General features: G+C 72.5%; 85 protein-coding genes and 1 pseudogene (1 of these 86 cut by a window edge). 32 read left to right on the top strand and 54 right to left on the bottom strand.

All coding sequences use genetic code 11. The features are described from left to right. The 3 genes from AB0I15_RS10755 to AB0I15_RS10745 form a co-directional block, all read right to left on the bottom strand. Positions 1 to 410 (bottom strand): hypothetical protein (locus AB0I15_RS10755; RefSeq protein ID WP_358092831.1); only part of this gene is annotated, 410 nt, incomplete at its 3' end. A gap of 38 nt (positions 411 to 448) precedes the next feature. Continuing rightward, positions 449 to 1294, bottom strand: a complete 846-nt coding sequence (locus AB0I15_RS10750) for a hypothetical protein (RefSeq protein WP_358092828.1) — start codon at positions 1292 to 1294, stop codon at positions 449 to 451. A 31-nt stretch (positions 1295 to 1325) separates the two neighbouring features. Next, positions 1326 to 1640 carry a hypothetical protein gene (locus AB0I15_RS10745; RefSeq protein ID WP_358092825.1) on the bottom strand — a complete coding sequence of 105 codons (315 nt, stop codon included), beginning with the start codon at positions 1638 to 1640 and terminating at the stop codon, positions 1326 to 1328. A 148-nt stretch (positions 1641 to 1788) separates the two neighbouring features. On the opposite strand from AB0I15_RS10745, the gene eccB reads away from it, so the two are divergent. Then, a complete protein-coding gene (gene eccB / locus AB0I15_RS10740; RefSeq protein ID WP_358092822.1) occupies positions 1789 to 3198 on the top strand; it encodes a type VII secretion protein EccB in 1410 nt (469 codons plus the stop codon). A 25-nt stretch (positions 3199 to 3223) separates the two neighbouring features. Here the strand turns inward: eccB and AB0I15_RS10735 are convergent, their stop codons facing one another. Genes AB0I15_RS10735 through AB0I15_RS10725 form a run of 3 tightly spaced genes read right to left on the bottom strand, consistent with a single transcriptional unit; the run spans position 3224 to position 5593 of the window. Next, positions 3224 to 4318, bottom strand: coding sequence for a transglycosylase SLT domain-containing protein (locus AB0I15_RS10735; RefSeq protein ID WP_358092820.1), 1095 nt, complete (start codon positions 4316 to 4318; stop codon positions 3224 to 3226). Continuing rightward, positions 4315 to 4620: a hypothetical protein gene (locus AB0I15_RS10730; protein WP_358092818.1), complete on the bottom strand. Its 306-nt coding sequence runs from the start codon at positions 4618 to 4620 to the stop codon at positions 4315 to 4317. The genes AB0I15_RS10735 and AB0I15_RS10730 overlap by 4 nt, the downstream gene beginning before the upstream one ends. A 16-nt stretch (positions 4621 to 4636) precedes the next feature. Next, positions 4637 to 5593: a winged helix-turn-helix domain-containing protein gene (locus AB0I15_RS10725; protein ID WP_358092816.1), complete on the bottom strand. Its 957-nt coding sequence runs from the start codon at positions 5591 to 5593 to the stop codon at positions 4637 to 4639. A gap of 480 nt (positions 5594 to 6073) precedes the next feature. Here AB0I15_RS10725 and AB0I15_RS10720 point away from each other — a divergent pair, with 480 nt between their 5' ends. Then, positions 6074 to 6262, top strand: a complete 189-nt coding sequence (locus AB0I15_RS10720; RefSeq protein ID WP_358092814.1) for a hypothetical protein — start codon at positions 6074 to 6076, stop codon at positions 6260 to 6262. 69 nt (positions 6263 to 6331) lie between these two features. Here AB0I15_RS10720 and AB0I15_RS10715 read toward each other — a convergent pair whose 3' ends face one another. Then, complete coding sequence (locus AB0I15_RS10715) at positions 6332 to 7756, bottom strand: vanadium-dependent haloperoxidase (RefSeq protein WP_358092812.1); 1425 nt, start codon at positions 7754 to 7756, stop codon at positions 6332 to 6334. A gap of 91 nt (positions 7757 to 7847) precedes the next feature. After that, positions 7848 to 9236 (bottom strand): type VII secretion integral membrane protein EccD, encoded by a 1389-nt coding sequence (gene eccD, locus AB0I15_RS10710; protein ID WP_358092810.1) that lies wholly within the window; start codon positions 9234 to 9236, stop codon positions 7848 to 7850. Positions 9237 to 9339: 103 nt separating this feature from the next. Here eccD and eccCa point away from each other — a divergent pair, with 103 nt between their 5' ends. Continuing rightward, positions 9340 to 13320: a type VII secretion protein EccCa gene (gene eccCa / locus AB0I15_RS10705; protein WP_358092807.1), complete on the top strand. Its 3981-nt coding sequence runs from the start codon at positions 9340 to 9342 to the stop codon at positions 13318 to 13320. Between the two features lie 211 nt (positions 13321 to 13531). On the opposite strand, the gene AB0I15_RS10700 is transcribed toward eccCa, so the two are convergent. The 8 genes from AB0I15_RS10700 to mycP all read right to left on the bottom strand — a co-directional run bounded on the left by AB0I15_RS10700 (position 13532) and on the right by mycP (position 18534). Then, positions 13532 to 13960 carry a YbaB/EbfC family nucleoid-associated protein gene (locus tag AB0I15_RS10700; protein WP_358092851.1) on the bottom strand — a complete coding sequence of 143 codons (429 nt, stop codon included), beginning with the start codon at positions 13958 to 13960 and terminating at the stop codon, positions 13532 to 13534. Next, a complete protein-coding gene (locus AB0I15_RS10695) occupies positions 13960 to 14661 on the bottom strand; it encodes a hypothetical protein (RefSeq protein WP_358092805.1) in 702 nt (233 codons plus the stop codon). Before AB0I15_RS10695 ends, AB0I15_RS10700 begins: the two co-directional genes overlap by 1 nt. Positions 14662 to 14672: 11 nt before the next feature. Next, the gene (locus AB0I15_RS10690) at positions 14673 to 15005 is read right to left on the bottom strand and encodes a hypothetical protein (protein ID WP_358092802.1); all 333 of its coding nucleotides are present in this window, start codon (positions 15003 to 15005) and stop codon (positions 14673 to 14675) included. 4 nt (positions 15006 to 15009) lie between these two features. After that, positions 15010 to 16302 (bottom strand): hypothetical protein, encoded by a 1293-nt coding sequence (locus tag AB0I15_RS10685; RefSeq protein WP_358092799.1) that lies wholly within the window; start codon positions 16300 to 16302, stop codon positions 15010 to 15012. A 10-nt stretch (positions 16303 to 16312) separates the two neighbouring features. Beyond that, positions 16313 to 16651: a hypothetical protein gene (locus AB0I15_RS10680; RefSeq protein WP_358092796.1), complete on the bottom strand. Its 339-nt coding sequence runs from the start codon at positions 16649 to 16651 to the stop codon at positions 16313 to 16315. 5 nt (positions 16652 to 16656) lie between these two features. Beyond that, positions 16657 to 16956 carry a WXG100 family type VII secretion target gene (locus AB0I15_RS10675; RefSeq protein WP_358092794.1) on the bottom strand — a complete coding sequence of 100 codons (300 nt, stop codon included), beginning with the start codon at positions 16954 to 16956 and terminating at the stop codon, positions 16657 to 16659. 16 nt (positions 16957 to 16972) lie between these two features. Continuing rightward, positions 16973 to 17296: a WXG100 family type VII secretion target gene (locus tag AB0I15_RS10670; protein ID WP_358092791.1), complete on the bottom strand. Its 324-nt coding sequence runs from the start codon at positions 17294 to 17296 to the stop codon at positions 16973 to 16975. An 83-nt stretch (positions 17297 to 17379) separates the two neighbouring features. Further along, positions 17380 to 18534, bottom strand: a complete 1155-nt coding sequence (mycP, locus tag AB0I15_RS10665) for a type VII secretion-associated serine protease mycosin (protein WP_358092788.1) — start codon at positions 18532 to 18534, stop codon at positions 17380 to 17382. Positions 18535 to 18665: 131 nt separating this feature from the next. On the opposite strand from mycP, the gene AB0I15_RS10660 reads away from it, so the two are divergent. Genes AB0I15_RS10660 through AB0I15_RS10650 form a run of 3 tightly spaced genes read left to right on the top strand, consistent with a single transcriptional unit; the run spans position 18666 to position 22386 of the window. Next, positions 18666 to 19259 carry a hypothetical protein gene (locus AB0I15_RS10660; protein ID WP_358092785.1) on the top strand — a complete coding sequence of 198 codons (594 nt, stop codon included), beginning with the start codon at positions 18666 to 18668 and terminating at the stop codon, positions 19257 to 19259. Next, positions 19256 to 20467 (top strand): hypothetical protein, encoded by a 1212-nt coding sequence (locus AB0I15_RS10655; RefSeq protein WP_358092782.1) that lies wholly within the window; start codon positions 19256 to 19258, stop codon positions 20465 to 20467. Before AB0I15_RS10660 ends, AB0I15_RS10655 begins: the two co-directional genes overlap by 4 nt. Continuing rightward, the gene (locus AB0I15_RS10650) at positions 20464 to 22386 is read left to right on the top strand and encodes a protein kinase (protein WP_358092779.1); all 1923 of its coding nucleotides are present in this window, start codon (positions 20464 to 20466) and stop codon (positions 22384 to 22386) included. Before AB0I15_RS10655 ends, AB0I15_RS10650 begins: the two co-directional genes overlap by 4 nt. An 85-nt stretch (positions 22387 to 22471) precedes the next feature. On the opposite strand, the gene AB0I15_RS10645 is transcribed toward AB0I15_RS10650, so the two are convergent. The 10 genes from AB0I15_RS10645 to AB0I15_RS10600 form a co-directional block, all read right to left on the bottom strand. Continuing rightward, a complete protein-coding gene (locus tag AB0I15_RS10645) occupies positions 22472 to 24589 on the bottom strand; it encodes a DUF3488 and transglutaminase-like domain-containing protein (protein WP_358092776.1) in 2118 nt (705 codons plus the stop codon). A gap of 206 nt (positions 24590 to 24795) precedes the next feature. Then, positions 24796 to 25920, bottom strand: coding sequence for a DUF58 domain-containing protein (locus AB0I15_RS10640; RefSeq protein WP_358092773.1), 1125 nt, complete (start codon positions 25918 to 25920; stop codon positions 24796 to 24798). Further along, the gene (locus AB0I15_RS10635) at positions 25917 to 28103 is read right to left on the bottom strand and encodes a hypothetical protein (protein ID WP_358092770.1); all 2187 of its coding nucleotides are present in this window, start codon (positions 28101 to 28103) and stop codon (positions 25917 to 25919) included. The genes AB0I15_RS10640 and AB0I15_RS10635 overlap by 4 nt, the downstream gene beginning before the upstream one ends. A gap of 103 nt (positions 28104 to 28206) precedes the next feature. Next, complete coding sequence (locus AB0I15_RS10630; protein ID WP_358092767.1) at positions 28207 to 28623, bottom strand: YbaB/EbfC family nucleoid-associated protein; 417 nt, start codon at positions 28621 to 28623, stop codon at positions 28207 to 28209. Positions 28624 to 28686: 63 nt separating this feature from the next. Continuing rightward, positions 28687 to 29421: a class I SAM-dependent methyltransferase gene (locus AB0I15_RS10625; protein ID WP_358092764.1), complete on the bottom strand. Its 735-nt coding sequence runs from the start codon at positions 29419 to 29421 to the stop codon at positions 28687 to 28689. Between the two features lie 57 nt (positions 29422 to 29478). Beyond that, the gene (locus tag AB0I15_RS10620; protein WP_358092761.1) at positions 29479 to 30513 is read right to left on the bottom strand and encodes a LacI family DNA-binding transcriptional regulator; all 1035 of its coding nucleotides are present in this window, start codon (positions 30511 to 30513) and stop codon (positions 29479 to 29481) included. 5 nt (positions 30514 to 30518) lie between these two features. Further along, on the bottom strand, positions 30519 to 33752 hold the full coding sequence (locus AB0I15_RS10615) for a carboxypeptidase regulatory-like domain-containing protein (protein ID WP_358092758.1): 3234 nt from the start codon (positions 33750 to 33752) through the stop codon (positions 30519 to 30521). Between the two features lie 44 nt (positions 33753 to 33796). Further along, positions 33797 to 34525, bottom strand: a complete 729-nt coding sequence (locus AB0I15_RS10610; protein ID WP_358092755.1) for a cupin domain-containing protein — start codon at positions 34523 to 34525, stop codon at positions 33797 to 33799. Beyond that, positions 34522 to 35424, bottom strand: a complete 903-nt coding sequence (locus AB0I15_RS10605; RefSeq protein ID WP_358092752.1) for a PmoA family protein — start codon at positions 35422 to 35424, stop codon at positions 34522 to 34524. The genes AB0I15_RS10610 and AB0I15_RS10605 overlap by 4 nt, the downstream gene beginning before the upstream one ends. Beyond that, complete coding sequence (locus AB0I15_RS10600) at positions 35421 to 36512, bottom strand: Gfo/Idh/MocA family oxidoreductase (RefSeq protein ID WP_358092749.1); 1092 nt, start codon at positions 36510 to 36512, stop codon at positions 35421 to 35423. Before AB0I15_RS10600 ends, AB0I15_RS10605 begins: the two co-directional genes overlap by 4 nt. A gap of 53 nt (positions 36513 to 36565) precedes the next feature. On the opposite strand from AB0I15_RS10600, the gene AB0I15_RS10595 reads away from it, so the two are divergent. Then, a complete protein-coding gene (locus tag AB0I15_RS10595; protein WP_358092746.1) occupies positions 36566 to 37102 on the top strand; it encodes a hypothetical protein in 537 nt (178 codons plus the stop codon). A gap of 238 nt (positions 37103 to 37340) precedes the next feature. Here the strand turns inward: AB0I15_RS10595 and AB0I15_RS10590 are convergent, their stop codons facing one another. Beyond that, positions 37341 to 38384, bottom strand: coding sequence for a LacI family DNA-binding transcriptional regulator (locus AB0I15_RS10590; RefSeq protein WP_358092743.1), 1044 nt, complete (start codon positions 38382 to 38384; stop codon positions 37341 to 37343). Positions 38385 to 38743: 359 nt separating this feature from the next. Further along, entirely contained in the window at positions 38744 to 38974 is a 231-nt protein-coding gene (locus AB0I15_RS10585) for a hypothetical protein (protein WP_358092741.1), read from the bottom strand. A gap of 143 nt (positions 38975 to 39117) precedes the next feature. Here AB0I15_RS10585 and AB0I15_RS10580 point away from each other — a divergent pair, with 143 nt between their 5' ends. Together AB0I15_RS10580 and AB0I15_RS10575 are read left to right on the top strand one after the other, a co-directional pair. Further along, positions 39118 to 40374, top strand: coding sequence for a serine hydrolase domain-containing protein (locus AB0I15_RS10580; RefSeq protein ID WP_358092738.1), 1257 nt, complete (start codon positions 39118 to 39120; stop codon positions 40372 to 40374). Between the two features lie 124 nt (positions 40375 to 40498). After that, a complete protein-coding gene (locus AB0I15_RS10575; RefSeq protein ID WP_358092735.1) occupies positions 40499 to 40918 on the top strand; it encodes a hypothetical protein in 420 nt (139 codons plus the stop codon). A gap of 55 nt (positions 40919 to 40973) precedes the next feature. Here AB0I15_RS10575 and pip read toward each other — a convergent pair whose 3' ends face one another. Genes pip through AB0I15_RS10560 form a run of 3 tightly spaced genes read right to left on the bottom strand, consistent with a single transcriptional unit; the run spans position 40974 to position 43654 of the window. Then, positions 40974 to 41924: a prolyl aminopeptidase gene (gene pip / locus AB0I15_RS10570; RefSeq protein ID WP_358092732.1), complete on the bottom strand. Its 951-nt coding sequence runs from the start codon at positions 41922 to 41924 to the stop codon at positions 40974 to 40976. A 24-nt stretch (positions 41925 to 41948) separates the two neighbouring features. Beyond that, positions 41949 to 42713: an ABC transporter permease gene (locus AB0I15_RS10565; RefSeq protein WP_358092729.1), complete on the bottom strand. Its 765-nt coding sequence runs from the start codon at positions 42711 to 42713 to the stop codon at positions 41949 to 41951. Further along, on the bottom strand, positions 42710 to 43654 hold the full coding sequence (locus AB0I15_RS10560; RefSeq protein ID WP_358092726.1) for an ABC transporter ATP-binding protein: 945 nt from the start codon (positions 43652 to 43654) through the stop codon (positions 42710 to 42712). The genes AB0I15_RS10565 and AB0I15_RS10560 overlap by 4 nt, the downstream gene beginning before the upstream one ends. A gap of 112 nt (positions 43655 to 43766) precedes the next feature. On the opposite strand from AB0I15_RS10560, the gene AB0I15_RS10555 reads away from it, so the two are divergent. From AB0I15_RS10555 to AB0I15_RS10545, 3 genes are all read left to right on the top strand, one after another. Then, a complete protein-coding gene (locus tag AB0I15_RS10555) occupies positions 43767 to 44876 on the top strand; it encodes a histidine kinase (protein ID WP_358092724.1) in 1110 nt (369 codons plus the stop codon). After that, positions 44873 to 45523 (top strand): response regulator transcription factor, encoded by a 651-nt coding sequence (locus AB0I15_RS10550; protein ID WP_358092721.1) that lies wholly within the window; start codon positions 44873 to 44875, stop codon positions 45521 to 45523. Before AB0I15_RS10555 ends, AB0I15_RS10550 begins: the two co-directional genes overlap by 4 nt. A gap of 165 nt (positions 45524 to 45688) precedes the next feature. Continuing rightward, entirely contained in the window at positions 45689 to 46555 is an 867-nt protein-coding gene (locus tag AB0I15_RS10545; RefSeq protein WP_358092718.1) for a hypothetical protein, read from the top strand. 1 nt (position 46556) lies between these two features. On the opposite strand, the gene AB0I15_RS10540 is transcribed toward AB0I15_RS10545, so the two are convergent. The 5 genes from AB0I15_RS10540 to AB0I15_RS10520 form a co-directional block, all read right to left on the bottom strand. Continuing rightward, positions 46557 to 47750 carry an amidohydrolase family protein gene (locus AB0I15_RS10540; protein WP_358092715.1) on the bottom strand — a complete coding sequence of 398 codons (1194 nt, stop codon included), beginning with the start codon at positions 47748 to 47750 and terminating at the stop codon, positions 46557 to 46559. Positions 47751 to 47864: 114 nt separating this feature from the next. Then, on the bottom strand, positions 47865 to 50771 hold the full coding sequence (locus AB0I15_RS10535) for a M36 family metallopeptidase (RefSeq protein ID WP_358092712.1): 2907 nt from the start codon (positions 50769 to 50771) through the stop codon (positions 47865 to 47867). Between the two features lie 270 nt (positions 50772 to 51041). Continuing rightward, positions 51042 to 51992: a DUF6569 family protein gene (locus tag AB0I15_RS10530; protein ID WP_358092709.1), complete on the bottom strand. Its 951-nt coding sequence runs from the start codon at positions 51990 to 51992 to the stop codon at positions 51042 to 51044. After that, entirely contained in the window at positions 51989 to 53293 is a 1305-nt protein-coding gene (locus AB0I15_RS10525; protein WP_358092706.1) for a vWA domain-containing protein, read from the bottom strand. Before AB0I15_RS10525 ends, AB0I15_RS10530 begins: the two co-directional genes overlap by 4 nt. A 77-nt stretch (positions 53294 to 53370) precedes the next feature. Further along, positions 53371 to 54537 carry an endonuclease/exonuclease/phosphatase family protein gene (locus tag AB0I15_RS10520; protein ID WP_358092848.1) on the bottom strand — a complete coding sequence of 389 codons (1167 nt, stop codon included), beginning with the start codon at positions 54535 to 54537 and terminating at the stop codon, positions 53371 to 53373. 122 nt (positions 54538 to 54659) lie between these two features. Between AB0I15_RS10520 and AB0I15_RS10515 the strand changes: the two genes are divergently transcribed. After that, on the top strand, positions 54660 to 55457 hold the full coding sequence (locus AB0I15_RS10515) for a GntR family transcriptional regulator (protein WP_358092703.1): 798 nt from the start codon (positions 54660 to 54662) through the stop codon (positions 55455 to 55457). An 88-nt stretch (positions 55458 to 55545) separates the two neighbouring features. Here the strand turns inward: AB0I15_RS10515 and trpA are convergent, their stop codons facing one another. From trpA to AB0I15_RS10490, 5 genes and pseudogenes are all read right to left on the bottom strand, one after another. Further along, the gene (trpA, locus tag AB0I15_RS10510) at positions 55546 to 56343 is read right to left on the bottom strand and encodes a tryptophan synthase subunit alpha (protein ID WP_358092700.1); all 798 of its coding nucleotides are present in this window, start codon (positions 56341 to 56343) and stop codon (positions 55546 to 55548) included. 26 nt (positions 56344 to 56369) lie between these two features. Then, on the bottom strand, positions 56370 to 57596 hold the full coding sequence (gene trpB / locus AB0I15_RS10505; RefSeq protein ID WP_358092697.1) for a tryptophan synthase subunit beta: 1227 nt from the start codon (positions 57594 to 57596) through the stop codon (positions 56370 to 56372). 42 nt (positions 57597 to 57638) lie between these two features. Then, positions 57639 to 58169 (bottom strand): NADPH-dependent FMN reductase, encoded by a 531-nt coding sequence (locus AB0I15_RS10500; protein ID WP_358092694.1) that lies wholly within the window; start codon positions 58167 to 58169, stop codon positions 57639 to 57641. Continuing rightward, a pseudogene (locus AB0I15_RS10495) lies at positions 58166 to 59165 on the bottom strand (LLM class flavin-dependent oxidoreductase). The gene AB0I15_RS10500 and the pseudogene AB0I15_RS10495 overlap by 4 nt, the downstream one beginning before the upstream one ends. Before the next feature lie 96 nt (positions 59166 to 59261). After that, positions 59262 to 59957 carry an ABC transporter ATP-binding protein gene (locus AB0I15_RS10490; RefSeq protein WP_358092691.1) on the bottom strand — a complete coding sequence of 232 codons (696 nt, stop codon included), beginning with the start codon at positions 59955 to 59957 and terminating at the stop codon, positions 59262 to 59264. A 236-nt stretch (positions 59958 to 60193) separates the two neighbouring features. Between AB0I15_RS10490 and AB0I15_RS10485 the strand changes: the two genes are divergently transcribed. Then, positions 60194 to 60526, top strand: a complete 333-nt coding sequence (locus AB0I15_RS10485; RefSeq protein WP_358092688.1) for a putative quinol monooxygenase — start codon at positions 60194 to 60196, stop codon at positions 60524 to 60526. 5 nt (positions 60527 to 60531) lie between these two features. Here AB0I15_RS10485 and AB0I15_RS10480 read toward each other — a convergent pair whose 3' ends face one another. Together AB0I15_RS10480 and AB0I15_RS10475 are read right to left on the bottom strand one after the other, a co-directional pair. After that, positions 60532 to 63384 (bottom strand): beta-galactosidase, encoded by a 2853-nt coding sequence (locus AB0I15_RS10480; protein ID WP_358092685.1) that lies wholly within the window; start codon positions 63382 to 63384, stop codon positions 60532 to 60534. 67 nt (positions 63385 to 63451) lie between these two features. Next, positions 63452 to 64468 carry a BtrH N-terminal domain-containing protein gene (locus tag AB0I15_RS10475; RefSeq protein WP_358092682.1) on the bottom strand — a complete coding sequence of 339 codons (1017 nt, stop codon included), beginning with the start codon at positions 64466 to 64468 and terminating at the stop codon, positions 63452 to 63454. A 990-nt stretch (positions 64469 to 65458) separates the two neighbouring features. Between AB0I15_RS10475 and AB0I15_RS10470 the strand changes: the two genes are divergently transcribed. From AB0I15_RS10470 to AB0I15_RS10455, 4 genes are read left to right on the top strand one after another with little or no spacing between them, the layout of a single operon-like run. Further along, positions 65459 to 67561, top strand: coding sequence for a helix-turn-helix domain-containing protein (locus AB0I15_RS10470; protein ID WP_358092679.1), 2103 nt, complete (start codon positions 65459 to 65461; stop codon positions 67559 to 67561). A 28-nt stretch (positions 67562 to 67589) separates the two neighbouring features. Further along, complete coding sequence (locus AB0I15_RS10465) at positions 67590 to 68768, top strand: hypothetical protein (protein WP_358092676.1); 1179 nt, start codon at positions 67590 to 67592, stop codon at positions 68766 to 68768. Beyond that, positions 68765 to 69019: a hypothetical protein gene (locus tag AB0I15_RS10460; RefSeq protein ID WP_358092673.1), complete on the top strand. Its 255-nt coding sequence runs from the start codon at positions 68765 to 68767 to the stop codon at positions 69017 to 69019. Before AB0I15_RS10465 ends, AB0I15_RS10460 begins: the two co-directional genes overlap by 4 nt. Beyond that, positions 69016 to 69399, top strand: coding sequence for a hypothetical protein (locus AB0I15_RS10455; protein ID WP_358092670.1), 384 nt, complete (start codon positions 69016 to 69018; stop codon positions 69397 to 69399). Before AB0I15_RS10460 ends, AB0I15_RS10455 begins: the two co-directional genes overlap by 4 nt. Here the strand turns inward: AB0I15_RS10455 and AB0I15_RS10450 are convergent. Next, positions 69386 to 70783: a hypothetical protein gene (locus AB0I15_RS10450; RefSeq protein ID WP_358092667.1), complete on the bottom strand. Its 1398-nt coding sequence runs from the start codon at positions 70781 to 70783 to the stop codon at positions 69386 to 69388. The two genes, AB0I15_RS10455 and AB0I15_RS10450, sit on opposite strands and share 14 nt — an antisense overlap. A 242-nt stretch (positions 70784 to 71025) precedes the next feature. On the opposite strand from AB0I15_RS10450, the gene AB0I15_RS10445 reads away from it, so the two are divergent. The 6 genes from AB0I15_RS10445 to AB0I15_RS10420 are packed head-to-tail and all read left to right on the top strand — an operon-like array spanning position 71026 to position 78696. Then, positions 71026 to 72381: an ROK family protein gene (locus AB0I15_RS10445; protein WP_358092664.1), complete on the top strand. Its 1356-nt coding sequence runs from the start codon at positions 71026 to 71028 to the stop codon at positions 72379 to 72381. Further along, on the top strand, positions 72378 to 73187 hold the full coding sequence (locus tag AB0I15_RS10440; RefSeq protein ID WP_358092662.1) for an ABC transporter permease: 810 nt from the start codon (positions 72378 to 72380) through the stop codon (positions 73185 to 73187). Before AB0I15_RS10445 ends, AB0I15_RS10440 begins: the two co-directional genes overlap by 4 nt. Next, the gene (locus AB0I15_RS10435; RefSeq protein WP_358092659.1) at positions 73184 to 73963 is read left to right on the top strand and encodes an ABC transporter ATP-binding protein; all 780 of its coding nucleotides are present in this window, start codon (positions 73184 to 73186) and stop codon (positions 73961 to 73963) included. Before AB0I15_RS10440 ends, AB0I15_RS10435 begins: the two co-directional genes overlap by 4 nt. Positions 73964 to 73988: 25 nt before the next feature. Further along, entirely contained in the window at positions 73989 to 74957 is a 969-nt protein-coding gene (locus AB0I15_RS10430) for an aliphatic sulfonate ABC transporter substrate-binding protein (RefSeq protein ID WP_358092656.1), read from the top strand. Beyond that, complete coding sequence (locus AB0I15_RS10425; RefSeq protein WP_358092653.1) at positions 74954 to 76423, top strand: sulfatase-like hydrolase/transferase; 1470 nt, start codon at positions 74954 to 74956, stop codon at positions 76421 to 76423. Before AB0I15_RS10430 ends, AB0I15_RS10425 begins: the two co-directional genes overlap by 4 nt. Further along, the gene (locus AB0I15_RS10420) at positions 76420 to 78696 is read left to right on the top strand and encodes a family 43 glycosylhydrolase (protein ID WP_358092650.1); all 2277 of its coding nucleotides are present in this window, start codon (positions 76420 to 76422) and stop codon (positions 78694 to 78696) included. Before AB0I15_RS10425 ends, AB0I15_RS10420 begins: the two co-directional genes overlap by 4 nt. Before the next feature lie 21 nt (positions 78697 to 78717). On the opposite strand, the gene AB0I15_RS10415 is transcribed toward AB0I15_RS10420, so the two are convergent. Genes AB0I15_RS10415 through AB0I15_RS10400 form a run of 4 tightly spaced genes read right to left on the bottom strand, consistent with a single transcriptional unit; the run spans position 78718 to position 82630 of the window. Further along, complete coding sequence (locus tag AB0I15_RS10415) at positions 78718 to 79524, bottom strand: ABC transporter permease (RefSeq protein ID WP_358092647.1); 807 nt, start codon at positions 79522 to 79524, stop codon at positions 78718 to 78720. Further along, positions 79521 to 80351 (bottom strand): ABC transporter permease, encoded by an 831-nt coding sequence (locus AB0I15_RS10410; protein ID WP_358092644.1) that lies wholly within the window; start codon positions 80349 to 80351, stop codon positions 79521 to 79523. Before AB0I15_RS10410 ends, AB0I15_RS10415 begins: the two co-directional genes overlap by 4 nt. Further along, complete coding sequence (locus tag AB0I15_RS10405; RefSeq protein WP_358092642.1) at positions 80348 to 81553, bottom strand: ABC transporter substrate-binding protein; 1206 nt, start codon at positions 81551 to 81553, stop codon at positions 80348 to 80350. The genes AB0I15_RS10410 and AB0I15_RS10405 overlap by 4 nt, the downstream gene beginning before the upstream one ends. 3 nt (positions 81554 to 81556) lie before the next feature. Beyond that, a complete protein-coding gene (locus AB0I15_RS10400; RefSeq protein WP_358092639.1) occupies positions 81557 to 82630 on the bottom strand; it encodes an ABC transporter ATP-binding protein in 1074 nt (357 codons plus the stop codon). Positions 82631 to 82712: 82 nt separating this feature from the next. Between AB0I15_RS10400 and AB0I15_RS10395 the strand changes: the two genes are divergently transcribed. From AB0I15_RS10395 to AB0I15_RS10385, 3 genes are all read left to right on the top strand, one after another. Further along, on the top strand, positions 82713 to 83438 hold the full coding sequence (locus AB0I15_RS10395) for an FCD domain-containing protein (RefSeq protein WP_358092636.1): 726 nt from the start codon (positions 82713 to 82715) through the stop codon (positions 83436 to 83438). Positions 83439 to 83471: 33 nt separating this feature from the next. Further along, positions 83472 to 84194 carry a cache domain-containing protein gene (locus tag AB0I15_RS10390; RefSeq protein WP_358092634.1) on the top strand — a complete coding sequence of 241 codons (723 nt, stop codon included), beginning with the start codon at positions 83472 to 83474 and terminating at the stop codon, positions 84192 to 84194. Positions 84195 to 84296: 102 nt separating this feature from the next. Continuing rightward, the gene (locus AB0I15_RS10385; RefSeq protein WP_358092631.1) at positions 84297 to 86270 is read left to right on the top strand and encodes a glycosyl hydrolase family 28-related protein; all 1974 of its coding nucleotides are present in this window, start codon (positions 84297 to 84299) and stop codon (positions 86268 to 86270) included. A gap of 80 nt (positions 86271 to 86350) precedes the next feature. Here the strand turns inward: AB0I15_RS10385 and AB0I15_RS10380 are convergent, their stop codons facing one another. Then, positions 86351 to 87217, bottom strand: a complete 867-nt coding sequence (locus tag AB0I15_RS10380) for a fumarylacetoacetate hydrolase family protein (RefSeq protein WP_358092628.1) — start codon at positions 87215 to 87217, stop codon at positions 86351 to 86353. A gap of 178 nt (positions 87218 to 87395) precedes the next feature. On the opposite strand from AB0I15_RS10380, the gene AB0I15_RS10375 reads away from it, so the two are divergent. Then, positions 87396 to 88289 carry a hypothetical protein gene (locus tag AB0I15_RS10375; RefSeq protein ID WP_358092625.1) on the top strand — a complete coding sequence of 298 codons (894 nt, stop codon included), beginning with the start codon at positions 87396 to 87398 and terminating at the stop codon, positions 88287 to 88289. Here AB0I15_RS10375 and AB0I15_RS10370 read toward each other — a convergent pair. Then, positions 88286 to 89728, bottom strand: coding sequence for a multicopper oxidase domain-containing protein (locus AB0I15_RS10370; RefSeq protein ID WP_358092622.1), 1443 nt, complete (start codon positions 89726 to 89728; stop codon positions 88286 to 88288). The genes AB0I15_RS10375 and AB0I15_RS10370 overlap by 4 nt on opposite strands. Next, positions 89725 to 90123: a hypothetical protein gene (locus AB0I15_RS10365; protein ID WP_358092619.1), complete on the bottom strand. Its 399-nt coding sequence runs from the start codon at positions 90121 to 90123 to the stop codon at positions 89725 to 89727. The genes AB0I15_RS10370 and AB0I15_RS10365 overlap by 4 nt, the downstream gene beginning before the upstream one ends. A 181-nt stretch (positions 90124 to 90304) precedes the next feature. Here AB0I15_RS10365 and AB0I15_RS10360 point away from each other — a divergent pair, with 181 nt between their 5' ends. Both AB0I15_RS10360 and AB0I15_RS10355 read left to right on the top strand, forming a co-directional pair. Next, positions 90305 to 91432, top strand: coding sequence for a sensor histidine kinase (locus AB0I15_RS10360; protein ID WP_358092616.1), 1128 nt, complete (start codon positions 90305 to 90307; stop codon positions 91430 to 91432). Then, positions 91429 to 92094, top strand: a complete 666-nt coding sequence (locus AB0I15_RS10355) for a response regulator transcription factor (RefSeq protein WP_358092613.1) — start codon at positions 91429 to 91431, stop codon at positions 92092 to 92094. Before AB0I15_RS10360 ends, AB0I15_RS10355 begins: the two co-directional genes overlap by 4 nt. A 105-nt stretch (positions 92095 to 92199) precedes the next feature. Here the strand turns inward: AB0I15_RS10355 and AB0I15_RS10350 are convergent, their stop codons facing one another. Continuing rightward, the gene (locus AB0I15_RS10350) at positions 92200 to 93261 is read right to left on the bottom strand and encodes an Ig-like domain-containing protein (RefSeq protein WP_358092610.1); all 1062 of its coding nucleotides are present in this window, start codon (positions 93259 to 93261) and stop codon (positions 92200 to 92202) included. Positions 93262 to 93536: 275 nt separating this feature from the next. On the opposite strand from AB0I15_RS10350, the gene AB0I15_RS10345 reads away from it, so the two are divergent. Further along, the gene (locus tag AB0I15_RS10345) at positions 93537 to 94187 is read left to right on the top strand and encodes a hypothetical protein (RefSeq protein ID WP_358092607.1); all 651 of its coding nucleotides are present in this window, start codon (positions 93537 to 93539) and stop codon (positions 94185 to 94187) included. Between the two features lie 81 nt (positions 94188 to 94268). Beyond that, positions 94269 to 95711: a cytochrome bc complex cytochrome b subunit gene (locus tag AB0I15_RS10340; RefSeq protein ID WP_358092604.1), complete on the top strand. Its 1443-nt coding sequence runs from the start codon at positions 94269 to 94271 to the stop codon at positions 95709 to 95711. Here the strand turns inward: AB0I15_RS10340 and AB0I15_RS10335 are convergent. After that, positions 95683 to 98940: a glucodextranase DOMON-like domain-containing protein gene (locus AB0I15_RS10335; RefSeq protein WP_358092601.1), complete on the bottom strand. Its 3258-nt coding sequence runs from the start codon at positions 98938 to 98940 to the stop codon at positions 95683 to 95685. The genes AB0I15_RS10340 and AB0I15_RS10335 overlap by 29 nt on opposite strands. Before the next feature lie 58 nt (positions 98941 to 98998). Further along, positions 98999 to 99524: the 3' portion of an MFS transporter gene (locus AB0I15_RS10330; protein WP_358092598.1), read on the bottom strand. The gene runs 800 nt beyond the window's last position; 526 of the gene's 1326 nt are visible here — the last part of the coding sequence; its start codon lies beyond the right edge, outside the window; its stop codon occupies positions 98999 to 99001.

The following is a 99524-nucleotide window of genomic DNA, read 5'->3' as shown; positions in this document are numbered from 1 at the left end:
CTCGGCCTCGTACGGATCCTTGATCCGGAGGGCGATCTCCAGCGCGTCCGTCCAGCACCGCCGGGCCCGCTCCTGATCGCCACGCGCGGAATGGGATGCTCGTCGCCGGGCCGGGGCGGCCGCGCGAGCGCCCGGCGGGCCACGGCGAACACCTCCTCCGCGTGCCGCTCCAGGACGTTGCCGCCGACGTAGCGCTCGGTCATCTCGGCCCGGTCGTAGAAGTCCAGCCCGATCCCCTCGGCGACGGCGTCCCCGCTCCGCAGCAGCGTCAGGAAGCCCTGCTCGAAGGCCTCCCCCGTCGTCGGGGGCCGCATGGCGTCCCAGGCGTCGCGCAGCCGCTGGTCGGCGAAGTCGAAGTCGCCGGGCCAGTGCCACGAGGAGAACTCGAGCAGGAAAGGGGTGAGCAGCATCGCAAGATCAAACCACAACCCGGGCGCGGGCGGTGTGGTCAGTTCCGGTTCTTGACCACGTCCTCGAGGCTCATGTCGCCGTCCGGTGTCCTGACCTGCCAGTCGAAGAAGCGTGTGGCGTCCGGGAGCTGCTGCCCGGGCTGCGGACGGGTGAACGTGGGTCCCGTGGTGGTGTCGATGGCCGCCTTGCCGAAGTCGATCGTGGCGGCGCCGTCGGGGCGCATGAAGGCGAGCTGGACGGCCGCCGACCCGCCGATGCCCGCCGCGAGGCCGCCCAGCACGTCCTTGATCCCGAGCGAGCCGAGGAAGCGCTGCAACTGCCCCGTCGTCGCGGCCAGCGCCGCGTTGGCCTGGGCCGCCGTCGTGCGCATCGCCACCCGCGCGGCCACCCTGGTCTGCGGGGCGAGGGAGAGGGCCTGCAGCGAGAGCAGCCGCAGGTACGTCGTCTGCGCGATCTTGGCGGCGGCCCCCCAGTAGACGAGGAACCCGTCGCCGATGCTGTCCACGTGCCCCGCCACCCACTGCACGTTCGTACGGAAGGCGTCGAGGTGGGCCCGGAGCTCACCGGCGGCGCCGGCGAACGCCTTCTGGTCGTCGGCGATCCAGTTCTGCCCCGACCGGTTGATCACGGCGGTGAGCGCGTTGTTGGCGCCCTTGTCGAGCCGGCCGCCCGCGCCCGCCTGGAGGTTGGAGGCCGCCGTCCAGATGCCGAAGACGTTCGCGACCGCGGGGGCGGTGGCCAGCAGGCCGAGCGCGATCGAGGGTTCGAGCCTGGCGGCCTTGCGCAGGATGTTCTGCACCTCCACCGGGTCGGGCGGGCTCTTGGACGGTGCGCGCAGCGGCGAGCCGTCCCTGGCCCGCCCCGCCACCCTGGGCCGGGCCATCACGGCCGCCGTCCGGCCGCGTGGCGGGCGCTCATGGGCGCTTCATGATGCGCTGCACGGCCAGGTCCTCGGCCGTGCGCCAGTTTCGTTCGGCGGTCTTCAGGTCTTCGCCCTCCCACCGGCCGAGTACGGTGAGCGCGGCCTCGGCGTCCCGGAGGAAGGACTCGATCAGCGACCGGTAGAGCGCGCCCACCGTCCACTCGCCGAGCGGCCCCCAGCCGGGGAAGTCGACGGACCTGTTCTCGTCGAAGATCTGCCGCACCTCGGTCATGACCGGGAGCAGATCGTCCCTGATGCTCCGCCGGACCTGGCCGATCGCGTCGGGGGTGATATAGCGCGTGTCCACGATCCCACCCTGTAATGCCGGACGCGGGCGGCACAGGGAGGTCATTTACTGATCATTAAGTGTTCTCATGTCAGATACCGCACCGCTTCCCAACCTTTATCCCGATAAATTGAGGTAATCAAGGATCCATGTGATTTGAGGGGCGGGAGTGCACAGTCAGCGCGACCTTTACCAGGCATACCGCCTCACCATCCAGCGCATCGGCCTGGCGTTGCTGCGTGCCCAGCCCAACCAGCCGGAGTGGCCGCTGCGCCGGCAGAACATCGGGTTCCTGGCCGGCATCTTCGTCGCGGTCCTGCTGTGCGTCGGCTTCGCCGTCTTCGGGCTGCTGCGGCCGGGCGGCACGAAGTCGCTGGAGAACCCGGGCACGCTGATCATCGAGCGCGAGACCGGGGCCAGGTTCGTCTACAGCCAGGACCAGCGCCGGCTCATCCCCGTCGCCAACTACGCCTCCGCCCGTCTCGTGCTGGGTGAGGGGCAGGTCAAGGAGCGGGTCGTGGCGCGGGAGGCGCTGGCCACGTACGAGCGGGGCGCGGCCATCGGCATCCCCGGCGCCCCCGACTCGCTGCCCGGCCCGTCGTACCTGGCCAAGGGCCCCTGGTCGGCCTGCGTGCAGGAGCGGGCGGAGCCGACCGGGCGCAAGCCGTACGTGACGCTGGTCGCGGGCCGGCAGATCGGCGGCACGCCGCTCGCGGAGGGGGACGCGCTGCTGGTGGACGTGGGCGGCCAGACGTGGGCCATCTGGCGCGGCACCCGCATGCGCGTGGCCGCCGGCATCGCCCGCGGGCTCACCGCCGGCACCCCCGCCGCCGTGCCCGTGTCCTGGCTGAACGCGCTGCCCGAAGGTCCCGACCTGGCCGCGCCGGCCATCACCGGGCGCGGGCGCCCGGTCGCCGGTCCCGGCGGCAAGTCCGCCGCCGTCGGCCAGGTGTTCCTCGCGGGCGCCGTGGCCGGCGGCGAGTCCCGCTGGTACGTGCTGCTCGGCGACGGCCTGGCCCCCGTCACGCAGGCCCAGGCCGCGCTCCTGCTGAGCGACCCCGACAGCAGGGCCGCCTACGGCGGTGGCGCGGTCAAGGAGATCCGGGTCGACGCCGCCTCCGCCAACGCCGCCCCCCGCTCACGCACCAAGCTGCCCGCCGACGGCCTGCCCGCCGTCATGCCGCGGATGACCGCCTACGACCCGGCCGGCCCGCTCTGCGTGGTCTACGCCGAGACGGGCACCGGCTCCACCCGCGTCCGCCTCACGACCGGCGCCAGGCTGCCCGAGCCGCGCGGCGACGCCACCGACCTGGTACGCCTCCCGCCCGGCCGCGCGGTCCTGGCCGGCGTCCTGCCCGGCGACGGCCAGCTCACGGCCGTCCAGTCCTACTACCTGATCACCCCGGAGGGCCGCCGCTACGCCGTGCCGGGCACCGACGTGCTGGCCAAGCTGGGCTATGCCGCCGGCCAGGCGACCCCGGTCCCCGCCAACGTGCTCCAGCTCATCCCCGAGGGACCGGTGCTCGACCCGGCACGGGCCGCCAAGCCCGTGCTCGAGAGCGGCGAGAGCGGTCAGTGACGGCCGCCCCTGGCCGAGGCGGCGATCAGTAGCCCTGGTAGCCGCCGCCGGTCTTCATGCCGACCACGCCGGGCACGTTCGACACCGAGCCGTAGCGCGAGATCGCGTACCGGACGCCCGCGATGATGTTGTCCACCGGGTTGTAGATGTCGCCGTGCCCCGGCAGCTTGTACGAGCTGAACGTGGGGTCGATGGTCTGCATCAGGCCCTTGGACGGCGTGCCCTTGGCCGCGTTGGAGTCCCAGTTGTTGATCGCGGACGGGTTGCCGCCGGACTCGTGCTTGATGATCATCCAGATGTCGTTCGGGTTCATCTTGTCCGCCGGGACGCCGTGCTGTTTGAGGATGGCGATCGCCTGGTTGATCCAATCGGCGACCTGGCCCTGCGGGGCGGGGCCGCCGCCGGGCGGGGGCGGGCCGCTGGGGCCGTACCCGCCGAAACCGACGGTGCCGGACCCCGAGCCGGACCCCGGGGAAGTGCCGGCGAGGGCGGTGTTCTGGCCGTCCAGCCGCGCCGGTGACCAGCCGAGCGGCTTGCCCTGGGCCGGTGCGAACGGCTGCGTGTCCGGCTCGGGCAGCTCTCCGGGCAGCTTGCGGATCTTGTCGAGCGAGCCCCTGATCTTCCCCGCGGAGTCGGTCATGGTCGAGGCGGTGTCGCCGACCAGCCGTTGCAGCCTCGAACGGGCCTCGCCCAGGGCGGGCTGCAGGCTCTGGGCGACCTGGTCCTCGGTCGGGCGCGGGTCGCGGCCACGCAGTTCGCGGGCGGCGGCGGCGTACCCACCGCAGATCTCCAGCGCCTCCGACTCGGCGCCCTGCAGCTTCTGGGCGGCGGTGTCGAGGTGGCCCGCGCACTCCTGGAGCGTCTGCCGCAGCCGGTCCCCCGTGTCGACCACCTTGGTCATGTAGCCGGCGAAGGCGTCGGCGCCGACGCCCTCCCAGGCGCCGTCCAGGTCGGAGGACACGGCGCTCAGCGCGCCGGTGTGCTCCTGGCAGGTGCCCGCCGCCGTACGCCAGGCGTTGGCCGCCGAGGTGATCGCGCCGGGGTTGCCGACCAGCTTCCTGGCCAGGTCCGCCAGCTCTCCGCCGCCCGGCGCGCCCCTGACGTCGTCGATCGCGCTCACCGCTGGACCGCGCCCGAGTCGGCGGAGGTGAGCGTCTCCTCGACGGCGTCGAGGGCACGCTCCACGGCCTCCAGCCGCCCGCCCAGCGTCTTGGCCACCTGCCCGGAGACCTCCACCAGGTCGGCCAGCGCCGCGGCCATGGCGGCCGACCCGGACGGGCCCCCGCCGCCGTCCGCCGCGGAGACGTTCCCGAAGGCGCCGTCCGGCGGCACCGGGCCCGTCAGCCCCTTGAACGCGCCGGATGCCGACTTGGCCGCCGCGGCGCACGCGCCCAGCGCGTCGCGGTGGAACTTGAGCACCACGCTCGGCTTCCCCTCCTCAGCGCCGGAACAGCTCCAGCAGCTCATCGGCCCGATGGGTACGGGCGATCCACACCTCGCGCCCCCGGCGCTCCCTCGTGATCAGGCGGCCGGCGCGCAACCGGTCGCAATGGTAGGTCAGGCCGCTGGGCGCGATCTTCATGTCCGTCGCCAGCATGGACATGGTCATCGGCTGGTCGAGCGCGCAGAGCAGGTCCGCCCTGACCGGGCCCACCAGCGCCGACAACTCGTCCACGGCGGGCGCGACCGGCTTGCGCCACAACGATTCCGCCCCCGGTACGGGGTAGGCGATCCACACCGCCTCCGGGTCGTCCAGGCAGACGATCAAGGAGTCCTTGCCGGCCAGCGTCGGCACCAGGACGATCTTGCGGTCGCCCAGGTCGAACGTGGCCGACTCGACGTCGGAGATGCGCAGGCCGTGGCCGTCGTACACGATGCGGTCGCTGATCGCGCCGAGCAGCAGTTCGGGACCGCCGCGCACGGTCGTCACGCCGACCCGCTCGACCTCCCTGTCGAGCAGCGGGCGGGCCCGCTTCCACAGGGGCTCGGTGGTGTTCCAGACGTCGGCCAGGGCGCTGGCGTACCCGCGCAGCCAGCGCGTGGGCCGCTCGGCGGCCGAGCGCCAGTGCGCCGGTGGCCTGCCCGGCCCGAACGTCTGCTCCAGGTCCTTGACCAGGGCGTCGGGCGGGATGTCGTGCAGGGCGCTGACCTGGGCCTGCACGGAGACGTCGCCGCTGATGGGAGAGCTCGGCACGAGGCTGTCGGGCGCGATCGAGTAGCCGGGAGCGGCCAGCGGGCGTACCGCTTCGTGACCGATCGGGCCGACACGCGACGCGATCGCCCGCCGCCACAGTTCGGGCAGGCCACGACGGCGGCCGGCGAGCGCGTCGGCGATCATGGCAAGGGCGGTCAGATTGGGCGAGATCGAAATGTAGAGCTGCGGTATGGAGCTCATACGCAGCTCGCTCCACACGCTGGTCCTTGTTGCTTGGGCCCCCACGGGTAGGACTGTAGACAGGTGGCCCATCGCCGGAGGAATGTTTCAACGATGCTCGAAACATCCCCAAAAGGGATGATCTATCTCAGGTGATGCGGATGCTCTTGCGAGTCGCGTTCATGTTGTGGAACTTAGCCCCCTCCACTAACCATTGACTTAAAGGTCCCTTGACTCCCACTTGTCACATAAGGCGCTCGATCCGCCAACCTGACCCCGCCGGCCGGGCGGCCGCCGTGCCGGCCGGGGAGTGACCGGGTCGCCGTTCTTACACCGAGGCCAAGAGACCGTCACCTGAGAGTTGGATTTTCTCTCCACGTGGCCCTCCGAACGGGTGGCCGACGCCCCCACAGGATGGAAGGCTGCCCGCAACCGCCTCGGTCCTCCTGCGAACGGATGGCCGGGGCGGAACCTCCGCAAGGCACGAGAGGAGTGCTGCAGATGACACAAGACGCCAGCCGCGTCGCGGCGAAGCGGATCAACGACCACGTGGAGCTCATCCACGCGGACAACCCGGACTCGGTGCTGGAAGTTCCTCGCCGGGACTGGGAGGCGTTCACCGCGGCCGTCAAGTCGGGTGCGTTCGATCTCGACACGCTCAACCGGCAGGCCGAGGAGAGCGTGGCCTGACCTTCCGCAGCACAAAGGGCGCCCGCTCCCCCACCGGGGAGCGGGCGCTCCTGCTGTGCGCCGGGTGGGTCAGCCGCGGCCGGACCAGTAGTCCTTGGCGCGCTCCCACGCCGCCCCGCCGACCGCGCGGCCGAGGGCGCGGCCCTGCAGGTCACCGAGGCGGAAGTGAATGCCGCCGTAGCGGCGCGACAGCCCGGCCTCGTCGGCGGCGGCGCTGAACGTGGACCAGCTCAGCGTCACGTCCTGCGCGGGCGTCACCCCCGGCTCCACCAGCGACGACCCCTTCGCGATCAGCGCCTGCCCGCCGAACGCGTCGGCGCCGGTGAAGCGCTTGAGCACCTCGGCCGCCGCCGCGCTGAACGTGCTGTGCCCCGAGACGTACTCGCCGAACGGCGGCGTCGGGAACGTCGGCACCTGGTACGGCACCCAGGAGGCCCCGTCGACCACCCGCCCGCCCCAGGTCGGGATCTGCTGCCCCTTGTACAGGAACCGGATCGCGGTGATCGGCCGGGCCGAGTCGCGGTCCCGCTTGACCTCCCACGAGGCGATCCCGGCGTCCATGACGGAGTTGGCCAGCGCGAAGAACATCTTCACGTCCTTGTCGAGCCCGTGCCGGTCGCGCGCCGAGATCTGCTGGGCGAACAGGGACCAGTGCCCGGGCGGCGTCTCGCTGCTCGGCCCGTCGGACCAGTATTCGGAGATCGACTTCTGCCGGTCGGTCAGCGCGGCCGTGCCCGACACGATCTCGGCGGCCTGCGTGCTGAACCCCGACGACCCGTACGCGTACGGCGGGATCACCGCGTCGGCCAGGTCGCGGGCGTCACCGCTGAACGAGGCCACCTGCCCCCAGTGCGGGGCCAGGAACGGCGGCGTGACCAGGACGCCGGCCCGGTTGACGTAGGTCAGCGGCGCCCAGCGGCCGGGCTCGTTGAGCGTGGTGAGCGGCTCGGCGACCACGACGGGCGCGTTGACCGGCGCGTAGCCGGTGGTGTCGGCGTAGCCGCCGAGCTGGTTGGAGCCGTCGGCGTGCCGGTGGTCGAGCACCGCCTGGCAGGCGGTCACGCCGATGCCGGCGGGACGGCTCGACGTGTCGGCCGGGTCGTAGCCCAGCTCGGTCATGAGCGCGTCGAACCCGGCCCGCTGTGCCGGGTAGAGGTCGACCGCGGCCAGGTGGGCGGCGAAGCTGATGGCCTCGGTCTTGTTCGCCTGGGTCCGCTCCGCCGGTGGCCGCCGCAGCGAACCGCCCAGCCGGGTGCCGACGGCGACCCCGTCGTAGGCGGCCCACGCGTCGTAGGCGCAGGTGTGCACGATGGCCAGCGCCCTGGCGACCTGCGGCGGGCCGAGCGTGCCGGAGCGGATCGCGGTCAGCAGCGCCTGGTTCCATCGGAGCACCACGTTGGGCGCGCCCGCGTGGGCGGGCAGGGCGGTCAGGATGAGCGCGGCGAAGCTCACCAGGGCGAGCGCGAGCGCGCATAAGGACTTGCGATGGGACATGAAAGGTCTCCTCGTGTCAACGGGCCTCCGCCACCAGGAGACGATTCCATAGTCGAATACACGTTCGACCTAACCGTTTGGTGACACCCGCCTAGCTGACCAGACCACGGATGGTCTCGTACAGGTCCATGACGGCCAGCGCGAGCGGGATGAGGGCGATCATCAGCAGGATGTCGAAGATGTCGCCCACGCGGCCCCAGAACGGGGACGGGCGCGCGGAGGTGAGCCACAGCGCCGTCCCGGCCACGGCCAGGGCCAGCACCACCAGCGCGGGCACGATGCCGTAGAGCACGAGGCCGCCGGCGGCACCGGTGACGGCCAGGGCGGCGGCCGGCAGGATCACGCCGAGCAGGGTCGTGGTCAGCAGCCAGGTCCGCTGGCCCCGGCCCTCGAAGACGCGGGCGCGCATGAGCAGCGACAGCGACAACGCCGCGCTCATCGCGAACGCCGCCCAGGTGCCGTCCAGCACGAGCAGCACCTGCGCCCCCAGCACGACGAGCGCCACCCCGCCGAGCAGCCCGGCGCAGTAGCGGTCGGCCACCACGGCCTTGTCGATCACCAGCGCGCCGTCCAGGTCGCCGCTCTCGCGCCGCAGCTCCTCCGCCGTCGTGGGCAGCGCGGGCAGCGGCATCCCGGCCAGCCGGAACGACAGCGAGGGGATCGCCGTCGTCAGCCCCACCGCGATCGCGGCCAGCACCGCCGCCACCCCCGCCGCCGGCAGGTCGAAGGCCATGACCAGGCCCGACCCCAGCAGCCCGCAGAACGCGGCGGCGGCCAGGCCGAGGAACGTGGGCAGCCCCTGCGCCACCGCGAACCCGGTGGCCGTGGCCAGCATCAGCACCACGCCCGAGGCCGAGAGCAGGGTCTCGGGCTGGAAGATCCCCTGGCTCGGGGCCGGTCCGACCAGGCCGGCGACGAAGCCGTAGGGCAGGGCGGCGTACCCGATCACCGCCCCCGAGCGGGCGTCGCCCATCGCCCGCGACAGGGCCACCGCCACCAGCAGCAGGATCAGCGCGACGCCCCCGGCCACCAGGGCGGCCGGGAGCCAGGGCGGCCCGGTGATCAGCAGCGCGGCGGCGCCCAGGCCGAGCAGCGCGGCGGCGGCGCGCAGGCCGTAGCTTCTCGTGGTGGCCGGCTGCCAGCGCCCGGTGCGCTCCAGCACGCCCGTCGCCACCGCGTCGGCCACGTCGTCGAAGACCACCTCGGGCAGCTCGTGGCCGCGCGGGCGCAGGTGCAGCAGCTCACCGTCGTGGACGGACAGCTCCGACAGGGTCGCGTTCGGGTCGAACGGCGGCCCGCCCAGCCGCTGGAGCACCCAGCCGCCGTGGGCCAGGCCCGCCTCGGCCAGCCCCTCCCCGGCGATGCGCAGCAGGGTCGGCAGCAGGTTGCCCAGCGGGATGTCCGGCGGCAGGCCCAGGTCCAGGAATCCGCGCGGGGTCACGACGGTGACCCGGCACAGGTCGGTTCCGGTGGCGCTCACCCGGTCGAGTGTATGGATCAGGCATCGCCCGCGAGGCGCGAAAAGCGTCTAGGTATTTTGAAGTATCGCCTATATCCCTACGTCAGCGGCTTTTATAGGACTGGTGAGCGGCAGCCTGATCGTGGTTCGCAGGCCGGAGCGGCGCAGACCGCCGGAGCCTCCGGGAGGCGAGGTCCTGCTCGAATCTCCCCCGGAGATCCCCGAGACCGTCACGGGCGGCGGGCTGACGCAGTTGCTGACGTACCTGCCCATGATCGCCGGTGCGGGGGCGATGGCGCTCATGTTCACCGGCGGCAGCGCCGGCAACCCGATCATGCTGGTCTCGAGCGGCCTGTTCGCGTTCTCCATGATCGGCATGAGCGTGGGCCAGATGATGCGCAACTCCGGCGAGCGCAAGAGCCAGCTCAACGGCCAGCGCCGCGACTACTACCGCTACCTGGAGCAGGTCAGGAAGCGGGTCCGCACGGCCGCCGCGCAGCAGCACAAGGCCATGACCTGGAACCATCCCGACCCCGCCGCCCTCTGGTCGCTGGTGATGACCAGCCGGCTGTGGGAGCGGCGGCCCCGCGACGACGACTTCGCCCAGATCAGGATCGCCACCTCGGCGCAGCGGCTGGCGCTGCCGATGATCCCGCCGGAGACCCGGCCGATCGAGGACCTCGACCCGGTGACGGCCGGGGCGCTGCGCCGGTTCGTCCGCACGCACGCCACCGTTCCGGGGCTGCCGGTGGCGCTGGCGCTGCACTCGTTCGCGCGCATCGTGATCGGCGGGGATCCGGCGGCGGCGCGCGACCTCGTACGGGCGGCGCTGGCCCAGGCGGCGGCGCTGCACTCCCCCGAGGACCTGCGGATCTCGGTGTGCGCCGGGAGCGAGCGGGCCCGCGAGTGGGAGCCCGTGAAGTGGCTGCCGCACGCGCTGCACCCCACCGAGCAGGACGGCGCCGGGCCGGTCCGGCTGGTGGCGGGCGACCTGGGCGAGCTGGACGAGCTGCTGGGGTTCGAGCTGAAGGACCGGCCGCGGTTCAGCAAGGGGCTGGCGCCGGAGGCGGTCCCGTACCACGTGGTGGTCGTGGACGGCGGGACGGTGCCGGCGGGCAGCCAGCTCGCCCTGGACGTCATCGAGGGCGTCACCGTGATCGACCTCGGCGGCGCGACCCCGCCCGCGCCCGCGCAGCTCACCCTGCGCCTAGAGGTCGGCGAGGACGCCGTGGTCAGGGTCGCCGAGGACGAGCTCGGCAAGGAGGTCAGGACCTCGCTCGGGCGGCCCGACCGGCTGCGGCCGCCCGCGTTCGCCGCGCTGGTCAGGCAGCTCGCGCCGATGCGGAGCGCCTCGGCTGGCGGCGGCGAGGAGGAGCGGGACGTGTTCGCCACGAACACGACGCTCACCGACCTGCTCAGGATCGGTGACGCGCGCCTGCTCTCCCCCACGACGACCTGGCAGCCCCGCCCGGTCAGGAACCGGCTGCGGGTGCCGATCGGACTGGGCGCCGACGGGCGGCCCGTCGAGCTGGACATCAAGGAGGCCGCCCAGGGCGGCATGGGGCCGCACGGCCTGGTGGTGGGCGCGACCGGTTCCGGCAAGTCGGAGCTGCTGCGCACGCTGGTGCTGGCGCTGGCCATCACGCACTCCTCCGAGACGCTCAACTTCGTGCTCGTCGACTTCAAGGGCGGCGCCACCTTCCTCGGCCTGGACGGGCTGCCGCACGTCTCGGCGGTCATCACCAACCTGGAAGACGAACTGCCGCTGGTCGACCGCATGCACGACGCGCTGCACGGCGAGATGGTGCGGCGGCAGGAACTGCTGCGCTCGGCCGGCAACTACGCCTCCGTGCGCGACTACGAGCAGGCCCGCGAGCAGGGCGCCGACCTGCGGCCGATGCCGACGCTGTTCATCGTGCTCGACGAGTTCAGCGAGCTGCTGACGGCCAAGCCGGAGTTCGTCGAGCTGTTCGTGATGATCGGGCGACTCGGGCGCTCGCTCGGGGTGCACCTGCTGCTGGCCTCCCAGCGGCTGGAGTCGGGACGGCTGCGCGGGCTGGACACGCACCTGTCGTACCGGATCGGGCTGCGGACGTTCTCGGCGGCCGAGAGCCGGGCCGTGCTGGGGGTGGCGGACGCGTACTCGCTGCCGCCCGAGCCGGGCAACGCGTACCTGATGTTCGAGACCACGGGCATGACGCGGTTCAAGGCGGCGTACGTGTCGGGGCCGTACCGGCCGGCCGCCGCGCCGGGCCAGGCCGTGACGGCGCGCTCGGGGCACCGCGGGAAGATCGTCTGGTACGGCCCCGAACGCGTGCCGATGCCGCCCGCGGTCGAGGCGCCGCCCGTCGTCGAGGACAAGGGCAAGCAGGACAGCCTGCTGGACATCGTGGTCGCGCGGCTGGCCGGGCACGGCGCCGAGGCGCACCGGATCTGGCTGCCGCCGCTGAAGGAGCCCTCCTCGATCGACCGGCTGCTGCCGCGCATCGAGACGACACCGGGGCACGGGCTCACCGCCGCCGGGTCGGGGCAGGAGCGGCCCGGACGGCTGCACGCGGTGGCCGGGATCGTGGACAGCCCGTTCGACCAGCGGCGGGACCCGTACTGGCTGGACCTGTCGGGCGCGGCGGGCAACATCGCCATCGTGGGCGCGCCCCAGACCGGCAAGAGCACGCTCCTGCGCACCCTGATCGCCTCGCTAGCGCTCACCCACACCCCGAAGGAGGTGCAGTTCTACTGCCTGGACTTCGGCGGCGGCACGCTGTCGCCCCTGTCCGGGCTGCCGCACGTCGGCGGCGTGGCCACCCGGCTGGACGCCGACGCGGTACGCAGAACGGTCGCCGAGGTCAAAACGCTGCTGGAGCGGCGTGAGCGGCTGTTCGTCGAGCGCGGGATCGACTCCATGGCCACCTACCGCAGGATGGTCGCCTCGGGCGCCTACGAGGGCGACGGCTGGGGTGACGTCTTCCTGGTGGTGGACGGCTGGTCGATCCTGCGTCAAGAGTACGAACAGCTCGAGGCGGACCTCGGCGACCTGGTCACCCGTGGCCTGGGGTACGGCATCCACGTGATCGGCACCGCCAACCGGTGGCTGGAGTTCAGGGCGAGCGTGCGCGACCTGCTCGCCACCCGGCTGGAGCTCCGGCTCGGGGACTCGTTCGACTCCGAGATCGACCGCAAGGCCGCCGCGAACGTGCCCGAACGGGCGCCGGGCCGCGGGCTGACCCGCGAGGCGCTGCACTTCCTGGCCGCGCTGCCGCGCATCGACGGCCGCTCCACCGTGGAGGACCTGTCCGAAGGGGTGTCCGCCCTGGTGGAGGCCGCGGCGACGGCCTGGCACGGCCACCCGGCGCCGCCCGTACGGCTGCTGCCGGCCCTGCTCCCCGCGCACACCCTGCCCGCCCCGCAGACCGAGGGCGGCACGCGGGTGCCGATCGGCATCGACGAGGCCGCGCTCGCGCCGGTGCTCCTCGACTTCGACGCCGACCCGCACTTCGTGGTGTTCGGCGACACCGAGAGCGGCAAGAGCAACCTGCTCAAGGTGATCGCGCACGGCCTGGCGGCCGGGCGGACGCCGATGCAGGCCCGCTTCATCGTCATCGACTACCGGCGCTCGCTCCTGGACGCCACCGACACCGAGCACCGCGTCGGGTACGCCGCCTCCAGCACCGCCGCCACGACCCTGCTCAAGGGGGTCCAGGAGGTGCTGCAGGACCGGCTCCCGCCGCCCGACCTGACCTCGGAGCAACTGCGCACCCGCAGTTGGTGGACCGGGCAGGACCTGTACGTGATCGTGGACGACTACGACCTGGTGGCGACCTCGGCCAACCCGCTGACCATCCTCGGCGACCTGCTGCCCCAGGCCCGGGACATCGGGCTGCACCTGGTGCTGGGGCGGGCCATGGGGGGTGCGGGGCGGAGCATGCTGGATCCGGTGGTGCGGCGGCTGAAGGAGATGAACTCGCCGGCCGTGATGTTGTCGGGGCCCAGGGACGAAGGGCAGCTCTTCGGGAACGTACGGCCGCGGCAGCTTCCGCCGGGGCGCGGGCTGTACGTGGATCGGCGGTCGGGCGAAAAGCTCATCCAAACCGCCTACCTGGCTTAGGCCCTCTCACCAGCCCACACCGTACTTCGGCGCGGGTCCTTTTGGGGGAGAGAGAAGCGCGGGCCCTCCGGATAGCGAGCCCGCGCCGAACTTCGGCGGGGGTCCCTTTGGGGGGGGGGGAGGGGAAGGGGGTGTGGGGGCCTCGGAGGGCGAGTCGGACGCGTCGTGCTTCGGTGCGGGTCCTTCGGAGGACCTTGGGGAGGGCGTGGGGTCAGGGGTCGAGGTCGCGTTCGATGCGGGAGAGTTCGGCGACCGCGCGGTCCATGGCCTCCTCGTACGCCGCCCTCGCGTCGCGCATGTGCCGGTCGGCCGGGTTGTCCTCGTCCGCCAGGTTCAGCGGCCCCGTCCCCAGGGCGTCGCCCAGGAGTTCGGCCGACTTGGCCTCCAGGTCGGCCAGGGCGGCGGCGATCAGCGCCAGGATCGTCTCGGACAGGCGCTGCGAGCCCCAGCGCATGGCCCGGGGGTCGATGTGCAGCCCCGTGACGCCCTGCGCCGAGCACTCGACCCTGACCAGCTTGTCCGGGTCCTGGGCGGCGCCCTCGACGGTGAGCATCCGCTGGTAGACGTCGTCCAGCCCGGCCGTGGAGCGCTGGGCGTCGGCGATCAGCCGGTCCATGGCCCCCTCGTCGAACGCCGCCATCACGCTTTCACCTCCGGAGCCGAGGGCTTGATCGCGGTGTCACCGAACCGGCCCGCGACCGCCGACTGCCCCATCATCGCGCCCGTCACCCCGGCCGCCCCGCCCAGGACCACCTTCTTGCCCGTCGACATCTGCGCCAGTTTCGCGGCCACCTTGCCCACCACGCCCTGCCCGCCCATCACGAACGCCCTGGCCCGGCCCGCGAGCTGCCCGGCCTGCTGGTCCGCCCGCAGCCCGAACGAGGTGGCGGCCACCTCCGCCGGCCCTCTGGTGAACGGGTTCACCTGGTTCATCCGGTAGATGAACCCCGCCGCGAGGATGGCCGCCCCGGTGACGAAGACGGCCTGGCCGAGCACGTCGTACGCGGTCGCCGTGGCACGCAGGACGTCGGCCGACGCCTTGGGCGAGCCGGCCTTCTCCCCGGCGTCGTCGGCGTAGCCGCGCACCGTCTCGGTGTAGAGCTTGGCGCTGGGCGCGGTCCAGTTGACGTTCGTGACCGACCGGTCCACGAGGTCGGGATGCGCGCTCATGGACAGGGACACCTTCTCCCACGCGTCGGCCGCCGCCCGCTGCTGGGCCGTGTCGCCGCCCATGAGCGGCAGGAGCATCGTGGCGTAGCGGGCACGTCCCATGCCCAGGAGCATCGAGCCCGTCATGGCCATGGCCGAGCCGTCGATGACGGACCGGGGTTGTTCAAGCATGGGATGTCGCCTTACCTCGGGATGTTCGGTATCTGCCCGGCGATCCGGGCGGCGTCCCCATCTCCGCCCGTGTAGCCGTTGGCCGTGTCGTACGCCTTGTTGTGGATGTCGGAGACCTCGCCGCGCTTGCCCGCGAGGTACTGCTGCGCGGCCCGTTTGACCTGGTCGAACGACTCTCCCAGGGACCCGCCGAGCAGGCCGAAGGCGCCGTAGGCCCCCATGGCGCTGAGCTCGATCTGGGCGACGGTGCGCGCCATCTCCTCCAGGTCCCGCATGGGGGCGTCGGCCATCTTGCGGCCCATCTCGCGGATGGACTCCGCCTCTACGGCGATCTTGTCGACCATGGCGCTATCCCACCACCGGTGGCCCGCAGTCGATCACGGGCTGGAAGAAGTCGTCGTCGCGGTTCTTGGCGGTGAGCGCGCGGCGGTCACCGCTCCGGCCCTCCTGCGCGCCTCCGCCGCCCATCGGCATGAACGGCATCCCGCCGGCTCCCATCGCGCCCGGCTCGCCTCCGGCCATCGGCGACCTGGTCGCGGGCCACGAGCCGTCCACGACGGGCACGCTGCCGGGGCGCACGGTCGGGCCGAGCGACCTGGCCTCCTGGGCGGCGCTGGTGTACGGGTCGCGCCCGGTGCCGGTGGCCGCCGGACTGGTGCTCTGGTTCGCGGGGACGACGGGGTCACTCCTGATCGGGGCGGGGGCCGAGGTGGGAAGCGGGACTCCGGGCTGCCCCGCCGGCGGCGTGCCGGGCGGCGCAGTGGCGTTCGTGCCGGTCGTGCCGGGCGGCCGGGTGGCGGGCTGTCCGGTGCCCGGCGCGGCACCGCTGAGCCGCCCGCTTCCGGCGGGAACGGGCGCCACCGGGATGGGCGCCGCCGGAGCGGGGGTGGGCGGGACCGAACCACCACCACCCGGCGGCGCGGTCGGCGGCGGGGCCGCGGCCGGGGTCGTGCCCGGCAGCGACCCCGCGGGCGTCGGCTGATAGTTGGACGTGCTCGCCAGACCGGTGCCGGAGCGCACCGGAACGGTGTCCTCGTACGGCAGGTCGCCACCCTGTACCGGGGTCGGCGCCCGCTCGGGCGGCGGCAGGTACGGCTCGGGTGAGGCCAGCTTCGCGTCCCAGGCCAGACGGTCCGGCATCGTCGTGTACGCCCCCTGGTAGTGCCCGTTGAGCTGCTGCATGAACGTACGCGCGTCCTGGTCGGGGTCGTTGGCCGCCTGCATCGATCCCGCCCCCATGCCGCTGGCCTCCACCCAGTACTCCTGCAGCTCCGTCGCCTTGTCGAATCGTTCCTTGGCCGAGGCCAGCTCACGGCTCACGGTCTCCAGCGCGGGCGGGACGCCGTTCACGTCGTTCCGCAACGACTGCAGGTACGTCTGGAGCCGGTTCATCCGGGTGAGCATGGCCCTGGCGGACTCGCCGCCCCAGTTCCCGTCGGCGACCAGCCGGCCCGCACTGTCCCCCAGCGCCGTGATCGCCGACGTGAGCAGCTCGGACGTCGTCTTGTACGCGTCCACGACCGGCCCGAACTCCTCCGGCCGGGCCCGCATGAGCATCCGCCGGATCTCCTCGCGCCCGCCGTACGCGTTGACGTTCCCGCCCTGCAGGCAGCCGTTCTTGATGGGTTTTGGTTCCGGCAACGCGCTTCCTCTATCCCGTACGCGGCACCGCGCCGGCGGCCCGCTCGTCGGCGCCCCGCACGGTGTCGGCGGTGGCGACCAGATCGTCGATCACCCGCTGGACCTGCTCCAGGACGAACTGGAGCGAGTCCCCCGTGGCCTCACGGGCCCGGCGCACCGTGTCGGAGTAGCCCGCGGCGATGTCCCAGTCGCCCGCGGCCCCCGGCGGCAGATCGGGGACCTTGAACCGGGCCGCGTCGAGCCGGGGCAGCAGGTCCTTGGACAGCCTGCCGGCCACGTCGATGAGCGCCTCCGGCTTGCACATCGCCTGGTCGCCGGCCGTGGCCGGGTCGATGATCGGCTCGTTCACCAGGCTCAGGTGCCCCAGCGCCGGACGTTGGCGTTCTCCGCGTCCCGCATGATCTCGGTCGCGTCGTGCAGGGCGGGGCCGAAGCGCTGCATGGTGTCACCCATGGCGACCACGGCCTCGTTCCACTGGCGCTTGGCCTCCAGGTAGACGGTCTTGGCGGAGCCGTCCCAGGTCTCGAGGACCTTCAGGTCGTTCTCCAGGTCGGCCAGTTCGCCGACCAGGTTCGCGTAGGCCCGGCCGAGCTCTGACGCGATCTCCTCCATCTCGTCGAAATTAGCGAGAATGATGTCGCCGCCACCGGTCATGGTATTTCTCCGTTCGTCAGAGCTTGCCGCCGCCGAGGGCCGCCCGCAGATTCTCGGCGACCTCGCGTGAACTGGTGGACGCCTCGGTGTACTGGATGCCCGAGGCCTTCAGGTTCTCCGCGATCGCGTGCAGCGCGTCGATGACCTTTTTGAACTGCGGGTTCCACTCGTTGAGCACCTGGGTGTAGACGGTCGCGGACTCGCCCTGCCAGGCTCCGCCGAGTGTCGCGGGAATCTGGGTGAGCCTGTTGTGGATTTGCGTGATGTTCCCGTGGGCGGTGAGCGCGCGTTCTGCGGCGCTGTGTTGACTGCCCTCTTGGAAACGTGTCGGCTCTGCCACGGTGTACCTCTCGGATCGCGGTGAACCCGAATTCAACCGGGTTTCATCTTCGAATCAACGTAAATGGGTCAGGTCGAATGGGGCTACGATTTCAACTTTCCTGTAACTGTTGTGGCGCCCCCCGCCCGCCACTTCCGGCGGCGGGCCCTGGGCAGCGTCAGCGCCAGGAACACCACCAGCGCGGTGGCCCCGACCGTGCCCGCGGCCATCGCGAGGGCGATGCCCCGCATCCGCCTGTCGGGCACGGGCGCCCTGGCCAGGACGACCGGCGCGGCGGCGGCCCCGCCCTCCTCGGCGGGCGGCAGGACCGAGGTGACCGCCTGCAGGGGGTTGACGAGCCCGGCGCCGGTGCCGGCCGCGCCCCCGCCCTCGGCCGTCCGTTCCAGCCGGCGCTTGACCTCCCAGAGGTCGAGGTCCGGATGCCGGGCCCTGACCAGGGCGGCCACGCCGGACACGAAGGGGGCGGCGAAGCTGGTGCCGTCCAGCCCCGTACGGTATCCGCCGCCGGTCCACGCGCTCGTGACCCCTGCCCCTGGCGCGGTGACCGAGATGCGGGTGGCGCCGTTGGAGAAGTCCGACTTCTTGCCGTCCGGCGAGGCGGAGCCGACCGCGACCACGCCCGGATACTCGGCCGGGTACGCGGGCGTGACCGCCCCGTCGTCCTGCTTGACGTTGCCCGCCGCCGCCACGATCACCACGTCCTTGGCCTGCGCGTACGCCACCGCCGCCTTGAGCGGGGGCGCGTCGTGGGCCTGCACGGACACGTTGATCACCTGCGCCCCCAGGTCGGCCGCCCGCCTGATGCCGTCGGCCAGCCGCCTCACGTCGCCCGACTGCCCCTCGGTCTGCTTGATCGACAGGATCCGGGCGGCGGGCGCGACGCCCATCACCGGAACGCCGCGCGAGGTCAGGTCGCGCCCGGCGATGATCCCGGCCACCGCCGTGCCGTGGCCCACGCAGTCGCGCAGGTCGGTGCCCGTGAGGTCCACCTGGCGCGCGACGACGCCGGCGAGCTGGGGGTGCGTGACGTCCACGCCGCTGTCCACGACGGCGACGGTGACCCCTTCGCCCCTGGTGAGCCGCCACACCCGCTGGAACCGCAGCCGCTCCTGCGGCCACGGCGTGCCGGTGACCTCGGCGACGCCCGGCTCGGGGTCGCAGGTCACCGTGCGCGTGGGCGCCGGGGTGGGGGTGAGCGCCAGGGTGATGGCCGCGGCGCCGTACCAGAGGGAAGGCACGGGACGAAGTCTGCCTATATTTCCGATTTGTCGTTGCTCTCTTAGAAATATCTTGAAATGAGACGCCGGGCGGCGGGCCACGGGATAGGCAGGTGTCGGTATGTCCGTCGACGTGGACGCGGAGAGTGAGCATGGCGACACCTGAGACCGACGAGAACGTCGCCCCGTCGGTCGGCCGGCGCGAGAACGTGCTCAGGGAGGCCGACCGCAACTTCGGCGGCTCTGACTACGAATACGACGGCATCCAGGCCGAGTACGTCGAGCACGCCCGCGAGTACGACAAGGGCAACTACCCCCACGAGGGCCCGAAGGCGCCGCCGGAGTCGGACCGCGAGGAGCTCATCGCCGCCAACCGGGTGGATCCCGGCGCGGCGAAGAAGGAGATGTTCATCGAGGTCGGCGCGTACGAGGACGCCAGTGGCAAGCCGCTGCCCACGTCACCGGTGGAGATCCTGCGCCAGGACCTGAGGCGGCTCCAGGGCGAGGGCGGACGGAGCCTCAAGGTCCTGCTCGACCTGGCCGGCGTCAGCGACAAGGACCTCGGGGCCTGGCAGGCGGCCGCCGACCTGCACCAGACCACCACGAGGGCGCAGAACACGCTCGGCACCGCCATCGGGCGGGTGTACAGCACGTACGAGGCCGTGGTCCAGGCGCTCGACGACACGGTCAAGACCGCCAAGGGCGCGGACCGGGCCGTCGCCGACAAGGTGGGGAAGCGTACATGAGCGACGGTTACTGGAGCGAGGCGCTCAAGGACACCCGGGTGCCGCTGCCGGACGACATCACGCCGGTCGGGACCGGCGACTCCGACAGCAGCGAGGGCATCGCCGAACTGCTCAGGAACACCCGCCCCGACCGGATCTCCCAGGCCGGGCAGAACTACCTCGACATCGCCGCGATGTGCAAGGAGTCCGTGGAGAGGCTGCGCCGGCAGGCCGAGGCGATCGCCGGCACGCTGGGCGGCGACTCGCTGAAGGGCGTCTTCGAGACCATCGGCCAGCTCCAGCGGGACCTCGCGCAGATCAACTTCGCGGCCAACTCGGTCGGGGCGCCGCTCAAGTGGTACGGCGACGAGGTGCTCCCGTGGTTCCGCAACAACGTGCCGGGAACCGGCTCGGTCGGCTGGGACGACGACATCTACGACAGCTTCGGCAGCAACGGCAACGGCCACGCCCTCGCCCGTCACCATCTCAAGCATCTGAACACGTACATGGTGGACGTCTACGGCGCCATCACCGGCTACGTCGAACAGCGCTCGAAAGCGCCACTGACCGGCGTGCCCGACGTGAACCTCGGCGGCATGCCGGGCCTGACCGCCGACCCGTACGCCGGCTCCGGCCTGAACTCCCCATACGCCTCCCCCGCCCTCGGCACCCCGCCCGGCGGCCCGGACATCCCCGGCCTCCAGGACCCGTCGCTGAAGGACCCGTCGCTCACCGACCCGTCCCTGCGCGACCCCTCCCTGAAGGATCCCTCTCTCCAGGACCCGTCGCTGAAGGACCCGTCCCTCACGGACCCGTCCCTGCGCGACCCCTCGCTCCAGACCCCGCAGACGCCGGACCTGAAGACCCCCGACCTGAAGACGCCGGAACTCAACACGCCCGACCTCTCCAGGACGCCCACCCCGTCCGCGACGGACCTGTCCAGCCTGCAACCGGCGGGCGTGACCACCCAGCCGCCCACCGGGACCACGACCATCGGCCCCGGCCTCCCCTCGGGCACCTCCGCGGCCACGCCGTTCGGCGGCGCGGGCGCCCAGGGGCTCGGCGCGCGGGCGGGCGGCGCGGCCGGCATGCCGATGGGCATGATGCCGCCGATGATGGGCGGTGGGCAGGGCGGGCAGGAGCGTGACCGCGAGCGCGACAGGTTGTCGCTGGTGGAGGACGAGGCGTTCGAGAGCGACGACATGGGCGGCCCGTCCGTGATCGCATGACGGTCATCGCCGAGCGGGTCCGCGGCCATCGGCTGCTGGAGCGGGCCGGCCAGGACGGTCCCTGGGCCGTGCATCTCGCCCGGGCGACGGCCACGGGCGCGGACGTGCTGGTCAAGACGCTGGCCTGCCATCAGGTGGACAAGCGGGCGCTCAAGCGCATCGTCCGCGGCTTCGGCTTCCCCGAGGAGCTGGCCCGCCACGACGGCGTGATCCCGGTGCTGGAGGTGGGCGCGACCGGGGACGGGCGGCCGTACCTGGTGACGCCGCTGCACGAGGGGCTCACGCTGGCCGAGCGGCCGGGGCGGAGCCTGCCGATGCCGCTGGAGCAGGCCACCGGGCTGCTGCGCGCGGTGGCGGGCGCCCTCACGGCCACGCACGCGGCGGGCGGCGTGCACGGGCGGGTCAAGCCCGAGAACGTCGTCATGACCGCGTCGGGGGTGGCGCTGACGGGGTACGCCATGTCGGCGCTGATGTCGATCGTGGAGCTGCCGGACGGAACGCTGCCGTCGGTGCACGCGGCGCCCGAGGAGCTCGAGGGCCATCCGCCGGTGCCGGCCTCGGACGTGTACGCGCTGGCGTCGATGGCGTACGAGCTGCTCGCCGGGCGTTCCGCGTTCGCCCTGGACGGGCCGGGCAGCACGGCCAGGTTCGTCCTCGGCGTCCTGACGGAGACCCCGCCCCCGTTCCCGCCCTCGGTGCCCCAGGACCTGGCGCGGCTCCTCACCAGGGCCCTGTCCAAGGACCCGTTCACCCGCCCGACCGCCGCCGACCTCGCCGCCGCCGTCGCCTCCGCCCCCATCCACCCCCTGCTCCCCACCGAACCCCCGCCCGCGACCACCGGGCCCGGCCTGCCACCCGCCACCACCGGTGCGAGCCTGCCGGCCACCGGCCACCCGAGCCTGTCACCCGGCGACCACACGGGCCTGTCACCCGCGGACCGTCCTGTCCTGCCGCCCGGCGACCACCCAAGCCTGTCGGGCCTGCCGGCCGGTGATCGGCTGATCGCCGGCGAGGCCGGTCAGCCGCCCACCGCCCGCCTGCCCCTCACCGACGTCGGCCCGCCGCTCACCGCTCGGCCGCCGATGGGCGACGGGACGGGCCCGGAGCGGTCGGGCCCTCGTGAGCTGGTGTGGACGGTCGACCCAGACCGTTCGCAGGTCAGGCCCCCGGCGGGCCCGCAGCCGTTCCTCCCGCCTCCCCCCGACGCCGCCCAGCCGCAGAGCCCGGCGGCGGCGGAGCCGGGCGGCCGGAGCAAGCGGGTCTCGCTGTTCGTGGCGGGCGCGTCCGGGCTGGCCGTGCTGGTGGGCGTGGGCAGCGTGGCCCTGGCGATGAGCGGCCGCCCGCAGACCTCCGGCGCGCAGGAGCAGCCCGTAGCCGCCACGGCAGCGGCCCCGTCCGACGGCGCCCCCGCCGACACGTCACTCGACCCGCCACCCGACCAGCCCGCCGACCAGCCCGCCGACCAGTCGCCGGCGGACGCGACACCGGACGTGGCGCCCACCGAGACGCGGCCCGACCCCGCGACGTCGCCGCCCACGCTCCGCCGGACCACCGACCCGGCGGCCATGGCCGCGTACCGGCCCAAGAGCCTCAAGCTGGTGTCCGACAACGGCACCACGGTCACGCTCTCCTGGAAGGCCGTGCGCAAGAGCGGCTACCCCACGGTGATCCAGCAGGCTCCGGGCGACCGCATGATGTCGGCGGCCACCGGCACCACCACCTACACGGTCGGCGGTCTGGAGCCGACCACCGGCTACTGCTTCAAGGTCGGCTCCGTGGTCGCCCTGGGCCAGCCGTCGTCGGTCGCCTGGTCGTCCGCGCTGTGCATCCGCGGAGCCGCGGAGGCGAACCCCGGCGGCCAGGACGACGAGGTGCAGCCCCCGATCGTGCTCCCGCTGGCCACACCACCACCGTCGTGACCACCCGGCCCCCACCACCGTCCTGGCGGGGGCCGGGTGGCCGCGCCGCCCGGCCTGGCCACCCGGGGCCCACCGCCGGTACGGCTTAGCCGAGCAGGGAGCGCGGCGACAGCCGGCGGCCGAGCCGGCCCATCAGCCCGGCCCGCCGCCTGACCGAGGCGTCCACCTGGTCGAAGTACCGCCAGGCCAGGTCGGCGTCGGCCTGGTCCACGGGCGCCCCGCCGAACGTCGCCAGGTTCGCCAGGTCCGCGAGCGCACTCAGCGGCTCGCGGGCGGCGGCCCCCAGCTCCGACTCCGCCACGGACGCCACCTCCCCGGCCGTCAGTGCCCCCGACGAGACCGGGATCCCGCCCCCGCGCAGCCGGGTCACCGTCTGCCGCCAGGCTCCGACCACCCGGGCGGCGGGCGAGGAGGCCCGGCGGCGGCGCATCCGCCGTACGGGCGGCACCACGCCCACCGCCAGCAGGTAGGCGGCCAGCAGCCCCGCGGGCAGCGCCGCCCACACGAGCGGCCCGGTCCCGGAGCCCGCCGGGCGCGGGGTGACCGTCGGGGTCGGCCGGCTGGCAGGCTTCTCCGCCGGCTTGGGCTGGGCGGTGTCACTGTTGATGGCCTGCTCGATCTCGCGGGCCTGCTTGGGCGCCCCTTCGGCCACGTCACCGCCCTCACCGGCCCGCGTACGCGAGGGCGTCGGGTAGAACGGCACCCACCCGATGCCCTTGAACTCGATCTCGGCCCAGGCCAGCACGTCGCCCGCCCGCACCTGCCGCACCCCGCCGGCCTCCGCGCCGCCGGGCCGGAACCCCACGACGATCCTGCTCGGCAGCCCGATCGAGCGGGCCAGCAGCGCGAACGAGGCGGCGAACTGCTCCGTCGTCCCCCGTTTCGACTCCGTCAGGAAGAACTCGATGCTGCGATAGCCGTGCCCCGGCGGCGCGTTGACGTCGTTGACGGCGAGCTTGCGCAGGTAGGCGGCCAGCTTCGCCGCCTGCTGCGTCGGGCTGCGCGCCCCGGCCGTGGCCTTGCGGGCGATCTGGCCGAGGCGGGCGCGCTGCGGCGGGGTACGCCCGTCGGGCCCGTCGGGCAGCAGGCGCGCGGCCGGGTCGTCGGCGGGCGTCGCCTCGCGCAGCTCCGCGGCCGCGTACCGGCGGATGCCCGAGGTCACCTGGTACGTCATGCCCTCACGGGCCTGCGTGCTGGCCAGCATGCCGGTGGCCGGATCGACCACGATGCCCGCCCCCGTGGCCAGCATCGGCCGATCCGCCGCCGGCAGCCACGGGCCGGGCAGCCGCTGCACGGTGAAGCGCTGCTCGACGGAGTCGCGCTCGCCCTCCTGACCGGGGACACGGCCGCCCGTGGGGACGAAACCGGCGCCCGACGTCCAGCTCACTCCGTCGAACGTGTCCAGCACGGCCAGCCGGAGATGCGCCTCCGAGGTCGTGGTGACCGTGAACAGCTCACGCTGCGGGTTCTGCAGCCAGGCCGACACCTGGTCCAGCGCGCTCACCCCGTTGATCGGCCGCGGGGGCGGCTGCTCGACCAGCCGGCGCACGTCGTACGGCCGCTCCGCCCGGGGCAGTACGGGCCCCGCGACGGCGCCGGCCAGCACCAGCCCGGCGAGCAGCGGCACCCCCAGCGCCACCGTCCCGATCGACCGGGCCGACCTGACCAGCGCCAGCAGCAGCGCCAGCCCCGCGAACACCGCCGCGTACGGCACCACCGACCCCGCCCCGGAGACCCCGAGCACGACGGCGACGGCGAGCACCGACAGGGCGGGCCCGGCGGGCACCAGGACGGCCCTGGTCCGCAGGGCGATCTCGGCCCCGGCGAAGGTGGCGGCCCACACCAGGAGGGCGACCAGCACGATGGCCCGGCTGCCGGGGGCGGCCGGCAGGATCGTGGTGAGCAGCCACCCGCCCGCGTCGCGTACGCCCGTCAGCGCGGCCCGCACGCCGGCCGGGCCGGGCACGAACCCCAGCCACGCCTCGGCCCTGAAGATCGTCGCCGACACCGCCACCAGCCAGACGAGCACGCTCACGGGGATCGCGCCCCAGAGCGGCAGCCGCCCGGACAGCAGCACCGCCAGCACCCCGGGCACGACCGCGGCGACGGCCACCACGGGCAGCAGGGCGTCCCAGGTGAAGACCCCGTCGAACGCCATCCCGGCCGCCGCCCCGAGCAGCACCACCATCACGACGGACGCCACCCGCCGGCCGAGGCCACCACCATCAGCCGGTCCCGCCGACCCGCCGGCCGGAGCAGGCGAGGCCGGCGGGACAGCGGCCGACGGCGCTCCGGACGGCACAGACCCGGGCCGCAGCGCACCAGGCCCTTCGCCGTTCGGAGCAGTCTGGGTGGAAGGAGAAGGCAGAGGAGAAGAGGAAGGACCGGGCGCCGCGCCCGGCAACGCGCCTAGCGTGGCCATGCCGCGGCCAGTTCATCGAGGTCGCCGGCCTCGATGACGGTCACCCCGGCCGCCTGCGGCCGCCCGCCGTCCGCCGGGTCCCCCACCCGCACGAACAGCACCTGATCGAAGCGCCGCCGCACCGCCGCCGCGTCCGCCAGGGCCGCGAACGTGCCGCTCACCAGCACCAGAGCGCCCCCGGAGCCCGCCCGGCGCAGCGCGTGCAGCGGCGGCTCGGCCTGCTCCTCGCGCTCCACCCGGGCCAGCCGGTCGAGCACCTCCTCGTCCTCACCGGGGCCGCCCTTGGCGTGCAGCAGCTCGCCCATCCCGGTGAGCACCCGCACGGGGAACCGGTCCCGCGTCACCGCGCACGCCGCCGACGCGGCCACGTCCACCGCCAGCTCGAACTCGTCGTCCCCCTCGTACGACGAGGGCCGCGTGTCCAGGATGGTGACGGTGTCCGGCAGGTTGACGTCGGTCAGCTCCTTGACCATGAGCACGCCGGTCCGCGCGGTCGAGCGCCAGTGCACGTGCCGCAGGTCGTCGCCGATCACGTACTCGCGCAGCCCGTTGAAGCTGCTCACGCCGGACGGCGTGGAGCGGGAGGCCAGGCCGTCCAGGTGCCGCTGCCGCCCGGAGTGCAGCGGCGTGAGCGGCACCGTGCGCGGCCGGACCAGCAGCATGTCGGGCCGCCCGTACGCGACCGAGCGCCGCGCCAGCCCGAACGGATCGGTACGGTCCAACAGCAGCGGCCCCACGGGGGTCTCCCCCCGCCGCCGGGTCGGCAGCCGGTACGACACCGTCCGCGCCGCGTGCCGGGCCAGCGCCGGCACCTCGACCGTCACGGTCGTGCCCCGGCAGGTGTCGCGGGCCAGCAGCCCCGAATGCCGCCACCGGCCGGTGTTGCGCACGTGCAGGATCGCCACCGCCGGGTCCCCGCGCGCCACCTTCACGGGCGTCACCTCGCGCCGCACGTCCAGCCGCACCCCTCGCAGCGTCCACAGCGCGCCCGCCCACACGGCGGCGACCCCGGCCACGGCCAGGACCGCCGACTGGGCGTACCCGAACGGCGCGCCCACCGCGTACAGAAGCACCGAGGCCGCCGTCAGGCCCCACCCCGCTCTAGTGATCATTCACACTCCCAGAGCGGGGCCGCCGGGAAGCCCCCCTTCGGGGTTTCCATCAGCACGTCGTTCAGCCACCCGTTGCCCCGGCTGGACTCCACCTTGTTCCAGACGTCGCTGCTCATGCCCGTGTCGGTGTCGGTGAAGGCGGCGCCCCTCTGCTGGCAGAGCACGTTCATCGTGATGTACTCGCCCTTCGGGATGCGGCCCACCTCGGCGCCGGCGCTGGGTCCTGAGCGGATGAGCGTGTCCCGGTCGTTGTTGTTGGCGTTGCGGAACTGCGCGGGCGGCGGGCGCAGCTCGGCCGTGGCCTCGGCCCGCTCCTGGCTCTCGCCCGCGGCGTTCTTGGCGCGCAGCGTCCAGGTGTAGGACTGGCCGTTCTTCAGGCCGGTCACCTCGGCGCTCGTGCCGTCCGGGGCGGCCGGGTGGTCGCCGGGGCCCTCCAGCGCGTACGTGACGCCGCCGTCCTTGGCGTTCTCCGGCGCTCCCCAGGTCAGGTCGGCCCCGTGGTTCTTGCCCTTGGCGGTGAAGTTCGAGGGCCTGCCGGGGGCGACGCAGGGGCGTACCGGGATCGAGGCGGCGGAGAGCACCTCGCCGCCGTCGTACTCGGCGGCGACCTTGAACGTGTACTCCTGGTCGCACTGCCCGCCGTTGACCCTGAACTGGAACGGGCCGTCGGGCTGCACGCGCGACGGGGTGACGTCGGCCCCGGAGGGCGCGCCCCGCAGCGAGTAACCGGTGACGTCGCCCTTGCCCGACGGAGTGAAGACGATCTCCATCCATCCCGGCCCGGAGTTGGCCGTGACCGTGCCCGGCGGATCCGGGGTGACCTTGGGGGTCGGCGTCGGGGTCGGGGTCGGCGTGGGGGTCGGCGTCGGTGTCTCCGTCTCCGTGGGTGTGGGCGTCGCGGTCGGTGTCGGGGTCTTCGTGACGGTCACGGTCGGCACGGCCGTCTTCGTCTTCGTCGGCGCCGACGTCGGCTTGCCCGTGGGGTTCTTCTGGGTGGGCACGATCGTCGGCTGGACCACCGTCGGCGTGTACGTCGGCAGCGGCAGCGGCGTGGGCGTGTCGTTCTGGCCGAGCGCCTCGTCGTACTTGCCGACCCGGTGCCCCCTGCCGTCCTGCTCGATGACCAGGGCCGTCTCGCTGAACTGGTCGTTCACCCAGAGCAGCCCGTCCTTGACGAACACCTCCAGCGGCCCGGGCTTGCCCGTGACCACCTTCTCGGGGTCGAACTTCTTGGCCACCGTGTCGTACACGATCAGCCGGCCCGTGCTCTCGTCGGCGATGTAGATCCGCCGTCCGAGCGCCTGCGGCGCGCCCAGCTTGCCGCCCTTCACCGCGACCGTCGTCAGCGCGCCGCTGGCGGTGTCCACCAGGACGAGCGCGCCCTGCTTCGGCGCCAGGATCGGCACGACCTGGCTCTCGGCCACCGGCGGGACCAGCAGACCGCCGCTCCCCGCGTCGGTGACCGTGCTCGGCAGGCTCACCTGGAGCCGGGTGCCGGTGGAGCCGATCACCATCGCGGCCGCGGCGGTGGAGTTGGTGACCAGCGGGACGCCGTTCGCGATCGTCAGCGTGAGCGGGTCGCCCGCCTCGCCGACCGTCACGGCCTTGCCCTGCTGGGCGCCGTTGACCTGGACGAGCGTGCCCTCTTCGGGGACGGGCACCCAGAGCGTGCCGTTCTTGTCGATGCCCGCCTGGCCGAGCGGCGGCTTGAGGGTGATCGGGGAGCCGATCGTGTCCACGGTCAGCGGGTCGAGCTGCTGGACGGTGCCGCCGCGCGGATCCACCCCGTACGCCTTGCCCACCCCCATCACGATCTGCATGCCGCCCGCGCCGAGCGTGCCCGTCTGGGCGACCTCGAGCTGCGTGGGGTCGATGCGGCTGACCTTGCCCGTGGACTCGTCCACGACGAGCACGTTGTCGCCGTCCTGCACCACCTTCAGCTCCTGGCCCCCGGCGGAGGCCAGGTCCACCCGGCCGTCCACCTGCCCGGACAGGCCGTTGGCGTGCACGACCTCACCGTTGAGCGCGCTGGCCAGCCAGGCGCCGACGTCGGCCAGCTTGGGACGGGCGCTGGAGACGCCCGTACCCAGGAACAGGCCGGCTCCCACCAGCACGGCCACCAGGACGGCCGCGACGATTCCCGCCGCCCGCCGTCCCGCCGCACTCCGCCACCGAATGGCCACCGATTCACATCCTGGAAGATCCGTGCGCATACGTATCCGCGGACACACTAGGGCGATGTCCGCGGGTCGCGACGTCCCTTCAAATAACCTGGAAATGTCCGGCTCAGCGGGCCTCCCGCCGCTCGTCCTCGATGGCCCGCAGCCGCTCCTCCATCGAGGTCTCCGTGGACCGCAGCACGTCGGCGAAGCGCTCCTCGAGCAGCTCCGCACCCGCCACGGCCGTGCCCAGCGTCTCCGCCATCACCGCGTCCACCCGGCCCGCCACGTCGTCCTGGGCCTGCTGCGCGGCCCGCAGCACGGCCTCGGCCAGGGTCAGGCTGTCCATGCGCATGGCGCGCGGCGCGAACTTGACGTCCATGAGCCGGCCGGACGCGGCGGCCGTCACACGCACCTGGCCGTCCGCGGCCTCGCCATGGCCCACGACCACGTCGATCTCGCTCCTGAGCTCTTCGGCGCGGGCGAGCATCTCCTCGGCCCGTGCGGTGATCCGTTCCAGGTCTTCGGGGTCGAAGTCGTTCATGCGGGGAGAGTACGTGCGGCCCCGACCACTTCGGAAAACCTTGAAGAGTGCCCCGAGCCGGACCTACCGGGCGCGGGCCAGCAGCGCGAAGCGGCGGGCGGTCGCCCGGAACGGGCGGCCACGGGCCATGTCCTCGTGCAGGGCGCGCAGCCGGCCGGCGTACGCGCCGGGGTCGAAGCCCGGCACCTGCCACGAGATCACGCGCAGGAACAGCACGAGCGCGCCGACGTCGTGGAACGACGTGGTGTAGCCGGCCTCCCGCCGCCAGGTCACCTCCAGCCCCGCCTCCTCCAGGACGGCGACCGCCGTGGCGAGATCCCAGCCCGCGTCCACGTGCGGCGGGCCGTCCAGGGCCGCGTTGATCTCCTCAAGGTCGCGGCCCGCGACCTGCTGGGTGACGAACGTGCCGCCGGGAGCCAGCAGACGGCGGATCTCGCGGGCGTCGCACCGCCCGTGCCGGTTGGTGATCAGCTCGAAGGAGCCGCCGGGCAGCGGCGACGTGCCCTCGGCGACCTCGACGCCCAGCGGCTCCAGCCGGGCGCGGGCGATCGGGACGTTCGGCGGGTGGCCCTCGGTCGCCACGGCGCGGGGCGGCAGCGGCGCGAAGGACGCCAGCAGCTCACCGCCGCCCGTGTCGAGGTCGAGCAGCGAGGCGGCCCCCGGGAGCAGCTCGCGCACCAGGTCTCCGTAGTCCCACGGCAGGCCGCCGTCGTCGCTGACGCGGCCACGGAAGACCGCGAAGTCCCATCCCTCGAACGGCGTGCGCCGGGCCTCGTCCACCAGATCCGCGAAGTCCATGGCCCGATCATGGCGGGCCGGGCGCCCGCGACGCTCTCCCTTTTCCGCTCTCCCTGTTCAGCGGGGCGGGGTGCTGTCCCGCAGGACGACGCCGACGGGAAGCTCGGTGCCCGCGTCCCGGCCGGCGTCCGACAGCGCCAGGCGCATCGCGCTCAGCCCCGCCTCCCGCAGCGGTACGGCCACCGAGGTGAGCGACGGCACGACGTCCATGGCCGACTCGATGTCGTCGAACCCCGCCACCCCGATGTCGGCCCCCGGGGTCAGCCCGGCGTCGCGGAAGCCCGTCATCGCGCCGATCGCCATCACGTCGGTGACCGCGAACACCGCCTCCACGTCCTCGACCCCCCGCACCGCCAGCCGCCGGGCCGCCGCGTAGCCGCCCGCCCGGGTGAACGCCGTCTCGATCGCGACCGGCACCGGCACGCCCGAACCCGCCAGCCCCTCCAGAAACCCCTCGTGCCGGTCGCGCGAGGTGCGCAGCTCGGGCGGTGCGTGGAAGACGGCGAAGCGCCGGTAGCCCACGCCGAGCAGCGCCCGCGCCAGCGCGGCGGCCCCGCCCCGGTTGTCCACGGTGACCGTGCCGAACGGCAGGTCCCGCTGGCTGATCAGGACCACCCGGCCGCCCGCCGTACGGTATTCCTCCAGTTCCTCGACGAGCGCGTCCCTGGTGCCCGCGCCCTCCACCCGGCTGCCCGTCACGATGATGACCCGCGGGCGCCGGCCCCGGAGCGTCCTGACGATCTCCAGCTCCCGCTCCGGCGACCCGTCGGCCACCGCCATCGTGACGATGAGCCCGGCCTCCTGCGCCGCCTGGGTCACCCCGGCGGCGATGGAGGAGAAGTAGGGGTCGGCGACGTCGCGCACCACCAGCGCGACCGTCATGGTCGAGCCCTTCGCGATCGCCTGCGCCGACAGGTGCGGCTCGTAGTTGAGCTTGGCCGCCGCGGCCCGCACCCGGGAGGCGTTCTCCGACCTGACGTTGCGCGAGCTGCCGTTGAGCGCGCGCGACGCGGTGGCGATGGAGACGCCCGCCTCACGGGCGACGTCGTGCAGGGTCGGCGGGGAGGAAGGGGCCGTGGACCCGTCAGCCATGGCGGTCATTCTGTCACCACGGTCAAGGGCTCACTCCTCGTCACGCCCGCCGCGTTCCCGAGCTCGGCGACGTAGGCGCGCCTGCCCGGCGAACGGCCCTCGACGACGGTGGCGGCGCGCTGCGCGGCCGGGGTGGCGGCGGTGAGCTCCTGGGTGTCGATCAGGACGCCGTCCTCGTAGAGGCGGTAGGTGGTGGCGTTGGTGCCCCACCACATGGTCATGCGGACCGTGTAGTCTCCGTCGCCGTCCCAGTTGTCGCCGCTGAGCACGGGCCTGCCGGGGTTGGCGTCGGTCACGGTGACCTTGAGGGTCGTGGTGGCGGTGCGGCCGGCCTGGTTCAGCAGTTCGCCGGTGTAGACGTAGGCGCCGTTGACCCGGCCGGCGACGAGGACGGTGGCCCGTTGCGCGGCGGGGGTGCGCGGGGTCAGGTCGCGCCTGGCGATCTCCTTGCCGTTCTCGTACAGGACGAAGGCGCTGGCGTTGACGCCGTACCAGAGGTTCATGGTCACGTCGTACGTGCCGCGCCGCCAGTCGCCGGTGGCTGCGAGCGTGCCGCGGGCGGGGGGCTTGGTGGCGCCGTCCTGGGGCGGCTCCGGCTCGGGACGGGTGGCCTTTACGAAGTATGTCCGATCTGCTGTGCCGTCCTCCGACACCACCTTGACCGCGATGTCGGTGTCGCCGACCGGGATCGGGATGGCCGGCGAAGTGGTGCCGCTCGCGACCGGCCGGCCCTGGACGGTGACGGCGGCCTTGACGTAGGGCACCGACCACCAGTGGTTGCCCGAGGCGTAGGGCCGCTCGCTCATGACGTTCGTCTCGACGGTCACGATGCCCTTGAGCGCGACGTCCCTGGTCAGGCTGGTGACGCCGCTGTTCGTCGTACGCGTGAGCCGGACGTGCGGATCCCCCGCCGTCTCGACGATCTCGGCGCTCCCGCCCGCGCCACTCACCGTGAGGCCGTCGCCGCTGGTCAGCGGGCCTGTGGGCAGGTCGTCGAAGTCGTGCACGGCCACGTAGTCCGGGACGGGACGGACGAGGAGCAGCGAGCCCGCGGCGGTCGCGGTGGCCGCCTCGACCTTGAGGCCCGTCCGCGTCCGCGGCTCGAAGCCGCCGGCGGTGGCGCGCAGCGTGTAGCCCTCGCCGATCGGCACGCTCCCGACGGTGAAGGCGCCGTCCGCGCCGCTGGTGGCGGTGGCGAGGATCTGGTCGCCGTCCGTGACGGTGACGGCCGCGCCGGGCAGCGGCCGGGCGGCCTGGTCCAGGACGTGGCCGGTGATCGAGCCGACCGTGCTGGTCGAGGCCATGGTGAGGGCGACGGTGGTCACGTTGCCGGGGCGGACGTTCACGGTCTCGGTGGCGGTGGCGTAGCCGTTCCTGGCCGCGGTGACCTCGACGCCGTCGGCGAAGGGCAGGTTGCTGATCGCGAACCGGCCGTCGGTCCCGGTGGTGGCCGTGCCGGAGCCCGCCGTCACGGCCGCTCCAGAGACGGGGGCGCCGGACGGGGTGCGGACGGTGCCGGTGACGGACTCGGTGGTGGCGCCCTCGGCGGTGCCGTACTCGAAGGCGCCGACGTCGGGGGCACCGTTGTAGAGGGCGGCGCCGGCGTAGTCGCGGCCGCCGTTGGCGGTGATCTCCGTGCCCGTGTCGATGGCGTACGAGCCGGTGGTGACGCGCAGGCCGTACGCGGTCTCGAGGGCGGGGCCGGTCTCCGGGGTGCCGTAGGGGCCGTCGAGGGGGGCCTGGGCGAACAGGGGGTCGGCCGTGACGACGGCGTCGCGGTCACCGGGCGGCACCGTGAGGGCCGCGCCGCCGTACAGGTTGTGGTCGTAGGCGATGGTCGGGCTGGTCGTCAGGACCGCGCCGGCCCGGGTGGAGTGGAGGAGGTTGTTGGTGATGTCGTAGCGGGCGTCGAGGTAGCTGCCGTACCCGTAGATGAGGTAGTCGGATTTGTCGTTGTAAATGGTGTTGTTGTAGATCTTCGCGGTGGCGGCCCGGTCCGAGTGCAGGTAGATCTGGTAGCGGCTGTTGCTCGCGATGACGTTGTTCCTGACCACGGCGTCACCGAAGGCGAACTGGCACAGCAGCACGCCGTCGCCGTTGCCGTGCAGGTAGTTGTACTGGACGACCTGGCGGGTGGTGCCCTTGTCCGGGTCGATGCCGTTGGAGTCGGCGCCGCCGGCCTTCTGCTGGGTCTCGTACACCTCGTTGAACTGGAACGTCACGTCGTCGGCGTAGTAGGACTCGATGCCCGACGTGCCGGTGCGGTAGACGACGTTGCGCTCGACGAGGGCGCCGCGGACGTTGGTCAGGTACACGCCGTTGCAGCCGTACGCCGTGCCGGCCTGGGTGATGTGGTTGTTCCTGATGACGATGCCGGTGTGCGGGGTGAACCTCGGGTCGTCCCTGCTCTCCCGGGTGCCCCAGCCGGTGGGCTCGGCGATGGTCTCGCCCGCGTCGTTCTTGCCGTCGCCGGTGTACTGCTTGAACACGATGCCGGCGAACGAGGTGTTGGCGACCGTGGAGTTCTGGATCACCACGTCGTTGAGCACGGTCGCGTGCTCCGGCGGCGCCTCGATGTCGGGCACCGTCGTGTCGAACACGATGCCGCCGGTCTTCTTCGAGCCGTCCCACCCGGTCTGGAAGCGTACGCCGGGCGCGTTGTTCTCGATGCTGCCGCCGATCCAGTTGACCTGCCCGGTGACGTCGTGCACGGCCACGCCGTCGATGACGAAGCCGTCGAGGGTCTGGCCGTTGTCGCCGCTCACGTGGATGCCGCGCAGGTCGCGCAGGTTCTCGCCGGGGGTGCCGGTGGCCGGGACCTCGTTGGTGACCTCCAGGTCGCGGATCGTCCAGTGCTCCTGGTTGAACAGGCGCACGGCGTCGTCCACCTGGCCCGCGGCGTCGACGCGGGGCCTGGCGCCCTCGCCGTAACGGCCGACGGTGATCGGGGCGCCGCTCTCGCCCGAGCCCTTGGGCCAGAGCTGCTGCCCGCTCCACCGCTGCCCGGCGCGCAGCAGGACGCGGTCGCCGGGCTGGAACGTGGTGGCGCTGACCTTGGTCAGGCTCCTCCAGGCGTGCGCCTCGTCCAGCCCGGTGGCGGAGTCGTCGCCGCCGGTGGCGTCGACGTAGTAGGTCGTGCCGGCCTGGTAGGTGGTGCCGGCCTGGGCGGGGTGTGCGAGAGAGGTCGTCATGATGGTCGCCGTCAGCAGGCGCAGGAGGGTCGATCGGGCGGAGAACATGGCCGTGCTCCTCGTCGGGGGTGGGCGCGGGCGCCGGCAGGAGTTCAGCTCGGGTCGGGGGTGTGCACGATGGGGTGGGCGACGTCGTGGGCGCGCAGGTGCCCGCACATGCCCCACCGCTCGTGCGGCGGGCTCTCCATCAGGGCGGAGCGCAGCAGGTGCGCGCCGTCCCCGCTTTCGAGCGCGTCGAGGACGCCGGCGGTGCGGCGGGTCTCCTGGGCGACCGTGCTCTCCCAGATGGCCCGCCACCGCGCCACCTTGGGGCGGACGAGGGCGACGGCGCTGTCGTAGAAGTCCCGCAGCGCCTCGGGGCCGCCGTCGGCCAGCCGCAGGAAGCCCTCGACGGCCAGGTCACGCCGCCGCTCGACGGCCGCCTCGACGTCGGGCCCAGCGGTCGGCCCGCTGGCCGGCAGGGTCGCGGCCTGCCGGTATCGCTCCGGGTCGGCCACGATCTCCGGCGGGAACGTCATGACCGCGTCGCCTGCCTCGGGCAGCCCGGCGTTCGACATGACGACCACCACCTCCAGGCCGCCCCGGTTGACGGCGCGGTGGATGGTGCCGGGCGTGAACCACACGGTCGAGCCGGCGTTCAGCTCGATCTCCCGCAGGCCGCCGGCGTCGAGGGTCTGCAGCGCGCCGTGTCCTCCGACCACGACGTAGGCCTCCGTGGAGGCCGTGTGCAGATGCGGCGTGCCGCCTTCCAGCCCGTCGGCGCACGCGCTGCCCGAGTAGACGGACAGGCGGCTGACCGACGTGCCCCCGGGGAACGTCATCTCAGCGCGTCCCTGCCGTGCTCGGCCAGCAGCGCGCTGCCCTGCTCGCCCCGGTCACCGTCGGCGACGACGACCGCGTACCGGAAGCCGAGGGTCTCGCCGTCCGGGAGCGGCACCTCCTCGCTGAAGAACGGTGCCGGGTTGAGGCAGGCGAAGTTCTCGGTGCGCGCGAACCACTGCGGCGGGTGCCGCGGGTTCGCGGTGTCGTCGACCATGACGATGGTGGAGTGGCCGCCGCTCTCGTCGTGCCGGCCGCGGAAGCCGAACCACTCGGCGCGCCTGCCGCGCAGCTCGTCGCCGCCCGCGCCGTCCGGCGACTGGATGACGCCGTCGGTGAACGAGCGGGGGCCGCGCCAGAACAGGCCGCCGTAGCCGGCGTTCTCGCGGCCCTTGGTGGTCGGGGAGCCGAAGTCGATCGTGGCGCCCGACACGTTGGTCATGGCCGTCTCGAAGACCAGGGCCCAGGTGGCGTCGTCCACGACGGTGGCGGTCAGGGCGCGCCGCTCCGTGATGACGGGGTCGCCGGCCTGGGAGGTCCAGTCGAGCGCGTGCCCGATCTCGACCTTGCCGCCGGTGGCCGTCAGCGTGGTCATCTCACGGTGGGTGGCGCTGCCGTTGTTGTCGAGCTGGACGTACTCCCCCCGCACGTACGTCGGCCCGCCCCAGAAGTTGTGCTCGCCCACGCACGGCAGCGACCAGGCGATGCCCTTGTGCCAGACGTGGTCGTGCGGCCTGAACAGCGACACCAGGGCGCCGCCGAGGGTGCGGATCGGGTGCACGTACGGCTTGGGCGACTCCAGCACCGGTGTGTCGGGGCGGTAGACGTAGGTGAACAGCTCGACGTCGCCGGCGGTGACGGTGACCGAGGTCCCGAGCGCGTGGTTGGCCTGCAGGGTCACGTGGTCCTCCAAGGGGCGCCCGTGCCGTCCATGCTCTGGGCGAACGGGCTGTCAGCGGTGATCTGGCCGCTGCGTACGCGCTCGCCGGTGAAGGCGGAGGCGTAGAGCGCGGCGATGAACTCCATCGTCCTGCGGGTGTCCGCGGCGGTGACCGGCGGGGCCTGGCCCTGGTCGAGCGCGTCGAGGACGGCGGCGAGCCAGCCGGTGTGGCCGCTGGACCCGCCACTGGGACCGGCGGCCCACAGGGACGTCACGCCCTCGTGGCCCGGGGCCGGGGTCACGGTCCAGTCGTCGTCGGTGTAGCCGTACAGGTGCTCCACCTCGACCGTGGCGCGCTCGTAGTCGAAGCGCAGCTCGGAGGTCTGCCTCGGGGAGACGACCGAGTTCACCACGGTGGCGACGGCGCCGTTCTCGAACGTGACCAGCGCCATCGACACGTCCTCGGTGTCCACCGAGCGGGCCTGGCGGGCGGCCACGGCCGTGACCTCACGCCAGGGGCCGAGCACCGCGAGCAGCAGGTCGAACTGGTGGATGCCGTGCCCCATCGTCGGGCCGCCGCCCTCGGACGCCCATGTGCCGCGCCATGGGACCGCGTAGTAGTCCTCGTCGCGGTACCACTGGGTCAGGCAGGTCGCCAGCAGCGGCCGGCCCAGCTCGCCGGCCTCCGCCAGCCGCCGCAGCCGTACGGCGCCCGCGCCGAAGCGGTGCTGCAGCACGGTCGCGACGTGCCCGGTGGAGCGGCTCTCCGCCTCGATCACCGCGTCGAACTCGGCCAGCGAGAGCGTCGGCGGTTTCTCCACCAGGGCCGTCACCCCGGCTTCGAGGCAGGCGATGGCGAGCGGGGCGTGCGACTGCGGCGGGGTGCACAGGTGGACGACGTCCAGCTCCTCCTCCCGCAGCAGCTTCTCCGCGCTGGCGTAGCTGCGCGGCACGCCGTTCGTGGCGGCGAACTCGCCCGCCCGGCCGGCGTCCACGTCGGCCACGGCCACGAGGCTCGCCCGGCCGCCCGAGTTCCGCACGGCCTGCGCGTGCGCGTTGGCGATCGCTCCGGTGCCGATGATGGCGGCCCGGTAGGTGCGTTCAGACATGTGTTCCTTCGATGGGTGGTCAGGCGCCGTCGATTTCGGCCTGGAGTTCGGTGATGAACGTCTTGGCCGCCTGCTCCGGCGTCTGCCGGTCGAACAGCACCTCTTCGGTGTGCCGTTTGATGATCGCCTCGATGGTGCTGGCACCGCGGGACCGAGACGACGACGTAGACCAGCGTCACGCCCAGCGCGTGGTGCAGGCGGGCGTCGCCGAGCATGCGGGTCCAGTTGTCCAGGCCGTTGAAGACGGGCGGCTGGATCAGGTTGTAGTCGGTGAAGCCCAGCACGAGGGAGGCCACGATGGGGCCCGCCGTGATGAGCAGCAGTCCGGCGAACCAGGGCGCGAGGAACACGAAAGCGGCCTTGTTGTCCTTCTTGTCGCCCAGGGTTCCGCGGCTGCCCTTGCGCATGCGCTGCAGCTCGCCGAGAGCGCTCACGCGTGCCTCCTCATTCGTGACCTCCTGTCACCGAGAGACGGATCAGCCGCTCTGGGAAAACGTATTCCGCAGTTTGCATGGCCGTTACCCGAGCGTCAAGAGCGTCGGCGGGAGGCCGCGCGGCGGGTGATCACACGGGCCGTCACGGGGTGTTAGCGCCCGCCGCCGCACCGATCCGCCGCGCCGACCAGGGTCGACACACCTCGTGAGAGCCGTCCGGAAGTGCGGCGGCACGCCTCCTGCCGGGGCGCGCCACCGGGCCCGCCGCCCCGCGGCCCACGGCCGGGCCTCCCCGCCGAATATCACGGACAGTGATCGCGACCGCCGGCGAAGAGGCCCGGAACGTCCTGCCGTCACAGATCGGCAACAGCCCGCACGGCCGCCGGCGCGAGGCTCAGGGGCGGGGGCGGGGGCGGGGGCGGGTGCTGTCGCGGATGACCAGGTGGCCGTCGACGCTCATGCGGCGGCCGGTGCCCGCCTCGCCCAGGACGATGCGGATCGCCTCCGCCCCGGCCTGGGCCAGCGGGAGCGCCACCGTCGTCAGACGGGGCGTGACGTCATAGGCGAGCGGTATGTCGTCGACCCCGGTCACGGAAACGTCGCCGGGCACCGACACGCCGGCGGCGCGAAACCCGGCCAAGGCACCGACGGCGACAATGTCGTTGACCGCGAGAACCGCCTCCACGCCGTCCATTCCCGCTTCGGCCAGCGACCGCGCCGAGTCGAATCCGCCACGGCGGCCGACCTCGCACTGAACGACCCGGATATCCCGTTCGTCAACGCCCCCGGCGCACAATCCCGCGGTGAATCCGGCGGTGCGGTCGCCCAGGTTGCGCAGGTTCCCGGCACCCGCGAATATCGCCACCCGGCGGTGCCCGATTTCCGCGACGAAGGTCCCCATGGTGAGCCCGACCCGGAAATTGTCGAAGCCGATCGAGTCGAAAGTCATGTCCGTCTCGCCGACGATCACGACCCGCCCGCCTTCCCGCTCGAACGCCCGGAGTTCCTTCACCAGCCGCACATCCACCTCGCCCGCCAGATACCGGTTCGAGGTGACCACGAGCGCGCGGGGGCGCAGCGACCGGAGGACGCGGACGGTCTCGGACTGCCGCTCCGGCGCGCCCATGGTGGCCGACACGGTGACGAAGGCCCCGGCCGTACGCGCCTCGCGCTCCATGGCGGACACGACCATGCCCATCGACGGCGTCGTCAGGTCGTCGGCCACGAGCGCGATCGCGTCGCTCGCCCGGCGCATCGCCCTGGCCGCGGCGTCCACCGTGTACCGCAGGGCCGCGGCGGCGGCCAGCACGCGGGCCTCGTACTCGGGGGCGACCTTCCTGGCGCTGCCGCTGAGGACCCGGGACGCGGTGGCGACCGAGACCCCTGCCGCCGCGGCCACGTCGTGCAGCGTGACCGTGGGCCTCGCCGCGTGGGGCATCCGCTCTGTCCTTTCCGAAGGGCGTACCGACCGGTTATGAAGAGTACTGTCATTCCCCTTCCCGGCCGGTAAGGCCTTCGCCCGTCAGCGGAAGCGCGGGTACACCCCGTGGCGGGGCCACCGGTTTCGGGGCGGTGAACTCCGGCGCCCGGGGATATCCGCCGAGCGCGGGCGGCCGCTCCTTGTGGCCCGCTCGGCGAGCATGTCGACGTCCGTGACGAACGTCCCTGGCCTCGTGCTCGATGACGGTCGCCAGCGCGCCCGGCCTTCCGCAGGGCCTGTTCGACCGCGGGATCGGTGACGCCGACGGCGGAACGGGCGCTGTCGGCCTCCTGCCGCACGCTGGACGAGCTTGATCTTCAGCCGCGGTTCCTGGGCCGGATCGCCCGAACAAGGTGAAGGCGGCGAGCGTCGCCGGCCCGGGCGCTCAGCAGATAAACACAGGCGAGCACGGCGAGCACCTTCAGCTCGCTCAATTTCAGATTGTCGGAAAAGAACGCGGAGACCTGCTCGAAAATACGCCGCATGGTGATGAGCCGCCCGGCGCCCACCAAATCGCCGAACCGGGACACCCAGAACGACAGCAGCACTCACCCGCTCCATCCGGCACCCTCCGCCAATCCACGTGTATTCGACATGACGCATGTCATATAAGGCCGATGACACCGTGGACTAACCCGCCGACCGTCCGCTCAATCATGCTGACCCCATGAAATTCCGCCACTTTGCTCATATGTCAATGTCACGCCGGACGGCCCTCGTGGCCGGCGCGTTGCTCGCCGCCGGCACCCTGACCGTCCCCGGCACCGCCGCCGCGTCGGCGGACCCCGGGCTCGACCGGAAAGCGCTGCAGAAGTCCCTCGACGCGGTGCACGAGGCCGGCATGTACGGCATCTACTCGGAGGTCCGCGAAGGGGCCAGGAGCTGGAAGGGCGCCGCCGGCGTGGCCGACGTGGACACGCGCCGCCCCGTGCGGCCGGACATGGTGCACCGGGTCGGCAGCATCTCCAAGACGTTCACCTCGGTGGCCGTGCTCCAGCAGGTCGCCGCCGGCAAGGTCGAGCTGGACGCCCCCATCGGCCGCTACCTGCCCGACCTGGTGCCCGGCGAGCGCGGGCAGCGGATCACCGTGCGGATGTTGCTCAACCACACCAGCCACATCGCCGACTACGTGGGCCCGGCCTTCCCCTCGCTGTACGAGCCCTCGGGCAGAAGCCTCGACGAGCACCGCTTCCGCCAGATCGGCAAGACGGAGCTGGCCGGCCTGGGCCTGGCCGGGACGCCGACCGGGGAGCCGGGAGCGGTGCCCGGGTCGTACTCCAACACCAACTACGTCCTCGCCGGCCTGCTCCTGGAGAAGGTCACCGGCATGGAGGCGGAGCAGTACATCACCCGGTTCGTCATCCGTAAGGCCGGCCTGCGCGACACGTCGTTCCCGCGCACGCCGCGCATCCCCGGGCCGCACTCGAAGGCGTACGAGTCGCTGTTCGGCTTCATCGACCCGCCGCGTGACTACAGCGTCTACAACATGTCGTGGGCCACGACGGCGGGCGCGGTCACGTCCACGATGAGCGACCTCAACCGCTTCTACCGCCTGCTGCTGCGCGGCGAGCTGATCAGCCCCACGCTGGTGGCCGAGATGCAGAAGACGGTCACGGTGCTGGCCGGCGGCGCGCCGATCGACTACGGTCTCGGTCTCTACTCCCTCGACCTGCCGTGCGGCCGGTTCTGGGGGCACGACGGCGGCGTGTTCGGCATGGCCACGCAGTCGCTGGCGACCGCCGACGGGAGCCGCCAGATCTCGTTCGGGGTCAACCGCATCAAGTACCAGAGCATCGACGAGAACGGCCAGATCGTGCCCAGCCCGATCGACTTCGCGCTCGTCGAGCACCTCCTGCTGGCGACGTGCGGGCCGGACTCCGCGCAGGCGAGGACGTCGCGGCCGTCGTTCACCCCGTTCCCCCTCGATGGGGTGTCGGTCAAGCGCTGATGGCGTGCTGTGTCGCCGATCACCCTGGGGGTGTGGATTTCTCCACAGATGATCGCGCCGGTTCTCCGTAATGTCCCTGCTGCCGGATCACTCCGGCAGCACCGACAGGGGGAGGAAACCCGAAATGCGTAAGACTCTCGCGATCGCCGCACTCGCCGGCTCGATGGCCGTCACCGGCCTCGCCCTCAGCCCGGCCGCCCAGGCCACCACCCAGTCCGCCGCCCAGGCCGCCACCGCCGGCACCCAGTCCTACGGAAGCTGGGGCAAGTTCTTCTCCAGCGACCGCAAGGCGTACACGTACGGCAAGACGTGGAAGTCGGGCGGCAAGGTCCACACGAAGTGGTACGGCGTGGACAAGAGCGGCGGCAAGAAGGGCTGGGTCTGGTTCGAATACTACCAGAACGGCGGCTGGCACAAGTTCAACAAGTCCTGGGACGGCAAGGTCGTCGGCTCCTGGAGCGGCCGCGGGATCAAGAAGGTCTACACCTACACCTGCTGGGCCGGCAAGTTCGACAACTGCGGCAAGAAGTACCGCATCTACTAGACCGACCAGGTGTGGCCCGGCACGGGGGGTGCCGGGCCACACCCATGTCACCGTTTCACCGGAAACGATCGGTGGCCTCGATGAGCCGGTGCAGCGTCCCGGGCTCCGCCCCGGCGTGCCCGGCGTCCTCCACCATGTGGAACTCGGCCTCCGGCCAGGCCAGATGCAGGTCCCAGGCCGCCTCGGGCGGCGTCTTGATGTCGTAGCGCCCGTTGACGATCACGCCCGGGATGTGCCTGATCGGGTCGGCGTCGAGCAGCTCGCCCTCGTCGAGGAAGCAGGCCTGGCGGAAGTAGTGGGCCTCGATCCGCGAGAACCCCACCACCTCGCGGTCGCTGAGGGGCGGAAGCGGTACGGGCAGCAGCGTGTTGGCGGACAGTTCCCACGCGGCCCAGGCCCACGCGGCCGGGACGTGCACCGCCGGGTCGGGGTCGAACAGCCTGCGGTGATAGGCGGCCACCAGGTCGTCGCGTTCCCCGGCCGGAATGTGGTCGCGGAAGGCCGCCCACTCGGCCGGGAACAGGCACGCCGCGCCCGCGCCCGTGAAGGCCCACGTGGCGTTGGCGGCCCCGGCCAGGTAGACGCCGCGCAGGACGAGCTCGCTGACCCGCTCCGGGTGCCGCCGCGCGTACGCCAGCGCCAGCGTGCTCCCCCACGACCCCCCGAACACCAGCCACCGCTCGATCCCCAGGGCCTGCCTGAGCCGCTCGATGTCCTCGACGAGATGCCAGGTGGTGTTGGCCTCGAGCGACACGCCGGGGTCCCCGGCATGCGGCCGGCTGCGCCCGCAGTTGCGCTGGTCGAACAGGACGATCCGATAGGCCTCGGGATCGAAGAACCGCCGCTGGGCCGGCAGCACCCCGCCGCCCGGCCCGCCGTGCAGGAACACGGCGGGCTTGCCGTCGGGGTTCCCGCACACCTCCCAGTAGAGCTCCTGACCGTCTCCGAGGTCGAGCATCCCGGTCTCGTACGGCTCAATCGGCGGATAAAAGTCCCTGTATCCCATGATTTCTAGACATACCACCTCGGCCTACTCCCAGCGGAAGAACGCGGCGGCGACGGCCACCCCGATCACCACGCCGGCCGACAGGCCGATCAGGTGGGCGGCCGCGACGGGCGCGCCGGACCAGGCGGCCGACAGGGCCTCGACGGCGGCACCGAACGGCAGCCATTCACCGATCGCGCCGATCGCGCCGGGCAGGCTGTCCCGGCCGCCGAACATGCCCCCGAGGGCGCCGAGCACGAAGTACAGGGCCAGGCCGATGGCCACGGCGGAGTTCGGGGTGGGTGCGAGCGCGGCGACGATCATGCCGACGGCGTACATGGCGGCCGTGGTCAGCGCGACCACGCCGACGGCCGCGCCGACACGCACCGGAGGCTGCGCGTCGAAGGCCAGCAGCGCCAGGATCCAGGCGGCGGCGATGCCGAGGCCCGTCTGCAGCACGCCGACGGCCACCTGGGCGACGAGGACCATCGCGGGCGAGGCCGGGGTCACCGCGAGACGCCTGAGGATGCCGCTCCGGCGGTAGTAGGCCAGGAAGCTCGGCGTGTTGATGATGCCGGTCGTGGCCACGACCATCGTGAACACCAGCGGCAGCACGTACACGTCGAGCGCCGTCCGGCCGTGCGCGAGCTCCTGCCGGCCGGCCGCGGAGGCGTTCATCACCAGGATCAGGATGGGCAGGCCGATCGGCACGATGAGCCCGGCGGTGTCGCGGGCGACCATCTTCAGCTCGCAGACCAGCAGCTCGGCCCAGGAGCGGAGACCGGGGCGGTGAACGGCGACATCGGTCATGGGGTGGCTTCCTCCTCGTTCTCCAGACGCCGCCCGGTCAGGGCGACGAAGGCGTCGTCCAGGGTCGCCTGCCGGCTGCGCGTCTCGGTCACCACGACGCCGGCGCGTACGAGGCCGACGCTCACGGCCTGGAGCAGGTCGCCCCGGCCCTCGACGACGACCCGGTCGCCGTCGACGCGTACCCGCTCGACCCCGTCCAGCCGTTCGAGGAGCCCGTCGGGCACCGGCTCCGTGGCCCGGAAGGTCACCCGCTGGGCGAACCCGGCCCCGCGTACGAGTCCGGCCGGCGAGTCCAGGGCGACGACCCGCCCCGCGTCGAGCAGCGCGACCCGGTCGCACAGCCGCTCGACCTCCTCCATGGCGTGGCTGACGAGCAGCACGGTGACGCCGGAGTCGCGCAGGTCCTCGACGGTGGACCACATCTGCCGGCGCGCCTCCGGGTCGAGCCCGGTCGTGAGCTCGTCCAGGATCACCACCCGTGGCCGCCCGGCCAGCGCCAGCGCGATCGACAGCCGTTGCTGCTGCCCGCCGGACAGGGCCGCGAAGCGCGTACGGCTCGACGCGGTCAGCCCCACCGACTCGATGAGCTCACCGGCGTCCAGCGGCGCCGGGTAGAAGCTCCGGTACAGCCGCACCAGCTCCGTGACCGTGAGCGCGGCGTGCAGATGGCTGGCCTGCAACTGCACGCCGAGGACCTGCCGCAGCCGGGCCCTGTCGCGCCGCGCGTCCAGGCCCAGGACGCGGACGGTGCCGCGATCGGGCCGCCGCAACCCGGCGATCAGTTCCACGGTGGTCGTCTTGCCGGCCCCGTTCCGTCCGAGGAGGCCGAAGATCTCGCCGGCGTCGATCGACAGGCTGACGTCGTCGACGGCGACCGTCGAGCCGTACCGCTTGTGCAGGTGGCCGGCCTCGACGGCGATGGATGTCGCGTTTCCAGGCATGTCCTCGACGCTAGGGGCGGGCGCGCCGGTGGAGCCTGTGCCGTTCGTCAGCCTTCGCACCCATGACTTTCGGCACCCCCGGGGCCTCCGGGGCCGCAAGTAGAGTGACGGCATGCGGCGAATCGGGCCGGACGCCTGGGCGGGCATCGCGGTGCTCCTGTTGTGCGTCGTGGTGGGCACGCCGACGCTGCTCAGCGAGGCCGGCATGCGGGTGCCCCGGGCGCTGTGGGCCTCGCTGTTCGTGGGGCTGCTGGTCACGCTGATGATCTCCGCCGTCTGCGACGAGCACCGCCCCTGGACGGCGCGGGTCTCCTACGGCATGGCCGTCGTCCTGGGCTGGGCCACCGTCCTGACGGCGCCCAACGCCGGGTGGCTGCCGATCCTGCTGGTCTTCACGGCCACGATGAGCGCGTACGTCCTGCCGCTGTGGGCCGGCCCGGTGGTGATCGCGCTCAACACCGTCGTCATCGCCCTGACCATGAACGGCACCGGCGGCCGTGCCACCGAGGTCTTCGTCGGCACGTTCCTCTACCTGCTGATCCAGTCGGCGACGTTGCTGAGCAGCGTCGCGATCATCCGCGAGCAGCGGATGCGCCGCGAGCTGACCGAGGCGCACATCGACCTGCGGGCGGCCAGCGTCGTCCTCGAGGACTCCGCCCGCACCCACGAGCGCCTGCGCATCGCCCGCGACCTGCACGACCTCATCGGCCACCAGCTCACCGCGCTCACCCTCGAACTGGAGGTGGCCCGCCACCACGACGGCCCCGCCGCCCGCGAGCACGTCGAGCGCGCGAACCGGGTGGCCAGAGACCTGCTCGGCGACGTGCGCAAAACCGTCGGCCGGCTCCGCGCCGACGCGCCCGACCTCCGCGAGTCCCTGACCGCCGTGGTCCGCGACATCCCCGGCCTGGACATCAGCGTACGGATCGACGACGACGTACGGACCACGGAAGAGCTGACCTTGACGCTCATCCGCGTCGTCCAGGAGATCGTCACCAACACCATCCGCCACGCCGACGCGACCTCCCTGCGGATCCACATCGAGCGGACCCCCGACCACACCCTGCGGCTGACCTCCGTCGACGACGGCCGCGGCAGCCGCGAGGTCACCCCCGGCAACGGCCTGCGCGGCCTGACGGAGCGCATCGACGCGATCGGCGGCGAGGTGCGCCTCGACGGCAGCGACGGATTCCGCGTCACGGCCAGGATGCCCGCGCGATGATCCGGGTGCTCGTGGTCGACGACCAGACCCTCGTCCGGCAGGGGATCCGCAGCCTGCTCGACCTGACCGACGACATCGAGGTGGTGGGCGAGGCCGAGGACGGCATGGCCGCGCTGGCCGCCATCGAGGAGCACGCCCCCGACGTCGTCCTCCTCGACCTGCGCATGCCCCGCCACGACGGCATCTGGACCCTCACCGCCCTGCGGGAGCGCACGACCGGCGCGCCGCCGGTGCTCGTGCTCACCACGTTCGACAGCGACACCCTGGTCCTCGACGCGATGCGCGCGGGCGCCTGCGGCTATCTCCTCAAGGACGTGACGCTGGAGCAGCTCACCCGGGCCATCCACACCCTCGCCGACGGCGGCACCCTCATCTCCCCCTCGATCACCGACCGCCTCCTGCGCGCCGTCCGGCGCCGCCGCCCGCCCGACGCCGACGACCTGCCGCCGATCCAGCGGCTCACCGAGCGGGAGCTGGAGGTGCTGCGGCTGGTGGCGGAGGGGTACAGCAACCGTGAGATCGCGCGGGCGCTGTTCCTGGCCGAGGGCACGGTCAAGAACCACGTCTCGACGGTGCTGCTCAAGCTCGGGGCGCGAGATCGTACGAACGCGGTGTTGCGGGCGCTTCACGAAAACGTCCTCGGCTGACATTTCCGAATTTAATATGAATTAAGTTCATAAAGGACTCTTTTCCGGACATCTTTGCTGCCGGTAAGGCCTCACTTGTGATACCGGCGTTGAATGGTGTCAACGCGTTCCCCGCCTCGAACGTCGCCCTTGCCCCTGCCACTCCCGCCTGGAGACCGTGGGGCCATGGGAGACGCCGGTAACGCGCGCGGCCGGGTACTGGGACTCACCGTGCTGACCAGTTCGGTAATGGCGGCCGTCGCCGTGCTCCTCGGCCTGGAGGCGATGAGCTGGGTCGCCGCGGGCATCGCCGTGGTGCTCGGAGTGATCGCTCTGTTCAGCGGGCCCACGGGCACCGGGGGCGGCGGCTTCCGTCTCCCCGCGGGCCGGGGCCAGCAGGCCATGCTCGTCGGCGCGGCAATCGTTCTCGGCGGGGCCGTGGCCCTCCGGGCCGTCGTGAACCCGGCCGGATCGGGGGCGGACCCGGCCGGCTCGACGGCGGGCCCGACGGCCCCGGAGGTGAAGCCGACGGCCCCGAAGGCCACGACCTGCCCGAAACCGCCCGACCCCACCACCCGGGCCGTGCTCACCTCGACCCCTTCCGCGTCGTATCCCGGCTTGGGGATCAAGTCGATGATCTACAGCCTCACGTACAACGGTGAGGACTTCATGCATCTGGAGATGACCGGGCAGATCACCGGCGAGGTGCCGGACGATCATCTGCTCTATCCCTTCGGATCCGCCGACCCGAGAACCCGCGACGCCTACGGCAACGCCGGCAGCGACCACCTGTTCTGGGGCAAGGACGAGCTGATCGAACCCGACCCGGACGGCTGCTGGTCCAAGCCGCGCCGCCAGTTCGGCGGCTACCCCGGCGCCCGGGGCCTGACGTTCCGCTATCACCTGGGGCTGGTCCCCCAATCCCGGCTCTCCTGCCTGAGCGCGCTGGTGTCGACCAAGAAGGGCCAGGATCACGGCCAGGAGCCCAAGGAGCTGGCGAGGTGCGGCATCACCTTGCTGGGCTACGCCCACATCCCCACCGACCCCCTGTGACCTACCCCTGACGGGCGCCGGCCCGCCACACGTCCGTGATCGACCTCGTGGCCGTGATGTCCGTGGTCGGGTCGCCGTCGACCAGCAGCAGGTCCGCGCGCAGACCCGGCGCGACCCTGCCGCGGTCGCTCAGGCCGAAGCAGCGGGCCGGGAGGCTCGTCGCCGCGCGCAGGGCCTGTTCCGGGGTCAGGCCCGCCTCCGTCAGGAGGAGGAGCTCGTGGTGCAGCCCCGCCCCGTGGACCGGGCCGAACGGGGTGGCGTCCGTGCCGGCCAGCACCGGCACACCGGCGCGCAGCAGGGCCGCCGCCGCGTGCGCCGCGTTCAGCACCCCCTGCGAGTGCATGGGGATGTCCGTGAACTCCCTGCCGAACGTGGCCTTCGAGCGGGCCGACATCCGCCCGGCCGTGCGCGGGTCGCGCAGGAGCTCGGCCTGGCCGGGGTCTCCGGTGACGGCCTCGATGAAGGTGATCGTGCTGACCACGAACGCGTCATAGGACGCGATCCTGGCCGCCAGCTCGTCGGCGTCCTCCCGGTCCACGTCCGAGTACAGGTGGGCCAGCCCGTCGACGCCCGCGTCCAGGGCGACCAGGGCCTCGCGGGCGGTGACCGTGTGGGCGACGACCTTCAGGCCGGCGGCGTGGCCCGCCTCGACCAGGACGGCGGCCACCTCCGGGGTGAGGGCCGGGAGCTTCATGCCGGACACCGCGCCGTCGTCGATGGCGATCTTGAGGTAGTCGGCGCCCTCCGCCAGCCGCGCCTCCACGAACGCCTTGGCCTGGCCCGGATCGGCGACGGTGTCGAGACCGCCGTCGGCGCCCAGGGCCGCGAGGACGTCCGGCGTCATGATCTGGGTCGGGTGCCCGCCGGGGGCGGTGGCGATCATGCCGGAGCTGCGGAGGTCCGCCACGTCGTCGCGTTCGGCGGCCTGGCGGCGCTGGACGGCCAGGACGGACGGCAGGTTGTTCATGTCGAGTTCGGTGGTGACGCCGAACTTCAGCGCCTCCTCCAGGTCGCCGTCGAAGGCGTGCGCGTGGGCGTCGATCAGGCCCGGCAGCAGGGTCCGGCCCGTGCCGTCCACCTCGGCCTCGGCGGGGCCGCCGGGCTCGGCGATGCGGTCGCCGTCGATCAGGACGTCGGCGCCGGCCACGGTGCGCTCGCCGTCGAAGAGGCGGACGTTGCGGATCAGGGTGCGCATGACTCTCTCCGTGCATGTAGTTAGATGTCGTACTATCTACTAACAGAATAGTACGACATCTAACCAAAGGCCCGCGCCTCCCGTCCGGAGACGGGAAGCGCGGGCCTGGTCGGGTCAGTGCGAGTACGCCTGGAACTCGGCTGCCCTGACCTGCTCCCGCTGCGGGCTGGCCGTGGCGCAGTCCGTCGACGAGTTCGGGTCGTTGTCCTGCTCGCCCAGATACAGCGGATTACCGGTGCACTGCGAGCTCAGCACCCGGAACATCAGGTGCGTGGCGCTCGTCGTGCGCACGTCGAACGACTTGAAGATCAGGTCCGCGCCCCGGGGGCGTGGCAGCCCCGGGTTGAACGCGTCCGCCTTGCTGGTGTAGATCTTCTTGAAGCTCGCCGGGTCCGCGCAGTTCGCGGCGCAGGCCAGCACCTCGAACGAACGCAGGCCGGAGAAGCGGTTCTGCGCGCCGGGGTCGGCCGGGTCGCCGACGTTCGGCCTGAGCATGGCGCTCACCTGGACCCTGCGGACCTTGACCGGCGCGTCGCCCGCCAGATCCACCACGACCGACTTGCCCGCCGGCGCGCCGGTGAGCGAGGCCCAGTTGGTGGCCTCGGTCTCGTCGATCAGCTTGGCCTGGTTGACGCCGTCGCCCGTCGCCGTCGCGCCGCCCGCCGCCGAGGCGTGGTTGCGGGTCAGCAGCAGCGGAAGCGGCAGCTTGACGCCCGGGAGCACCGCGTACTTCAGCCGCTGGTGACCGAACCCGGCGCCCGCCACGACGAAGTCGTACAGGCCGGGGGTCATCTCGACCGTGTCGGTGAGGGGTGTGGCCGGGTCGGTGTCGGCGACCGGGACGACGCGGCCCTCGTAGTCGCCCACGTATAGCCGCAGCGCCGCGTCCTTCGCCTCGCCCAGAGGCTTGAGCCGCAGGGAGCCGTTCCTGCCCTCGGGGTCGACGAAGCTCGGCGTCGGGTCGGGGTCGTTGGGGCCGGTGCTGGCCGCGCCCTCCCCCAGGCCGTGCTCGGCGAACGCGCGCCACATGATGTCCTGGTTGGCGCCGCCGAAGCGGATGGCGTCCGCCGCCAGCAGCGCGTTCCTGTGGTCGACGTAGCTGACCGCGCCCGAGGCCATCAGCAGCAGGGCGTCGAACGAGAGCTGGATCCAGCGCCGGTTGCCCGGGCACCGGTCCACCGGCGTCGCGCCCTCGGCGCAGGAGCGCTGCTGCTTGGCGCTGCCCTGGCCGTACCGCTTGACGAAGGCCGCCCGCACGTCGAACTGCGTGGCCGACCAGATCTCGCCGTCCGCGTGCACCTGCTGGCCGACGAGGTCGTAGTTGAGGTCGCTGTAGTTCAGGGGCGACTTCGACATGTCGTAGTTCCGGATGCCGCGCGACTTGTCGCCGGTGACGTAGCCACCGGTGACGTACGGGGTGTTCCCGGCGGGCCGGAACCCGAACTCGAAGAGATGCTCCATCGCGAACAGGTCGGAGGTGCTCTCGTTCATGGCCCCGGCCTGGGCCCCGCTCCAACCGGCGTTCGGGCCGCCGATCATGCGGCCGGAGATCGCGTGCGTGTACTCGTGGCCGATGACCGACATGTCGTAGTCGCCGTCCACGCACGGCGAGTAGAACGCCCCGGCGACCGGCTGCCACAGGTACATGTTCGTGATCGGCGCGACCCCGTCCGGCCCGGTGATCTGGTTGGCGTTGTCGCGTACGGACAGGACGCGGGCGCCCGCCTGCGCGTTGCCCTGCTCGGGGTCGTTGCCGAGCCCGCCGCGCTCCCCGTTGTCCGCCTGCATGTTCCAGGCGGTCTCGGTGAACCCGAGCCGGTATGACCAGTCGTGCATGCGGTTGTGCATGGCGTTCAGGTTGGCGATGGCGGCCTCGAGGTCGTTCTCGCCGGGCTGGTCGAACACGGCCGGGTCGCACTTGGCCTCGTACCAGGTGTTCTTCCAGGGGTAGAGGTAGTTCCGGCTCGGCGTGAGCACGTTGGTGCGGGTGCCGACGGTGAACGGGTCGCCGCTGGCCCGGTTCTCGAACGTCCTGGCCGCGTTGCCCAGGCTCGTGTTCGTGGGCGTGTTCGTGGTGTGGTCGACGTCCCACGCCTTGCCCGTCGCCGGGTCGCCGCCGGTCACGTAGTCGCAGCCGGGGCCGGGCCCGAAGCACCAGGTCCGGCGGGTGTCGGCGGAGGAGTAGTCGTCACGCGGGTTCGCCGGGAAGACGTCCCAGCGCGGGTTGTCGGGGTCGAAGTGGTGGTCGACGAGGTTCTCCCGCGTCAGGATGCCGCCGCTGACGGCGTCCACATGCGTCGTGTACGCCGCCTCCTCCCCTTGGGCGCCCCCGATCAGCACCACCTGGTACGCGCTGTGCACCCCGTCGGGCGCCGGCACCGCCACAGGGGTGGCCTGCTTGGTGACCGCCTTCGCCAGGTCGATGCCGCCGTCCCTGGCCGCGATCTCCATGGCCTGCTGCGCGGTGATCGCGGCGGCCGGTGGCGCGCCCATCTGGCGGGACAGCGAGGACGTGACGTGCCTGACCTGCCCGCCGGCGGCCAGGCCGACCGCGACGAGACCGTCCACGCCGGCCGGCAGGTCGCCGAAGCGCTGGCGGAGCAGCACGGCGTGACCCGTGCCGATGGGGTTGACCGCGACCGTCTCGAGCGCGTCGACGGACGCGGCCGCCAGGCCGAAGAGGGCCTCGTTGTTCTTGAGGTAGGTCCGGGCGGCCTTGGCGGGGTCGGCGCCCAGACCCTCGGCCAGGGGCTCGGTGCTGGTGATGGCGGCCGGGGTGCCTAGAGCGTTCCAGTGAACGTCCGCGGCGGGTCCGGCTCTGCGTGCGGTGGCGCCCGCCGGCGGCGGTACGCGGCCTTGACGGTTGTCCACGTCGGGCTTGCCGTGGTTCTCCGCCTGGAAGTCATGGACCACCGGAGCCTGCCCGCCGGGTTCGCCCCGGGCGGCCCCTGCGAGGGGTAGAGCCGACGCTGTGAGCGCGACGACGACGAGTGTGCTGCGTAACCAGGGCTTGGTCGACACGTTTCCCTCCTGCGTGTCAGGGATGCACAGATTGCGCGCATCTGCGCAAGAGGAAACACCGCTCTATACCAAGAGACAAGATCTTGTAAAGTCCGAAATATCGGCGTATAAGCGGGCCATAAGTGCGGGACCGGTGGCCGGCGCCTCGGCGAACACGAAGAGTCGTTCTCAGCGACCATCCCTTACATGGAATGAGGGTTTTGTTCGCCGCGCCCAGCGCAGTTCCCGCACTGATCATTCAACCGCCGCCCCGCCTGCGCCGCAACCGAATTACCGGCGGGCGAAGACGGAGGCGTACACGGGCCGTCCGTGCTCGGTGACCACCTGGCCGGCCAGCCCGTCCCCGGTCAGGGTCGACAGCCGCAGGTCGAGGTAGCGCTCCTCCTCGACCAGGCCCACGTCGCCGCCGACGGCGGGCAGCCAGGTGGCCACCTCCGCCAGCCGGGCGGCCCGGTCGCGCGCCAGCTCCGCGCGCAGCCCGGCCAGGCTCTCCGCCTCGTACGGCACCGCATCCGTCCGGGCCGGCTCGGCGCGCCAGGCCGCGACGCCGTACGCGAAGCAGACCAGGGCCATCCACATCTCGGCGAAGTACGCCGCGTCGGGCGCCAGCTCCAGCCCCGCGAACCGGTCACCGACGAAGAACAGCGCCCCGAGCTGCCCCGGCATCAGCTCCAGCCGGCTCTGGAACTGCGTCAGCGTCGACCGCTTGCGCGACAGGATCTGCTCCAGGTGCCCCCGGGAGGGCAGCCCGTACGCGCGGTTGAGCTCGCTGATGTCCGGCCAGAGCTTGGCGTAGTCCTTGCGCCCACGCAGCTCCAGCGCCCGGGCCCGCAGCTCGACGGGCAGCACGAAGAACCACTGGTCGCGGCCCTCCAGGTAGCCGCCCTGGCCGGCCTGGACGCAGCAGGCGTCGTCGAAGCGCCTGGTCTGCCCGGCGCCGAGCAGCGCCGCGGCGCACAGGGCGTGGTTCTGCGCCTGGTCCTGGATGTAGCCGAGGTGCAGCGGCACGATCGACACGCCCTCGCGGGCGCCGTTCTGCAGCTCCACCTGGCCGTAGCCGACGACGCGCTTGAGCTTGAGCCCGGAGCGGGGCGCCACGATGCCGGGACGTTCCGGGCCGTGGATCGGCACCATGGTCAGCGCGCCGGCGCGCTGCGGGGTGCCCGCCTGGTGACCGCGCAGGTCGAGCGGCGTGGGCAGGAGTGTGTCGAGGCTGGTCATGTCGGTCCTCCTTCCGGTCGGGTGAGCAGCCGGGTGAGCATGGCGGATCGGATCCACTCCCGTCCGGGCGCGCAGTGGCCGAAGATCCACGGCAGCAGCCCGGCGAGGTCGTCCTGGTGCCAGAACGGCCGGCGCGGCAGCTCCGGCGCGGGGTCGCGCAGGGTCAGGTCGTCGCCCCGGCTGAACGTGGCCTGGCAGAGCACCACGGGCGTGGTGACGCCGGCGCGCGGCAGCGTGGCCGCCACTCTGGCCAGGTCGCCCGGCAGGTGGTTCTCGTAGCCGTCGGTGACGATCACCACCAGGTCGGGCGCCGTCTCCAGGGCGTCGAGCAGGCCGCCCGCCAGGTCGGTCGTGCCCCGCGGGTCGTGCTCGGCGCCACCGGTCTCGACGACCGTGAGCCGGTCGCAGAGCTCGGCCAGCACCAGCCGCAGCGCCGCGGCCTGCGACATGACCGCCCACTCGCGCTCGCCGTAGCCGCGCATGGAGCCGGAGGTGTCGAGCACCATGGCCACGTCGCCGGCCAGGCGGGGCAGCCCGCGGACGGCCTCGGCCACGTAGCCGGCCAGGGCCGGGCGCAGCTCCGCCGCCGGTCCGCCCCGGTAGAGGTGCACCAGCGTCGCGGCGATGTCGCCCCGGTTGGTGGGCGTGACGATCGGCTGGTGTTCCGTGGCCGGGTCGAGCGGGACGGGTGGCTCCTGCGGGGCCGTGGCGCCGTACGTGCCGGGCGCGTACAGGGCCCGGACCCGCGCGATCGCCGTGGCCGGGTCGGAGGTGAAGCGCAGCAGGCTTGTGCGCAGGTGCTCCGAGCCGGTGTCGCCCTCGGCGATCAGCCGGGCGCAGCCGCGCGCGGTCGCCTTGCCGAGCGCGTGCTCGAAGCAGTCGACCAGGGCCGGGCGGCGCGCCTCGATGAGCGCGTCGGCCTCCGGGTGCTCCAGGACGAACGCGACGGCGGCCCGGGTGGTGTGCTTGTGGTTGGCCCGTAGCCGCCGCACCGCCAGCAGCGCGGTGACGGCCTGCGCGGGCGGCAGGCCGAACATGAGCGCCCTGGTGACCTTGGCCAGCGTGACGCGGGTCCGCTCGCCGAGACCGTCCTGGGAGGTGGCCAGGGTCTGGAGCAGCACGCGGGCGCGCTGCCAGGGGAGCACACCGGGCACCAGCGCGAGCAGCGCGTACCCTTCGGGGTCGCTCCGCTGGGCACTCCGGTGGAGCTCCGCGTCGTCCCAGACCGGCCCGCCGCCCCTGGACAGCACCAGTGGGACGTCATGAGTCCGGAAATGCGTGAGAAGAGTTGGGATTTCCACGAGATGAAAGTTTAGGAATGTGCTTCGCGAAATCACATTGGTTTTTCGCGTACGGGCTGAATGCGAAAAGGCGGACGTCACCTTCTGACGTCGAGCCAGACCAGCCGGTGGTCCGAGCTGGGGAACGGGAACACGCCGGTCAGCCGCGACAGCGGGTCGCCCGATGGCGGCCAGAAAACGCCGCCGCCCGCGACCTTCAGCCGTCTGGCCGGCAGCACGTAGTCGGCTCGGAGGTTGCCGGGCGCGGTGTCGGAGAAGTCGGCCGTGTCGTACTTCGGGTCGCCGGTGTGCGTGGCGTTCGCGCCGCCCTGCAGCGCGGCGGCCTCCACGGCGCCGGCGCTCGACGGCGCGAACCGGGCGTCGATCCGGGGATGGCCGAGAAGCTGGTGGATCGCGCCCTGATAGCTGTCGCCGTCGTTCGGGTCGGCGTTCTGGTCACCGGCGATCACGAACGCCGCGCCCGGCGCGAGCCCGCCGCGCCGGCCCCGGTCGTCGTAGAGGTAGCCGCCCCCGCCGGGGCGGGTGTAGTCGGCCCAGAACCTGATCTCGTCGTGGTTGCGCCGGCCGTTGCGGTCCTCCGCGCCGTCGAATGTCGGTGGCGTGGGATGGCTGACCAGGAAGTGCACCGTACGGTGCCCGATCCGGAGCGGCAGGTCCCAGTGGCTCTTGGACGACAGGCGCAGCACCCGCAACTCCTCCGCCGAGTACCAGCCGTCGGGCAGGACCGCGCCCGGCATGTCCTGCCACCGGAACCTCTGGAACGTGCGCACCTCGCGTACGTCGATCGGATGGCGCGAGTAGACCACCATGCCGAACTGCCCGGGAAAGGCCCCGAACCCGAACGCGTCGTCGCCGTAGCCGGCCGCGCCCGGCGTGGTCACCACGGCGCCGTCGTTGTTGAGGTCGAAGCCGGAGGCGAGGCCGGTGTTGCTGGGGGCGGTGAACCGGTGCGGGTAGGTGATCGGCCGCGCCCCGCCCTGCCCCACCGACAGGTAGTTGTCCTGGAACAGCCGGGCCGCCGTGCCGGCGGCGTCGAAGTCGAACTCGTTGATGAGCAGCACGTCGGGGCGTGCCCGCTGCACGATCTCGGCGATGACCTTCGCCTGCGCGTTGCCGGGCGTGGACAGGTCGGCGACGAGCCGCCCCTCGGCGGCGCGGTTGAGCGAGGCGTTGAAGGTGGCGAACCGGACCCGGTCCGCGGCCTCGGCGGGGCCCGCCCAGAGGGGCACGACGGCGGCCGCCACGACGACGGCCAGAGCACACCGGAAGAGGATCGTCACGATGCTCACCTCGCCCGGATCATGGCATCTCCCGGCGGCGAGCGCCAGTAGGCTTTTCCGTTGGAACCGGCGCGGAGGGGGTGCACATGCCGACGTCATCGAGCGGCCGGCCGCGTCCGCAGCTCACGGGGTCTCAGGGCGGCGAGCCGAAATATCAGGCCATCTACCGGCATCTGCTCGCCCAGATCGACGGCGGCGAGCTCGAGCCCGGCCAGCCGCTGCCCTCGCAACGGGAGCTCGGCACCTACTACGGCGTCAGCCTCATGACGGTGCGGCAGGCCCTGCAGCGGCTCAGCGCCGAGGGCCGCATCGAGCAGCGGCACGGCCTGGGCACGTTCGTGGCCGGGACCGTGATCCCCTACGGGCTCAACAGCCTGGGCAGCCTCGCCGAGGGGCTCGCCGGGCAGGGCATCGACCTGGAGACGGTGCTGCTGGGCGTCCGCCGGCCGCCGGCCCCGGCCTGGGTGGCGGCCGAGCTGGGCCTTGAGCCGGGCACCGAGGTCACGGCCATCGAGCGGCTGCGGGTCGTCGACGGCTCCCCCGTGATCCACCAGCTCTCCTACGTGCCGCCGGGCCCGGCGGCCGAGCTGGGTGACGACGAGCTGGGGCGGGTGCCGCTCTACCGGCTCATCGAGGAGCGCGGCGGGGCGTCACCGGCGTGGGCGACCGAGGCGATCAAGCCCGTGGTCCTGTCGGAGGAGCAGGCGGCCCTGCTGCGCCGGCCGGCCGGTGGGGCGGCGCTCATGAGCACCCGGGTGACCTACGACGCGGCCGACCGGCCCCTGCTGGCGGACCGGGCCCTGATGTGCGCGTCCCACCTGGTCTTCACCACCAAACGCCAGGCAACCCAAGAACCGGCCGTCACCCTGCGCCTGGACCACTGACCACCGCCGCCCACCGGCCCGCGCCCCTTCGGACGAGATCCAAGGCCGGCGGGCATCCGGACTTCACCGTGCTCCGGGTGTGGGTGGGTCAGGCCGGGACTCGTTGCCGGACTCCGGCCGCCAGCTCGCGGGCCACGGCCTCCACCGCCGCCAGCCCCGACGGTACGTCCGGGGCGTCCATCAGCGCGCGGACGAAGGCCGTGCCCACGATCACCCCGTCGGCGAACCGGGCGACCTCGGCCGCCTGCGTGCCGTCCCCCACGCCGAGCCCGACGCACACGGGCAGGTCGGCGACCTCCCGCGCCCGGGTCACCAGGTCCCTGGCGCCCGCGCTCACCGCCTCCCGCTCCCCCGTCACGCCCATCAGCGAGGCCGCGTACAGGAAGCCGCGCGACGAGCGGGCGGCCAGCTCGATCCGCTCCCGGCTGGAGGTGGGCGCGATGAGGTGCACGCGGTCGAGCCCGTGCCGGTCGGCCACCGCGTGCCAGTGGGCCGCCTCGTCCGGGATGAGGTCCGGCGTGATCAGCCCGGCGCCGCCCGCCGCCACCAGGTCCGCGGCGAACCGCTCCACCCCGTAGCGGTCGACCAGCGTCCAGTACGTCATGACCAGCGCGGGCACCCCGGACAGCGCCCGGACGGCGGTGAACCCGTCCGCCGGGGTGGCCCCGCCCGCGAGCGCCGCCTCGGTGGCCCGCTGGATGACGGGCCCGTCCATGAGCGGGTCGGAGTACGCCAGCCCGACCTCCACGACGTCCACCCCGCCGGCGACCATGGCCCGCATCGCCGCCACGGACGTGGGCACGTCGGGGTACCCGGCGGGCAGGTACCCGATGAGCGCCGCCCGGCCCTCCCGCCCGGCCCGCTCGATGGCCTCCCGCGCGCTCACCGCGGCCCTTCCACTCACGGTCCCGGTCACGCGCCCGTCGCCCCCTCGGCCGGCTCGTCCAGCAGGCCGAAGTAGCGGGCCGCCGTGTCCACGTCCTTGTCGCCGCGCCCGGACAGGTTCACCAGCACGACCCCGCCCGGCCCCAGCCGCCGACCCTCCCTGAGCGCGCCGGCCAGCGCGTGCGCGCTCTCGATCGCCGGGATGATCCCCTCGGTACGGCACAGCAGCTCGAACGCCTCCATGGCCTCCGCGTCGGTCACCGACTCGTAGCGGGCCCGGCCGCGCTCGTGCAGCCAGGCGTGCTGCGGCCCGACCCCCGGATAGTCGAGCCCGGCCGAGATCGAGTGGCTCTCCAGGGTCTGCCCGTGCGCGTCCTGCAGCACGTACGTACGCGCCCCGTGCAGGATCCCCGGCGAGCCCCCGGAGATGGCGGCCGCGTGCCGCCCGATCTCGAGCCCGGCCCCGCCCGCCTCCAGCCCCACCAGCTCGACCACGGGGTCGTCCAGGAAGGCGTGGAAGACGCCGAGCGCGTTGGACCCGCCCCCGACGCAGGCGCAGACGACGTCCGGCAGCCGCCCGGCGAGGTCGAGCACCTGCTGCCGGGCCTCCGCGCCGATCACCCGCTGGAACTCGCGCACCATCACCGGGAACGGGTGCGGACCGGCCACCGACCCGATCAGGTAGTGGGTGTGCTCGACGTTGGTCACCCAGTCGCGCATGGCCTCGTTCATGGCGTCCTTGAGCGTGCGCGAGCCCGACGTCACGGGGACCACCCGGGCGCCGAGCAGGCGCATGCGGGCGACGTTGAGCGCCTGGCGGCGCATGTCCACCTCGCCCATGTAGACCACGGCCTCCAGACCGAACAGGGCCGCGGCCGTGGCGGCGGCCACGCCGTGCTGGCCGGCGCCGGTCTCGGCGATGATCCGCCGCTTACCCAGCCGCACGGTGAGCAGCGCCTGGCCCAGCACGTTGTTGATCTTGTGGGAGCCGGTGTGGTTGAGGTCCTCGCGCTTCAGCAGGACGCGCGCGCCCCCGGCGTGGCGGGCGAACGTCGGCGCGTCGGTGAGCAGGCTCGGCCGGCCCGCGTAGTCCCGGAGCAGCGCGTCGAGCCGGCCGAGGAACTCCGTGTCCGAGATCGCCTTGCGGTACGCCACGTCGAGTTCGTCCAGCGCCGCCACCAGCGCCTCGGGCGTGAACCGCCCGCCGAACCCGCCGAAGTACGGCCCGTCGTGCCCGGAAAGCCCGTCGTCCACGAGCCCTCACCACCCATCGTGTTCTAGTCTTCTAGAACAGTTCTACACGATGGACGGCCGCGCCGCCACCTCCCCTCTCCAGGCCACCTGCGGAGCCACGCGATCGGCCCAGGCCGACAGGACGTCATCGAGTTGCGGCAACTGGGACTCCAGCACCGCCAGCCCTGGCGTCGGCACGAACGCGCCCAGCTCCACCAGCAGCGGCCTCAGGTGCACCTCGACCGCCAGCGCGTGCTTGGCGTCGCCCATGACCAGCAGCGGCAGCGCCGCCTTCCCGGCCAGCGCGTCCGGGGGCAGCCGGTCGAGGAACGCCTTGAGCAGCCCGGTGTAGGTGCCCTTGTAGGTCGGGCTGGCCACCACCAGCACGTCCGCCTCCCGTACGAGCTCCAGCGCGACCTCCACGCCGGGCGAGGCTCCGGGCGAGAGGAGGTGCGGGCCGAGCGCGGACAGGTCCACCACGTCGTGGGAGCCCACGGCCGACAGCCGCAGCCCGACCGCGCGCGCCGCCGCGCCGGCCACGGCCAGGGTCCTGGAGCCTTCTCGGGGGTTGCCGACCAGGGTGACGATGCTCATGAGGCCACTGCCACTTCGTAGCGGGAGCGGGGTCTTGCCAGGCCATAGTTGTCGCGCAAGGTGCGTCCTTCGTACTCGTACCGGAAGAGGCCTCTGACCTGCAGCTCGGGCACCACGTGGTCCACGAAGTCGGACAGGCCCGCGGGCAGGATCGGCGGCATGATGTTGAATCCGTCGGCTGCGCCGCCGGAGAACCATTCCTGGATCTGGTCGGCGATCTGCTCCGGCGTGCCGGCCACGACGCGGTGGCCGCGGCCGCCCGCCAGGCGGCCGATGAGCTGCCCGACCGTGAGACGCTCGCGCCGGGCCAGGTCCACGACGAGCTTGCGGCGGCTCTGCGCCCCCTCCGTCTCGGCGGGCACGTCCGGCAGCGGCCGGTCCAGGTCGTCCTCGGTGAGCTCGAGGCCGGTCATGCGGGAGAGCTGCGCCAGGCCGTACGCGGGGATGATCAGGTCTTCCAGCTCCTTCTCCAGTCGTAGCGCCTCCCGTTCGGTCGAGCCGATGATCGGCGAGATGCCGGGCAGGACGAGCAGTTCGCCGGGCCCCCTCCCGTTGGCGGCCAGCCGCCGCTTGATGTCGGCGTAGAAACTCCTGTCCCTCCTCCAGGGTCTGCTGCGCGGTGAAGACGGCCTCGGCGTGGCGGGCGGCGAACTCCTTGCCCTCCTCCGACGACCCGGCCTGGACCAGCAGCGGATGCCCCTGGGGCGACCGGGAGGCGTTGAGCGCCTCGGCCTCGCCGGCGGAGGTGACGATGTTCCAGCCGGCCCGGCCGCCGCTGATGTGGTCGAGGGAGGCGAACTTGCGGGCCACGTGGAAGGGCTCGTTGTACGTCGTCGAGACCGTGGCGATGAGCCCGACGTGGTCGGCGATCCTGGCCAGCTCCTGGTAGTGGCGGACGTCGGTGAGGCGGGCGGGCTCGGTGCGCGGGTGCCGCCAGGCGGCCTCGTGGTGGCCGACACCCATGAGGAACGCGTTCAGGCGCAGCCTTCTCGTCACGTGGTCTCCCAGCCGGCCTCTTCGGCCTCGTCGTCGGGCAGGTCGTACCAGTGGACGTCGCCCTCGAGCCCCTCGACGGCGGTGTCGGGCCAGGTCTCAGCCATGGGTGGCCACCGCCTCACGGTCGCTGACGATCTCCTTGATCCGGCCGGGGGCGCCGGTCATCACCGCGACCCGGCCGCCCAGGCGGGTGGCCTCGTCGAGGTCGTGCGTGACGAAGAGCACGGTCTTGCCGGTGTGCCGCCAGACGCGGAGCAGGTCCTCCGCCAGCGACTCGCGCGTACGCGCGTCCAGCCCGGCGAACGGCTCGTCCATGAGCAGCACGCCGGGGTCGAAGGCCAGGCTGCGGGCGAGGGCCACCCGCTGCCGCGCGCCGGCGGACAGCTCGGACGGGTAACGCTCCGTGTCCCCGGTCAGCCCGGCGAGTTCGAGGAGGTCGCGCGCCCGCCGCGCCCGCTCGCGCCTGGGCACGGCCCTGGCCTCGAGCCCGAACTCCACGTTGGCCTGGGCCGAGCGCCAGGGGAGCAGGGTGTACTGCTGGACGACGACACCCCGGTCGAGCGCGGGGCCCGTCACGGGCACGCCGTCGATGAGCACCTCACCCGAGCTCGGCCGGACGAGCCCGGCGATGAGGGCGAAGACGGTGGACTTGCCGCAGCCGCTGGGGCCGACGAGCGGGAGGAGCTCACCCTCGCGCACGTCGAGGTCGAGGCCGGACAGCGCCGTGTACGGTTCGGCGCCGCCTCTGGCCGGGAACGTCTGGGTCACGTTCCGGATACTGATCTTGATCACGTTGAGGTCCTCGGGAAGGAGGGACGGAACAGGGACGTGGTACGTGATCAGTGACACTGTGCGCTGGCGACGTGGCAGAAGTCCACATGCGGGCGCCGGGTCAGGTAAAGGCCCTGGCTCATGTGTACGAACCTACGAGGGCCCGCACCTAAAGTCAACATTCCCTACATGAGATATAGGAATTTCTCCGCCGCTAGTCTCGACGCGTAACGCCGCCGAGCGAGGGAGCCGATTCGATGATCTTCATTACCGCCAAGTTCCGCGTCCTGCCCGAGCACGCCGACCGCTTCCCGGAGATCACCCGCGAGTTCACCGAGGCCACCCGCGCCGAGCCCGGGTGCCTGTGGTTCGACTGGTCGCGCAGCCTCGACGACTCCACCGAATACGTCCTGGTGGAGGCGTTCCGCGACGGCGAGGCGGGGGCGGCGCACGTGCAGTCGGCCCACTTCAAGCAGGCCCAGCAGACGCTGCCCCCCTACCTCGCCGCGACGCCCCGCATCGTCAACGCCACCATCCCGCAGGACGACTGGTCCGAGCTGGGCGAGATGGCCGTGCCCGAGCGCGGCTGAGCCGCTCAGCGCCCGCTTCGCACGTTGCCGTAGGCGAACAGGCCGAGCGGCCCCGGCCCCGCCACCGGCTCCTCGGCGGTGACGGCCAGGGCCAGCGTGTTGCTCCCGTGCTCGGCCAGCAGCCCGGCCGGGAGCGAGAACTCGCGCTGGGGGCCGATGTCGGCGCCGTACTGGCCGACGTTCCAGCCGTTGAGGAAGATCAGCACCCGGTACGCGGGCGACGGGTCCCCGCCGAACCGCAGCCCGATGGGGACGTCGTGGCCCTTCGGCAGGTCGAGGCGGAACGAGGTCCGGTACCAGGTGACGCCGGGGGGCAGGGTGGCGGCCGGAGGCTTCCACGACTTGTCGGAATATGTCGGCAGATGCCAGCCGGTGCGCTCGCCGTACAGGCCGCCGGTGCTGAGCGGGCCGCGGAGCCGGTCGGCGCCCGCGGTGCCCTGGATCCGCCAGGCGACCGGCGTCCCACCGGCAGCGCCACCGACGGCGCCACCGACAGAAGCGGCCACCAGGCCGCGCGGTTGCTTGAAGCGCAGGTCGTCGGCGATCCAGTCGTCGTTGTGTCCCATGTTGGCGACCAGGACGGCGATCACGTTGTCCGCCCCGGCCTTGAGCAGGCCCGCCGGGATGTCGAAGTGCCCGGGGCCGGGGTCGGGGTTGGGCGGGGTCCACTGGTCGCCCGAGTCCGCCTCGACGCCGCCCGCCGCCGAGCCCAGATAGCGGCCGTTCAGCCAGACCAGGTAGTTGCCGCGCAGCCCGGTGACGGCGTTCAGGTCGATCCGGGATTCGGAGCCGGTGGCGGTGAAGTGGCCGCGGTACCAGACGTTGCCGTAGTGGTAGCCGTAGTCGTCGGCGTACAGGACGGGCAGGGTCTTCGGCTGGTGCGGGCTGATCGTCGTGGTGCGGTCGGCGGCGGTCCAGCCGGAGTCGTCGAAGCCCGGCGCGGCCTCGGGCGCCTCGGCGTGCGCGCGCCAGCCGGTCAGCGCGGGCAGGTGCGCCCGCTCAGGGCCCCGGGTGACGCCGAGCAGGGAGCCGCTCGCCGTGCGGGTGACGCGCACCTCGTCCGCGCCGACGCGCAGCCGTCCGGCCTGCGGCGGCGCGAAGACCTCCACCTCACCGGCCACGGTGTCGGCCGCCAGGCTCACGGTGTCGCCGCGCTGGGCGGCGGCGCGGACCAGCTCGGTGCCGCGGACCAGCACCGGGCCCGTGGCCGTCTCGGCCCGCCAGAACCGCGCCGCCGCCTCGTCGGTGCCGATCAGGAGCAGCAGCGGCCGCCGCCCGCCGCCCGTGACCAGCACCCGGGCGAGCCCTTCGTGGGTGTAGTCGAGACGCAGGTCGCCCCCGCCGTACGTGGCCGACACCCGTCCTTCGAGCACCTTCACCGAGGGCCGCGAGGCGTACCGCAGGACCGTGGCGCCGGGTGAGCCCGCGGGGCCGTACAGGACGGCCACGTCTCGGCCGCCGATCGCGGCGTGGGTCATGATCTCCGAGGTGGACACGGCCAGGCGCTGGCCGCCCAGGTCGTAGCCGGCCACGAGGACGTGCGCGTCGCGGCCCTTGACCCGGACGGGCACCTGGTGGCGGCCGTCGGGCGCGGCCCAGTCGAGCGTGGTGCCGTCGGTGCTCGTCGCGGCCCGGTCGGTGTGCCTGACCAGCACGAACTGGGTGCCGGTGTCCGGGTTCGCCCGGGCCACGGTGGTCAGGGCGGCGTCGGCCGGGGTGGCGGGCGAGGTGACCGCGTCGGTCTTGGCCAGCGGGGCGAGCGCCTGGAGGAAGTAGCCCTGGCGCTTGAACTCGTCGTACTTGGGCGTCAGCCGCCTGGCCTCGGTGATCGCGGCGCCGTAGTCGTAGGAGGTGTAGACGTCGTTGGGCTGGGCCAGCCAGCCCCAGTTGGTGCCGCCGTAGCCCATGTAGTAGGAGAACATGGTCGCGCCGGTCTGGATCAGGTTGTTCTTGTAGAAGAACTTCATGAAGGCGGGGCCGGTGAGCTCGCGGCATCGGTCGTACCCGGCGTTGCCCAGGTCGATGGCGCCCGCCTGATACTCGGCGGCGAAGACCGGGATGTCGTCGCGCAGCTTCTCGGTCAGCCCCTCGCCCCATGGGCCCCACAGGTCCGGGTTCGCGCACTCGAAGGACTGCGGGTAGTCGTCCACGCCCGGGATCTGCACCGCGCCGGGCCCGGTCGCCCAGGTCGAGCTCCAGGACCCGGCGTCGCAGCAGTCGTTGGTGGTGATCGGCACGTCGATGCCGTCGGCCCGCGCCTGGTCCTGGATGTCCTGCATGTACGCGGCGTCGGTGTTGACCTGGTACTCGTTCTCGGCGTTGTAGAGGATCACCGGGCCGCCGCCGGTGACCTGGTGCCTGGCGATGATCGGGTTGATCCGGTGCAGCCACTCGCGGTAGGCGGCCTGGTAGCCCGCCTCGCTGCTGCGTGCCCGGCCGGGCACGGTCTTCAGCCAGGCCGGGAAGCCGCCGCCGGTGCTCTCGGCGTTGATGTAGGGCCCCGGCCGGGCGATGACGTACAGGCCGGCCTGCCGGGCGGCGCGCAGGAGGCGGTCCACGTCGCGGACGCCGGTGAAGTCGTACACACCGGGCTTCGGCGAGTGGTAGGCCCACGAGAAGTAGAGCGAGACGGCGTTGAACCCGGCCGCCCTGAACTTCTCCATCACATCCGCCCACAGCTCGGGGCTGGGCAGGCGGAAGTAGTGGAATTCGGCCGACTGCAGGACGATCCGGCGACCGTTCACCATCAGCGAGTACTTGTCGTAGGTCACCTCCCGCGCGGTCCCGGCGTGCCCGGGAACGACCAGTGCGGCGCAGGCCAGGAGCATGACGAGGAGCACCGAGAGCAAGCGCCTCATGGTCGCCCTCCAGGGGTCGGCCGGCTACGACACAGCCCCTTTAATTTGGCGACCATCCAAACAAAAGTCAACGGCCGAGCAGCAGCCCGGCCCCCTGTTCCTCCAGCCGCACGACCTCCGCCACGAGCCCGGCCAGCTCGGCCGGCGACAGCCGCGCGGACGCCGCCTCGGCCACCCGGGACCAGCGCGCGCCCGCCTCCCGGTAGACCGCCGCGGCCTCGGCGTGACCGGTCTCGGCCAGGAAGGCCGCGTAGAGCGGCCGGGTGGCGCCCGGCGCGGTGTACTCCACTTCGAGGCACTCGCTCAGCCGGTCGAGCGCCGGGCCCAGGTCGGCGAACCTGCGGGTCCACCCCTGCTTGCCGGTGGTGTCGGCGAGCTGGGCGGCCAGCTTGCGCATGCCGGAGAGCCCGAAGTTGACGTCGAAGGCGTTGCCGAGCACCGGCCCGGTCAGCTTGGCGGCGGTGTCCTCGATCGCCCCGGCGACGTCGGGCGTCCCGGTCGCGGGGCCGGTGACCTCGACGAGCTTGTGCCTGGACTTGGGGATCGCCGACCAGGCCGCCATGAAGTCCTTGAGCGGCAGTTCGACGGGGGCGTCGTCGCGCACGCGTACGGTGTCGCCGGACAGCCCGGTCACGGCGACGTCCACGGGGTCGGGGAAGGGCATCGCGTCCCGCCAGGGCAGCAGGTTGCGGGCGACCTGGCAGATCGGCCGCCGCCCGGCGTCGAGCGCGGCGCGCAGATGACGCTCGGCGACCCTGGCCGAGCCCGTCCGCCTGACCTCGTGCGGGACCCGGGCCCTGGACAGCGCGAGCGGGATCATCGGCTCGGGGTGGGCCTGGGCGACGATGGTCAGCATCGGAGGGTGGCCCTTGTACTCGAAGACGAAGTACATGAACCCGATGCCGCCGCCGAGCCCGAGCAGCATGGCCTCGGAGTGGTCGTCACCGAGGACGTGCCGCAGCAGCGCCGACTCGTGGTGGTGGCGCGAACGGCCCGCGACGTGGCGGAGCGCGGTGGTGTAGGACTCGCCGGTCCTGGCCATGCGGTCGCGTACGCGGCGCTTGAGGTGCTTGTGTTCGGTCATGGCGGTGCTCCCGAGGCGGCGCGGTGCAAGGACCCACGCTCCGGCTGCACGGCCCGCCGTCCAGAGAACCCGCACGAACTGAGACCTCGCCCCGAGGACATCGATCCCCTCTGCCTCCGCGTGGCCGCACGGCGTGGGCGCGTGGTCAGGAGGTCGGGCGCGGGACGGCGCCTGGTGTCACTTTACCCCGCCCGCCCGAGCACGGGTTTGAAGGCCCCCCTGGCAGGGGGGGCCTTCAGCAAGGAGCGTCCGGACCATCAGACGTTGCCCAGCGCCTCAAGTAAGCCAGAACCGGGGGCCGCACGGGGCGCACACCAGGCCCACAACTCCGCGTCCGGACGGAATGACAGCGTCCCGGACACCGGTCACCACGCTTTCACCTGCGCCGCGTCGAACAAAGCGCGCTGGAGTTCACCGAGCACATGACTGTTGTGCACTTCGCCCTGTCCGAGCCGCGAAATACCCTCAATAAGGACAGATGCGGATTTAGCTCATTCTCAAGTGAAGTGCCCCGACCCTGTTCACTAAAGCTGATCACAGCTAGCGCCACGGACTGGCAAAGAGCGATACTGGGCCCTCCACGAGGGAGGCAGCCCTCAGCGTCCGGACCTCACCGATCGACGAAACATCCATGCCCAGCTTTTTCCGGCATTCATCTGCAGGAAATACAAGGACAGGTTCCTGACACCGTCATGCCCGCAAAAAGAAACCATCCCGCGTGCGATGGCTGCGCCCGCGGCTACATGAACGCACTTAGCCGGTTGCGCGCGAAGAAACGTATCACTTTCCGCGCCATGGCGCGCAGAGTTCCCTATAGCGCCACCTCGCTCTACAACGCACAGAACGGGGACAAGTTTCCCGGCCGGCAACTGGCCGGCGCCTTTGTCCAGGCGTGCGGCGAGTCGCCGGACATCTGGATTTTCCACTGGGATCGGGTGATGCGCTGCGAGGGCGCGCACCGATATGACAGCCACCTTCCGGGACCTCCTCATGCCACATGACGCGAAATTACTGTCCGGCGACCCTGTGACGGAGCTGACCACCGGCCTGCGCGCGTTGCGGGCCGAAGCCGGCCTGACGCAGCGCAGAGTGGCCGCGCTGGCGAACTACTCGGCCGGCGCCATCTCGATGGCGACCTCCGGCACCCGGCTGCCGTCCTGGCCGGTCACCGAGGCGTACGTCACCGCCTGCGGTGGCGACCCCCTCGCATGGCGACAGCGGTGGGAGGCCGCCGACCGATACGCCCGTCAGGGCGCCCTCCCGGGGGCGGGCGAGCGACCGGCTTCGGCGGCGCGCTCCAAGGGTGCGGCCGACGGGCCGGCCCCCCTTCATCCGTCGGATGTGCGGAGCGTCGCCGACCTGCTCGAAGCCATGGTCGCGCTGCGCGTCTCGACGGGCAACCGGTCGCTCAGGGAGCTGAGCGACCGGGCTCAGGCGCTCGGCGCCAGCCTGCCGACCAGCACGCTCTGCGACGCCCTGAACCGCGAGCACCGGCCGCCGTCCCTGGAGTTGCTCACGGCGTTCCTGCTGGCCTGCGGCGTCACGAAGGAGCGGGATCTCGCACCGTGGAAGGAGGCGTGGTGGCGGATCAAGGACACGGACGTCCCTCGCGGCAAGGCCGTCGCGGAGGTCCCCGTGATGGAGGCCCCCGCCGTGCCCGCCGCGCCGACGGCCCGGCGGGGCGGGTCGAAGCGCGCCGTACTGACCTATGCGGGATTGATGGTGCCCACCAGCCTGCTCGCCCTCCTCGCGGGCGGGGCGGCGCCGAGCGCGGTGTCGTTGCTGCAGATGACCGTGGTGATGCTCGCCGTCGGCGTGAGCGCCCTGCGCGCGCGGCGCGACTCGGCCGGAGCGGCCCGCGCCATGGTCGCCGCCTCCCCCAACCGGCTCGGACGAGCCGCCTTCACGCTGGCTGAGGCGGTCTCGGCCCAGGTCAGGGAGGAGACGGAGGCACGGCTGCTGTTCGCTCCCGCGCCGCTGCGCATCTCCTGGCGCAGGACCGACGACCACGGCCTGCTGGGCACGTTCGCCACGGAGGACGCGCCGCGCGGGGAGCTCGACTTCGTCTCGGCCGCCAGTTTTCAGCAGTCACAGGGCAGGCGGATCGTCGTCCTCGGGGAGGGCGGCGCGGGCAAGACCTCGCTGCTGCTGATGCTGACGCGTGAGCTGCTGGACACGGCGGGGCCGCGTGATCCCGTCCCCGTGATCCTGCGCCTGAACTCGTGGAACCCCGGCAAGGAGCCGTTCAAGGCATGGCTGCAGCGGCGGCTGCGGCACGAGTTCCCCTGTCTGGCGGACGCGAAGCTCTTCGGCGCGCACGCGGCCAGGGACCTCGTACGCGCGGGCCGGGTGCTGCCGCTGCTCGACGGGCTCGACGAGCTCCCGCCGGGCCACCGGACACGTGCGATCGAGCGGATCAACCGGTCACTCGGCCCGAGCGACTCCTTGATCGTCACATGCCGGACCAAGGAGTACACCGAGACGCTCCTGCCCACGCGGAAGGGCATCGCGGGCGCGGGCCTCATCTACCCCGAATCGGTCAACAGCCTCGACGTGATCACCTATCTGGAGAAGGCGGTGCCTCCCCGGAGGGCACACCAGTGGGCACCGGTCATGGACGAGCTGCTCTACTCCGGCAGCGTGCTGGCGAAGGCCTTCTCCCGCCCGCTCGAGGTCTTCATGGCGCGCACCATCTACTCGGCCGGTCACGAGGACCCCGCCGACCTCACCGGATGCGGCGACGAGGCGGTGCTGCGCGCCTTCCTCCTCGACGGCATCGTGCCCGCGGTACTCGCGGCGCCGCCGGGGCGGCCCGGCCGCCGGGCCCCCCACCTGGCCGCCCGGCTGCTGAGAGCCCTGATCATCGCCGGCGGCGGCGAGTTCGGCCGCTGGGAGCGGCACGGCACCTCACCGGTACGCAGGCTGTCCAACGGCCTGGCCGGGATCTTCCTGAGCCGGCCCTGGCAGGCGAGGGCCTGGCTCGACGACGCGGTACGGCACGGGCTCCTGCGCCGGACACCCGGCGGGTACGACCTGCGCTGCCCGGCCATCCGCGACGGCCTCGTCCGCACCAGGCGGCGGAGCCCCCATTGACCCCGATCATCGTGAAACCGGAGCAACGTTGAAACAGGAGACCGTATCCGCATCCGTCGCGGACTTCTTCGGCCTGGCAGCCGCCACGCGCCTGCGCGGGTGGCTGGGCGGGGGACGATACGTGGAGCTGGACCGCGTCCTGGGCGGCGGAGAGAGCGGCGCCAAGGTCGCGTGCCTCTACTTCGAGGACCGCGTCGGAGGGGATCACCAGAAGTTCGTCGTCAAGCTCTCGCGGCGGCGCGCGGAGATCGAGCGCGCCAGGCAGGCGTGGGAGACGGCGGGCGCGTTCCAGCGGCACCTCGCGGAGATGGTGGACGTCATCGACGTCGGCGACGGCTCCGCCCTGGCGGTTCAGCGCGTCGGCGGCGACGACCTCGGCGAGTTCGTTCCGCTGTCCGCCCTGGAGCTCGACACCGTGGCGCAGACGGGAGCCCGCGTGGTGGGGACGATGCTCACCCGGTGGAGACCCGGCCCCGCCAGCGCGTGCGCGGACATGTCCGTACGGCAGTTCATGACCCTGATGCTCGGAGAGAGGGTCGCCGAGGGAGGCAAGGTCCACCGGTGGGCCACGGAGCAGGGGCTCCTCCACGGGCGCCACCCGCTGGGCGGTCCCTTCACCCTGCTCGACCCGCAGGGTCTCGGCGGCCGGCGGTTGCGCGGAATCCACCTGGGCCCGGCCCATCGGGACCTGCACCTCGGGAACATCCTGGTGCGAAGGTCGCCGGGGCTCCCTCGCGAGTGGATCCTCATCGACCTCGATCGCTTCGGCCCGGCCGCGCCGCGCGCGGGGGACGGCGCCCATCTTCTGCTCTGCGTCCTGGCCCGTGAGCTTCCGGCCTTGGGCGAGGAGCTGCGCGTCGCGCTCATCGAGGCGCTGGCGGAGGGGGAAACCGCGCCAGGAGCGCTGCCTCCGCAGGTCGTGCGGCTGATCCGCCGGTTCGGCGAGGAGTGGGCCGGATGGCTGGCGGGCAAGGGGCTCGGCGAGGAGTGGGCGGTCCACCGGCGGCTGGCTCTGGTGGCCGCCGCGCTGATGTTCGTCGGACGTGCCCGGCACCAGGACGACGGAACGTGGCTGTGGTTCCTCCGCCTGGCCGCCCGCGTGACCGGCGTCCTGACGGAGAAGTGGACGGCCCGCGACGCCACCCCGCGAGAGCACCGCGGTCCGGGCGGTCTCGCATGGGAACGGCTGCGTGCCGAGCTCGCATGAGGTTCGATCCCGGGCAGGGATGGCGGCGTTTTCACGACGACGCGGACGCGCTGCGCGCGATGCTGGAGGCCGAGCGGGCGGGGCTCACCGCCATGCCGCCGCACATGTGGCGCTACATCGACGACCTGCGGGAGGCCATCAGAGAGGCGGCCCGTCCGGCCCTGTCCACCGACGCACGCGCCCGGGCGAGCCACCGGGCGCAGTGGTCCAGCAGGATCCTGGTCACCATGCTGGGCACGGAGAACCGGTGAACATGGAGATCTACGAGAAGATCCTCGGCCGGGCCCTCACCCTGACCGAGGAGATCAGCCGCCGCAGCGCCGGGCCGGACACGCTGGAGCAGTACAAAGACCAGATCGTGGCGAAGCTCGAGATGCTCTTCGACGATCTGGCCAAGCTGCAGACCCTGCTCCCGCGCGGCGAGTTCGCGGACGACCTCCGGGCCTGCGCCCGCAAACTGCGCCGGCACGGCGGAGAGATCATCATCCTCACGCGCAAGAACCCGGCGCCGATCGAGGAGATCAGGGGCTGGGCGGCGCTGTGGCTGGATTTCGAGGACGCCGTCGCCGACCTGACGCAGTTCCTCTGGAAGCTCCAGCGCGAGCCCGGGCCGGATCTCAGGAACGGCTGAACACGCGGCCCACCCCCGCGATGACCGCGGTCGCGAGCAGCCAGCCGGCCAGGATGAGCACCACCGCGACCACCTTGTCCGCCCCCAGCGGGTTCCAGGCGGCGCGATGGCCGAGGTTGGCGATCGGGATGATCAGGTCCAGCGTGTAGAGGACCGGGTCCCAGGCCGGGCCCTCCTTCCGGGTCGGGCCGGGTGGGCGCAGGGCGAACCAGGTGGAGCCGGCCGCGACGAGGACCAGGAGCCAGCCGAGGGCTCGATGAGGCACGTACCCGTATCCGAACAGGAGGTCCTGAAGCGCTCCCCAGAGGCGGCCGGGGAGCCCGTCCTTCGCACGCGTGTGCCGTTCACGTGCCCGGCGCACGATGCGGGCGCCGCGCGCGTCCCCCGATCTCTCGTAGGACAGGGCCAGTTGCTCGAAGGATCCGGCGCTCGCCCGCCGGTCCCTGGTGAGCCAGCGCACGCGGCCGCCGGCGTCGACCTGGCCGGTCGAGGCGATACGCCGGTAGCCGAGCCCTTCGACGTCGAGCCGCCCCTCGGCCGGCCAGGCCTGCTCGGCGTCGACCAGGGAGTCGACCTGCGCGTCCCGCAGCACCACCCATCCGCCCGGCGCGTCGCGGAAGTCCAGCCGCAGGCGGGGCGTACGCAGGCGGGCCAGGTTCAGCGCTCCTCCGGGCGGGGAGAGCAGCGCGTCGTGGAAGGTCACCACGTTGCCGACCTGGGCGCCGCGCAGGCGGATCTCGCCGTGCGCGGTGAAGCCCCAGTCGGCGCAGAAACCGAGGCTCACCTCGCCCGCCGTGAGGTCCACCCCGCCCGCGTCCGCCCCGTTGAGCAGGACCTGACCGCCGATGTGCGCCTGGCGGAGGTACAGGGCGCCGGTCGATGACAGCCGCGCGGCCTTGAGGGAACCGCCGAGCCACATGCGCTCGGCGAAGAGCGTCCACTGCCGGTCGGAGACGAGGCGGGTGTCCTCCAGGACGAGGTCACCGTCGATGCGGGCGCCGGACGCCCTGAACACCGCGGGCACCGAGTGCTCCAGCACCCGCTGGGCGACCACCACCCGGTCCCCGCCGGGGCCGCCGGAGCCGGCCAGCGGCCGGGAGACGCCGGTCGCGTCGCCCACGCGCGCCCCGCGCAGCACGAAGTCGCCGGTGAGCCGCAAGGCGTCGGCCGCGACGCGCCGTACGCTCGTGCCCGTCAGGTCGACGCGCCGGCCCGACGCACCCGTCAGCAGCAGCGCGCCGTCGATCACGCAGTCGACCAGCTCCAGGTCGAACTCCATGGTCGTGCCGCCCAGGTCGAGGTCACCGGTGACGGTCAGGCCGGCCAGGCGCAGGGCCGGGCCGGCGTGCCGATCGACGAGCCTGCGAATCCGCGTCGCGGCCACCACTCCCCTCCACGGGGCGACCGAAAGGCGCCGGCGGCTCATCCTTCGATCTCACCTGAGTCCGGGCGATGACTCAATGCCCGGACGCGTGCCGTCGCCGCGCGAGCCTTGTTACGGGAACGTTACAAGCTTTGCCAAGCCCGCGTACGCCTGTTTTCCCAGCTCATAGGGCATATACGGGAGTTGCAGTGTTTTTTTCCGGGTTATTGACGAAAAACAGGCACATGGGCAGACTCTGCGTCATGTCACAACCCCGTGGCCCCCTGTCGCAGCTCCGGCGCGGGCACGAAGAGCTCGTGCTCGGACTGCTGCGCAAGCACGGCCCGCTCAGCCGGGGCGAGCTGGGCAAGCACTGCGGCCTGTCGCGCACGACCCTCTACGACATTCTCGCCGAACTCGTCACCAGCGGCGCCGTCGTCACCGCCAGCGCACAGGAGACGCCGCGCGGCCGTGGCCGGCCGGCCGAGACGCTCACCCTCAACCCGGACGCGGGCCAGGCCATCGGCATCGACTTCGCGCGCCGCGGGCTGCACGTCGCGGCAGTCAACCTGGCGCACGAGGTCGTCGGCTCGGCCAGCGAGCCGCACCCGGCGGACCTGTCCTGGGAGGGGCGGGTCGAGCTGGCCGAGCGGCTCATCGGCTCGCTCACCGGCACGGGATCGGGCGCGCTCCGCCTGGGCGCCCTCGACGCCATCGGCGTCGGCGTGGTCGGCCCGGTGGCGGGTCCGACGGCCGGCCCGATGGGCGGCCCGGAGGGCGGCCCATCAAGCGGCCCAATGGGCGGCCCGGAGGGCGGCCCCGCAAGCGGCCCAGTGGGCGGGTCCGCTGGGCCGGATGCCGAGGACGGCGGCCAGGAGGGTGGCGGCGCCGACGATGCCGCCGTTGCGGAGGAGGTGGCGCCGCATCCCGTGCAGGTGCTGCTGCGGGAGCGGTTCGGCGTGCCCGTGCTGATCGACAACAACACCCGCCTGGCCGCGCTCGGCGAGGCGATCTGGGGTGCCGCCGCCGGCGGGCGGGACGTGCTGTACCTGCGCCTGTCCCACGGCGTCGGCGGCGGGCTCGTGGTCGGCGGGTCGCTGCACCGCGGCGCGTACGGCCTGTCCGGCGAGTTCGGCCACATCACGGTCGAGCCGGGCGGCGCCCGGTGCGGCTGCGGCGGCACCGGCTGCCTGGAGACCGTCGCCTCGATCCGGGCCGTGCTGGACGCCTACCGCGCCGCGGGCGGCCGGGCCGACGGCGTGCCCGAGCTGCTCAAGGCCGTCAGGGCCGGCGACGCGACGGCCCTGCGCCTGCTCGACGGCGTCGGCGCCAGGATCGGCGAGGTGCTCGCGGCCCTGTGCAACGCGATCGGCCCCAGCGTGATAGTGATCGGCGGCGAGCTGGCCGAGGCCGGCGGCGCGCTGATCGGGCCGGTCGAGCGGACGCTGGGCGAGCACGTCATGCCGGTCTCCCGCCACCGGGTGAGCCTGCGCCGCGCCACGCTCGGCGAGGTCGCCGGCGCCCTCGGCGGGATCGCCCTGGTGCTGCACGAATCCCCGCTGCTGTCCCGCTATCCGGCAGGACCGGATCTCGCACTTGAGGACTTGATGAACCCATGACCCAGCTCACCGCGCTGGGCAAGTCGCCCGCGGCCCCGGCCGCGCGGCGCGGCCCCAATCGCTCGCGACGCGCCGTGGCGCTCAACCTGATCGCCGTCGTCATCGGCCTGGTCCTGTGGACGCTGCTGGCCACGATCGGCGTGCAGGGTCTGCCCGGCCCCCTCGAGGTGGCGGCCAAGGCGGTCGAGCTGCTCTCGGACGGCACGCTGCTGCTGGACGCCATGGCCAGCCTGCGCAGGGTGCTGCTCGGCTTCCTGCTGGGCACGCTGCTGGCCATCCCGATCGGCTTCCTGATGGGCTGGTACGCCACCGCGCGCGGCCTGCTGGAGCCGTACGTGCAGTTCTTCCGGACGATCCCGCCGCTGGCGATCATCCCGCTGGCCATCGTGCTCATGGGCATCGGCGAGGTGCCGAAGGTCTTCGTGATCTTCCTGGCGTCGTTCCTGTCCAGCGTCGTGGCGACGTTCCAGGGCGTGGTGGACGTGGACAAGACGCTGATCAACGCCGCCCGCGTGCTCGGCGCCTCGGACCGGACCATCTTCCTCAAGGTCGTGGTGCCGGCGTCCACGCCGTTCATCCTGGTCGGGATGCGGGTCGGGCTCGGCTCGGCCTGGGGCACGCTGGTCGCCGCCGAGCTGATCGCCGCCCAGGAGGGCCTGGGCTTCCGCATGCAGCAGGCCCAGCTCTACTACGACCTGTCCACGATCTTCGTGGGCCTGATCGCCATCGGCGTGCTCGGCCTGCTGATGGACCGGCTGCTGCTGCTCGCCGAGCGCCGCCTCACCGACTGGCAGGAGCGCCGATGAACGCCAAGATCTCATTCAGGGACGTGGTCAAGACCTTCCCGATGAAGGACGAGACCTTCGTCGCGCTGGACCACGTGTCGCTGGACATCGCCGACCGCGAGTTCGTCACGGTCGTGGGCCCGTCGGGCTGCGGCAAGAGCACGCTCATGAGCATGGCGGCCGGGCTGGTCGAGCCCGGTTCCGGCGAGGTGCTGGTGGACGGCAGGCCGGTCACCGGGCCCGGGCCGGAGCGCGGGGTGATCTTCCAGCAGTACGCGCTGTTCCCGTGGCTGACCGTGCGCAAGAACGTCGAGTTCGGGCTCAAGCTCATGGACCTGCCGACCGACGAGCGCAGGCGGCGGGCCGAGCGGGCCATCGAGCTCGTCGGGCTGTCCGACTTCGCCGACGCGCTGCCCAAGACGCTGTCCGGCGGCATGAAGCAGCGCTGCGCGATCGCCCGCGCGTACGCGGTCGACCCACAGGTCCTGCTCATGGACGAGCCGTTCGGCGCCCTCGACGCGCTGACCCGGGTGCAGCTCCAGGACCAGCTCCTCGACACCTGGAGCCAGGAGCAGCGCACGGTCATGTTCATCACCCACGACGTGGACGAGGCCGTCTACCTGGCCAGCCGCGTCATCGTGATGGCGGCCAGGCCCGGCCGCATCCAGCAGGTCATCGACGTGGACCTGCCCTACCCGAGGACCGAGGAGATGCGGTTGTCGCCCGAGTTCGGGCGCATCCGCAACGAGGTCTGGCACGCCGTGTACCACCAGGCTCCCGCCGCGTCCGCGGCCTGAACGTCTCAGAAAGGACTGACCCGCCATGCGTTCTCTTCGCCGCACCCTGACGGCCGCCACGGCGGTGAGCGTCATAGCACTCTCCGTGACCGCCTGCTCCGACGACGGCTCCACGGTCAGGTTCGGCTACATCAGCGACTACAACGGCGCCAGCCTGCTCGCGATCGCCGCGAAGCAGGGCCTGTGGGACAAGCAGGGGCTCACCCCCGAGATCAAGGTCTTCACCAACGGCCCGCTGCAGATCCAGGCGCTCGGCGCCGGCGACCTCGACTTCGGCTACATCGGCCCGGGTGCGATGTGGCTGCCCGCCTCCGGCAAGGCCAAGGTCGTCGCGATCAACACGCTCGCGTACGCCGACCGCGTCATCGGCCGGCCCGGCGTCAACGGCATCCAGGACCTCAAGGGCAAGAAGGTCGGCGTGCCGGAGGGCACGTCCGGCGACATGGTGCTCAACCTGGCGCTGCGGAAGGCCGGGATGACGGTCAAGGACATCCAGAAGGTGCCCATGGACCCGGCGACCGTGGTGTCGGCGTTCGCCGCCGGGCAGATCGACGGGGCCGGGATCTGGTACCCGCTGATCGACACCATCAAGCAGAAGGTGCCCGGCACGGTCGAGCTGGCCAGCACCAAGGAGTTCCCCGAGAGCTCGTTCCCGACCGCCTTCGTGGGCGGCACGGGGGTGGACGCGGCGCTCACCGACAAGGTGATCAAGGTGCTGCAGGAGGCCAACGACTGGCGGGCGGCGCACCCCGAGGAGTCGATCACCGAGGCGGCCGCGCTGCTCAAGCTGGACGCGGCCAAGGTCAAGGCCGACGCGGCGAACGTGCAGGTGATGACGACCGAGGACCTGGTCGGCAAGACCAAGGACGGCACCGTGGCCAAGTGGCTGAACAGCCTGGGCGACTTCTTCGTCAGCACCGGTCAGCTCAAGTCGAAGCCCGACCCGGCCACGTACTACACCGGCGACCTCTACACGAAGGCCTTCACGAAGTGAACCTGCTGTTCCTGATGACCGACCAGCACCGCGTCGACACCCTGGGCTGCTACGGCAACCCGCACGTGGCCACCCCCAACCTGGACAGGCTGGCCGCGAGCGGCACCCGGTTCGACCGGTTCTACACGCCGACGGCCATCTGCACGCCCTCGCGGGCCAGCCTGCTCACCGGGCAGGCGCCGTTCCGGCACCGGCTGCTGGCGAACTACGAGCGCAACGTCGGCTATCTGGAGGACCTGCGCGAGGACGCCTTCACCTTTCCCGAGGCGCTGAAGGAGCAGGACTACCAGCTCGGGCTGATCGGCAAGTGGCACGGGGGGACCAGCAGGAACGCCGCCTCGTACGGGTTCGACGGGCCCGACCTGCCGGGCTGGCACAACCCGGTGGACCATCCGGACTACCTGGCGTACCTGGAGGAGCGGGGGCTGCCGCCGTACAAGATCTCGGATCTGGTGCGGGGCACGACGCCGAACGGGAACCAGGGGAACCTGCTGGCGGCGCGGCTGCACCAGCCGGTGGAGGCGACGTTCGAGCACTACCTGGCGACCAGGGCCATCGAGCACCTGGAGCGGTACGCGGCCGACGGCCGGCCGTTCTTCCTGGCCACGCACTTCTTCGGGCCGCACCTGCCGTACCTGCTGCCGGACGCGTACTTCGACATGTACGACCCAAGCCTGGTCGAGCTGCCGCCGTCGATCGCGGAGACGTTCGAGGGCAAGCCGCCGGTGCAGCGCAACTACAGCGCCCACTGGACGTTCGACACGATCCCGATCGAGGTCACCCGCAAGCTGATCGCGGTCTACTGGGGCTATGTGACCCTGATCGACGAGCAGATCGGCCGCATCCTCGACCGGATGGACGAGCTGGGCCTGACGGACCAGACCTCGGTCTTCTTCACCGCCGACCACGGCGAGTTCACCGGCGCCCACCGCCTGCACGACAAGGGCCCGGCCATGTACGAGGACATCTACCGCATCCCCGGCATCGTCCGGATCCCGGGTCAGCGGCCCCAGGTCAGGAACGAGTTCGTCAACCTGACCGACTGCACCGCCACGATCCTGGAGCTGGCCGGCTGCGACACCAAGCCCGCCGTGGACAGCCGCAGCCTGGTGCCCCTGGTCCGCGGCGAGCACCCGGAGTGGCCGGCCGAGCTGCTCGCGGAGTTCCACGGCCACCACTTCCCCTACCCGCAGCGGATGATCCGCGAGGACCGCTACAAGCTGGTCGTCAACCCGGAGTCGGTCAACGAGTTGTACGACCTCCAGGACGACCCGCACGAGCTGAGCAACCGCTACACCCACCCGGAGCTGGCCCCGGTCCGCCGCCGCCTGATGCGCAGGCTGTACGACCTGCTGCGCGAACGCGGCGACAACTTCTACCACTGGATGACGCCCATGTACGACATCGGCGCCCTCGACTACGACCCCACGCTGAGCTCCTTCGAGAAAGAGGACACCTCCGCATGAGGATCTTCCTCGGTGTCGCCGCCCTGCTGGCGACCCTGGCCGTCAGCCCCTTACCCGCCCAGGCCGTGACCTCCACGACCCCCGCGACTTACGCCAACCCGGTGTCGGCCGGGGTGGTGGACACCTTCCCCGACCCCACGATGATCCACGGCAAGGACGGCTACTGGTACGCCTACGGCACCCAGAACCCGGTCTTCAACAGCAAGGGCGAGCCCGGCGAGCGCATCCTGCCGATCATGCGCTCCGCGGACATGGTGACGTGGGAGTACGCCGGCGACGTCTTCACGGCGCGGACCCAGCCCGCCTGGCACGCCGGCACCCGGCTCTGGGCGCCCGACATCCGCTACATCGGCGGCACGTACCACCTGTACTACTCGCTGGCGTCCGGCGACCTCGGGCTGGTCACCGCGCCGACCCCGGCGGGACCGTGGACGGACCGGGGCGACGTCCTGCCGGCCGCGACCCAGGCCACGTGCCCCACGGGCCACATCGACCAGGCGCAGTTCACCGACGTCGACGGCACCCACTACATGTACTGGGGCAGCTACGACGTGATCTGCGTGGCGCGGATGAACGCCGACGCGACCCTCGTCGAGGGCGCGGCCACCCAGGTGGCCAGGGGCCGCAGGATGGAGGGCGGGTATGTCGTCCGGCGCGGCGGCCACTACTACCTGTTCTACTCCGACGCCGGCTGCTGCGACGGCGCCTACAGCGGCTACCAGGTCAAGGTGGGCCGCTCCACCAGCCCGTTCGGCCCGTTCACCGACGATGAGGGCGTCGATCTGATGGCGCTGACCAGCAAGGGCGCGATCGTGGTGGGCGCCAACGGCAACCGCTGGGCGGGCCCGGGGCACAGCGGCTTCCAGACCGACCTGTCCGGCCAGGACTGGCTGGTCTACCACGCCATCCCGACGGACGACCCGGACTTCCCGCCGGTCGGCCCGGGACGGCTGCAGAGCCTGAGCAAGCGCCCGCTGCTGATCGACCGCCTGGACTGGATCGACGGCTGGCCGGTGGTGCGCGCCGGGGCGGGGCCGTCCGAGGGCGCCCAGCCGGCGCCCGTCGCCTCGTTCGACGTGGGCGGCACGTTCGGCGAGGGCTCGATGACCGGCTGGCGTACCGAGGGCGGCTCCTGGACGGCGAAGACCGGCCAGGACTCCCAAGGCTACGGCTCCGGCACCGGTTACCTGGTCTCGGGGCGTAAGGCGCCGGCCGCCGACGTGCGCGCCCAGGCCGACGTGCGGATCACCGCCGGCGGCGCGGCCGGGCTGACGCTCGCCTTCGTCAACCGCGACGACCACGTCTCGGCCGTGCTGGACAAGGACCGCGGCGCCCTGGTCACCGACGTGGTGATCGGCGGCCAGAGCCGGGGCGAGTCGGTCACGCCCCTGCCGGCCGGTTTCGATTACGGCACCTGGCACACGGTCGTGGCCGAGCTGCGCGGCACGGCGCTGTCGGTCCAGGTGAGCGCCGACCAGCTCGGCGATCCGGTGGCGGCGCAGCGGCGCACGCTGCCGCAGGCCGCGGCCAGGCCCGGCTCCGTGGGGGCGATCGCCCGCGGCGCGGCCGACGCCGACAACGTGGGCGCCGCCAGGCTCCACACGCCCGTCACCGAGCGGGTTCCCGAGCCGCGGCCCGGCACGTTGCTGCCCGCGTACGGCGACGAGTTCGACGGCAGCGCTCTGGACCCGGCGTGGCGCTGGGTCCGCGGCCCGGCGGCCGGGGTGACGGTGTCGGGCGGCGCGCTGTCCTGGCCGACCCAGAACGCGGAGCTGTACCTGGACAACAACACGGCGTCGGTGCTGCTGCGGGACGCGCCGGAGGGCGACTACACGGTGGAGGCCAAGCTGCGCTTCGCGCCGGCGCAGGGCAACCAGCAGGCCGGCATCCTGCTGTACGAGAACGACGACCGCTACTTCAAGATGGCCCACTCCGCCCTTCCGCTGTCGCGGGGCAACGGTGCGGTGCTGCGGATGAGCGAGTTCGCCAAGGAGGGCGAGCGGCCGACGACCACCCCGCCGATCGCCGTGGCCAACGCCCCGATGTTCGGCGGGCCGACGGCGGAGACGATGTGGCTGCGGCTGTCGTACCACCATGACGCGGCCAACAGGGAGACGGAGGTCGGGGCGGCCACGAGCCGGGACGGGAAGCGCTGGGTGCGCAACGGCGTGTGGACGCTGCCGGCGAAGGGCCAGCTCAAGATCGGCCTGTTCTCGATGAACCGGGCGGGCGCGGTCGCCGCGTTCGACCACGTACGGACCTACCAGGACTGATCGCGGGGGTGGGCGCCCGCGTCAGTGGGCGCCCACGTCCGAGGACAGGCGCTGGGCCAGGTAGACGGGCACGACCGAGGCCGCGATCAGGGCGGCGGCCACCACGTTGACCACCGGCGCCTGGTTGGGCCTGAAGAGGTTCTCGAAGATCCAGATCGGCAGCGTCCGCACCCCGGCCCCCGCCGTGAACGTCGTCACGATGATCTCGTCGAACGACAGCGCGAACGCCAGCAGCCCGCCCGCCAGCAGCGCCGACCGGATCATCGGGAACGTCACCAGCCGGAACGTGGTGAACGGCCCCGCCCCGAGGTCCGCCGACGCCTCCTCCAGCGCGGCGCCCGTGCGCCGCAACCGCGCCAGCACGTTGTTGTAGACGGTCACCACGCAGAACGTGGCGTGCCCGACCACCACCGTGAACAGCCCGAGCCCCACCCCGAACGGCTCCAGCACGGTACGGAAGGCGTTGTTGAGCGCGATCCCCGTGACGATGCCGGGCAGCGCGATCGGCAGGATGATCACCAGCGACACCACGTCGCGGCCGAAGAAACGGTAGCGCTGCACGGCGAAGGCCGCCATCGTGCCCAGCACCAGCGCGATCGCGGTCGCCCCCAGCCCGGCCTGGACCGAGGTCCACAGCGCGTCGCGCACCCCGGAGGAGTTCCAGGCCGCGCCCCACCAGCGCAGGGTCAGCCCGGACGGCGGCCAGCCGAACGTGCGGTCGGCGTTGAACGAGTTGAGCAGCACGACGAGGAGCGGCACGTAGATCACGCCCAGCCCCGCCGCGAGCGCGAGGCGGAGCAGGGTCCTGGACAGGCGTGACAGCTTCACAGGCTCTCCAAGGCCCCGGTACGGCGCACGGCCGCCAGGTAGATCAGCATGATCACGACGGGGACGGTCGCCACGGCGGCGGCGAAGGGCAGGTTGTTGGCCGCCCCGATGTTGTCGTAGACCACGTTCCCGATGAGCTGGCTCCGCCCGCCGACGATCTTGACGGCGATGTAGTCGCCCAGCGACAGCGAGAACGTGAAGATCGACCCCGCGATCACGGCGGGGAAGGCCAGCGGCCACACGATCGTCCTGAACACCCGCCCGGCCCGCGCCCCGAGATCCCCCGCGGCCTCCAGCAACGAGTCCGGCAACCGCTCGAGCCCCGCGTAGATGGGCAGGATCATGTACGGCAGCCACAGGTAGGCCAGCGTCAGGATCGTCGCCGTCACCCCGAAGCCCCACCCCAGCAGCCCGCCCGACGACAACATGACCCGCCACGCGTACGCCTTGACCAGGTAGCTCGCCCACAGCGGCGTCAGCACCGCGATCACCAGCCAGCGCCGCGAGCGCGGCGAGGCCGGCTTCGCCATCGCGAACGCCATCGGGAACGCCACCACCAGGTCGATCACGGTCACCGCGAGCGCCACGCCGATCGAGCGCAGCGCGATCGTCCGGTAGACCTCCACCGTGACCAGGTCCTGGAAGTTCGCCCAGGTGAACGTCCTGACCAGCTCGCCGGTGAAGGTGTCGGTGGTGTGGAACGCGGTGACGAACAGCGCCGCCAGCGCCCCCAGGTACGCCAGTCCCAGCCACGCCAGCGGCGCCGACAGCAGCAGCGACAGGCGTACCCCCGCCCTGCGGTGCAGGAAGGAGGCGACCCGGGTCAACCCTTGATCTCCGTCCAGGCCCGCGTCCACTCGGCGTAGTCCTTGCACGTGACGTCGGCGCGGCCGTCGAGGCACTGGGCGATCGGCGTGGTCCAGTAGTGCACCTTCGAGAAGTAGGTCTCGTCGGTGGCGTGGAAGGTGTCGCAGTGCTTGGCGTCGGCCGTCTCCTGGCACGCCTTGGCGTTCGACGGGGCCTCACCGAAGTACTCGGCCACCTGGGCGTTCGCCTTGGGCGAGATGATCCAGTCGAGCCACTTGTAGGCGCAGTTCGGGTGCGCGGCCTTGGCGGCCACCATCCAGGTGTCGGACCACCCGGTCGCGCCCTCCTTGGGCAGCACGGCCTCCACGGGCGCCTGCTCGCTCTTGGCCACGTTGACGATGACCTGCCAGGTGGTGCCCACGACCGAGTCGCCGCTCTTGAACGCCTGGATCTCCTTGGTGTAGTCGGACCAGTACTCGCCGATGAGCTGCTTCTGCTGCTTGAGCAGGTCCACCGCGGCCTGGAACTGCCTGTCGTCCAGCGCGTACGGGTTCTTGATGCCGAGGTCCGGCTTGGTCGCCATCAGGTAGACGGCGGCGTCGGCGATGTAGATGGGCGAGTCGTAGGCCGTCACCTTGCCCTTGTAGGGCGAGTTCGGGTCGAACACCACGCTCCACGAGTCGGGGGCGGGCTTGACGGTGTCGGTGCGCCACATGAGCAGGTTGGCGCCGCGGCCGTGCGGGACCCCGTACGGGACGCCGTTCACGGAGTTCCACGGCTTGCTCTTCAGGCCGTCGAACACGTCGGTGTAGTTGGGGATGAGGCTGGTGTTGACCGGCGCGACCGTGCCCCCGGCGATCAGGCGCAGGGAGGCGTCGCCGGAGGCGGAGACGGCGTCGTACTGGCCGGTCTTCATGAGGTTGACCATCTCGTCCGACGTGCCCGCGACCTTGGCGTTGACCTGGCAGCCGGTCTCCTGCTCGAACGGGGTGACCCAGTCCACCTTGGGGTCGTTGGTGCCGTCCTCGACGTAGCCGGCCCAGGCCACGACGTTGACCTGGCCCTCGCCGGTGCCGAGGTTCTGCGGGGCGTCGATGCTGGGCGGGACGAAGCCGCTGCGGCCCGGCGGGGGCGCGCCGCCGGTCGTGGTGGTGCCGCCGCCTCCGCAGGCGGTGACGAGTACGAGGGCCGCCGCGGTGATCGCGAGTCCGGTCGGTCGCATGGCCTACCTCCGCTCTGTGCTGCCATGAGCTCCGTGCTGCTGTGAGTCGATCGCGAACTCGTGCCGCCGCTGCCACACGAGCCGGACGCGGGCGCCTCTCAGGCCCATGACGTCCATGGACGAGAACTCGAGGTTCTGCTGCAGGGCGATCAGCCGCCCGCCGGCGTCGAGGTCCACGACGAACCTGGTGGCCGCGCCGGCGTACACGACCTCGGCGATCGTCCCGGTGGCGGCGTGCTCGCCGGGACCGGCCGCCGCGGACTCGCCGGGCACGACGCGCAGCTTCTCCGGGCGGACGCTGAAGGTGCCGGGCCGGCCGAGGATCTTCTCGGCGGCGGCACCGGAGATGAGGTTGGAGGTGCCCACGAACCCGGCCACGAACGCGCTGGCGGGCCGCTCGTAGATCTCGGCGGGGGTGCCGACCTGCTCGATCCGGCCCCGGTCGAACACCGCGAGCCGGTCGCTCATCGTCAGCGCCTCGTCCTGGTCATGGGTGACGAACAGGAACGTGATGCCGACCTCGCGCTGCAATTCCTTCAGCTCGACCTGCATCTCCTCGCGCAGCTTGAGGTCGAGCGCGCCGAGGGGCTCGTCGAGCAGCAGCACGCGCGGCCGGTTGACCAGCGCCCTGGCGAGCGCCACCCGTTGCCGCTGGCCGCCGGAGAGCCGGCCGGGGCGCCGGCTCTCGAAACCTTCGAGGCGGACCGAGCGCAGCGCGGCCACGGCCCGCTCGCGGCGCTCGGCCTTGGGGATCTTCTTCACGCGCAGGCCGTACTCGACGTTGGCGAGCACGTTCATGTGCGGGAACAGCGCGTAGTCCTGGAAGACGGTGTTGACGTCGCGTTCGAACGGGGCCAGCCGGGTCACGTCTCTACCGCCCAGCTCGACGGCGCCCGCGGTGGGCGTCTCAAAGCCGGCGATCATGCGCAGCACCGTGGTCTTGCCCGATCCGGACGGCCCCAGCATGGCGAAGAACTCGCCGTCGCGTACGTCCAGATCGACGCCGTCCACGGCCTTGACCGGTCCGAACTCCTTGCGCAGCCCGCGTAAGCCGACGGCTGTCTCGCTGCCTGGCATAACCGAAAACATATGATTTCAAATGTTTCGCGACAAGAGTGATTCCTGCATCAATGTCGTTAACGGCGGGAGGGATGGGGCGATGGCGGTGAGTGGGTCCCACCTGGCCGTGTTCGCCCCCGTCGGGGGCGCGGGCAGGGTCGATGCCGTCGTACGCCGCCTGTCCGACGCGATCGCCCTGGGCCTGCTGGCCGACCGGGAGCAGTTGCCGAGCGAGGCCGAGCTGGCCGCGCGGCTGGGCGTCTCGACGGTGACGCTACGGGAGGCGCTCATGGCGCTGCGGCAGCAGGGGCTGGTGGAGACGCGGCGCGGCCGGGGCGGCGGCAGCTTCGTCCGCACGCCACGGGAGCCGCCCGAGCCGGGCGCGCGGCTGCGCGCGTTCACCGTGGACGAGCTGCGCGACCTGGGCGACCACTACGCGGCCATCGCCGGGGCCGCCGCCCGGCTGGCGGCGCGGCGGGCGCTGCCCGGCGACGTGGCGCCGCTGTGGCGCTCGCTGGACGACATGGCGCGGGCCGACTCGACGGCCGCGCTGCGCAGGCTCGACGGGCGTTTCCACATCGAGGTCGCGGCCGCGTCGCAGTCGGCGCGACTCACTCAGGAGGAGATCCGGTTACAGGCCGACATCGGGCCGTTGCTGTGGCTTCCTTACGACGAGCCGGGCAGGCACGATGAGGCCACGGCCCAGCATCGCGCCATCGCCGAGGCCATCCGCCACGCTGACCCCGGCCTGGCCCGCGACCTGGCCGAACAGCATGTGCTCGACGCGATCGAACGGCTGATAGAGCTGCGGCTGACGGACTCCTGACCCCGGCCGCGGCCCCAGGCACGGAGGTTGACGATGCCCCGACCCGCCACCCACGCCACGACCCCCTTACCTCCCGGCGACCCGCTCGCCCAGGCCGCCGCGTGCGTCCGCGAGAGCGTGGAGGGCGTGTTCACCGTGCTGGACGACGTCCGCGACCGCACGTCCGCCCTGATCGCCGGCCGGCGGCCGGTCAGGAAGGACCTGGAGGCGCTGCGGCCCGCGCTCTTCCGCCACCTCGGCGGGCTGGTGGCGGGCGCCGGGTTCATCGCGGCGCCGGGGCTGCTGGCCGACGCGCCCTGGTACCTGGAGTGGTGGCAGGACGACCCCTCGGGCACGCCGGTGCAGCTCCTGCGCGACCTCGACCCGGCCGGCAGCGCGTTCTACGACTACACGCACTGGGAGTGGTACACGGGGCCGTACGAGGGGGCCGAGCGGACGATCTGCGGACCCTACGTGGACTACCTGTGCACGGACGAGTACAGCCTCACGCTGTCGGTACCGGTGCCGGCCGGGGGCTCGTTCGCCGGGGTGGCGGCGGCCGACGTGTTCGTGCGGCGGTTCGAGGAGGCCGTCGGGCCCGCGTTGCGCGGCGTTCCGGTGCCCGCTTTCGTGATCAGCGCGGCGGGGCGGGTCGTGGCCTCCAACACGGCGAAGTGGATCGGGGGCTCGGTGTTCCGGGGCGAGGAGGGTTTCACCGTGCGGCCCTGCGGCGAACTGCCTCTTTCGCTGGTTTCCGCAAATGGTTTGCGCTTCTGACGCAAGAACTTGAGCCATCACTGAAAGTAGTTCACAGGGCCTTGTGGAGCGGTGTGCGGGGGGCCTACTGTCACCTCACCCCCCGAGAGAAACGAGCCCTCGATGCCCCGCACGCTCCTCGCGGCGCTGGCCGCCGCCGTCCTGGCAAGTGGCCTCACCGCGCCGCCCGCCCTGGCCGAGCAGAAGGCGCCCGTCGTGACCCGGGCGGCCCTGGATCCGGCGCTCGTCGCGGGCCGGGGCGCCAAGGTGGCGTTCGCCGAGCAGGAGGCGGAGAACGCGACGACGTCCGGCACGGTGATCGGGCCCGACCGGAGCGCGTACACGCTGCCCGCGGAGGCGTCCGGGCGCAAGGCGGTCAGGCTGACTCCGGGGCAGCACGTGGAGTTCACGCTGCCGGCCACGGCCAACGCGATCACCGTGCGCTACAGCATCCCCGACGCGCCCGGCGGGGGCGGCATCACCGCGCCCCTCGACGTCGCGGTCAACGGCAGGAAGCTCGCCACCATGACGCTGACGTCGCAGTACTCCTGGCTGTACAACCAGTACCCGTTCTCCAACGACCCGGGCGCCGACCTGCTGCACCCCGACTGGTGGATCACCGAGTGCTCGTGCGTGCCCAGCGCCACCACGCCCCCGCCCGTGATCGCCAAGCCGTTCCGGCCCAGCCACTTCTACGACGAGCAGCGCCTGCTGCTCGGCCGCGCCCACCGGGCGGGCGACCGGGTACGACTGACCGCCCCGGCCGGGAGCACGGCCGCGTGGACGGTCATCGACCTGCTCGACTCCGAGCTCGTCGGCCCGCCCCGGGTGGAGCCGGTCGCGGCCGACGTGCTGGCGTTCGGCGCCGACCCCACGGGGCGGCGCGACTCGGCCGGGGCCATCGAGAGGGCCATCGCGGTCGCCAAGCGCAAGCGGGTGAAGGTGTACCTGCCGCCGGGGACGTACCAGGTGAACCGGCACATCATCGTGGACGACGTGACGATCACCGGCGCCGGGAACTGGTACACGATCATCAAGGGCCGCGAGGTCGCCCTGCCGGAGCCCGCGCCCGACGGGTCGATGCACACGGGCGTCGGCTTCTACGGCAAGGACGGCGGCAGCCGCAACGTGCACCTGTCGGGGTTCGCGATCGAGGGCGACGTGCGTGAGCGCATCGACACCGACCAGGTCAACGGCATCGGCGGCGCGATGAGCGACTCGACGATCGACGGCCTGCACCTGCGTCACACCAAGGTGGGCATCTGGTTCGACGGCCCCATGACCAACGTGCGGATCACCGGCAACATCATCGTGGACCAGATCGCCGACGCCATCAACTTCCACACCGGCGTGACGAACTCGGTCGTGGCGAACAACTTCCTGCGCAACAGCGGTGACGACGCCCTGGCCATGTGGTCGGAGAAGAGCGCCAACACCGGCAACACGTTCGACCACAACACCGTCCAGACGCCCGTGCTGGCCAACGGCATCGCGATCTACGGCGGGCGGGACAACACGGTCTCCGGCAACCTGGTGGCCGACCCGATCAGGGAGGGCAGCGCGATCCAGGTGGGCTCCCGCTTCGGCGCCGAGCCGTTCACCGGGCGGCTGGACATCACCGGCAACACCACGGTCAGGTCGGGCACGTACGAGCTGAACTGGAACATCGGCCTGGGCGCCATCTGGTTCTACGCGCTGGAGAAGGACATCTCCGCCGACATCCGGGTGCGCGGCAACCACTTCCTCGACAACACCTACAACGCGATCATGCTGGTCAGCGAGTGGTCGGTGAAGGACCTGTACGCCATCACGAACGTGCACTTCAAGGACACCCGGGTGGACGGCACCGGCACCTCGGTGGTCAGCGCGCGGGTGAAGGGCTCGGCGACGTTCGAGAACACGGACGCGCGCAACGTCGGCGCGGTCGGGGTCAACAACTGCGGGTCGTTCGGCTTCCCGCCCACGGGCTCGGAGTTCTCGCTGACCGACCGCGGCGGCAACGACGGGGGCTGGCTGGCGCCGTGGCTGCTGCCCAACACCATCACCTGCGACGACCGCCCGCCGGTCGTCGCGCCCCCGGCGCCCGCGCCCTGGTGAGCACGCCCTGGTGAGCACGCCCTGGTGAGCACGCCCTGGTGAGCACGGGCGGGGCCGCGCCGGGCCCCGCCCCCGCCGCGTCAGCGCATCGCGCCCAGCCCCTTGACCACGGTGGTCGTCAGCGTGCCGATCTCGCCGATGCCGATGCTCACCGTGTCGCCGTCCTGGAGCGTGAAGGGCAGGTCGGGCACCAGGCAGGTGCCGGTGGCCAGCACGGCGCCGTCGGGGAAGGCGTCGGCCCTGAACAGGTAGCCCGCCAGGTCGTCGAGGCGCCGGTTGAGCTGCGAGGTGCTGGCCTTGCCGTCCCACACCGTCTCGCCCGCCCTGGCGATGGTGAGCGTGATGTCCAGCGCGTACGGGTCCGCCACCTCCCACGCGGGCCTGATCGCCGGCCCGACCGCGCAGCCGCCCAGGTAGATCTTGGCCTGCGGCAGGTAGAGCGGGTTGACCCCCTCAATGGTGCGCGAGCTGACGTCGTCGACCACGGTGTAGCCGACGATCTCGCCGAACGCGTTGAGCACCAGCCCCAGCTCCGGCTCAGGCACGTCGATCTCCGAGTCGTCGCGCACGGAGATGCGGCCGCCGTCGCCGGAGACCTTCCAGGCCACGGACTTGAAGAACAGCTCGGGACGCTCGGCGTCGTAGACCAGCTCGTACACGTCGGCGGCCCGCTCGCTCTCGAGCACCCGCGCCTCGCGCGAACGCCGGTAGGTCACGCCCGCCGCCCACACCTCCATCAGCCCGTCCACCGGGGCCAGCCGGCGCACCGCCGCCGACGGGTGCCGGGGCCCGTTCGCCTCCGCGCAGCGCTCCCGCAGCCCATCGGACGACAGCCGGAGCAGCTCGCCCACGGTGGTGACCCCGGTCAGCTCCACCACGTGCTCCCCGTCATCGACACCTACGGCGTCGGCGCTGGTCAGAGGACTGGTGAACCGTACGATCTGCATGCCTGCTCCTAGCTCCATCAGACGAGGGGGCACATGTCATCCGATGAATTGTCTCCTATCAACCCAACGTAGTGCTTTGCCGGGGTGATCGGGAGGGCGAATTCCGGTGGCCACAACCTGCGGTCGCTTGATGTAATCGAAAGCCCACGTTGAGCGACTATCCCGATGGCGGTGCCCCTTGACGCAGGACGACGCGCTTGTCCTCCCTCCCCGCCCCGGCGACGCCAGGACCTGGGAAGCCTACGTCGATCGGCTGCGCACGCTGCGCCTCTGGGCGGGCGCGCAGGACGACGAGCTGGCCGGCGCCGTGCCGGAGCTGAGCGTGGAGGCGATCGGCGGCGTGCTGGGCGAGCGGCGCGCCGCCACGCCCGACCGCCGCGCCACCGACCAGATCGTGCGGGCCTGCCTGCTGCTGCGCGACTGCTCCGAGGAGGAGATCGCGCGGGAGCGGGCCCTGTGGCGGGCGGCGTGGGATCGCGTGCTCGCCGGCGACGGCGTCAGGCCGTCGTCCGGGCGGGCGCGGCGGGTCGCGGGCGGCGTGCTCCTCCCGGCCGTGACCGGGGTGGTGGGCAACCTGGCCACGAGCAACATGGCGAACCCCTGGACGTGGGGCGCGCTCGGGCTGGTGGTCGCGGCGCACGCGGCGCTGCTGCTGGCCGGGCCGTCGCGCTGGTTCGGGGGGCCGCTGCCCGTGGTGGTCGCGGTGCTGGCCGCCGCGGCCGTGATCGCCGCCCTGCTCCTGGCGCCACGGTCCCGGCCGGAGATCGCCTGCGCCCCGGGCGATCCGGCGTCGTACGTCACCCCGCCGGTCAGGGATCCCGGCCTCGGCATCACCTGGCAGACGGGCCACGTCTGCCCGAACCGCCCCGCCACGGTGTACTCGGCCGCGGGCAGGGTGACCGGGCGGCTGCTGACACGCGTCAGCCTCTTCCTCTGCTGGGTCGAGACCCGCGACGGCCACTGGTACCGCACCGTGGCCGACGAGGCCGTGGCGGACCGGGGCTGGGGTTACGTCTCCGAGCAGCACGTGCACGCCACGCATCCCGTCCCCGGCATGGACGCCTGCCCCTAGACCACCTCGAAGTCGGCCATCATCGCCATGTCCTCGTGCTCGAGGTTGTGACAGTGCAGCATGTAGCGGCCACGGTGGCCCTCGAAGCGCGCGAGCACGTCCACGACCTCGTACGGGCGCACGTCCACGGTGTCCTTCCAGCCGGCGTCGGTCGCCGCCGGCGGCCTGCCGTTCCTGGCCAGCACCTGGAAGTGGGCCAGGTGCACGTGCACGGGATGGTGGAAGTCGCTGGTCAGCCGCCACACCTCGGCGGTGCCCAGGCGCGGCCTGGCCAGCGGAACCCCGGGACGGTAGGGGTGGCCGTTGATCGTCCAGACGTCGCCGGTCCTGCGGAAGTCGAACACGCGGGTCGCCACGGCGGGCGGCCGCTCGGGCGGGCGGGCCGGCCGGGCCGGCACGGCGCTGTCGTCGGCGGCCCTGCGGGCGACCACGAACCGCATGATGGGAAGCGCGGCCAGGGCGTCGACCAGCGTGACCGCGCTGCCGACGGAATAGGCCGAGAAGTCCACGACGACGTCGTACCGCTCGCCCGGGGAGATCGGGATGCTGTCGTGCGTGACGGGCGCGGCCAGGAGGCCGGCGTCGCTGCCGATCTGGGTGAACCGGCCGCCCGGCGTCAGCCGGAGCCGGTAGCGGCGGGCGTTGGAGGCGTTCAGCAGCCGCAGCCGGTGCCGGGTGGCGCTCACCTCGGCCACCGGCCAGGGCGCGCCGTTGACCAGGATCACGTCCCCCTCGACGCCCTCCATGTAGCCGGCGTCGTGGGCCCGCGGATAGCGGAAGGAGCCGTCCTCCTCGAACGCCCGGTCGCAGATCAGCAGCGGCAGCTCCCGCTCGCCCCCGGGCAGCGGCAGCGCGTCCTCCTCCGCGTCCCGCACCAGCGCGAACCCGGCCAGCCCCCGCCAGACCTGCGGCGCCGTGTGGTCCATGCGGTGGTCGTGGTACCAGAGCGTGGCGGCCCGCTGGTCGACCGGGTAGTGGTAGTCCTTGGCGCCCTGGTGCAGCACCTCCCCGGGGTGGCCGTGGTGCGCGTGGTGGCCGGGAGGCACCACGAGGTCGGTCGGATAGCCGTCGGAGCCGGGCGGGTTGACCCCGCCGTGCAGGTGGGTGGAGGTGGGCACGGGCAGCTCGTTCCGCACGCCGATCGTCGTACGGCTCCCGCGCCGCAACTCGAACGTGGGCCCGGGAAAGGTCCCCCCGTAACCCCAGACCTCGGTACGCGTGCCGGGGATGATCTCCACCTTCGCCACGCGCTGCGTCACCTCGTACCGGCCGGGGCGCACCGGCCTGGCCACCTCGGGGATCGGCAGCGGGACCGTGAACGGTTCCGGCAGCGGCAGCCGGCTCTCCAGGAGTTGCCCGGCGACCTCGCGGCAGCCGGCGGCGGCCAGCCCGGCCCCGCCCAGCACGCCGAGGAACCTGCGCCTCGACACGGCCCTCATGCCGCCCGCCCGCAAAGAGAGCGCCAGGTCCAGACCGTGAAGACCGCCGACAGGCCGAAGATCGTCATCCCGAGCGGGAAGTGCGCCGCGATCACCCGCCACTGGCCCAGCGCCACCTGGACCGTCTCCAGCGCCACGAGCCCCAGACTGGCCGCAGCCGGCCACAGCGGCCCCCGGCCCGGCCGCCACAGCAGGATCGCCGCGACGAGCTGCAGGTACAGGACGCTGTGGGTGACCCCGGCATTGTCGCGGTGCCAGGTCAGCAGGTCCACGTCGCCGGTGACGAACAACCCGGCCAGCGCGGCCTGGCCGAGCACGCCGGCCAGGTGCGCGGTCGCCAGTGCCCGCAACGACCACACGATCCAGCCGGGCGGCGCGGGGATGGAGGAACTCATGCCGGCCATGGTGCTGAATGTCCGGCCTCGGCCACATCCGTCGCCGGGCGGCACGGCGGCGTACTCCCGGGGTCGTACGCGGCCCGCCGGGCGTCCCCGGCGTACGCCCGGGGGATGACGTCCGCCTCGGCCCGGTCGCCTACCTTGTGAGCATGGACAGCCGGAAGACTGGACGCTGAGCATGGACGGCCGGAAGACGGACGCGCTCGTCGCGGCGGGCGCCCTGACGGCGATCGTGGGCGGCACGTACGCGAACCTGTCGTGGACCGGCCCCCTGGAACGCCCGCTCGACGCGGCCGGGCTGACACTGATCACGGTCTCGGCGCTGTCGCTCGCCTTCCGGCGCGCCGCCCCGCTCGCCGCCGGGATCGTGGCGGCCGTCGCCGGGGTCGCCTACTACGCGGCCCACTATCCGGGCGTGTTCGCCGCCGGGCCGGTGCTCGCCTGCATCTACACGCTGGCCGCGCTCGGCCGCCGCAGGGCCGCGATCTGGCTGTCCGCGGGGCTGGCCACGGCGGTCTACGGGCTGATGGCGCTGGCGGCCGACGACCCCGCGGCCGGCAACGCGATGACCCTGCTCAGCGGCTGGCTGGTGGCCATGGTGGTGGTCGGCGAGGTGACGCGGGGGCGGCGGGCGTACCTGCGGGCGGTGGAGCAGCGGGCCGAGGAGGCCGAGCGCACCCGCGAGGAGGCCGCGCTGCGCCGGGCGGGCGAGGAGCGGCTGTGGATCGCGCAGGAGCTGCACGACTCGCTCACGCACAGCATCTCGGTGGTGAACGTGCAGGTCGCGCTGGCCATGGAGCTGCTGGACCGGCGCCCAGAACGGGTCAGGGAGTCGCTGGCCGCGATCAAGGAGTCGGGGCACGAGGCGATGCGCGAGCTGCGGGCCACGCTGGGCGTGCTGCGGCAGGGCGATCCCGACGGCGTCGAGGCGGGGCTGTCCCGGCTGCCGCGCCTGGTGTCCAGGGCCGAGGGGGCAGGGCTGCGGGTGGCCCACACGGTGTCCGGCGACCCGTACGCGCTGCCGCCGGAGGTGGACCGGGCCGCGTACCGGATCGCGCAGGAGGCGCTCACCAACGTGCTGCGGCACGCGGGCGCCGCGGCGGTCACGCTGGCCGTCGAATACGATCCCTCGAGGGTCGTGCTGCGGGTGGAGAACGACGGCGAGCCGGGGACGGCCGGGCCGGGAATGGGGTTGATCGGGATGCGCGAGCGCGCGGTCGCCGTCGGCGGCTCCCTCACCGCGGGCCCCGGCGACGACGGCGGCTTCACGGTCCGCGCCGAGCTGCCCGTGCCCGCGCCGTCATGATCAGGGTGCTGCTGGCCGACGACCAGCCACTGATCCGGGCCGGCTTCAAGGCCCTGCTCGAGCTCACCGACGACATCATCGTGGTCGGCGAGGCGGCGGACGGCGCGCGGGCCGTGGAGCTGGCCGGCCGGCTGCTGCCGGACGTGGCGCTGCTCGACGTGCGCATGCCGGTGCTCGACGGCATCCAGGCCACCCGCAGGATCGGCGCCGACCCGGCGCTGAACTCCGTCCGCGTGGTGATCCTCACCAACTACGCCCTCGACGAATACGTCTTCGCCGCGCTCCGGGCCGGGGCCAGCGGCTTCCTGCTCAAGGACATCGAGCCGGGCGACCTGCTGCAGTCGGTCCGGGTGGCCGCCCGCGGCGAGGCCCTGCTCTCGCCCTCGGTGACGCGCCGCCTGATCGAGGAGTACGTCAGCACCCCGCCCCGCCCGGCCCCCTCCCCCGGCCTCGACCGGCTGACCGGGCGCGAACGCGAGATCGTCTCCCTGGTCGCCAGGGGCATGTCCAACGAGGAGATCGCCGCGCACCTGGTGATCAGCGGCGCCACGGCCAAGACCCACGTCAGCAGGTCGATGATCAAGCTGGGCGTGCGCGACCGGGCCCAGCTCGTGGTGTTCGCGTACGAGTCCGGCCTGGTGGTCCCGGGAACGAACGCCTAGAAGGCCACCAGGAGCTCGTAGGCGTTCAGCAGCCAGACCAGCAGCCACAGGGCGACGGCCGGGAGCCGGAACAGCCCCCGTCCGCTTCCGTTCACGGCTCCGGCCCTACCCGTTGACCGGTTTGCCCAGGGCGCTGCCCGCCAGCCAGTCCTCCCAGGACTTGGCCCACGGGGTCGGCCCGTTGCCGAATTCCAGCTTCCGCGACGTCCCCGAGACCTCGATGATGTCCCCACGCTGCGTGAACTCGTAGAACCACCGCGCGTCGGCCGGGCCGGCGTTCACGCAGCCGTGGCTGACGTTGCGGCTGCCCTGCGCGCCGGTGGACCAGGGGGCGGCGTGGAAGAAGGTGCCGCTGTAGGTCATGCGGACGTTCCACTTCGTACGGATCCGGTATTCGCCGGGCTCGCCGATGGTGGCCGAGTCCATGACGATGTCCGCGGCCTTCTCCTGGGCGATCATGACGCCGGAGTAGCTGTCGTCGCCCGGCTTGCCCAGGCTGACCGGGATGGTCTTGACGACCTCGCCGTTCTCGCGCACGACCGCCCGGTGGGAGCCGGCGCTGACCTTGGTGATGTGCTCGGGGCCGACGGTGAAGCTCAGGCTGCGGTCCTTGGTGCCCCACACCCCCGGCCCGGCCCGTACGCCGGCCAGGTGCGCCACCACCGTGACCCGCTGCCCCACGGGCCAGTACTCGCGCGGCCTGAACTGGACCTCGCGATCGCTCACCCAGCTCCACGCGCCCTCGACCGGCTTCGACATCCGGATGACGAGCGAGCGCTCGACCGCCGCGCGGTCTCGCTGGGCCGTGACCGGCCGCGACAGCAGGAGCTGGATCGGCATCCCGACGCCGACCTTCTCCCCGTCGAGCGGCGACATGCCGCTCTCCAGCGCGCGCTTGGGTTTGAGGGTGGTGAACGTGGAGCGGCCCGTGACCGGCTTCCCGTCCGTGCCGGTGGCCTGGGCGCTGACCGTGTACGCCGTCGAAGGCCGCAGGGCCCACCGGGGACGCCACGTCCCGTCCGCGCCCACGGCGCCCCGGACCTCACGGCCCTTGGCGTCGGCCACGGTCACCTTCGTGACCTGGCCGCCGGTGGCCTTGACGCCGACGCCGGTGTCCGGGGCGACCTTCGTGGCGCCGTCGGCGGGCGTGATCGACAATTTGGCCACCGGGGCCTGCTCCTGTGGCCCGGCCGGCGCGGCCCCGCCGCCGCCGTCCGATGTGCATCCGGCGGTCACGAGGAGTGCCGCCGTCAAAGTGCCGGTGATTATCTTCCTGGTCCGGCCGTTCCGCATCGCTGATGCCTCCCGCGCCTGACATATCGGGGATCTGGTGGACTTCTGCCCGCTGCGGGCGGGCCCATGCGGGCAGAGTCCGTCGGCGGGCCCGCCGACGCGGGCCGATGAGCTTGATCCGGCCTTCCGCTGCCGACAATCTTGGGCCCGTGGACTACTACCTGATTGCCGGGACGGCAGGAGACCGGTCACCGGCAGGCCTGCTGGTGGAGGAGTTCGTCCTCTGTGACGACTACACGGCGGCCGGCATCGACGGCGCCGAGTGGCGGCCGGACACCCGGGCCTGGTCGGCCTCCGCCGAGTTGAGCCGGGCCATCCGCGCCGACCTGGCCCTGCGCGGCCGGGTGACGCCGGTGGGCAGGCAGGACGCGTGCGCCGCCTTCGCGCGGCTGGGCGGCGGCGACCTGCCCGAGGAGGACGGGCTGCGCTTCCTCTTCCAGGAACGCCGCAGCCTGCCCGCCTCGGCCCCCCTCAACCTCGGCTCACGATCCGGCGCGCGCCGCTACCGGATCCTGTTCGCCGGGGAGCTCGGCGCCGACGGGCTCGAGAAGGCGCTCAAAGCGCTGCGGCTCGAACCCACCGACGACCCGCGCGTGGTCGGCAAGGCCTCGACCAGCACCGGCGGCCACGGCTTCACCTGGGAGCTGCGCCGGATCGGCGCGGGCATCGCCTGGTGCGTCGACGTGACCGCCCGGCTCGGCTCGGGCCCGGTCACGGCGCTCGGGGCGCTGCTGCACCACCACCGGCAGGCCATCCGCGACCAGGGCCTGATCCCCGTCACGGTGGAGCGCTTCGCCTGAGGTCAACCGATAGGTGTCACATTTCCCCCGCCTGCTGCGTCTTGGTGGTGACGATGCAACCAAGCCGGAGGCGGGGTCACCATGAAGGGCAGCTCACTGGCCAGAGCGCTCGACGATCGGGTCGGCGGGGCCGGTTTCCTGAAGAAGGCGATGCGGAAGGTCTTCCCCGATCATTGGACGTTCCTGCTCGGGGAGATCGCCCTGTACGCCTTCGTGGTGATTCTCCTCACAGGCGTCTTCCTCACGTTCTTCTTCAAACCCAGCATGGCGGCGGTCGTCTACGACGGCTCCTACGTGCCGCTGCGCGGGGTCGAGATGAGCCAGGCGTACGCCTCCTCGCTGGACATCAGCTTCGAGGTGCGCGGCGGCCTGCTGATGCGGCAGATGCACCACTGGGCCACGCTCGTCTTCCTGGCGGCCATCGTCGCCCACATGCTGCGCAACTTCTTCACCGGCGCCTTCCGCAAGCCGCGTGACCTGAACTGGCTGATCGGCGTGGCCCTGTTCGGGCTGGTGATGCTCAACGGGCTGTTCGGCTACTCGCTGCCCGACGACCTGCTGTCGGGGGCCGGGCTGCGCATCCTGCACGGGGTGACGCTGTCGGTGCCGCTGGTGGGCACGTACGTGGCGGCGTTCCTGTTCGGCGGCGAGTTCCCCGGCGAGGACATCATCGCCCGCCTCTACAGCCTGCACGTGCTGCTGATCCCCGGCGTGCTGCTCCTGCTCATCCCGCTGCACGCGGTGGTGCTGACCTGGCGGCAGACCCACACCCAGTTCAGGGCCAAGGGGCTGACGGACCGGGTGGTGCGCGGCGCGCCGTTCTTCCCCGCGTTCCTGGCCAAGACGACGGTGTACTTCCTGTGGGTGCTCGGCGTGGTCGCGCTGCTGGCCACGGTGTTCCAGGTGAACCCGATCTGGCTGTACGGCCCGTACGTCCCCAGCACGGTCAGCGCCGGCTCCCAGCCCGACTGGTACATGGGCTTCCTGGAGGGCGCGCTGCGCATCATGCCGCCCTGGGAGTTCGCGGTGTTCGGGCAGACGGTGACCATGAGCGTGCTGATCCCGGCGCTGGGCGCGCCCGGACTGCTGTTCACCGTGCTGGCCCTCTACCCGTTCCTCGAACGGCGGGTCACCCGTGACCATGCCATCCACCACCTCCTCGACCGGCCGCGCGACGTGCCGGTCCGGGCGGGGCTGGGCGTGGCCGGGATCGCCTACTACGGCGTGCTCTGGCTGGCCGGGGGCAACGACCTGATCGCCACGACCTTCCACATCTCGCTCAACGCGACCACGTGGATCTTCCGGGTGCTGATCGTGGCCGGCCCCGTGCTGGGCTTCGTGCTCGCCCGCCGCCTGTGCATGGGACTGCTGGCCCGCGACCGGCACACGGCCGCCCACGGCGTGGAGACCGGCGTGATCGTGCGCGGGCCCGAGGGCGGTTTCCGCGAGATCGAGCGGCCGGTGACCGAGGAGGAGTCCGCGGTGCTGGTGCCCGTCACGGGACCGGCACGGCGGGCACTGTGACCGGGCCCAGAAGGGGGTTGAGCACCTCCGCCTGAGACCGGCCGGCGGGGACGATCACGTCGAGCGCCTTGGGCACCGTGCCCGGGTCGGCGGCGCACAGCGGGGACGTGCCGCCCTCGGCGCAGAGGCCGAACTGGAACGGCTGCGGCGTGGCGGCGAAGCCCCTGGCCTGGTCGGCGCTGAAGCCGTCCTGGCCGGTGAGCACCACGGCGAAGCGCCAGCCGGGCCCGGGCGTCCCGAACGCGGCCCTGGGCAGCGCGATCGTGATCGTCCGTGTCGTGCCGGAGGCCCGTACGGCGGCTCCGGCCGGCGCGGCGCCCGCGGCCGTCACCCAGACCGGGGCGGCGAAGCCCTGCGCCTCGAGCCGCTGGGTCCAGGCGTCCTGCTCGGCGATCCGGTGGTTGCGCTGCGGGAAGGCCGGGTCGGTCGAGCGGGTGGCCACGGCCGGGTCCTGGACGTACACGTCGAGCAGTTGGGCGCCCATCTGGTTGCCGAAGGTCGCCGTGAGGTCGCGTACCTGGGCCCGCAGGTAGACGGTGCTCGCGTCGGTGACGACCTGGAACCTGGTCAGGTCGAACGTCCCGGCGTGGAAGTCGGGGGACGTCGGATAGGCGTAGGTGCCGGGGCCGTTGTCGTCGCCCTCCGGGTCGGCGACGTCGAGGACGGTCGTGGCGTCGCCGATGTCGCCGATCACCGTGCGCCGCGCGTGGGCGGTGCGGCCGTCGGGGGCGGTGGCCGTGACGGTGATCGCGACCTCGCCGAAGGCCACCGGCACCGAAGCGGCGAACGTCCCGTCCGCGCCGGCGCGTACCGAGACGACCTGGGTGGGGGCGCCGGTGTCGACGGGCGTGGCGGCGAGGTCCACGCGGGCTCCGGGCACCGTGGCGCCCTCGACCGGGACCGTGGCGCCGGTGGCGTCCGGCGGGACGGTGACGGTGAGCGGGGCGGCCTGCGGCATGGTGGCGTAGCGGCGCCTGACGGCGTCGGGCTGCTCGACGGGCCGGGTGCCGCCGAGCGACAGGACGAGCCGCACCACCTGGGCCTGCGCCCACGTCAGCGGGGAGGCCGAGCCGGCCGGGCCGCCGTCGCGCAGGCCGATCGAGGCGGTGGCGGGGTCGGTGCCGTACGGGGAGGCGGGCAGGTCCGGGTTCTCCCACGCCTGCTCGGGGATGAGCCCGGTGCCCGAGGACATCGCGCGCATGGCCGACAGCAGCGCGGCGGCCGTACCCGGGTCGCGGGTCTGGAGCGCCTGCTCGGCCCGTTCGCCGGCCAGGACCGGCCAGACGTGGCCGCTGCCGTTGTTGCCGGTGGGCCAGGGCTTGCCGGACGGCGCGCAGGAGGTGGGGTCGGGCTCGTAGCAGTCGCCGTAGCCGTCCTCGGTGCCCGGGGTCTCGGAGCCGTAGCGGTACCAGCCGGGGCCGTTCGCGGTCGCCCGCCTGATCACGCGGTCCACGACGGGCAGGCTGGCCAGCACGTCGGGGTCGTCGGGGCGCAGGATGCCGAGCCGGGTCAGCTCCAGGAAACCGGCGTCCACGACCCGGCGCTGGTCCTCGGTGGGGCCGCCGTTGCCCAGGTTGTACGACTCCGCCGCGTCCGGGTCACCGTTGCGCGACAGGCGCAGGAAGTACCGGGGGGCGTACGGGCCGGTCGTGGTGACCGTCCACGCCTTGATCGAGCGGGCGAAATGGTCGGCCGTGGCGCGGTAGAGCCTCGCCCGGCCGTGGTCGCCCTGCCGGGTGGCGATCTCCCCCGCCGCGACCAGCCCGGCTATCTCGGCCGCGATCGTGGACGGCGAGTGGCCGGACTGCTCCTCCCACCGCTCGACCCCGAACGCGGGCCCTCGTGAGAGCACGAAGTCGGCCGCCGCCCGCACCCGCGGCCACAGCCCGGAATCGCCCGCCAGCCCGGCCTGGTAGGCCATGAGCAGGGGGTAGGCGGTCTCGTCGAGCTGGTCCCCGCCCGAGTCCGGCGCCAGTCTCCCGTTGAGCAGCGAGTTGCGCGGCAGCCGGCCGTCGGGCAACTGCTGGCGCTCCAGCAGGAAGCGCACCGTGCTCCGGGCGGTGGCCACGTCGCCGGCGGCGAGCAGGCCGGTGAACGCCTCGTACAGGTCGCGGGAGAAGACCTCGCGGTAGGAGCCGAAGTAGACCGCCTTGCCACCGACGAGGTCGCCGGCCCCGACGGCCTGTCCCCACGGGCTGGCCAGCGAGGCCACGATCGCGCCCGGGAACGTCTTATCCTCGCTCGCCTTCAGCACGTTCGCGGACAGCCGGTAGAAGTCGGCCAGCGCGGCCGGCGGGCGGCGCAGGCCGGCGTCGTAGTCGGCCCAGCCCTTCTCGTAGCGTCCACGGGTGTCGTCGAAGGGCCGGGCGGCGGCCTCGCCGGCGGTCCTGAGCGCGGCGGCCCTGCTGCGCCCGAACCCGAGCGCGAACGTCACCTCGCCCCTGGCGTCGAGCGGCAGCCGGGCGGTGGCCACGACGTTGCCGGCCGGGGCGTCGGTGTAGGGGGTCAGCTCGCGGGCCGCGTCGAGCTGGGCGGCGCCGTCGCCGGCCGTGCCGGCGTACCCGACGCTCGCCTGCGGCAGCCGTCGATCGGCCCGCAGCGCCAGGTGGGTGGGGACCGCGTAGTCGCGGGCAGAGGCGGCGGTCTCCGTGCCGGTGTCCCAGATGACGGGGGCGCCGGTGGGCCCGTCGACGGCGCCGCTGTCGGCACCGCCGTTGGACGGCCCGCCACCGCCGTTGCCGTTGACGTTCGCGTCTAGCCGCACGTACAGGCGCAGCCCGGCGGGTTCGAGCCGGGTGCGGACGACCACGGCGTCGCGGCCGGGGTCGGTGAGGTAGGTGGTGGTGAGGCGGTAGCGGCCCTGGCGGCCGGTCGTGGTGATCGTGCAGGTCATGCCGGAGCGGTCGGTGCTCACCCGGTAGGTGGTGTCACGGGTCTGCAGGTCCGTGAACGTCCGGCCGTCGGTCACGACGAACTGCATGGTCTCGACGTTCGTGTTGTCGATCGTGGGCTCGTACACGTCGGACAGGACGCCGTTCGCGACCGTGTACCAGACCTTGGAGGTCCGGCCGGTGGCCGTGCCCACGCAGTCCTTGCGGGCGAGCCCGAAGTGGGAGGGCGCGCCCGGCCCGCCCGGCGCGGGGGCGCCCGCCAGGACGGGATCGGCGGGGACGACGACCAGCGCGGCGGAGGTGATCAGGGCGAGAACGGACCGTCGAATCGCAGGCATGCCAGGGCTCCCCTCCCGACCCCCGATGGGTCGAGAGAAGACCAGCCCCGGGCGTCTGTCAAGCCTGCGCGACGCTCTCGACGCCGCGATCCAGCCGCAGGCCGCGCGTCTCCCTGAACGACCTCAGCACCACGACCAGCGACACCACCGCCACGGCCACCATGTAGAAGGCCGGGGCGATCGCGTTGCCCGACGCCGACACCAGGCCGGTCGCCACGAACGGGGCCGTGCCGCCGAACAGCACGTACGCGGCCGTGTAGCCGATGGCCGACCCGCTGGCCCGCACCTTGGCCGGGAACATCTCCACCAGCGCCGGCACGTTCGAGGTGCCGATCACCGACACCAGCATCGCCAGCAGCGACGTGCCCACCATGGCCCCGGCCAGGCCCGAGCCCATCAGCCAGAACGCCGGCAGCGGGAGCAGCACGAACCCCGCGCAGGCGATGATCAGCATGGGCCGCCGTCCGTAACGGTCGCTGGCCGCCGCCGCGAACAGGCAGGCGACGCTGTAGGCCAGCATCGACACGACATTCGTGAGCTGGGCCTGGCTCTTGGAGTAGCCGAGCTGCTCCGACATGTAGGCG

This window comes from Nonomuraea sp. NPDC050643 (assembly GCF_040654715.1).
Lineage (GTDB): Bacteria > Actinomycetota > Actinomycetes > Streptosporangiales > Streptosporangiaceae > Nonomuraea.
Note: the sequence above shows the minus strand (reverse complement) of the source record. Positions and strands in the feature narration are given on the sequence as shown.

Excerpts from the sequence above, each read along its gene's own strand:
- AB0I15_RS10335 (WP_358092601.1), bottom strand. The coding sequence starts at position 98,940 with ATGCCTGCGATTCGACGGTCCGTTCTCGCCCTGATCACCTCCGCCGCG.
- AB0I15_RS10395 (WP_358092636.1), top strand. The coding sequence starts at position 82,713 with ATGGCGGTGAGTGGGTCCCACCTGGCCGTGTTCGCCCCCGTCGGGGGC.
- AB0I15_RS10480 (WP_358092685.1), bottom strand. The coding sequence starts at position 63,384 with ATGAGGCGCTTGCTCTCGGTGCTCCTCGTCATGCTCCTGGCCTGCGCC.
- AB0I15_RS10405 (WP_358092642.1), bottom strand. The coding sequence starts at position 81,553 with ATGCGACCGACCGGACTCGCGATCACCGCGGCGGCCCTCGTACTCGTC.
- AB0I15_RS10715 (WP_358092812.1), bottom strand. The coding sequence starts at position 7,756 with ATGTCCCATCGCAAGTCCTTATGCGCGCTCGCGCTCGCCCTGGTGAGC.
- AB0I15_RS10390 (WP_358092634.1), top strand. The coding sequence starts at position 83,472 with ATGCCCCGACCCGCCACCCACGCCACGACCCCCTTACCTCCCGGCGAC.
- AB0I15_RS10690 (WP_358092802.1), bottom strand. The coding sequence starts at position 15,005 with ATGGTCGACAAGATCGCCGTAGAGGCGGAGTCCATCCGCGAGATGGGC.
- AB0I15_RS10400 (WP_358092639.1), bottom strand. The coding sequence starts at position 82,630 with ATGCCAGGCAGCGAGACAGCCGTCGGCTTACGCGGGCTGCGCAAGGAG.
- AB0I15_RS10435 (WP_358092659.1), top strand. The coding sequence starts at position 73,184 with ATGAACGCCAAGATCTCATTCAGGGACGTGGTCAAGACCTTCCCGATG.
- AB0I15_RS10515 (WP_358092703.1), top strand. The coding sequence starts at position 54,660 with ATGCCGACGTCATCGAGCGGCCGGCCGCGTCCGCAGCTCACGGGGTCT.
- AB0I15_RS10610 (WP_358092755.1), bottom strand. The coding sequence starts at position 34,525 with ATGACGTTCCCCGGGGGCACGTCGGTCAGCCGCCTGTCCGTCTACTCG.
- AB0I15_RS10595 (WP_358092746.1), top strand. The coding sequence starts at position 36,566 with ATGAACGTCTTGGCCGCCTGCTCCGGCGTCTGCCGGTCGAACAGCACC.
- AB0I15_RS10460 (WP_358092673.1), top strand. The coding sequence starts at position 68,765 with ATGAGGTTCGATCCCGGGCAGGGATGGCGGCGTTTTCACGACGACGCG.
- AB0I15_RS10430 (WP_358092656.1), top strand. The coding sequence starts at position 73,989 with ATGCGTTCTCTTCGCCGCACCCTGACGGCCGCCACGGCGGTGAGCGTC.
- AB0I15_RS10355 (WP_358092613.1), top strand. The coding sequence starts at position 91,429 with ATGATCAGGGTGCTGCTGGCCGACGACCAGCCACTGATCCGGGCCGGC.
- AB0I15_RS10445 (WP_358092664.1), top strand. The coding sequence starts at position 71,026 with ATGTCACAACCCCGTGGCCCCCTGTCGCAGCTCCGGCGCGGGCACGAA.
- AB0I15_RS10560 (WP_358092726.1), bottom strand. The coding sequence starts at position 43,654 with ATGCCTGGAAACGCGACATCCATCGCCGTCGAGGCCGGCCACCTGCAC.
- AB0I15_RS10675 (WP_358092794.1), bottom strand. The coding sequence starts at position 16,956 with ATGACCGGTGGCGGCGACATCATTCTCGCTAATTTCGACGAGATGGAG.
- AB0I15_RS10580 (WP_358092738.1), top strand. The coding sequence starts at position 39,118 with ATGTCAATGTCACGCCGGACGGCCCTCGTGGCCGGCGCGTTGCTCGCC.
- pip (WP_358092732.1), bottom strand. The coding sequence starts at position 41,924 with ATGGGATACAGGGACTTTTATCCGCCGATTGAGCCGTACGAGACCGGG.
- AB0I15_RS10555 (WP_358092724.1), top strand. The coding sequence starts at position 43,767 with ATGCGGCGAATCGGGCCGGACGCCTGGGCGGGCATCGCGGTGCTCCTG.
- AB0I15_RS10625 (WP_358092764.1), bottom strand. The coding sequence starts at position 29,421 with ATGGACTTCGCGGATCTGGTGGACGAGGCCCGGCGCACGCCGTTCGAG.
- AB0I15_RS10700 (WP_358092851.1), bottom strand. The coding sequence starts at position 13,960 with ATGGCGGCGTTCGACGAGGGGGCCATGGACCGGCTGATCGCCGACGCC.
- AB0I15_RS10590 (WP_358092743.1), bottom strand. The coding sequence starts at position 38,384 with ATGCCCCACGCGGCGAGGCCCACGGTCACGCTGCACGACGTGGCCGCG.
- AB0I15_RS10640 (WP_358092773.1), bottom strand. The coding sequence starts at position 25,920 with ATGATCACTAGAGCGGGGTGGGGCCTGACGGCGGCCTCGGTGCTTCTG.
- AB0I15_RS10725 (WP_358092816.1), bottom strand. The coding sequence starts at position 5,593 with ATGAGCTCCATACCGCAGCTCTACATTTCGATCTCGCCCAATCTGACC.
- AB0I15_RS10750 (WP_358092828.1), bottom strand. The coding sequence starts at position 1,294 with ATGGCCCGGCCCAGGGTGGCGGGGCGGGCCAGGGACGGCTCGCCGCTG.
- AB0I15_RS10485 (WP_358092688.1), top strand. The coding sequence starts at position 60,194 with ATGATCTTCATTACCGCCAAGTTCCGCGTCCTGCCCGAGCACGCCGAC.
- AB0I15_RS10370 (WP_358092622.1), bottom strand. The coding sequence starts at position 89,728 with ATGAGGGCCGTGTCGAGGCGCAGGTTCCTCGGCGTGCTGGGCGGGGCC.
- AB0I15_RS10470 (WP_358092679.1), top strand. The coding sequence starts at position 65,459 with ATGCCACATGACGCGAAATTACTGTCCGGCGACCCTGTGACGGAGCTG.
- AB0I15_RS10540 (WP_358092715.1), bottom strand. The coding sequence starts at position 47,750 with ATGCGCACCCTGATCCGCAACGTCCGCCTCTTCGACGGCGAGCGCACC.
- AB0I15_RS10360 (WP_358092616.1), top strand. The coding sequence starts at position 90,305 with ATGGACGGCCGGAAGACGGACGCGCTCGTCGCGGCGGGCGCCCTGACG.
- AB0I15_RS10475 (WP_358092682.1), bottom strand. The coding sequence starts at position 64,468 with ATGACCGAACACAAGCACCTCAAGCGCCGCGTACGCGACCGCATGGCC.
- AB0I15_RS10620 (WP_358092761.1), bottom strand. The coding sequence starts at position 30,513 with ATGGCTGACGGGTCCACGGCCCCTTCCTCCCCGCCGACCCTGCACGAC.
- AB0I15_RS10565 (WP_358092729.1), bottom strand. The coding sequence starts at position 42,713 with ATGACCGATGTCGCCGTTCACCGCCCCGGTCTCCGCTCCTGGGCCGAG.
- AB0I15_RS10550 (WP_358092721.1), top strand. The coding sequence starts at position 44,873 with ATGATCCGGGTGCTCGTGGTCGACGACCAGACCCTCGTCCGGCAGGGG.
- AB0I15_RS10380 (WP_358092628.1), bottom strand. The coding sequence starts at position 87,217 with ATGCAGATCGTACGGTTCACCAGTCCTCTGACCAGCGCCGACGCCGTA.
- AB0I15_RS10695 (WP_358092805.1), bottom strand. The coding sequence starts at position 14,661 with ATGCTTGAACAACCCCGGTCCGTCATCGACGGCTCGGCCATGGCCATG.
- AB0I15_RS10530 (WP_358092709.1), bottom strand. The coding sequence starts at position 51,992 with ATGACCAGCCTCGACACACTCCTGCCCACGCCGCTCGACCTGCGCGGT.
- AB0I15_RS10600 (WP_358092749.1), bottom strand. The coding sequence starts at position 36,512 with ATGTCTGAACGCACCTACCGGGCCGCCATCATCGGCACCGGAGCGATC.
- AB0I15_RS10660 (WP_358092785.1), top strand. The coding sequence starts at position 18,666 with ATGGCGACACCTGAGACCGACGAGAACGTCGCCCCGTCGGTCGGCCGG.
- AB0I15_RS10650 (WP_358092779.1), top strand. The coding sequence starts at position 20,464 with ATGACGGTCATCGCCGAGCGGGTCCGCGGCCATCGGCTGCTGGAGCGG.
- AB0I15_RS10385 (WP_358092631.1), top strand. The coding sequence starts at position 84,297 with ATGCCCCGCACGCTCCTCGCGGCGCTGGCCGCCGCCGTCCTGGCAAGT.
- AB0I15_RS10500 (WP_358092694.1), bottom strand. The coding sequence starts at position 58,169 with ATGAGCATCGTCACCCTGGTCGGCAACCCCCGAGAAGGCTCCAGGACC.
- AB0I15_RS10365 (WP_358092619.1), bottom strand. The coding sequence starts at position 90,123 with ATGAGTTCCTCCATCCCCGCGCCGCCCGGCTGGATCGTGTGGTCGTTG.
- AB0I15_RS10440 (WP_358092662.1), top strand. The coding sequence starts at position 72,378 with ATGACCCAGCTCACCGCGCTGGGCAAGTCGCCCGCGGCCCCGGCCGCG.
- AB0I15_RS10340 (WP_358092604.1), top strand. The coding sequence starts at position 94,269 with ATGAAGGGCAGCTCACTGGCCAGAGCGCTCGACGATCGGGTCGGCGGG.
- AB0I15_RS10655 (WP_358092782.1), top strand. The coding sequence starts at position 19,256 with ATGAGCGACGGTTACTGGAGCGAGGCGCTCAAGGACACCCGGGTGCCG.
- AB0I15_RS10615 (WP_358092758.1), bottom strand. The coding sequence starts at position 33,752 with ATGTTCTCCGCCCGATCGACCCTCCTGCGCCTGCTGACGGCGACCATC.
- AB0I15_RS10630 (WP_358092767.1), bottom strand. The coding sequence starts at position 28,623 with ATGAACGACTTCGACCCCGAAGACCTGGAACGGATCACCGCACGGGCC.
- AB0I15_RS10545 (WP_358092718.1), top strand. The coding sequence starts at position 45,689 with ATGGGAGACGCCGGTAACGCGCGCGGCCGGGTACTGGGACTCACCGTG.
- AB0I15_RS10575 (WP_358092735.1), top strand. The coding sequence starts at position 40,499 with ATGCGTAAGACTCTCGCGATCGCCGCACTCGCCGGCTCGATGGCCGTC.
- AB0I15_RS10420 (WP_358092650.1), top strand. The coding sequence starts at position 76,420 with ATGAGGATCTTCCTCGGTGTCGCCGCCCTGCTGGCGACCCTGGCCGTC.
- AB0I15_RS10720 (WP_358092814.1), top strand. The coding sequence starts at position 6,074 with ATGACACAAGACGCCAGCCGCGTCGCGGCGAAGCGGATCAACGACCAC.